The organism is Geodermatophilus sp. DSM 45219 (assembly GCF_900104025.1).
Lineage (GTDB): Bacteria > Actinomycetota > Actinomycetes > Mycobacteriales > Geodermatophilaceae > Geodermatophilus.
In genome coordinates, this window is the sequence record NZ_FNIQ01000005.1 from 284,938 (window position 1) to 399,496 (window position 114,559).

General features: G+C 74.8%; 109 protein-coding genes (2 of these 109 running past the window's edge). 37 read left to right on the forward strand and 72 right to left on the reverse strand.

Annotation, left to right across the window (positions count from 1 at the left end; all coding sequences use genetic code 11):
- From BLR12_RS25575 to BLR12_RS17020, 4 genes are all read right to left on the reverse strand, one after another.
- A protein-coding gene (locus BLR12_RS25575) for an AAA family ATPase (RefSeq protein ID WP_091380686.1) crosses the window boundary here: on the reverse strand, positions 1-420 show its 5' portion. 2,541 nt of this gene lie to the left of the window's left edge; the window shows 420 of its 2,961 coding nt (coding positions 1-420); it begins with the start codon at positions 418-420; its stop codon lies beyond the left edge, outside the window.
- Positions 417-1,568: an exonuclease SbcCD subunit D gene (locus BLR12_RS17010; protein WP_091380688.1), complete on the reverse strand. Its 1,152-nt coding sequence runs from the start codon at positions 1,566-1,568 to the stop codon at positions 417-419. Before BLR12_RS17010 ends, BLR12_RS25575 begins: the two co-directional genes overlap by 4 nt.
- A 75-nt stretch (positions 1,569-1,643) precedes the next feature.
- Complete coding sequence (locus tag BLR12_RS17015; RefSeq protein ID WP_091380691.1) at positions 1,644-2,258, reverse strand: PH domain-containing protein; 615 nt, start codon at positions 2,256-2,258, stop codon at positions 1,644-1,646.
- Between the two features lie 37 nt (positions 2,259-2,295).
- Positions 2,296-3,129, reverse strand: coding sequence for a biotin--[acetyl-CoA-carboxylase] ligase (locus BLR12_RS17020; protein WP_091380693.1), 834 nt, complete (start codon positions 3,127-3,129; stop codon positions 2,296-2,298).
- 158 nt (positions 3,130-3,287) lie between these two features.
- Between BLR12_RS17020 and BLR12_RS17025 the strand changes: the two genes are divergently transcribed.
- The 4 genes from BLR12_RS17025 to BLR12_RS17040 are packed head-to-tail and all read left to right on the forward strand — an operon-like array spanning position 3,288 to position 7,555.
- Positions 3,288-4,919: an acyl-CoA carboxylase subunit beta gene (locus BLR12_RS17025; RefSeq protein WP_091380695.1), complete on the forward strand. Its 1,632-nt coding sequence runs from the start codon at positions 3,288-3,290 to the stop codon at positions 4,917-4,919.
- The gene (locus BLR12_RS17030) at positions 4,919-5,137 is read left to right on the forward strand and encodes an acyl-CoA carboxylase subunit epsilon (RefSeq protein ID WP_091380697.1); all 219 of its coding nucleotides are present in this window, start codon (positions 4,919-4,921) and stop codon (positions 5,135-5,137) included. Before BLR12_RS17025 ends, BLR12_RS17030 begins: the two co-directional genes overlap by 1 nt.
- Positions 5,134-5,742, forward strand: coding sequence for a Maf family protein (locus BLR12_RS17035; protein WP_091380700.1), 609 nt, complete (start codon positions 5,134-5,136; stop codon positions 5,740-5,742). Before BLR12_RS17030 ends, BLR12_RS17035 begins: the two co-directional genes overlap by 4 nt.
- 49 nt (positions 5,743-5,791) lie before the next feature.
- Positions 5,792-7,555: an acetyl/propionyl/methylcrotonyl-CoA carboxylase subunit alpha gene (locus BLR12_RS17040; protein WP_091380702.1), complete on the forward strand. Its 1,764-nt coding sequence runs from the start codon at positions 5,792-5,794 to the stop codon at positions 7,553-7,555.
- 45 nt (positions 7,556-7,600) lie between these two features.
- On the opposite strand, the gene BLR12_RS17045 is transcribed toward BLR12_RS17040, so the two are convergent.
- From BLR12_RS17045 to BLR12_RS17055, 3 genes are all read right to left on the reverse strand, one after another.
- Positions 7,601-10,114: a hypothetical protein gene (locus BLR12_RS17045; protein WP_143018800.1), complete on the reverse strand. Its 2,514-nt coding sequence runs from the start codon at positions 10,112-10,114 to the stop codon at positions 7,601-7,603.
- 79 nt (positions 10,115-10,193) lie between these two features.
- Positions 10,194-11,930 (reverse strand): M66 family metalloprotease, encoded by a 1,737-nt coding sequence (locus BLR12_RS24645; RefSeq protein ID WP_091380707.1) that lies wholly within the window; start codon positions 11,928-11,930, stop codon positions 10,194-10,196.
- Positions 11,931-12,108: 178 nt separating this feature from the next.
- Positions 12,109-13,512, reverse strand: a complete 1,404-nt coding sequence (locus BLR12_RS17055) for an NAD(P)H-quinone dehydrogenase (RefSeq protein WP_091380709.1) — start codon at positions 13,510-13,512, stop codon at positions 12,109-12,111.
- A 118-nt stretch (positions 13,513-13,630) separates the two neighbouring features.
- Between BLR12_RS17055 and BLR12_RS17060 the strand changes: the two genes are divergently transcribed.
- Complete coding sequence (locus BLR12_RS17060) at positions 13,631-14,104, forward strand: gamma-glutamylcyclotransferase (RefSeq protein ID WP_091380711.1); 474 nt, start codon at positions 13,631-13,633, stop codon at positions 14,102-14,104.
- 81 nt (positions 14,105-14,185) lie between these two features.
- On the opposite strand, the gene BLR12_RS24650 is transcribed toward BLR12_RS17060, so the two are convergent.
- The 8 genes from BLR12_RS24650 to BLR12_RS17100 form a co-directional block, all read right to left on the reverse strand.
- Positions 14,186-14,353: a hypothetical protein gene (locus BLR12_RS24650; RefSeq protein ID WP_176832564.1), complete on the reverse strand. Its 168-nt coding sequence runs from the start codon at positions 14,351-14,353 to the stop codon at positions 14,186-14,188.
- Positions 14,354-14,757: 404 nt separating this feature from the next.
- Positions 14,758-15,813: an alpha/beta fold hydrolase gene (locus BLR12_RS17070; protein ID WP_091380715.1), complete on the reverse strand. Its 1,056-nt coding sequence runs from the start codon at positions 15,811-15,813 to the stop codon at positions 14,758-14,760.
- A gap of 88 nt (positions 15,814-15,901) precedes the next feature.
- On the reverse strand, positions 15,902-16,891 hold the full coding sequence (gene meaB / locus BLR12_RS17075; RefSeq protein WP_091380716.1) for a methylmalonyl Co-A mutase-associated GTPase MeaB: 990 nt from the start codon (positions 16,889-16,891) through the stop codon (positions 15,902-15,904).
- A complete protein-coding gene (scpA, locus tag BLR12_RS17080; RefSeq protein WP_091380719.1) occupies positions 16,891-19,098 on the reverse strand; it encodes a methylmalonyl-CoA mutase in 2,208 nt (735 codons plus the stop codon). The genes meaB and scpA overlap by 1 nt, the downstream gene beginning before the upstream one ends.
- Positions 19,095-21,023, reverse strand: coding sequence for a methylmalonyl-CoA mutase family protein (locus BLR12_RS17085; protein ID WP_091381250.1), 1,929 nt, complete (start codon positions 21,021-21,023; stop codon positions 19,095-19,097). The genes scpA and BLR12_RS17085 overlap by 4 nt, the downstream gene beginning before the upstream one ends.
- 40 nt (positions 21,024-21,063) lie before the next feature.
- Positions 21,064-22,311, reverse strand: a complete 1,248-nt coding sequence (locus BLR12_RS17090) for an amidohydrolase (RefSeq protein ID WP_091380722.1) — start codon at positions 22,309-22,311, stop codon at positions 21,064-21,066.
- Positions 22,312-22,384: 73 nt separating this feature from the next.
- Positions 22,385-23,590: a glutamate--cysteine ligase gene (locus BLR12_RS17095; RefSeq protein WP_091380724.1), complete on the reverse strand. Its 1,206-nt coding sequence runs from the start codon at positions 23,588-23,590 to the stop codon at positions 22,385-22,387.
- Between the two features lie 9 nt (positions 23,591-23,599).
- Entirely contained in the window at positions 23,600-25,120 is a 1,521-nt protein-coding gene (locus BLR12_RS17100) for a peptidase M16 family protein (protein WP_091380727.1), read from the reverse strand.
- Between the two features lie 112 nt (positions 25,121-25,232).
- On the opposite strand from BLR12_RS17100, the gene BLR12_RS17105 reads away from it, so the two are divergent.
- The 4 genes from BLR12_RS17105 (at position 25,233) to BLR12_RS17120 (ending at position 29,332) form a co-directional block, all read left to right on the forward strand.
- Positions 25,233-26,042 (forward strand): purine-nucleoside phosphorylase, encoded by an 810-nt coding sequence (locus BLR12_RS17105; protein WP_091380730.1) that lies wholly within the window; start codon positions 25,233-25,235, stop codon positions 26,040-26,042.
- A 151-nt stretch (positions 26,043-26,193) separates the two neighbouring features.
- On the forward strand, positions 26,194-27,018 hold the full coding sequence (locus tag BLR12_RS17110; protein ID WP_091380733.1) for an NAD-dependent epimerase/dehydratase family protein: 825 nt from the start codon (positions 26,194-26,196) through the stop codon (positions 27,016-27,018).
- The gene (locus BLR12_RS17115) at positions 27,015-28,640 is read left to right on the forward strand and encodes a phospho-sugar mutase (protein WP_091380738.1); all 1,626 of its coding nucleotides are present in this window, start codon (positions 27,015-27,017) and stop codon (positions 28,638-28,640) included. The genes BLR12_RS17110 and BLR12_RS17115 overlap by 4 nt, the downstream gene beginning before the upstream one ends.
- Positions 28,640-29,332, forward strand: coding sequence for a haloacid dehalogenase type II (locus BLR12_RS17120; RefSeq protein WP_091380741.1), 693 nt, complete (start codon positions 28,640-28,642; stop codon positions 29,330-29,332). Before BLR12_RS17115 ends, BLR12_RS17120 begins: the two co-directional genes overlap by 1 nt.
- Positions 29,333-29,354: 22 nt before the next feature.
- On the opposite strand, the gene BLR12_RS17125 is transcribed toward BLR12_RS17120, so the two are convergent.
- Positions 29,355-29,828: a YflT domain-containing protein gene (locus tag BLR12_RS17125; protein WP_091380746.1), complete on the reverse strand. Its 474-nt coding sequence runs from the start codon at positions 29,826-29,828 to the stop codon at positions 29,355-29,357.
- A gap of 53 nt (positions 29,829-29,881) precedes the next feature.
- Here BLR12_RS17125 and BLR12_RS17130 point away from each other — a divergent pair, with 53 nt between their 5' ends.
- The 4 genes from BLR12_RS17130 (at position 29,882) to BLR12_RS17145 (ending at position 33,677) form a co-directional block, all read left to right on the forward strand.
- Positions 29,882-30,343, forward strand: coding sequence for a MarR family winged helix-turn-helix transcriptional regulator (locus BLR12_RS17130; RefSeq protein ID WP_176832565.1), 462 nt, complete (start codon positions 29,882-29,884; stop codon positions 30,341-30,343).
- Positions 30,344-30,504: 161 nt separating this feature from the next.
- Positions 30,505-31,548: a tripartite tricarboxylate transporter substrate-binding protein gene (locus tag BLR12_RS17135; RefSeq protein WP_091380752.1), complete on the forward strand. Its 1,044-nt coding sequence runs from the start codon at positions 30,505-30,507 to the stop codon at positions 31,546-31,548.
- A 75-nt stretch (positions 31,549-31,623) separates the two neighbouring features.
- Positions 31,624-32,085, forward strand: a complete 462-nt coding sequence (locus BLR12_RS17140) for a tripartite tricarboxylate transporter TctB family protein (RefSeq protein ID WP_091380754.1) — start codon at positions 31,624-31,626, stop codon at positions 32,083-32,085.
- 8 nt (positions 32,086-32,093) lie between these two features.
- Positions 32,094-33,677, forward strand: a complete 1,584-nt coding sequence (locus BLR12_RS17145; protein ID WP_091380757.1) for a tripartite tricarboxylate transporter permease — start codon at positions 32,094-32,096, stop codon at positions 33,675-33,677.
- Positions 33,678-33,704: 27 nt separating this feature from the next.
- Here BLR12_RS17145 and BLR12_RS17150 read toward each other — a convergent pair whose 3' ends face one another.
- Complete coding sequence (locus BLR12_RS17150) at positions 33,705-34,880, reverse strand: enolase C-terminal domain-like protein (protein ID WP_091380758.1); 1,176 nt, start codon at positions 34,878-34,880, stop codon at positions 33,705-33,707.
- 219 nt (positions 34,881-35,099) lie between these two features.
- On the opposite strand from BLR12_RS17150, the gene BLR12_RS17155 reads away from it, so the two are divergent.
- Positions 35,100-35,654, forward strand: a complete 555-nt coding sequence (locus BLR12_RS17155; RefSeq protein WP_091380760.1) for a DUF6318 family protein — start codon at positions 35,100-35,102, stop codon at positions 35,652-35,654.
- A gap of 452 nt (positions 35,655-36,106) precedes the next feature.
- Entirely contained in the window at positions 36,107-36,559 is a 453-nt protein-coding gene (locus BLR12_RS24655) for a hypothetical protein (RefSeq protein ID WP_176832566.1), read from the forward strand.
- Positions 36,560-36,735: 176 nt separating this feature from the next.
- Here the strand turns inward: BLR12_RS24655 and BLR12_RS17165 are convergent, their stop codons facing one another.
- The 3 genes from BLR12_RS17165 to upp all read right to left on the reverse strand — a co-directional run bounded on the left by BLR12_RS17165 (position 36,736) and on the right by upp (position 38,748).
- The gene (locus BLR12_RS17165) at positions 36,736-37,131 is read right to left on the reverse strand and encodes a DUF805 domain-containing protein (RefSeq protein ID WP_091380762.1); all 396 of its coding nucleotides are present in this window, start codon (positions 37,129-37,131) and stop codon (positions 36,736-36,738) included.
- Positions 37,132-37,231: 100 nt separating this feature from the next.
- Positions 37,232-38,122: a Gfo/Idh/MocA family protein gene (locus BLR12_RS17170; RefSeq protein ID WP_091380764.1), complete on the reverse strand. Its 891-nt coding sequence runs from the start codon at positions 38,120-38,122 to the stop codon at positions 37,232-37,234.
- Between the two features lie 2 nt (positions 38,123-38,124).
- Positions 38,125-38,748, reverse strand: coding sequence for a uracil phosphoribosyltransferase (gene upp, locus BLR12_RS17175; RefSeq protein ID WP_091381251.1), 624 nt, complete (start codon positions 38,746-38,748; stop codon positions 38,125-38,127).
- A gap of 172 nt (positions 38,749-38,920) precedes the next feature.
- Here upp and BLR12_RS17180 point away from each other — a divergent pair, with 172 nt between their 5' ends.
- From BLR12_RS17180 to BLR12_RS17200, 5 genes are all read left to right on the forward strand, one after another.
- Positions 38,921-39,406, forward strand: coding sequence for a GNAT family N-acetyltransferase (locus tag BLR12_RS17180; RefSeq protein WP_091380767.1), 486 nt, complete (start codon positions 38,921-38,923; stop codon positions 39,404-39,406).
- 41 nt (positions 39,407-39,447) lie between these two features.
- Positions 39,448-40,443: a deoxyribose-phosphate aldolase gene (deoC, locus tag BLR12_RS17185; protein ID WP_218120713.1), complete on the forward strand. Its 996-nt coding sequence runs from the start codon at positions 39,448-39,450 to the stop codon at positions 40,441-40,443.
- Positions 40,443-41,891, forward strand: coding sequence for an aldehyde dehydrogenase family protein (locus BLR12_RS17190; protein ID WP_218120714.1), 1,449 nt, complete (start codon positions 40,443-40,445; stop codon positions 41,889-41,891). Before deoC ends, BLR12_RS17190 begins: the two co-directional genes overlap by 1 nt.
- Positions 41,892-41,964: 73 nt before the next feature.
- Complete coding sequence (locus BLR12_RS17195) at positions 41,965-42,834, forward strand: aldehyde dehydrogenase family protein (RefSeq protein WP_091380769.1); 870 nt, start codon at positions 41,965-41,967, stop codon at positions 42,832-42,834.
- A gap of 155 nt (positions 42,835-42,989) precedes the next feature.
- On the forward strand, positions 42,990-44,414 hold the full coding sequence (locus tag BLR12_RS17200; RefSeq protein ID WP_091380771.1) for a hypothetical protein: 1,425 nt from the start codon (positions 42,990-42,992) through the stop codon (positions 44,412-44,414).
- A 263-nt stretch (positions 44,415-44,677) separates the two neighbouring features.
- On the opposite strand, the gene BLR12_RS17205 is transcribed toward BLR12_RS17200, so the two are convergent.
- The 10 genes from BLR12_RS17205 to BLR12_RS17250 all read right to left on the reverse strand — a co-directional run bounded on the left by BLR12_RS17205 (position 44,678) and on the right by BLR12_RS17250 (position 56,561).
- On the reverse strand, positions 44,678-46,159 hold the full coding sequence (locus BLR12_RS17205) for a DEAD/DEAH box helicase (protein WP_091380773.1): 1,482 nt from the start codon (positions 46,157-46,159) through the stop codon (positions 44,678-44,680).
- A 213-nt stretch (positions 46,160-46,372) separates the two neighbouring features.
- Positions 46,373-47,449 carry an adenosine deaminase gene (locus BLR12_RS17210; RefSeq protein WP_091380776.1) on the reverse strand — a complete coding sequence of 359 codons (1,077 nt, stop codon included), beginning with the start codon at positions 47,447-47,449 and terminating at the stop codon, positions 46,373-46,375.
- A 79-nt stretch (positions 47,450-47,528) separates the two neighbouring features.
- Entirely contained in the window at positions 47,529-48,347 is an 819-nt protein-coding gene (locus BLR12_RS17215) for an ABC transporter permease (RefSeq protein ID WP_091380777.1), read from the reverse strand.
- The gene (locus tag BLR12_RS17220; protein WP_255363583.1) at positions 48,344-49,315 is read right to left on the reverse strand and encodes an ABC transporter ATP-binding protein; all 972 of its coding nucleotides are present in this window, start codon (positions 49,313-49,315) and stop codon (positions 48,344-48,346) included. The genes BLR12_RS17215 and BLR12_RS17220 overlap by 4 nt, the downstream gene beginning before the upstream one ends.
- Before the next feature lie 121 nt (positions 49,316-49,436).
- Positions 49,437-50,717, reverse strand: a complete 1,281-nt coding sequence (locus BLR12_RS17225) for a thymidine phosphorylase (RefSeq protein WP_091380780.1) — start codon at positions 50,715-50,717, stop codon at positions 49,437-49,439.
- The gene (locus BLR12_RS17230) at positions 50,714-51,127 is read right to left on the reverse strand and encodes a cytidine deaminase (RefSeq protein WP_091381256.1); all 414 of its coding nucleotides are present in this window, start codon (positions 51,125-51,127) and stop codon (positions 50,714-50,716) included. The genes BLR12_RS17225 and BLR12_RS17230 overlap by 4 nt, the downstream gene beginning before the upstream one ends.
- Positions 51,124-52,401 carry an ABC transporter permease gene (locus BLR12_RS17235; RefSeq protein ID WP_091380782.1) on the reverse strand — a complete coding sequence of 426 codons (1,278 nt, stop codon included), beginning with the start codon at positions 52,399-52,401 and terminating at the stop codon, positions 51,124-51,126. Before BLR12_RS17235 ends, BLR12_RS17230 begins: the two co-directional genes overlap by 4 nt.
- Complete coding sequence (locus BLR12_RS17240) at positions 52,398-53,606, reverse strand: ABC transporter permease (RefSeq protein ID WP_091380786.1); 1,209 nt, start codon at positions 53,604-53,606, stop codon at positions 52,398-52,400. Before BLR12_RS17240 ends, BLR12_RS17235 begins: the two co-directional genes overlap by 4 nt.
- 73 nt (positions 53,607-53,679) lie before the next feature.
- On the reverse strand, positions 53,680-55,254 hold the full coding sequence (locus BLR12_RS17245; protein WP_091380788.1) for an ABC transporter ATP-binding protein: 1,575 nt from the start codon (positions 55,252-55,254) through the stop codon (positions 53,680-53,682).
- Between the two features lie 227 nt (positions 55,255-55,481).
- Positions 55,482-56,561 (reverse strand): BMP family lipoprotein, encoded by a 1,080-nt coding sequence (locus BLR12_RS17250; RefSeq protein WP_255363585.1) that lies wholly within the window; start codon positions 56,559-56,561, stop codon positions 55,482-55,484.
- Between the two features lie 247 nt (positions 56,562-56,808).
- Here BLR12_RS17250 and BLR12_RS17255 point away from each other — a divergent pair, with 247 nt between their 5' ends.
- Positions 56,809-58,008, forward strand: coding sequence for a D-alanyl-D-alanine carboxypeptidase family protein (locus BLR12_RS17255; protein WP_091380794.1), 1,200 nt, complete (start codon positions 56,809-56,811; stop codon positions 58,006-58,008).
- Positions 58,009-58,017: 9 nt separating this feature from the next.
- On the opposite strand, the gene BLR12_RS17260 is transcribed toward BLR12_RS17255, so the two are convergent.
- The 4 genes from BLR12_RS17260 to hisC form a co-directional block, all read right to left on the reverse strand.
- On the reverse strand, positions 58,018-59,046 hold the full coding sequence (locus BLR12_RS17260) for a YihY/virulence factor BrkB family protein (RefSeq protein WP_091380797.1): 1,029 nt from the start codon (positions 59,044-59,046) through the stop codon (positions 58,018-58,020).
- 168 nt (positions 59,047-59,214) lie between these two features.
- Positions 59,215-59,781, reverse strand: coding sequence for a 2'-5' RNA ligase family protein (locus BLR12_RS17265; RefSeq protein ID WP_091380800.1), 567 nt, complete (start codon positions 59,779-59,781; stop codon positions 59,215-59,217).
- The gene (gene trpS / locus BLR12_RS17270) at positions 59,778-60,800 is read right to left on the reverse strand and encodes a tryptophan--tRNA ligase (RefSeq protein WP_091380802.1); all 1,023 of its coding nucleotides are present in this window, start codon (positions 60,798-60,800) and stop codon (positions 59,778-59,780) included. The genes BLR12_RS17265 and trpS overlap by 4 nt, the downstream gene beginning before the upstream one ends.
- 63 nt (positions 60,801-60,863) lie before the next feature.
- Positions 60,864-61,976, reverse strand: a complete 1,113-nt coding sequence (gene hisC / locus BLR12_RS17275) for a histidinol-phosphate transaminase (RefSeq protein ID WP_091380804.1) — start codon at positions 61,974-61,976, stop codon at positions 60,864-60,866.
- A gap of 68 nt (positions 61,977-62,044) precedes the next feature.
- On the opposite strand from hisC, the gene galE reads away from it, so the two are divergent.
- Positions 62,045-63,046, forward strand: coding sequence for a UDP-glucose 4-epimerase GalE (gene galE, locus BLR12_RS17280; protein WP_255363586.1), 1,002 nt, complete (start codon positions 62,045-62,047; stop codon positions 63,044-63,046).
- A 10-nt stretch (positions 63,047-63,056) separates the two neighbouring features.
- On the opposite strand, the gene BLR12_RS17285 is transcribed toward galE, so the two are convergent.
- The gene (locus BLR12_RS17285) at positions 63,057-64,391 is read right to left on the reverse strand and encodes a hemolysin family protein (RefSeq protein WP_091380806.1); all 1,335 of its coding nucleotides are present in this window, start codon (positions 64,389-64,391) and stop codon (positions 63,057-63,059) included.
- 205 nt (positions 64,392-64,596) lie between these two features.
- Here BLR12_RS17285 and BLR12_RS25335 point away from each other — a divergent pair, with 205 nt between their 5' ends.
- Positions 64,597-65,466 (forward strand): CAP domain-containing protein, encoded by an 870-nt coding sequence (locus BLR12_RS25335; RefSeq protein ID WP_091380809.1) that lies wholly within the window; start codon positions 64,597-64,599, stop codon positions 65,464-65,466.
- Positions 65,467-65,538: 72 nt separating this feature from the next.
- Here the strand turns inward: BLR12_RS25335 and BLR12_RS17295 are convergent, their stop codons facing one another.
- The 5 genes from BLR12_RS17295 to BLR12_RS17315 form a co-directional block, all read right to left on the reverse strand.
- Positions 65,539-66,432, reverse strand: coding sequence for a DUF559 domain-containing protein (locus BLR12_RS17295; protein WP_176832567.1), 894 nt, complete (start codon positions 66,430-66,432; stop codon positions 65,539-65,541).
- A 231-nt stretch (positions 66,433-66,663) separates the two neighbouring features.
- Positions 66,664-67,878 carry an NADP-dependent isocitrate dehydrogenase gene (locus BLR12_RS17300; protein ID WP_091380815.1) on the reverse strand — a complete coding sequence of 405 codons (1,215 nt, stop codon included), beginning with the start codon at positions 67,876-67,878 and terminating at the stop codon, positions 66,664-66,666.
- A gap of 81 nt (positions 67,879-67,959) precedes the next feature.
- Positions 67,960-68,913: a malate dehydrogenase gene (gene mdh / locus BLR12_RS17305; RefSeq protein ID WP_091381257.1), complete on the reverse strand. Its 954-nt coding sequence runs from the start codon at positions 68,911-68,913 to the stop codon at positions 67,960-67,962.
- Between the two features lie 55 nt (positions 68,914-68,968).
- The gene (locus tag BLR12_RS17310; protein WP_091380816.1) at positions 68,969-69,268 is read right to left on the reverse strand and encodes a DUF3017 domain-containing protein; all 300 of its coding nucleotides are present in this window, start codon (positions 69,266-69,268) and stop codon (positions 68,969-68,971) included.
- The gene (locus tag BLR12_RS17315; protein ID WP_091380819.1) at positions 69,268-70,137 is read right to left on the reverse strand and encodes a bifunctional methylenetetrahydrofolate dehydrogenase/methenyltetrahydrofolate cyclohydrolase; all 870 of its coding nucleotides are present in this window, start codon (positions 70,135-70,137) and stop codon (positions 69,268-69,270) included. Before BLR12_RS17315 ends, BLR12_RS17310 begins: the two co-directional genes overlap by 1 nt.
- A gap of 98 nt (positions 70,138-70,235) precedes the next feature.
- Here BLR12_RS17315 and BLR12_RS17320 point away from each other — a divergent pair, with 98 nt between their 5' ends.
- Positions 70,236-70,850 carry a hypothetical protein gene (locus BLR12_RS17320; protein ID WP_091380822.1) on the forward strand — a complete coding sequence of 205 codons (615 nt, stop codon included), beginning with the start codon at positions 70,236-70,238 and terminating at the stop codon, positions 70,848-70,850.
- Here BLR12_RS17320 and BLR12_RS17325 read toward each other — a convergent pair whose 3' ends face one another.
- The 9 genes from BLR12_RS17325 to BLR12_RS17365 form a co-directional block, all read right to left on the reverse strand.
- Positions 70,851-71,579 carry a pentapeptide repeat-containing protein gene (locus BLR12_RS17325; RefSeq protein WP_255363587.1) on the reverse strand — a complete coding sequence of 243 codons (729 nt, stop codon included), beginning with the start codon at positions 71,577-71,579 and terminating at the stop codon, positions 70,851-70,853.
- Positions 71,576-73,126, reverse strand: coding sequence for a bifunctional phosphoribosylaminoimidazolecarboxamide formyltransferase/IMP cyclohydrolase (gene purH, locus BLR12_RS17330; RefSeq protein WP_091380825.1), 1,551 nt, complete (start codon positions 73,124-73,126; stop codon positions 71,576-71,578). Before purH ends, BLR12_RS17325 begins: the two co-directional genes overlap by 4 nt.
- Positions 73,126-73,749, reverse strand: a complete 624-nt coding sequence (gene purN, locus BLR12_RS17335; RefSeq protein ID WP_091380828.1) for a phosphoribosylglycinamide formyltransferase — start codon at positions 73,747-73,749, stop codon at positions 73,126-73,128. The genes purH and purN overlap by 1 nt, the downstream gene beginning before the upstream one ends.
- Before the next feature lie 122 nt (positions 73,750-73,871).
- Positions 73,872-75,059 (reverse strand): cell division protein PerM, encoded by a 1,188-nt coding sequence (locus tag BLR12_RS17340; RefSeq protein WP_091380831.1) that lies wholly within the window; start codon positions 75,057-75,059, stop codon positions 73,872-73,874.
- Positions 75,060-75,132: 73 nt separating this feature from the next.
- Entirely contained in the window at positions 75,133-76,257 is a 1,125-nt protein-coding gene (locus BLR12_RS25580) for an MgtC/SapB family protein (protein WP_218120715.1), read from the reverse strand.
- Positions 76,258-76,477: 220 nt separating this feature from the next.
- Positions 76,478-77,356 carry a succinate--CoA ligase subunit alpha gene (gene sucD, locus BLR12_RS17350; protein WP_091380833.1) on the reverse strand — a complete coding sequence of 293 codons (879 nt, stop codon included), beginning with the start codon at positions 77,354-77,356 and terminating at the stop codon, positions 76,478-76,480.
- 32 nt (positions 77,357-77,388) lie between these two features.
- Complete coding sequence (gene sucC / locus BLR12_RS17355) at positions 77,389-78,549, reverse strand: ADP-forming succinate--CoA ligase subunit beta (protein WP_091380836.1); 1,161 nt, start codon at positions 78,547-78,549, stop codon at positions 77,389-77,391.
- Positions 78,550-78,692: 143 nt separating this feature from the next.
- Entirely contained in the window at positions 78,693-79,082 is a 390-nt protein-coding gene (locus BLR12_RS17360) for a cobalamin-dependent protein (protein ID WP_091380838.1), read from the reverse strand.
- On the reverse strand, positions 79,079-80,122 hold the full coding sequence (locus tag BLR12_RS17365; protein WP_091380841.1) for a hypothetical protein: 1,044 nt from the start codon (positions 80,120-80,122) through the stop codon (positions 79,079-79,081). Before BLR12_RS17365 ends, BLR12_RS17360 begins: the two co-directional genes overlap by 4 nt.
- A 223-nt stretch (positions 80,123-80,345) precedes the next feature.
- Here BLR12_RS17365 and BLR12_RS17370 point away from each other — a divergent pair, with 223 nt between their 5' ends.
- Both BLR12_RS17370 and BLR12_RS17375 read left to right on the forward strand, forming a co-directional pair.
- Positions 80,346-81,179: an esterase/lipase family protein gene (locus BLR12_RS17370; protein WP_255363588.1), complete on the forward strand. Its 834-nt coding sequence runs from the start codon at positions 80,346-80,348 to the stop codon at positions 81,177-81,179.
- 249 nt (positions 81,180-81,428) lie between these two features.
- The gene (locus BLR12_RS17375) at positions 81,429-82,247 is read left to right on the forward strand and encodes a M23 family metallopeptidase (protein ID WP_091380847.1); all 819 of its coding nucleotides are present in this window, start codon (positions 81,429-81,431) and stop codon (positions 82,245-82,247) included.
- Between the two features lie 143 nt (positions 82,248-82,390).
- Here BLR12_RS17375 and pcrA read toward each other — a convergent pair whose 3' ends face one another.
- On the reverse strand, positions 82,391-84,688 hold the full coding sequence (gene pcrA, locus BLR12_RS17380) for a DNA helicase PcrA (protein WP_091380850.1): 2,298 nt from the start codon (positions 84,686-84,688) through the stop codon (positions 82,391-82,393).
- Positions 84,689-84,954: 266 nt separating this feature from the next.
- Here pcrA and BLR12_RS17385 point away from each other — a divergent pair, with 266 nt between their 5' ends.
- The gene (locus tag BLR12_RS17385) at positions 84,955-85,221 is read left to right on the forward strand and encodes a chorismate mutase (RefSeq protein WP_091380853.1); all 267 of its coding nucleotides are present in this window, start codon (positions 84,955-84,957) and stop codon (positions 85,219-85,221) included.
- A 116-nt stretch (positions 85,222-85,337) separates the two neighbouring features.
- Here BLR12_RS17385 and BLR12_RS17390 read toward each other — a convergent pair whose 3' ends face one another.
- Positions 85,338-85,745 carry a YybH family protein gene (locus BLR12_RS17390; RefSeq protein WP_091380856.1) on the reverse strand — a complete coding sequence of 136 codons (408 nt, stop codon included), beginning with the start codon at positions 85,743-85,745 and terminating at the stop codon, positions 85,338-85,340.
- A 181-nt stretch (positions 85,746-85,926) separates the two neighbouring features.
- Here BLR12_RS17390 and BLR12_RS17395 point away from each other — a divergent pair, with 181 nt between their 5' ends.
- The 4 genes from BLR12_RS17395 (at position 85,927) to BLR12_RS17410 (ending at position 89,688) form a co-directional block, all read left to right on the forward strand.
- Positions 85,927-86,481, forward strand: coding sequence for a carboxymuconolactone decarboxylase family protein (locus tag BLR12_RS17395; protein WP_091380859.1), 555 nt, complete (start codon positions 85,927-85,929; stop codon positions 86,479-86,481).
- A complete protein-coding gene (gene sigJ, locus BLR12_RS17400; RefSeq protein WP_091380862.1) occupies positions 86,478-87,374 on the forward strand; it encodes an RNA polymerase sigma factor SigJ in 897 nt (298 codons plus the stop codon). The genes BLR12_RS17395 and sigJ overlap by 4 nt, the downstream gene beginning before the upstream one ends.
- Positions 87,375-87,456: 82 nt before the next feature.
- Positions 87,457-88,191: a PIG-L deacetylase family protein gene (locus BLR12_RS17405; protein WP_091380865.1), complete on the forward strand. Its 735-nt coding sequence runs from the start codon at positions 87,457-87,459 to the stop codon at positions 88,189-88,191.
- Between the two features lie 108 nt (positions 88,192-88,299).
- Entirely contained in the window at positions 88,300-89,688 is a 1,389-nt protein-coding gene (locus tag BLR12_RS17410) for an acetamidase/formamidase family protein (protein ID WP_091380867.1), read from the forward strand.
- A gap of 40 nt (positions 89,689-89,728) precedes the next feature.
- Here the strand turns inward: BLR12_RS17410 and BLR12_RS17415 are convergent, their stop codons facing one another.
- Together BLR12_RS17415 and BLR12_RS17420 are read right to left on the reverse strand one after the other, a co-directional pair.
- Positions 89,729-90,385, reverse strand: a complete 657-nt coding sequence (locus BLR12_RS17415; RefSeq protein WP_091380870.1) for a response regulator — start codon at positions 90,383-90,385, stop codon at positions 89,729-89,731.
- Positions 90,382-91,566 (reverse strand): ATP-binding protein, encoded by a 1,185-nt coding sequence (locus BLR12_RS17420; protein WP_091380872.1) that lies wholly within the window; start codon positions 91,564-91,566, stop codon positions 90,382-90,384. The genes BLR12_RS17415 and BLR12_RS17420 overlap by 4 nt, the downstream gene beginning before the upstream one ends.
- A gap of 124 nt (positions 91,567-91,690) precedes the next feature.
- Here BLR12_RS17420 and BLR12_RS17425 point away from each other — a divergent pair, with 124 nt between their 5' ends.
- Together BLR12_RS17425 and BLR12_RS17430 are read left to right on the forward strand one after the other, a co-directional pair.
- A complete protein-coding gene (locus BLR12_RS17425; RefSeq protein ID WP_091380876.1) occupies positions 91,691-92,605 on the forward strand; it encodes a PspC domain-containing protein in 915 nt (304 codons plus the stop codon).
- Positions 92,598-92,888, forward strand: coding sequence for a hypothetical protein (locus tag BLR12_RS17430; protein ID WP_091380879.1), 291 nt, complete (start codon positions 92,598-92,600; stop codon positions 92,886-92,888). Before BLR12_RS17425 ends, BLR12_RS17430 begins: the two co-directional genes overlap by 8 nt.
- Before the next feature lie 56 nt (positions 92,889-92,944).
- Here the strand turns inward: BLR12_RS17430 and BLR12_RS17435 are convergent, their stop codons facing one another.
- A complete protein-coding gene (locus tag BLR12_RS17435) occupies positions 92,945-93,610 on the reverse strand; it encodes a dienelactone hydrolase family protein (RefSeq protein ID WP_369803467.1) in 666 nt (221 codons plus the stop codon).
- Here BLR12_RS17435 and BLR12_RS17440 point away from each other — a divergent pair.
- Positions 93,587-94,291: a helix-turn-helix transcriptional regulator gene (locus BLR12_RS17440; protein ID WP_091380886.1), complete on the forward strand. Its 705-nt coding sequence runs from the start codon at positions 93,587-93,589 to the stop codon at positions 94,289-94,291. The two genes, BLR12_RS17435 and BLR12_RS17440, sit on opposite strands and share 24 nt — an antisense overlap.
- On the opposite strand, the gene BLR12_RS17445 is transcribed toward BLR12_RS17440, so the two are convergent.
- The 4 genes from BLR12_RS17445 to guaB form a co-directional block, all read right to left on the reverse strand.
- On the reverse strand, positions 94,276-94,680 hold the full coding sequence (locus BLR12_RS17445; protein WP_218120716.1) for a GNAT family N-acetyltransferase: 405 nt from the start codon (positions 94,678-94,680) through the stop codon (positions 94,276-94,278). The two genes, BLR12_RS17440 and BLR12_RS17445, sit on opposite strands and share 16 nt — an antisense overlap.
- 167 nt (positions 94,681-94,847) lie before the next feature.
- Positions 94,848-96,410 (reverse strand): glutamine-hydrolyzing GMP synthase, encoded by a 1,563-nt coding sequence (gene guaA, locus BLR12_RS17450; protein ID WP_091381259.1) that lies wholly within the window; start codon positions 96,408-96,410, stop codon positions 94,848-94,850.
- A complete protein-coding gene (locus BLR12_RS17455) occupies positions 96,410-97,585 on the reverse strand; it encodes a GuaB3 family IMP dehydrogenase-related protein (RefSeq protein ID WP_091380892.1) in 1,176 nt (391 codons plus the stop codon). The genes guaA and BLR12_RS17455 overlap by 1 nt, the downstream gene beginning before the upstream one ends.
- 2 nt (positions 97,586-97,587) lie before the next feature.
- Complete coding sequence (gene guaB, locus BLR12_RS17460) at positions 97,588-99,093, reverse strand: IMP dehydrogenase (RefSeq protein ID WP_091380895.1); 1,506 nt, start codon at positions 99,091-99,093, stop codon at positions 97,588-97,590.
- A gap of 123 nt (positions 99,094-99,216) precedes the next feature.
- Between guaB and BLR12_RS17465 the strand changes: the two genes are divergently transcribed.
- Positions 99,217-99,618 carry a DUF5319 family protein gene (locus BLR12_RS17465; RefSeq protein ID WP_091380899.1) on the forward strand — a complete coding sequence of 134 codons (402 nt, stop codon included), beginning with the start codon at positions 99,217-99,219 and terminating at the stop codon, positions 99,616-99,618.
- Positions 99,619-99,808: 190 nt separating this feature from the next.
- Here the strand turns inward: BLR12_RS17465 and BLR12_RS17470 are convergent, their stop codons facing one another.
- Positions 99,809-100,570, reverse strand: a complete 762-nt coding sequence (locus tag BLR12_RS17470) for a response regulator transcription factor (protein WP_091380902.1) — start codon at positions 100,568-100,570, stop codon at positions 99,809-99,811.
- A gap of 329 nt (positions 100,571-100,899) precedes the next feature.
- Between BLR12_RS17470 and BLR12_RS17475 the strand changes: the two genes are divergently transcribed.
- Complete coding sequence (locus BLR12_RS17475) at positions 100,900-101,199, forward strand: WhiB family transcriptional regulator (RefSeq protein ID WP_091380905.1); 300 nt, start codon at positions 100,900-100,902, stop codon at positions 101,197-101,199.
- A 231-nt stretch (positions 101,200-101,430) separates the two neighbouring features.
- Here the strand turns inward: BLR12_RS17475 and groL are convergent, their stop codons facing one another.
- Entirely contained in the window at positions 101,431-103,068 is a 1,638-nt protein-coding gene (gene groL, locus BLR12_RS17480) for a chaperonin GroEL (protein ID WP_091380908.1), read from the reverse strand.
- A 178-nt stretch (positions 103,069-103,246) separates the two neighbouring features.
- Entirely contained in the window at positions 103,247-103,555 is a 309-nt protein-coding gene (gene groES / locus BLR12_RS17485; protein WP_089303764.1) for a co-chaperone GroES, read from the reverse strand.
- Positions 103,556-103,739: 184 nt separating this feature from the next.
- Here groES and BLR12_RS17490 point away from each other — a divergent pair, with 184 nt between their 5' ends.
- Positions 103,740-104,951 carry a class I SAM-dependent methyltransferase gene (locus tag BLR12_RS17490; RefSeq protein ID WP_091380911.1) on the forward strand — a complete coding sequence of 404 codons (1,212 nt, stop codon included), beginning with the start codon at positions 103,740-103,742 and terminating at the stop codon, positions 104,949-104,951.
- A gap of 27 nt (positions 104,952-104,978) precedes the next feature.
- On the opposite strand, the gene tsaD is transcribed toward BLR12_RS17490, so the two are convergent.
- The 11 genes from tsaD to glmS form a co-directional block, all read right to left on the reverse strand.
- Positions 104,979-106,013, reverse strand: coding sequence for a tRNA (adenosine(37)-N6)-threonylcarbamoyltransferase complex transferase subunit TsaD (tsaD, locus tag BLR12_RS17495; RefSeq protein WP_091380913.1), 1,035 nt, complete (start codon positions 106,011-106,013; stop codon positions 104,979-104,981).
- On the reverse strand, positions 106,006-106,458 hold the full coding sequence (gene rimI / locus BLR12_RS17500) for a ribosomal protein S18-alanine N-acetyltransferase (RefSeq protein ID WP_091380916.1): 453 nt from the start codon (positions 106,456-106,458) through the stop codon (positions 106,006-106,008). The genes tsaD and rimI overlap by 8 nt, the downstream gene beginning before the upstream one ends.
- Positions 106,455-107,093 carry a tRNA (adenosine(37)-N6)-threonylcarbamoyltransferase complex dimerization subunit type 1 TsaB gene (gene tsaB, locus BLR12_RS17505; RefSeq protein WP_091381261.1) on the reverse strand — a complete coding sequence of 213 codons (639 nt, stop codon included), beginning with the start codon at positions 107,091-107,093 and terminating at the stop codon, positions 106,455-106,457. The genes rimI and tsaB overlap by 4 nt, the downstream gene beginning before the upstream one ends.
- A gap of 25 nt (positions 107,094-107,118) precedes the next feature.
- A complete protein-coding gene (locus BLR12_RS17510; RefSeq protein WP_218120717.1) occupies positions 107,119-107,433 on the reverse strand; it encodes an NUDIX domain-containing protein in 315 nt (104 codons plus the stop codon).
- Positions 107,403-107,858 (reverse strand): tRNA (adenosine(37)-N6)-threonylcarbamoyltransferase complex ATPase subunit type 1 TsaE, encoded by a 456-nt coding sequence (gene tsaE / locus BLR12_RS17515; RefSeq protein WP_091380919.1) that lies wholly within the window; start codon positions 107,856-107,858, stop codon positions 107,403-107,405. The genes BLR12_RS17510 and tsaE overlap by 31 nt, the downstream gene beginning before the upstream one ends.
- On the reverse strand, positions 107,855-108,478 hold the full coding sequence (locus BLR12_RS17520; protein ID WP_091380922.1) for a uracil-DNA glycosylase: 624 nt from the start codon (positions 108,476-108,478) through the stop codon (positions 107,855-107,857). Before BLR12_RS17520 ends, tsaE begins: the two co-directional genes overlap by 4 nt.
- Complete coding sequence (locus tag BLR12_RS17525; protein ID WP_255363589.1) at positions 108,475-109,689, reverse strand: alpha/beta fold hydrolase; 1,215 nt, start codon at positions 109,687-109,689, stop codon at positions 108,475-108,477. The genes BLR12_RS17520 and BLR12_RS17525 overlap by 4 nt, the downstream gene beginning before the upstream one ends.
- The gene (alr, locus tag BLR12_RS17530; RefSeq protein ID WP_091380925.1) at positions 109,689-110,825 is read right to left on the reverse strand and encodes an alanine racemase; all 1,137 of its coding nucleotides are present in this window, start codon (positions 110,823-110,825) and stop codon (positions 109,689-109,691) included. Before alr ends, BLR12_RS17525 begins: the two co-directional genes overlap by 1 nt.
- A 73-nt stretch (positions 110,826-110,898) precedes the next feature.
- The gene (locus tag BLR12_RS17535; RefSeq protein ID WP_091380927.1) at positions 110,899-112,356 is read right to left on the reverse strand and encodes an NAD(P)H-hydrate dehydratase; all 1,458 of its coding nucleotides are present in this window, start codon (positions 112,354-112,356) and stop codon (positions 110,899-110,901) included.
- A complete protein-coding gene (locus BLR12_RS17540; protein ID WP_091380931.1) occupies positions 112,353-112,742 on the reverse strand; it encodes a holo-ACP synthase in 390 nt (129 codons plus the stop codon). The genes BLR12_RS17535 and BLR12_RS17540 overlap by 4 nt, the downstream gene beginning before the upstream one ends.
- A gap of 139 nt (positions 112,743-112,881) precedes the next feature.
- Positions 112,882-114,559, reverse strand: the 3' portion of a protein-coding gene (gene glmS, locus BLR12_RS17545) for a glutamine--fructose-6-phosphate transaminase (isomerizing) (protein ID WP_091380934.1). It continues 185 nt past the right edge of the window; 1,678 of the gene's 1,863 nt are visible here — the last part of the coding sequence; the start codon falls outside the window, past its right edge — the gene reads right to left on this strand; it ends in the stop codon at positions 112,882-112,884.

Sequence of the window (114,559 nt, forward strand, 5' to 3'; positions counted from 1 at the left end):
CCGCAGGTACTCGGACCCCTCGTCGATGCGGGTGCTGACCGGCTCCCAGGTGCCGCCGTCCCACCGCTGCACGGTGAGCTTCGCCTGTTCGGTGGTCTCGCCGCTGCCGCGCTTCTTGGGCCGGGTCTGCTCCGGCCTCCGGACGACGAGCAGCCGCTCCCCGGCGAGGGTCAGCTCGCAGGAGACCTCCGTGCGGGTGGCGGCGTCGGCGTGGTCGCTGCGCAGCCGCTTCTCCTCGCCGCGCGCCCCGGGCACGGTGCCGTAGAGGGCGTAGACGACCGCGTCGAGCAGCGTCGTCTTGCCCGCGCCGGTCGGCCCCCACAGCAGGAACAGCCCGTCGCGGGCGACGGCGTCGACGTCGACGGTCTCGGTGCCCGCGAACGGGCCGAACGCGGTGATCGACAGCGAGTGCAGCCTCACCGGGCCAGCTCCTCGCGGGCCGCCGCACCCAGCGCCCGGACCAGCAGCTCGCGCTCGGCGTCGGTCGCGCCGACCCCGCCGCGCACGTGGCCGACGAACTCCCCGGCCACCTCCAGGTCGCTGCGGCCGCGCAGCCGCTCCTGGTAGCTGCGCCCGTCCGCCCCGCCGGCGTTCCCGGCCCACTCCAGGTGCACGCAGTGCCGGAAGCGGGTCTGCAGCCGGCGCATCGGGTCGGGCGGGCGGACGGCGTCGGTCAGCCGGGCGGAGACGAAGTGCTCCTCGGCGCCCGCGTGCGCCGGGTCGGCGAGCAACTCGTCCAGGGTGCCGGCGAGCACGGTCAGCGGACGCGGGACGGGCAGCGGCACCGCGCGGACCCCGGCCAGCCCGCCGGCGTCGAGGTCGGCCACCCACACCTGCTTCTGCTGACCGGCCTCGCCGAAGGAGTAGGCCAGCGGCGAGCCGCTGTAGCGCACCCGTGGGGTGATCGTCTGCGGCCGGTGCAGGTGGCCCAGCGCGACGTAGTCGACGCCGTCGAAGACCGGCGCGGGCACCAGGTCGACGCCGCCGACGCCGATGTCGCGCTCGCTGTCGCTGGGCAGCCCACCGCCGACGAAGGCGTGCGCCAGCACCACCGACCGGGTGCCGGGCCGCCGCGCCAGGTCGGCGCGCACCCGGTCCATCGCCTCGGTGAGCACCGCCTCGTGCGAGCGGGCGCCGGGCACGCCGAGCTCGTGCCGGGCGATCTCCGGCTCCAGGTAGGGCAGCCCGTAGACGGCGACCTCGCCGTGCTCGTCGCGCACCAGCACCGGCTCGCCGAGGCCGGCGGTGGCCGCGCGCACGTGCACACCGGAGCGGGCCATCAGCCCGGCCCCGAAGGCCAGGCGCCGGGCCGAGTCGTGGTTGCCCGGGGTGAGCACCACCGCCGCGCCCGCGTCGCGCAGCCGGGTCAGCACCCGGTCGAGCACCCCGGTCGCGTCGGCGGAGGGCACCGCGCGGTCGTAGACGTCACCGGCCACCACCACGACGTCGACCGCCTCGGCCACCACGACGCCGGCCAGGCCGGAGAGCACCTCCTCCTGCTCGCGCAGCAGGTCGGCGCCGTGCAGCGAGCGGCCGACGTGCCAGTCCGAGGTGTGCAGCAGCCGCATGGGCGCAGAAGGTAGGTGGGGGCACCGACAGAACCGCCCAGCCACGCCGTGACGGTCCCGTCACACCCGGGTGGGTCAGAGGCGCGCGGTGCGGTGCCCCGACGTCCAGCCGGCGTCGTCCCAGCCGCCGGCGTCGTCCCAGCCCGCGGCGTCGTCCCAGCCGCCGCCGCCGTCCCGGCCCGCGGGGGCTGCGTCGCGCCGGTCGGCGTCCTCCTCCACCAGCGCGACGAGCAGCTGCTGGACGCCGTCGCTGCCGGGGAGCCGCTCCAGCACGGTGGGTGCGCCCTCGCCCGCGGTCTCGATGGTCAGGGTGCCCGAGCTGACCAGCCGCTGCCCCAGCGTCTGGCGGTAGGAGACGTCGGCGATCCGGGACAGCGCGATGTCGCGGCCGCGCCGGGCGAGGACGCCCTCGCGGAGCAGCACGCGGTGGGTGGTCAGCACGTAGTGCGTGGTGCGCCAGCGCAGCACCGGCCGCAGGACGGCGACGGCGAGCACCGCCAGCGCGAGGGCGGCGAGGACCGCCCGCGCCGTGCCCTGCGCCGGTCCCGCGGGCACCAGCGCCGCGGCGTAGGAGGTCCCGCCCACCACGAGCAGCAGGACCAGCACCGGCCTCACGAGCGCCAGCCAGTGCGGGTGCAGGTGCCGGACGACCTCTTCGTCCTCGGCGAGCAGCTTGTCCGGGTAGGCCACGCGGACAGGATGACGGAGGGTGACCTTCCGATCACGCCTACCGCGCCGGTGTGCGCACGTGTCGCACGTCGCCGCTGGCCAGTTCGGCGGTGCCCGCCGGCGTGCGGACGACGAGCCGGCCGTCCCAGTCGACCGACTCCGCGACCCCCTCCAGCGTGGAGCCGTCGGGCAGCGTGACGACGACGTCCGCGCCGACGGTGCCGCACCAGGCGAGGTAGTCGTGGGCCAGCCCGCTCATCACCGGGTCGCCGAGGGTCTGCACCCACGCGGTGTAGCGGCGCTCGAAGCCGCGGAGGAACTGCAGCAGCACCGCCGCCCGGTCGACGGACCGGCCGGCCGCCAGGGCCAGCGACGTCCCGGTGTCGGGCAGCTCGTCGGCACGGGTGGAGACGTTGAGCCCCACCCCGACGACCACCGCCGCGCCGCCGACCTCGGCCAGGATGCCGGCCAGCTTGGCGCCGTCGGCGGCGAGCAGGTCGTTGGGCCACTTCAGCGAGGCGCGGACGCCGGGCACCTCCCCCACCGCCTCGGCCAGGGCGACGCCGGTGAGCAGCGGCAGCCAGCCACGGCGGGCGCCGGGGACGTCGGGGCGCAGCAGCAGGGACACGGTGATCCCGGCACCGGGCGGTGAGGTCCAGGCGCGGTCGAGCCGGCCCCGGCCGGTCACCTGGTGCTCGGCCACGAGAACCGTGCCCTCGGGGGCGTCGTCGGCCGCGGCGGCGAGCAGCGCGGCGTTCGTGGAGCCGATCTCCGGCACCACCTCCAGCGACCGCCACAGCGCGCTGCCCGCGGTCAGCGCGGTCGCCAGCGCCGGGCCGTCGAGCGGCGCCCGCGCGGGGTCGGAGGAGGCGGACGGGAACGGCTCGGGCACTCTTCTACGCTACGGAACCCGTGGGCGAGGGAGCTCACGCCCGGGCACGGCAGGTCGGTGAGCGCGAGCGAGGAGAGATGCGTGAGCGAGCCTGCGAGCTCACGGACGGACACAGCAGCGCGGCGCGAACGCGCCGACGAGCGCAGCGAGGAGAGCACGTGAGCGCGGCTGAACTGGACCGCCCCGGGGACCACGAGGTCCCTGCGGACGTCGACATCCACACCACCGCCGGGAAGCTGGCGGACTTCGAGCGCCGCGTGCAGGAGGCCACCCACGCCGGCTCCGAACGGGCTGTGGAGAAGCAGCACGCCGCCGGCAAGATGACCGCCCGCGAGCGGATCGAGGCGCTGCTGGACCCGGGTTCGTTCACCGAGCTCGACGAGTTGGCCCGCCACCGCTCCACCACCTTCGGCATGGACGCCAAGCGGCCGTTCGGGGACGGCGTCGTCACCGGGTACGGCACCGTCGACGGGCGCCCGGTCTGCGTCTTCTCCCAGGACGTCACCGTCTTCGGCGGCAGCCTCGGCGAGGTCTACGGCGAGAAGATCGTCAAGGTCCTCGACCTCGCCATGCGCACCGGCTGCCCGGTCATCGGGATCAACGAGGGCGGTGGGGCGCGCATCCAGGAGGGCGTGGTGGCCCTCGGCCTCTACGCCGAGATCTTCCGCCGCAACGTGCACGCCTCCGGCGTGATCCCGCAGATCTCGCTGGTGATGGGCGCCGCGGCCGGCGGGCACGTCTACTCCCCCGCGCTCACCGACTTCGTCGTGATGGTCGACCAGACCAGCCAGATGTTCATCACCGGCCCGGACGTGGTGAAGACGGTGACCGGCGAGGACGTCACCCTCGAGGAGCTCGGTGGCGGCCGCACGCACAACACCAGGTCCGGGGTCGCGCACTACCTGGCCGAGGACGAGGCCGACGCGCTGGACTACGTCAAGGCGCTGCTGTCCTACCTGCCGAGCAACAACCTCGACCCGCTGCCGACCCTCGAGGTGGCGCCGGTCGAGGTCACGCTGCCCGACGCGCTCACCGACGACGACCGCGAGCTCGACACCTTCGTCCCGGACTCGGCCAACACCCCCTACGACATGCACACCGTCATCGAGCACGTGCTCGACGACGGCGAGTTCCTCGAGGTGCAGCCGCTGTTCGCGCCGAACATCCTGATCGGCTTCGGCCGCGTCGAGGGCCGGCCGGTCGGCGTCGTGGCCAACCAGCCCACCCAGCTCGCCGGCACGCTGGACATCGACGCCAGCGAGAAGGCCGCGCGGTTCGTGCGCACCTGCGACGCGTTCAACGTCCCGGTGCTGACCTTCGTCGACGTCCCCGGGTTCCTCCCCGGCACCTCCCAGGAGTGGGAGGGGATCATCCGGCGCGGCGCGAAGCTGATCTACGCCTACGCCGAGGCGACGGTCCCGAAGATCACCGTGATCACCCGCAAGGCGTACGGCGGCGCCTACGACGTCATGGGCTCCAAGCACCTCGGCGCCGACCTGAACCTGGCCTGGCCGACGGCGCAGATCGCCGTCATGGGCGCGCAGGGTGCGGTGAACATCCTCTACCGCCGCGAGCTCGCCGAGGCCGGGGACGCCGACTCCCGCCGCGCCGAGCTGATCACCGAGTACGAGGACGCGCTGCTCTCGCCCTACATCGCGGCCGACCGCGGGTACGTCGACCAGGTGATCCGTCCGTCGGAGACCCGCATCGAGGTCACCCGGGGCCTGCGCCTGCTGGCCAACAAGCGGCAGACGCTCCCGCCCAAGAAGCACGGGAACATCCCCCTCTGATGAGCGAACCGCAGCGCCCGCTCCTGCGGGTGGTCCAGGGCGAGCCCACCGCCGAGGAGCTCGCCGCCCTCACCGTCGTCGTCGCCGCGATCTCGCAGCGGCGTCCCCGCCGCCGGCCCACCACGCCGGTCGGCGCCTGGGCCTCGTTCGGCGACGCCCACCGACAGCCACTGCGCCCCGGCCCGGGCGGCTGGCGCGCCTCCGGGAGGACTGCATGAGCGTGGACCGCAGGCTGGTGCTGGCCTCGGCGTCCCCGGCCCGCCTGGCCCTGATGCGCCAGGCGGGGCTGGCGCCCGAGGTGGTGGTGAGCCAGGTCGACGAGTCGACGGTGCGCGCCGCCCGCGTCGGTGAGCGGGTCGCCCTGCTCGCCGCGGCCAAGGCCAAGGCGGTCGCGGAGCGGGAGACCGACGCCCTCGTGGTGGGCGCGGACTCGCTGCTGGAGTTCCGCGGCCAGGCCATGGGCAAGCCCGCCGACGCGCACGAGGCCCGCGACCGCTGGCAGCGGATGGCCGGCCGGAGCGGTGTGCTGCACACCGGTCAGGCGCTGTTCGACGTCCAGGGCGGGTCCGTGGTCAGCCGGGACGTCGCCGTCGTCTCCACCGTCGTGCACTTCGCCAGCCCGACCCCGCAGGAGGTCGAGGCCTACCTGGCGACCGGCGAGCCGCTGGCCGTGGCCGGCGCGTTCACCCTCGACGGGCTCGGAGCGCCGTTCGTCCGGCGCGTGGACGGCGACCCGGCGGCGGTCGTCGGGCTGTCGCTGGCCACGCTGCGCACCCAGCTCGCCAAGCGCAGCCTCACCATCACCGACCTGTGGCGTCGATGAGCGCCGCGCGGCCGCCGTCGACGCAGCACGAGACCGAGGGAGAACACCGGTGCACAAGGTCCTGATCGCCAACCGCGGCGAGATCGCGGTCCGCGTCGCGCGTGCGTGCAAGGACGCCGGGCTGACCAGCGTGGCGGTCTACGCCGAGCCCGACCGCGACGCCCTGCACGTGCGTGCGGCCGACGAGGCCTTCGCCCTCGGCGGGACGACGCCCGGCGACTCCTACCTGGTGATCGACAAGGTCCTGGACGCCGCGGAGCGGTCCGGCGCGGACGCGGTCCACCCCGGCTACGGCTTCCTGTCGGAGAACGCCGACTTCGCCCGGGCGGTCATCGACGCCGGGCTGACCTGGATCGGCCCCTCCCCCGAGGCGATCATCGCCCTCGGCGACAAGGTGCAGGCCCGGCACATCGCCACGAAGGCAGGCGCGCCCCTGGTGCCCGGCACCAAGGACCCGGTCGGCGGCGCCGACGAGGTCGTCGCGTTCGCCGAGGAGCACGGCCTCCCCGTGGCCATCAAGGCCGCGTTCGGCGGCGGCGGGCGGGGGCTGAAGGTCGCCCGCACGATCGAGGAGATCCCCGAGCTGTTCGACTCCGCCGTCCGCGAGGCCGTGTCGGCCTTCGGCCGCGGCGAGTGCTTCGTCGAGCGCTTCCTGGACAAGCCCCGGCACGTCGAGGCCCAGGTGCTCGCCGACACCCACGGCAACGTCGTCGTCGTCGGGACCCGCGACTGCTCGCTGCAGCGGCGCAACCAGAAGCTGGTCGAGGAGGCCCCCGCACCGTTCCTCACCGACGAGCAGCGGGCACGCATCCACTCCTCGGCCAAGGCCATCTGCGCGGAGGCCGGCTACCACGGCGCGGGCACCGTCGAGTACCTCGTCGGCGCCGACGGGTCGATCTCCTTCCTCGAGGTCAACACCCGGCTGCAGGTGGAGCACCCGGTGAGCGAGGAGACCAGCGGCATCGACCTGGTCCGGCAGCAGTTCCGCATCGCCGACGGCCTGCCGCTGGAGGTCACCGAGGACCCCGAGCCGCGCGGCCACAGCATCGAGTTCCGGATCAACGCCGAGGACGCCGGGCGCAACTTCATGCCGGCGCCCGGCCCGGTGACCCGGCTGGAGATCCCGCAGGGCCCCGGCGTGCGCTGGGACTCCGGCGTCGAGACCGGCGGCGAGGTGGCCGGCGCCTTCGACTCGATGCTGGCCAAGCTGATCGTCACCGGCGCCAGCCGCGGGGAGGCCCTGCAGCGGGCCCGGCGCGCGCTCGACGAGCTGGTGGTCGAGGGCATGCCGACCGTCGTCCCGTTCCACCGCGCGGTGGTGCGCGACGAGGCGTTCACCGGCGAGCCGTTCACCGTGCACACCCGCTGGATCGAGACCGAGTGGGACAACCAGGTCCCGCCGTACTCGGCGGCCCCGGTGGAGCGGGACGAGGACGAGCCGCGGCAGACCGTCGTCGTCGAGGTCGGCGGACGCCGGCTCGAGGTGACGCTGCCCGCGGGCCTGGCTGCCGGCGGGGGCGCCCCGGCCGCGGCGGGCGGCGGGGCCAGGCCGCGCAAGCGGGGCGGCGGGCACGGCGGGTCGGCCGCGTCCGGCGACACCCTGACCAGCCCGATGCAGGGCACCATCGTCAAGGTCGCGGTCTCCGACGGGGACACCGTCGCCGAGGGCGACCTGGTCGTCGTCCTCGAGGCGATGAAGATGGAGCAGCCGATCACCGCGCACAGGGCCGGCACGGTCGGTGGCCTGACCGCCGAGGTGGGTGCCTCGGTGAGCAGCGGTGCGGTCATCTGCACCATCGCCGACGCGGACTAGCACGAGGGCCCGCCACCGCTCGACCGGTGGCGGGCCCTCGTCGCGTCAGATCCGGCGGACCTGGCCGGTGCGGTGGTCGAGCGCGAGGGTGCCGTTCTGGAACCGCTGCGTCTCTCCGTAGGGCACCGCGCGGCTCCCCTCCACCGGGTAGCCGAGCCCCCGTTCCCAGCCCAGGGCCGCCCACGCGTCCCGGATGCGACCGCTCACCGCGTGGGCCGCGGAGTCGGCCGACACGTACACCGAGCCACCCTGGAAGTGCACGTAGCAGCCGGAGCGGGGCAGGCCGCAGGTGAGGTCGGTGACCGGGTAGCCGAGCGGGCCGTTCTCCCAGCCCTGCGCACCCCAGGCGTCCCGGATCGGCCCGTCCATCCACCGCGCGCCCGTCGCCGGGGTCCAGTACGTCGAACCACGCTGGAACTGCTGGAAGCAGCCGCCGGCCCGCAGGCCGCAGGTGGGGTCGCCGACCGGGTACCCCAGCGCCCCGCGTTCCCAGCCCGCCGCGGCCCACCGGTCGCGGATCGCGCCGGAGACGTCGTGCACCCCGGTGGTCGGCGACCGGTAGACCGACCCGCCCTGGAAGTGCGCGAAGCAACCACCGCCGGGCAGGCCGCAGACCTCGTCGGTCACCGGGTAGCCCAGCCGGCCGTTCTCCCAGCCCAGGGCCGACCACCGCGCCCGCAGCGCCGAGGACAGCCAGCGCGTCCCCGTGCCCGGCGTCGAGTAGACCGATCCGCCCTGGAAGTGCTGGAAGCAGCCGCCGTCCCGCAGCCCGCACGCCGGCGAGGTCACCGGGTACCCCAGCGGGCCCCGCTCCCAGCCGGTGGCCGCCCACCGGTCCCGCACCGCCCCGGTCACCTCGCGCGCCGGCGTGGACGCCGATCGGTACACCGAGCCGCCCTGGAAGTGGACGAAGCAGCCGCCGCCGGGCAGGCCGCACACCTCGTCGGTCACCGGGTAGCCCAGCCGGCCGTTCTCCCAGCCCAGCTCGGCCCACCGCGCCCGCGGCGCGGTCGACAGCCGGTGCACGCCCGTGCGCGGCGACGCGTAGATCGACCCGTCCTGGAAGTGCCGGAAGCAACCGCCGTCGCGCAGGCCGCACACCTCGGCGGAGACGGGCCGGCCGAGCACCCCGGCGGCTCCCCCTCCCGCCTGGTAGAAGCGGGTGATCTCGGTGGCGGCCGTGGCGGCCCGGGTGGTCACCAGGACCCTGGCCACGTCCGGCGAGACGCTCTCGAGGGTGAGGGCGAACTCCCCGTCGCGCAGGGAGACGGTCTCGCCGACGGCGAGGGAGTGCTGCAGGTCGCTGCCCCAGCGGGACTGGGGGGACGGGGTCGCGTCGAGGAGCAGCGAGGCGTCGCCACCCGCCGCGGCGGCGCGCACCTGGACGCCGGCGTCCACCCCCGGGCGGTTCTCGGTCGTCGCCAGCCAGGCGTCCTGGCCGGATGCCGGCCGGTACTCGACGAAGTGCCGGGTGCCGTCCTCGGAGACCAGCTCGATCGCCTGCCAGCCGGACGTGCCGGAGACGGCGGCGAGGTCGAACACCGTCCGTGCACCCGCGTACCAGTACACGGGATGGGCCGGGAGCACGCCGAGCTGGTTGCCGTGCACCGCGTTCAGCGAGCCGAGCGGCCCCCACGAGTAGCCCATGACGTCGTGGAAGTCCTCGTAGGGGGCGACCTGGCAGGGCCGCACGTCGACCGTGCCGTCGCACTGCCGCGCCGAGGAGTGGCCGAGGCTCAGGTTGTGGCCGAACTCGTGGGCGATCACGTTGGTCTCCGGCGCCCGCACGTAGGCCAGCCCGCCGTCGTCGATCGAGCCCCCGATGGTGCCGAGCCCGTACGCGCACCCCGGCGCCCCCGCCGGCACGTAGACCAGCAGGTGGGCGTTGTCCAGCCACGTCCACCCGGCGCGCTTCGCGGCCTGCTGCCAGAGCTGGAACGGCTCGTCGCAGCCGACGGTGGCCGGCTCGCCCCAGTCGACGCCCGCAGTCGCGCCGAAGCGGACCGCACCCCGGGTCTGCTGCTCCCAGAAGTCCGCGACCGGGCCGTTCACGGCGTCCACCACCTGCTGCAGCGTCGTGCCGTCCCGGGCCACGCCCGCCGGCTGCAGCATCACCACGGTCACCGGGTGGTTCACCGGGGTGGTCGCCGGGGCGACGGCGGGCTCCTCCGGCGCGGCCAGCACCTCGGCGGCCAGCACCTCCTGCGCGGGCTCCAGGCCCTCCTGCGCCGCCTCGTCCACGACCGCGTCGCCCAGGGTCACCTCGACGGTCGCGCCGACCTCGACGTCCGCGACGTCCTCGGTCGGCACCCGCACCGCCTCGCCGGGAGCGGTCTGCACCCAGCTCAGCAGCGTGCCGTCGGCGTGCCCGTCCTCGAGGTGCTCCTGGGGGGCCGGGTCCGCGTACCCCTGCACCAGCTCACCGACGAGCGTCTCCTCCGCGACCGGCGGCTCCTCCGCGCGGGCGGCGGGTGCCACGACGAGCACGGGGACGACGACCGCCGCGGCGAGGCCGAGGACCGACGACCGCAGCAGGGACGGCCGGGAGGGACGTGACACGACAGCGACTCCAGGGAGAGGGACTCCGTTGTGCATCGGCACGCGCCCGGCCGGACTGGACCGGTCGGACGCCGTTCCCTCAGTCGCCGGCGCGGAGTCCACGCTTCCGGGTGAGGGCCCAGCCGGTCAGCGCCAGCGCGGCCAGGGCGGCGGCGGCCGCGGCAGGCACGGTCCACGGGGTGCCCGACGCGGTCGCGACGGCGGCCGACACCGGCTCGCTCAGCACCAGCCGGTCGTCGGCGGCCGGGAGCGCGGCGGCGTCCGGGACGACGGCCGGGAGGGTCTCCGCAGCGGCGGTGGGCGCGGCCTCCGGGGAGACGGCCGCAGCCCCGGGCGCGGGATCCGCCGCCACCGGCGCGGCAGCCAGCACCTCGGGCGCCGCGTCCCCCGCGGGCAGCGGGGTCACCGGGACGGCAGCAGCGGGGGTGGGCGTGACGGTGAGCGTGGCGCCGTCCCCGGCCACCGCGTCGACGGTGACGGTGAAGGCGCCGCCGGCGATCGGGACCGGCACGCCGACGGGCAGCGCCGCCTGCAGGTCGTCGTCCCACCCGGCGGCGGCCGACGGGGTGCCGTCGAGCAGCAACGCGGTGTCGGGCATCCGGCCGCTGCGGTGCAGCAGGACCCCGGCGTCCAGGGCGAACCGGTCGTCGGCCGTGCCGAGCCAGGAGTCCTGACCGGACGGGGTGCGCAGCTCCAGCCACCAGGTACCACCGGCGGCGTCAGTGAGCCGGACGGCGCGGGTGCCGGTGCGGGCGGACAGCGGAGCGAGGGTGACCGTCGTGACCGGCCCGGCCTCCGGGACCGCCTGCTGCGCCGCCGCGGGCAGCACGCCCAGCAGGTCGGCCTGGGGGGCGTTCAGCGAGCCCAGGTGGCTCCAGGAGGCGCCCATGACGTCGTAGTAGTCGCGGTAGGGCGCGGTGCGGCACTCCCCGGTGTCGACCGCGGCGTCGCACTGGTGCGCCGAGGAGTGCCCCAGGCCGAAGTTGTGGCCGAGCTCGTGGGCGATGACCGAGGGAAGCACGTCGCGGACGTAGACCCGCCCGCCCGAGCCGACCCCGCTGCCGACCTGGCCGAGCGCGTAGGAGCAGCCGGGCAGGTCCCGCGGCAGGCTGCTGACGTAGACGACCAGGTGCCGGCCGGGCCCGGGCTCGAAGCCGGTGCGGTCGGCGACCTCGTTCCACAGGGCGGTGGGGTCGGCGCACCCGGCGGTGGTCTGCACCCAGTCGTGGGCCTCGGCCACGCCGAGGCGGACGGCGCCGCCGGTCTCCCCGGCCCAGAAGTCCGCGACCGGGCCGTCGACGGCGGCGACGAGCTCCTCCAGCGTCGCGCCGTCCACCGTGCCGCCGGCGGGCACGGCCATCGCCACGGTGACCTGGTTGGTCAGCCCGGCCACCCGCGCGGCGCGGACCTCGGGCGCCTCCTCCAGCACCTCGGCGGCCAGCACGTCGCGGGCGGGCTCGAGGCCCTCCTGGCCGGCGGCGTCGTCGACCTGCCCGCCCACCGTGACCTCGACGGTGGACCCGACGGCCACGCCGGCGACCGCGTCGGTGGGCACGCGGACGGCGTCGCCCGAGGCGCTCTCCACCCAGGTGAGCGGCTCCTCGGCGTACCCGTCCCCGGCGTGCCCGCCCTCGCCGTGCTCCACCTCGGGCCAGGCCTGCACGACCTCGCCGACGACGGTGTCCGGCGTGGCCGGCTCGTCGGCCCGGGCCGCCGTCGCCGGCAGCGTCAGGGAGAGGGCCAGCGCGGTCGCCGCGCCGGCCAGCGCCCGGAGCGGGCGGCGGCGGAGGACGGGGGTGTTCCGGTGGGGGCGCATCCCCCCTGTCCTCGGCGGCCCGCGCGCCCGTCGGCACCGGCGACCGGGACTCCAGCCGAACCCGGTGTCACATCGGTCCCACGACCCACCCCGGGCCCCGGGCGCCCCACCCGCGGCGTCCCGCCCGTCCCACCCGTGTCAGCGGCCGGGGGCGGTCGTCACACGCGCCCCGGCCGCCTCACGCGAGCGCGTCCGCGCGCATGAGCCGGCGCCCGGCCTCGGTGATCGAGCCGGACAGCGACGGGTAGATCGCGAAGGTCTGCGCCAGGTCGCTGACCGTCAGCCCCTTCGTGACAGCGAGGGCGATCGGCAGGATCAGCTCCGAGGCCCCCGGCGCGACGACCACACCGCCGACGACCACCCCGGTCGCCTGCCGGGCGAACAGCTTGACGAAGCCGTCGCGCAGGTCGGCCATCTTGGCCCGGGCGTTGGTGGCCAGCGGCAGCCGGACGACGTCGATGTCCGCGCCCTCGGTGAGCGTCTTCTCCTGCACGCCGACCGTGGCGATCTCCGGGTGGGTGAAGACGTTGGCCGCGACGGTCTTGAGCCGGATGGGGGTGACCGCCTCGCCGAGCGCGTGCCACATGGCGATCCGGCCCTGCATCGCCGCGACCGACGCCAGCTGGAACACCCCGGTGACGTCCCCGGCGGCGTAGATGCCGGGCACGCTGGTGCGCGAGACCCGGTCGACGACGACGTGGCCGGACGGCGCGAGCTCGACGCCCGCCTGCTCCAGGTTGAGCCCGGCGGTGTTGGGCACGGTGCCGACGGTCATGAGCGCGTGCGAGCCCTCGACGGTGCGCCCGTCGGTGAGCTCGACGACGACGCCCTTCTCGCTGCGCCGCACCGCGCCGGCCCGGCCGCGCTCCAGGCGGCCACCGCGGGACTGGAAGACCTCCTCCAGCACCTCCGCGGCGTCGGAGTCCTCGCCGGGCAGCACGCGGTCGCGCGAGGACACAAGCGTCACCGGGACGCCGGCCTCCAGGTAGCCGGAGGCGAACTCCGCACCCGTCACGCCGGAGCCGACCACGACCAGGTGCTCGGGCATCTCCTGCAGGTCGTAGACGTCGCGCCAGTCCAGCACGCGCTCGTGGTCGGGCTCGGCGCCGGGCAGCACGCGGGGGTCGGCCCCGGTCGCGATGAGCACGACGTCGCACTCCAGGGTCTCGGTGACCGCGCCGTCGCCGTCCAGCACGTCGACCCGGTGCTCGGCCAGGCCGCGGCGCTCGTCGGACACCCGCCCCTGGCCGGCGACGACCCGCACGCCCTCGCCGACGAGCCGGGCCTTGACGTCGGCCGACTGCGCCACCGCGAGGCCCTTGACCCGCTGGTTGACCGCGCCCAGGTCGATGCCGACGGTGGCGAGCTCGGAGCCGCGCACGCCGAGCGCGGCCGAGTCGCGCACGTTGCTCATCACGCCGGCCGAGGCGATGAAGGTCTTGGAGGGGACGCAGTCGGTGAGGACGCTCGCCCCGCCGACGCCGTCGCGCTCGACCACGGTGACCTGCGCACCGAGGGAAGCGGCGACCAGCGCGGCCTCGTAGCCGGCGGGTCCGCCGCCGATGATGACGATGCGGGTCATGGGAGTCCTTCTCGGTGCGGTGCGGACACGTGCCGGGGGTCATTGTCCCCGCTCCGGGTGACACCGTGGCCCATCTCGCAGCGAGGGGCGTGCCACACGGTGCGTAGGCTGCCTGGTGATGGGCCTCTACGCCGCCTACGGGTCGAACATGGACCCCGCACAGATGCTCCGGCGCTGTCCCTCCTCCCCGCACACCGGCACCGGCTGGATCGAGGGCTGGCGGCTGACCTTCGGCGCCGAGGAGTACGGCTGGGAGGGGGCGCTGGCCACCCTCGTCCCCGACGACACCACGCCGGGCGAGGCGCTCTCCCCCGGCGTCTTCGTCGCCCTCTACGACCTCACCGAGGCCGACGAGCAGGAACTCGACGCCTGGGAGGGTGCCGACCGCGGGCTGTACCGCAAGCTGCGCCTGCAGGTGCACACGCTCACCGGTGACCAGGTGGCGTGGGTCTACGTGCTCGACGCGTTCGAGGGCGGGCTGCCGTCGGCCCGGTACCTGGGCGCGCTGGCCGACGCCGCCGAGGCCGCCGGGGCCCCGGACGACTACCTCGCCGAGCTCCGCGCCCGCGAGTGCCGCTCCACCGGCGTCTGACCCGAGGCCTCCCCCTCCCCCGCGATCATGAGACCCGGGAAGCGACACGCCGTCCGGGTCCGGGGTGTCGCTCCCGGAGCATCACGATCGCCAGCGGCCGGCAGGCAGGCCCAGCGCCCGGGCGGTGACCGCGAGCATCTGCCGGTGCTGGCGGTGGACGTCGGTCCCGGTGACGTGCAGCAGCGTCCAGTGGTCCTCCGTCAGCCGGTTGTGCCGGCGCCGGTCGTCGCGCAGCTGCTGCGGCGTCATGTGCGCCTCCTGACCGTCGAACTCCGCACCCGCACGCTCCTCCCGCCAGCCGATGTCGACCCACCGGGCCCGGCCACCGGCCGCCACCTCGACTGGAGGTCCGGAGCGGGGAACCCGGCGTCGATGAAGCGCCAGCGCATCCGGGACTCCATCGGGGAGCCGGTCCGCGGGTCGGCGTGGGGCACGAGTCGGCGCAACCGGACCACCTGCCGCAGACCTGCCTGTGCCTCCGCTGCGCCGGGCAGCGTCGGACGGTGCCCGGCGGACGGGAGACGGCCGACCCCATCTGCGGATCACCGCCGCCCTGTGGACGCCCGGTGATCATGGGCTTCGGGAAGCGACACGCGGTCTCGACCCCGCGTGTCGCTTCCCGGACTTCGTGATCGCGGCGGGGAGACCCCGGCTCAGGCCGGCGTCTCCAGCAGCGTGCGCAGCGCGCCGTCGACCTGCTCGACGTAGGACGGCGTGAGCCCGAACAGCGCGGCGTGGCCGTGCACGTCCTCGATGACGGCGAGCTTGCTGTCGGGGACGAGCGCCTGCTCGGCGGCGCAGTCCTCGGGTGGGAAGAACTTGTCGGTGCTGATCGGCATCACGACCGTCTTCGCGGTGATCCGGCCCAGCGCGGCCGCGAGGTCCCCGCCGGTGTGCCGGCTGACGTCGCCGTGCTGCCACTTCCACGCCTGGGCGAGCAGGTCCCCGGCGTCCATCGGTGCGAAGTAGGCCTCCAGGAACCCGATGACGAAGTCCTCGGGCGAGCTGAACCCCAGGGCGCGCCAGTGCTCGCCGGTCCAGAACTCGTTGGACAGCACGTACAGCGCGAACAACCCGGCATGCCGTTGCAGGCCCTCCCGGACGTCGGCGGAGTGGCGGTACCAGCCGCCTGAATAGGCCGGGTCCCCGCGCAGCGTGTCGACCAGCGTCTGCGCCCAGATCACGCAGTGCTGGTACATCCGCGCCGTCCCGGCCAGCGGCGCGGCCCGCTTGACCTTGTCGGGGAACCGGACGGCCCACTCGTAGGTCTGCTGGGCGCCCATCGACCCACCGAAGACCAGCGCCAGCTCCTCGACGCCGAGCACCTCGCGCAGCAGCCGTTCCTGGGCGACGACGTCGTCCCCGATGCGCACCCGCGGGAAGCGGGCCCGGCCGTAGGGCCCGGCCAGGTCGTGCGGCGAGGTGCCCAGCCCGCTGCCGATCTGGTTGACCAGGACGACGAAGTGCTCGGCGGGGTCGATCGCCCGGCCCGCGCCGACGTAGGTGTCCCGCATGACCGAGTGGTTGCCGGAGTACCAGGTCGGGACGAGGACGGCGTTGTCCCTGGCCGCGCTCAGCGTGCCCAGGGTCTGGTAGGCGAGCTGGCAGCCGCGCAGGGTGGCGCCCTCCTCGAGCACGAGGTCGCCGATGTCGGCGAGCTCGAAGTCGCCGTGGACCGCGGCGGAGTAGTACGGGTTGTCGATCGGCACGGTTTGCCTCGTCTCGGCAGCGGGGAGGGGCCGCGGGCACGACCCTGCCCGGACGCTAGCGTCCCGTGACCTGGCTCACACATCGACCTCAGGAGTCGTGCAGGAAGGTCTCCAGCAGCTGCCGGGCGGCCAGCGCCGGGGTCAGCTCGCCGGCCAGCACCGCCGCCTCCAGCGCCGGCGTGGCCGCCCGGACGCCGGGGTGCGCGCGCAGCCGGTGCTCCAGCCCGTCGCGCACCAGCTGCCGGGTCCAGCGCACCTGCTGCGACCGCCGGTGCTTGTCGAACGCGCCGGACGCCTTCCGCCGGTCCTGGTGCTCGACCAGCCTGGCCCACACCTCGTCGAGACCCTCGCCGGTCAGCCCCGCGCAGGTGAGCACGGGGACGTCCCACTCCTCGCCGTGCCCGCGCAGCATGCGGATCGCCCCGGCCAGCTCGCGGGCGGCCTTGCGCGCGTCGCCCGCGGCCGGGCCGTCGGCCTTGTTCACGGCGATGACGTCGGCGATCTCGAGGATGCCGCGCTTGATCCCCTGCAGCTGGTCCCCGGTGCGGGCCAGCGTCAGGAACAGGAACGAGTCCACCATCTCGGCGACGGTGATCTCCGACTGCCCGACACCCACGGTCTCCACCAGGACGACGTCGTGACCGGCCGCCTCGACGACGACCATCGACTCCCGCGTCGCCTGCGCGACCCCGCCGAGCGTGCCCGACGTCGGCGACGGGCGGATGAACGCGTTCGGGTCGACCGACAGCCGCGCCATCCGCGTCTTGTCGCCGAGGATCGAGCCCCCCGACCGGGCGGACGACGGGTCGACGGCGAGGACGGCGACCTTGGAGCCCGCCGCGGTCAGCGTGACCCCGAGCTGGTCGATGAAGGTCGACTTCCCCACCCCGGGGACCCCGCTGATGCCGATCCGACGGGCGCCCCCGGTGTGCGGCAGCAGCTCCACGAGCAGCTCCTGCGCCCGCTCCCGGTGGTCGGCGCGGTGGGACTCGACGAGCGTGATCGCCCGCGCCACCGCTCGCCGGTCGCCCTTGAGGACGCCCTCGACGAGCGCCGGGACGTCGATGGGACGGCCCATCAGTGCCCGAGGCGCGAGGACAGCGTCCGCAGCAGGTCCTGCGCCGCCTCCGCGACGACCGTGCCCGGCAGGAACACCGCCGCCGCACCCATCTCCTGGAGCGTCGGCACGTCGTCGGGCGGGATGACCCCGCCGACCACGATGACGACGTCCTCGGCCCCGAGGTCGGCGAGCGCCTGCTTGAGCGCCGGCACCAGCGTCAGGTGGCCGGCGGCCAGCGAGGAGACGCCGACGACGTGCACGTCGGCCTCCACCGCCTGCCGGGCGACCTCCTCCGGCGTCTGGAACAGCGGGCCCACGTCGACGTCGAAGCCGAGGTCGGCGAAGGCGGTCGCGATGACCTTCTGCCCGCGGTCGTGGCCGTCCTGGCCCATCTTCGCGACCAGGATGCGGGGACGCCGTCCCTCGGCCTCCTCGAACGCCTCGGCCATCCGCCGGGTCTCCTCCATCGGGCCCGATGCTCCTGCCTCGTCGCGGTACACACCGGAGATCGTGCGCACCTGGCCGGCGTGCCGCCCGTACACCTCCTCCAGCGCGTCGGAGATCTCCCCGACCGTCGCCTTGGCCCGCGCCGCGTCGACGGCGAGCTTCAGCAGGTTGGCGTCCAGGTCGCTCCCCCGCCGTCCCTCGGCCGCCGCGCGGGCGGCGTCGGTGAGCCGGCGCAGCGCCTCCTGCACGGCACCCGCGTCACGGGAGGCCCGCAGCTCCGCCAGCTTGGCCTTCTGCTGGGCGAGCACGTCGGCGTTGTCCACCCGCAGCACCTCGATCGCCTCGTCGGCGTCCACGCGGTACTTGTTCACGCCGATGACCGGCTGCCGGCCCGAGTCGATGCGCGCCTGGGTGCGGGCGGCGGCCTCCTCGATCCTCAGCTTCGGGATGCCGTCGTCGATGGCCTGGGCCATGCCGCCGTGCTCGGCGACCTCCTCGATGTGCGCCCACGCGCGGCGGGCCAGGTCGTAGGTCAGCCGCTCGACGTAGGCCGACCCGCCCCACGGGTCGATGACCCGCGTCGTCCCGGACTCCTGCTGCAGCAGCAGCTGGGTGTTGCGGGCGATCCGGGCGGAGAAGTCGGTGGGCAGCGCCAGCGCCTCGTCCAGGGCGTTGGTGTGCAGCGACTGGGTGTGCCCCTGGGTGGCGGCCATGGCCTCCAGGCAGGTGCGGACGACGTTGTTGTAGACGTCCTGCGCGGTCAGCGACCAGCCCGAGGTCTGCGAGTGGGTGCGCAGCGACAGCGACTTGTCCTTCTGCGCCCCGGCCTCCTTCACCAGCCGCGCCCACAGCAGCCGCCCGGCCCGCAGCTTCGCGACCTCCATGAAGAAGTTCATGCCGATCGCCCAGAAGAAGCTCAACCGCGGGGCGAACGCGTCGACGTCCAGCCCGGCCGCCTTGCCCGCCTCGAGGTACTCCACGCCGTCGGCCAGCGTGTAGGCCAGCTCCAGGTCGGCCGTCGCCCCGGCCTCCTGGATGTGGTAGCCGGAGATGGAGATCGAGTTGAACCGCGGCATCTCCCGCGAGGTGAACGCGAAGATGTCGCTGATGATCTGCATCGACGGCTTCGGCGGGTAGATGTAGGTGTTGCGGACCATGAACTCCTTGAGGATGTCGTTCTGGATGGTCCCGGTCAGCTGACCGTGCTCCACCCCCTGCTCCTCGGCCGCGACGATGTAGAGCGCGAGCACCGGCAGGACGGCGCCGTTCATGGTCATCGAGACGCTCATCCGGTCCAGCGGGATGCCGTCGAACAGCTGCCGCATGTCCAGGATCGAGTCGACGGCCACCCCGGCCATGCCGACGTCGCCGACCACGCGCGGGTGGTCGGAGTCGTAGCCGCGGTGGGTGGGTAGGTCGAACGCGATCGACAGGCCCTTCTGCCCGGCGGCGAGGTTGCGCCGGTAGAACGCGTTGGAGTCCGCGGCGGTGGAGAAGCCCGCGTACTGGCGCACCGTCCACGGCTGGGTGGTGTACATCGTCGGGTAGGGCCCGCGCAGGTAGGGCGGCAGCCCCGGGTAGGTCCGCAGGAAGTCCAGGCCGTCGAGGTCGGCCGGGGTGTACAGCGGCGGGACGGCGATGCCCTCCGGCGTCTCCCAGGCCGCCTCCTCCACGCCCCGGCCGGTGGTCTCCTTGAACCGCTTGGCCCAGTCGTCGGCCGATCCGGTGGCCGCGGGGCGGCCCAGCTCGACGCTGCCGAAGTCGGGAATCGCACTCATGCCGGAACCCCCAGCTGCTGGTGTACCTGGTGGAGGACGTCGAGCGCGTCGCACCCGGCGTACACGTACCCGTCGACGCCCTCGACGGCGAGCGACGGCTTCCCGGCCAGCCACACCTGGGTGGCCCCGGCGGCGCGGAGCTCGGCGGCCAGCGAGGCCGCCGTCTCCGCGTAGTCGCGGTCGGTCCCGCAGATGCAGGCGACCGTCGTGCGGGCGTCGGCGAACCCGCCGGCCCCGTCCCCGGGCGCCGTCGCGATCCCGCCGGCCTGGAACAGGTTGCCGGCGAAGGTCGCCCGCGCGGTGTGCCGGGCGATCGGTCCGATGGTCGCGAGGTAGACCTCCGGACGGCGCCCTGCCCCCGACTGCGCTGCGGCGTCGGCGCGGTCGCGCAGCTCCTCGAACCCCTGGGCGGCGCGCACGCGCGGCAGGCCCCCGGTGCGGCGCAGGTCCGCCCCGGGCTGCCGCTCGGGCAGCTTCTCGGTGGGGTTCGGGAACTCGCTCACGCCGGTGATCGCGTCGGTGCGGTGCGCCAGCCGGTCGGCGCGCGCGTCCCACGCGGCGGCGATCCGGTCGCGCACCAGGCCCGAACCGAGTGCGGCGGCCAGCCCACCGGCCCGCTCGATCTCGGTGAACCAGTCCCAGGCCGCCGTCGCGAGCGCGTCGGTGAGCGACTCGACGTACCAGGAGCCGCCGGCCGGGTCGAGGACGCGGGCGAGGTGCGCCTCCTCCACCAGCAGGTTCTGGGTGTTGCGGGCGATCCGGCGGGAGAAGGCGTCGGGCAGGCCCAGCGCGGCGTCGAAGGGCTGCACCGTGACGACGTCCGCACCGCCCACGCCCGCGGCGAAGCAGGCCACCGTCGTCCGCAGCATGTTGACCCAGGGGTCGCGCCTGGTCGTCATCACCGACGAGGTGACCGCGTGCTGGCGCTGCGCGCGGACGTCGGGTGACGCGCCGCTGACCTCGCCGACCCGGTCCCACAGCCGGCGGGCGGCGCGCAGCGCGGCGATCGTCGTGAACTGGTCGGCGGTCGCGGCGTAGCGGAACTCCAGCTGGGCGAACGCCTCGTCGGTCGACAACCCGCCGTCGGTGAGCGCCCGCAGGTAGGCCACGCCCGCGGCCAGCGAGCAGCCGAGCTCCTCGACGGCGGAGGCGCCCGCGTCGGCGAAGACCGTGGCGTCGACGACGACGGTCCGCCAGCCCGCGGGTGCGCGGCGGGCGATCCCGGCCAGCCCGGTGAGGTCCTGCTCCTGCCCCGAGGCCGCCTGCACGCCGAGCGGGTCCAGCCCGAGCGAGCCACCGGGGGCGAGGTCGGTGCGCCCGTCGACGAGGGCGAGCAGCGCCTCCGCGGCGGGGAGTCCACCGGAGACGCCGACCGGCGCGAGGTCGAGGTAGACGTCGGTGAGCACCTCGCCGAGGGCGTCCGCGGGGACCGCACCCTCGCCGACCTCCAGCCACAGCGAGGTGACGCCGTTCTCCAGGTCGGCGGCGACGGCCTCCCGGGTCCGCGCGACGTCCGGGTGGGCGTGCCGCTGCCGCACGTCCCAGCTGCCGGACGCGCCCCCCTCGGTGCCCCCGGCGGCGGAGACGGCGGCCGAGCCGGCGGGACCGACCGCGGGCCGGCCGCCGCGGACGAACGGCGGGAGACCCGGGACGCCGACCGCGGTGGGCAGGTTCCCGGCGTCCTCGGCGGTGTAGAGCGGGGCGACGTCGACACCGGTGGCCACCGGCACCCGCAGCGCGTCCTCGACCGGGTCGGGGAGGTCCTCGCGCCCGGCCTTGCGCAGCACCCCGGCGACCAGCTCCCGCCAGGCCTCCCGGGTGGCGGCCGGGAACCCGGCGGCGAGCGGCAGGTGGTCGGGGACCTCGTGCTCGGCCGGCACCTCGGCGTCGGCGGGCGCGGCGGTCTGCTGATCGGAGGAACGCATCATCGGGCTCCCGGCATCGTCGGTCGATCGGCGTCAGTGTCTACCGTCGCGCACCCGGACCGGAACCGCTGGGTTGCGGCGTCGGGCCGGACGGTGGAACGCCCGCGTCGGCGGCCAGCGCGTGCAGCGCGGTGCGGGCCATCAGCCGCACGCCGACCGCGATCGCCCGCTCGTCGACGTCGAACGTGCCCCGGTGCAGGTCCAGCGGGGCGCCGCCGCCGTGGGTGCCCAGCCGGGCCAGCGCGATCGGCAGGACGTCGGCGAACCAGCCGAAGTCCTCCCCGCCCATGCTCTGCGGGGACAGCTGCAGCCCCTTGGTGCCGACCGTCTCCAGGGCCGCCGAGCGCAGCAGCGCGACCGCCCGCGGGTCGTTGACCACCGGCGGCACGCCGCGGATGTAGTCGACCTCCACGCCGGCGCCGGTGGTGGCCGCGACCCGCTCGACGAGCGAGCGCAGCAGCGTCTCGGCGTCCCGCCACGTCTCGCGGTCCAGCACCCGCACGGTGCCGCGCAGGTGGCCGCGTTGCGGGATGGCGTTGGCCGCCACCCCGGCGTTGACCGCGCCCCACACCAGCGACATGCCCGCGCGCGGGTCGACCTGCCGGGACAGCAGCGCGGGGAGGTCGGTGATCAGCCGGCCGAGCGCGTCGACCAGGTCGACGGTCAGCTGCGGGCGCGCGGTGTGCCCGCCGGGGCCGGTGAGGGTGACGTCCATCCGGTCGCACGCAGCGGTGATCGCGCCGGTGCGCAGGCCGATGCTGCCGGCCGGGATCGAGGGGTCGCAGTGCAGCGCGAAGGCGCGCGACGCCCCGGCGAGCACACCGGCCGCGACCACCTCGGTGGCCCCGCCGGGCACCGACTCCTCGGCGGGCTGGAAGACGCAGCGCACGGTCCCGGGCAGCTCGTCGAGCGCCGCGAGGGCCAGCGCGGCACCGAGGACGACGGTGGTGTGCACGTCGTGCCCGCAGGCGTGGCAGGTGTTCTCGCGGGTGGAGGCGTAGGGGACGTCCTTGAGGTCGGCCAGCGGCAGGGCGTCGATGTCGGCGCGCAGCACCACGACCGGGTCCCCGGACCCGACCTCGACGACCAGCCCGGTGCCGCTGGGCAGCCGCTTGGGCTCCAGGCCGGCGCTGCGCAGCCGCTGCTCGACGAAGGACGTCGTCTCGAACTCGGCGAAGGCCAGCTCGGGGTGGGCGTGCAGGTGCCGGCGGACGGCGACCAGCTGGGGCTGCTGGTCGGCGACCCACTCGTCGACCGCCGTCCCCAGCTTCTCCGGGAACTCCGTCACGAGACCGAGCCCCTCATGCCGCCGTGCCGCTCATGCCGCTCATGCCGCCGAGCCCCTCATGCCGCCGAGCCCCTCATGCCGCGTGGCCCCCGGTGCACCGTGCCGGGCCGGGCACCGGCCCCGGCGGCTGGTCCCCCGGGCCGCTGCGGGGCAGCCCGTCCCGCAGTTCGGCGAGCAGGCTGTCGACGACGGCGGTCAGGTCGCCGTCCGACGCCAGGGCGACCGCGCGCTGCCGCTGGTAGGAGGCGCCGACGGCGAGGATCCGGTGCACGTCGGCCAGCTCGGCCTCGCAGCCCAGCCGGCGGGCGGTGGGCTCGAGCTCCTCGACCAGGTCGGCGATCGCCTGGCGGACCGGCAGCACCGTGCCCTTGTCGTCGACCACGATGTCGGCGTCCAGGCCGTACCGGGCCGCCCGCCACTTGTTCTCCCGCAGCACCCACGAGGCCGGCACCGGCAGGGTGTAGCCGCGGTCGAGCTGGGTGTCGAACTGCTCGACCAGGCACTGGGACAGCGCCGCGACCGCGCCGACCTCGTCGAGGGTGGGCAGCCCGTCGCAGATGCGCAGCTCGACGGTGCCGAAGTCCGGGTGCGGGCGGATGTCCCACCACACCTCGCGGACGCTCTCGATGGCGTGCGTGGAGATCAGCGTCTCCATGTACTCCTCGAACCGGTCCCAGCCCGACAGCTGGTAGGGCAGCCCGGCGGTCGGCATCCCCTCGAACACCTTGGAGCGGGCCGAGGCCAGCCCGGTGTCGCAGCCGACCCAGAACGGGGAGGACGCCGACAGCGCGAGGAAGTGCGGCACGTACTGGGTGAGCGCGTTGACGATCGGGATGGCCTTCTCCGGCGCGCGGACGCCGACGTGCACGTGGACGCCGAAGATCTGCAGCCGGCGGGCCAGCCACTGCATCTTCTCGACCAGCTGCAGGTAGCGCTCCTTGGGGGAGATCTGCTGCGTCTGCCAGTCGGTGATCGGGTGGGTGCCGGCGCACATCAGGCTCAGGCCGCGGCGCTCGGCGGCCGCCCGCACCTCGGCGACGGTGCCGGCCAGGTCGGCCTTGGCCTCGGCGACGGTGCTGCAGATGCCGGTGATCACCTCGACGGTCGACTGCAGCAGCTCGTGCTTGGCCTTGGGGTGCTCGTCGAGGCCCTCGGGCCGGATCTCCTCCAGGATCTCCACGGCTCCGGCGGTCAGCTGCCGCGTCCGCAGGTCGACGAGCTGCAGCTCCCACTCGACGCCGAGGCTGGCCCGCTCGGAGGACCGGAAGGGGATCTGCACCCTCGCAGTCTAGGGACGACCGGCTGCTCCGGCCCCCGGGACGACGGCCTCCACCAGGTCGTCCCCCGCGGTCCTCGGGCGGGGCAGCCACCGCGCGGCCGGCACCCGCGCCTGCACCGCCGCGACGGCCCGCCGCCCGAACCGCTGCTCGTCCACGACCGCGCTGCACAGGTTGCGCCCGACGACGACGACCGCCCGGCCGTCCTCGGAGGGCAGCGCCGCCTCGACCAGCTCCCACGGGATGCTGTGCACGTCGCCGTCGCTGTCCCGGTGGGCCAGCTCCTGCTCGCCGACGACCAGGGCGACCCGGCTGTCCCGGGAGAGCAGCCGGGCCAGGGCCGAGGGCCGGAAGGTCTGCCCGACCGGCAGCGCGCCCTGCACGTCGCACACGTAGCGGCGCTCGACCGGGGCGCCCGGACCCGGGTAGTCGACGCCCTCGGGCACGTACAGGATCGCCGTCGACCGGGTGCCGCGCAGGGCCGCCGCGACCCGCTCGGGCGTCGTCGTCCGCCAGGCGTCGACGACGTCCTGCACCGGGCGGAAGGGCAGACCGCCGACCGCGCAGTAGGCGGCGTCGGCGAGCTCGGACTCGGTCACCGCGCGCTCGTCGGCGTCCAGCTCCTCCTCGAAGCCGGCGACCGCGTGCGCGAGCTCGGCCGCGGTGGGGCCGGAGGCGCACAGCTCCGTGTACGCCCGCCAGAGCAGGCCCGCGACGGCGTCCTCCTGCCCCTCCCTCGCGTCGACGACGACGGCGACCTCGCGCCGGTCGGCCGTGAGGTCCAGGGCCAGGGAGTCGACCGAGTAGCTCAGCCCCCGGGCGTGCCGGGCGGTGTCGCGGAGCCGCTCCTTGAGCACCTCGACTCCCATCGTCAGCGCGGGGTCCCCCGCGCCGCCGGCGGTCAGCAGCAGCCCGACGCCGGCGCCGTGGCCGGTGGTCCACACCGGGCCGGTCTGCGGCCGGGCCTGCGGGACGGCGCGCTCGGGGCGCGGGCCGGCCGGCAGCGGCAGCCGCAGCCCGGGTGGGAGGGTGCCGGAGCACCACACCGCGGCGTTGCCCCGGGTGAACCACCGGCGCGCGTGCGCCCGCACCGTCTCCTCGGCCAGGTATTCCGGCCCGGGCCCGTCGGCCACGGCGAGGCCGGGGCCGGTCAGCCCGAAGCGGGCGGCCCACAGCGCGCCGAGGGTCGAGTGCGCGGTCGAGCAGCTCTCGGCCTGCAGCACGCCGACCTCGAGCTCCATCCGCTCCGTGGGCAGGTCGCCCAGCGCGCGGCAGACGCCCTCGAGGAAGGCGCCGACGGCCTCGGGCCGGCCGGTGGCGTGGAAGGTCGTGGTGTCCACGTCGGTGACGGCGTTGCACCGCAGGTGCGACTTCGGCAGCGCGCCCATGGCGAGGTGCTCGACGAGGTGGGTGACCTCGATGGTCGCGAAGGTCTCGTCGCGGAGCCCGACGCCGAAGACCAGGGCGGCGGTGGTCCGTGCCGGGCCGTCGGCGGTGAAGACGGGGACGCCGTCGATGTCGATGCGCTGCACCTCGACACAGTCGGCCGCCCCTCTCCCGGCCTCCAGCGGACACGCCCGCGACGGGACGGGTGTGGCCCGTGTGCCTCCTCACCCGCCGCGGCCGCTGCGTTAGCGTCCTGCCGTGAGTGCACCCCCCGCGGACGACCCCGCCGCCCTCGCCGCCCGCGCGGCCGACGACCTGACCAGCGCCCTCGGTGGCGGCCACGACGTGGCCGTGGTGATGGGCTCGGGCTGGGCCCCGGCCGCCGACGCCTTCGGCGCCGTCGAGGGCAGCGTCGCCATCGGGCAGCTGCCCGGCTTCGCCGCCCCGACCGCGGTGGGCCACGGCGGCGAGGTCCGCTCGGTGCGGGTGGGCGACCGGAAGGCGCTGCTGTTCCTGGGCCGCACGCACCTCTACGAGGGCCGCGGCGTCGAGCCCGTGGTGCACGGCGTCCGGACGGCGGCCGCCGCGGGGGTGCGCACCGTCGTCCTCACCAACGCCGCCGGCGGCCTCGCCCCCGACCACCGGGTCGGCCAGGCGGTGCTGATCAGCGACCACCTCAACCTGACCGCCCGCTCGCCGCTGGTCGGTGCCACGTTCGTCGACCTGACCGACCTGTACTCGGCGCGGCTGCGGTCGCTGGCCCGCGAGCTGCACCCGTCGCTGACCGAGGGCGTCTACGCCGCGCTGCCCGGGCCGCACTACGAGACGCCGGCCGAGATCCGGATGCTGCGCACGCTCGGGGCGGACCTGGTGGGCATGTCGACGGCCCTGGAGGCCATCGCCGCGCGGGCGGCCGGCCTGGAGGTGCTGGGGCTGTCGATGGTCACCAACGCGGCCGCCGGGATCACCGGGGAGAAGCTCGACCACGAGGAGGTGCTCGCGGCGGGCAAGGCGGCGGCGGGCAGGCTGGGCGAGTTCCTCGTGGAGTTCACCGGGCGGCTGCCGTGAGCGGGCAGGGGCGTGAGCATCGCAGCGAGGCGGCCGCCCACAGGGAGGGAGCATCGCAGCGAGGAACGAGCGAGGAGCGGACCGACCGCGGAGGCGGCCTGGACCCCGGAGCGAGGAGCGGAGCGTCCCGCGTGAGCGAACAGGTGTCATCGTGACGGGTCCGGTGCTGCTCACCGGGGCGGCCGGGCAGATCGGCACGGTGCTGCGCGGCGGGCTGCCCGAGCGCGGCTGGGCGGTGCGCTCCCTGGACGTCGCGCCGATCGACGACCCGCGTCCCGGCGAGGAGACCGTCGTCGCCGACGTCACCGACCTCGCCGCCATGGTCGGGGCCGTCTCCGGTGCCTCCGCCGTCGTGCACATGGGCGGCGTCTCCACGGAGTCGACGTGGGCGGCGGTCTCGCACGCCAACATCGAGGGCTCCTACTGCGTGCTGGAGGCGGCCCGGCGGGCGGGCGTCCCCCGGGTGGTGCTGGCGTCGAGCAACCACGCCACCGGCTTCACCCCGCGCCCGGCGTCCGGACTGCTGCGGGAGGACGACGGCCTGCCGCGGCCGGACACCTACTACGGGGTGTCCAAGGTGGCGATGGAGGCGCTGGGCTCGCTCTACGCCGACCGCTACGGCCTGGACGTGGTCTGCCTGCGCATCGGCAGCGCCCTGCCCGAGCCGACGGCGACCCGCCACCTCTCCACCTGGCTCTCCCCCGGCGACCAGGTCGCGCTGGTCGACGCGGCACTGCGGGCGCCGTCCCCCGGCTTCGCCGTGGTGTGGGGCGTCTCGGACAACACCCGCAACTGGTGGGACCTCGGCGCCGCCCGCGCGCTGGGGTACGAGCCGGCCGACGACGCCGAGGCCTACGCCGCCGCGCTCGTCGAGGTGCACGGCGAGCCCGACCCGGCCGACCCGGTGCACGGCCGGGTGGGCGGCGAGTTCACGACGTCGGACTTCGCGGCCGAGCACGCCGGGGAACCCCGGTGAGCCTGCTGGAGACGGCCCGTGCGTGGGCCGACGCCGACCCGCACGACGGCGACCGGGCGGAGATCCAGGCGCTGGTCGAGGCCGGCGACCGGGCCGAGCTGGAGCGCCGGTTCGCGGGGCCGCTGACGTTCGGGACCGCCGGGCTGCGCGGCCCGCTGCGCGCCGGGCCGGCGGGGATGAACGCGGCCGTGGTGACCCGCGCGGCGGCGGGGCTGGGCCGCTGGCTCGCCGGCTCCGGGCACGACGGCGGCGGCGTGGTGATCGGCTTCGACGCCCGCCGGCGGTCCGACGAGTTCGCCCGCGTCTCGGCGGCGGTGCTGACCGCGCAGGGGTTCGCCGTCCAGGTGCTGCCGCGGCCGCTGCCGACGCCGGTGCTCGCCTACGCCGTCCGGCACCTGGGCTGCGCGGCCGGGATCATGGTGACCGCGAGCCACAACCCGCCCGACGACAACGGCTACAAGGTCTACCTCGGCGACGGCGCGCAGCTGGTGCCGCCGGCCGACCGGGAGATCGAGGCGGCGATCGCCGCGGTCGGCCCCGCGCGCGAGGTGCCGACGTCCGACGACTGGCTGACGCTCGGGGACGACGTCGAGGCCGACTACGTGGCCGCCGTCGTGCGGGCGCTGGAGCCCGACCGGGTGCCGGCCGCCGACCGGTCCGCGCTGACGGTGGCCTACACCGCGATGCACGGCGTGGGGTCGGCCACGACGCGCTCCGTGTTCGAGGCCGCCGGCTTCGCGCCGCCGGTGAGCGTGGCCGAGCAGGACGAGCCCGACCCGGCGTTCCCGACCGTGGCCTTCCCCAACCCGGAAGAGCCCGGGGCGGTCGACCTGCTCTCCGCGCTGGCGGCGCGGGTCGACGCCGACGTGGCGATCGCCGAGGACCCCGACGCCGACCGCTGCTCGGTGGTCTGCGGCGGGCGCCAGCTGACCGGCGACGAGGTGGGCGGGCTGCTGGCCGACTGGCTGCTGCGGCGCGGGGTGCGCGGCACGTACGCGGCGTCGCTGGTCAGCGGCTCGCTGCTGCACGCGCTGGCCGGGGCGCACGGCGTGCGGTTCGCCGAGACCCCGACCGGGTTCAAGTGGATCGTCCGCGCGGGGACCGACGACGAGCCGCTGGTGTTCGGCTACGAGGAGGCGCTCGGCTACGCGGTGGCGCCGGACGTCGTCAAGGACAAGGACGGCATCTCGGCCGCGCTGGCCGTCGCCCTGCTCGCCGCCGAGCTCGAGGCGACCGGCCGCACGCTGACCGACCGGCTCGACGAGCTGGCCGTGGAGCACGGGCTGTTCGCCACCGGGCAGCTGTCGGTGCGGGTCGAGGACCTGTCGCGGATCGGCGCGATGACGGCGCGGCTGCGGTCCTCGCCGCCCGCCCGCCTGCTGGGCCGGGAGGTGACCGCCACCGACCTGCTGGACGAGACCCCCGCCGTGGACGCCGTCCGGCTGCTCGGCGACGGCGTCCGGGTGGTCGTGCGGCCCAGCGGCACCGAGCCCAAGCTCAAGGCCTACCTGGAGACCGTCGTCCCGGTGCACGACGACGCGGGGATCATCGCGGCCCGCGGCCGGGGGGCCGACGAGCTCGACCAGCTGCGCGCCGAGGTGTCCGCGGCGCTGGGGCTGTAGTGGAGGCCCGCGCGCTGGTCTTCGACGTGTTCGGCACCGTCGTCGACTGGCGCGGCGGGGTCGCCCGCGAGGTGCGCCGGCTGCTGGGCCCGTCGGTGGACGCGCCGGCGTTCGCCGACGACTGGCGCGGGCGGTACGTGCCGTCGATGGAGCGGGTGCGTTCCGGGGAGCTGCCGTGGACGCCGCTGGACGCGCTGCACCGCGCCTCGCTGGACGACGTGCTGGGCGACGCCGGGCGGGCCGACGTCCCGGTCGGGGTGCGCGAGGAGCTGGTGCTCGCCTGGCACCGGCTGGACCCGTGGCCGGACGTCGTCCCGGGCCTCCGCCGGCTGGCGCGGTCGCACGTGCTGGCGCCGCTGTCCAACGGCAACATCGCGCTGCAGGTCGACCTGGCGCGGCGGTCGGGGCTGCCGTGGGACTGCGTGCTGGGCGCCGAGGTGGTGCGGCGGTACAAGCCCGACCCGGAGGTCTACGACTCGGCGGCGGAGCTGCTGGCGCTGCCGCCGTCGTCGGTGGTGATGGTCGCCGCGCACGTCGACGACCTCGCCGCGGCGCGGGCGCGCGGCCTGCGCACCGCCTACGTGCACCGGCCGGACGAGTTCGGCGGCCGGGTGGTGCCGCCGCCCACCGCCCCGGACGCCGACCTGTCGGTGGCCTCGTTCGAGGAGCTCGCCGCGGCGCTGGGCGCCTGAGCTCCCGGCCCGTTGCCGGCCGTCAGGCTGCGGTGGGGCGGGACAGCAGGCGCACGGCCTCCTCGTACCGGCCGGCGTCCACCTGCACCTCGTACTCGGCGGCCTGCAGGCCGGTCACGCTGCTGAAGTCGCGCCGTCCGCCGGTGGCGAGGTGGCCGAGGAAGCCGGCGACCGCGCCGAAGACGGCGCCGATCAGCACGGTGGTCACGAGCACGCCCCACCAGGCCGGGCCGATGGTGAAGATGGCGAAGAGCAGCGCGACGAACAGGCCCCACCAGGCGCCCATGCCGGCGCCGTAGAGGGCGGCCCGGCCCTTGGTGAGGCGGCCGGTGACGTCCTCGACGCTGCGGATGCCGTTGCCCACGATGCGGACGTTCTCCACCGGGAAGCGCTCGTCGGACAGCCGGTCGACCAGGTGCTGGGCACCGGCGTAGCTGTCGAACCGGGCGATCGTCACCATGCCGGAGGCGGGTGCGGTGGGCTGGGTGGTGGTCATGTCGGGTCCTCCTCGTCGGATCGTCGTGATGTAGTTGGATTACCCTCACTGTTGTGTTCTCAAACAATCCGGACGTCGTCACACTGCAGGCCGCGATCACCCGGCTGCTGCGGTGGGCGTCGCGCCCGTCGGTCGCCGGTGAGCTCGCCGGCCCGGAGGCGGCCGACCTCTCGCCGACCGACCTCTGGCTGCTGGACGGCGTGGTGCGGCACGGCCCGGTCCGGATGGGCGACCTCGCCAGCTGGCAGGGCGTGGACAAGTCCACGGTGACCAGCCAGCTGCGGCGGCTCGTGGACAAGGGACTCGTCGCGCGCGCCCCCTCCCCGTCCGACGGGCGGGTCGTCCTGGTGAGCGCCACCGGGGAGGGACGGCGGCTGCAGGAGTCGGTCTCCCGCGCCGGCGCCCAGGTGCTCGAGGAGGTGGTCGCCGACTGGACACCGGACGACCGGCGGGCCTTCGCCACCCTCTTCACGCGCTTCGCGGGGCGACTCGGCGAGGACCCCACCTCTCGTTGACGCGCCGGCCGGCCCGTCCGGAGTGCTCGCCGGCCCCGGACCTCCGCACCCCACCGCCAGCCCTTCGGACACGAGTCGGTCACGCGACGTGGCGGGCGTCACGCTCGGTGATAGCGTTCCGGCGCTCCCGGCCGGTACACAACCCAGAAGGACGCCACTCGATGCGACAGGGCCACTCGTACGACGCCACCGCGCGCCCGCGCCCGGGCCGCACCCGCCCGGTGATCGGCCTGGCGGCCGCCGCGCTGACCCTCGCCGCCTGCGGTGGTGGCGGCGGTGGCGGGGAGGACGCCGCGGCCTCCTACCCGGACGGCGACATCACCTTCGTCGTGCCGTTCTCGGCCGGCGGCCCGACGGACACGGTGACCCGGCTGATCGCGGAGCCGATGAGCGAGGAGCTCGGCCAGCCGGTCGTCGTCCAGAACGTCGAGGGTGCCGGCGGCACGATCGCGGCCGGCCAGGTCGCCTCGGCCGAGCCGGACGGCTACACCGTCCTGATGCACCACATCGGCATGTCCACGGCGCCGTCGCTGTACAGCGACCTGCCCTACGCGCCGCTGGAGGACTTCGAGACCGTCGGGCTGGTCACCGAGGTCCCGATGACGATCGTGGCCCGCAACGACCTGGGGCCCACCACGCTCGAGGAGCTGGTCACCTACGTCCAGGAGAACCAGGACACCGTCACCATCGCCAACGCCGGCGTCGGCGCCGCCTCGCAGCTGTGCGGCCTGCTCTTCCAGCAGGCGACGGACACGACCCTCACCGAGGTGGCCTACGAGGGGACCGGCCCGGCGCTGACCGACCTGGTGGGCGGGCAGGTCGACATCATGTGCGACCAGACCACGAACACCACCGGGCAGATCCAGTCCGGTGAGATCACCGGCTACGCGGTGACCACCCCGGAGCGCGTGGCGAGCCTCCCCGACCTGCCGACGACCGAGGAGGCCGGCCTGCCGGACCTGCAGGTCGGCGTGTGGCACGGGCTCTACGTCCCGGCCGAGACCCCGGACGGGATCGTCGAGGAGCTCACCGCCGCGCTCCAGGTGGCCCTGACCGACCAGAACGTGATCGACCAGCTCGCCGAGCTGGGTGCCACGCCGTCGCCGGAGTCCGACGCGACGCCCGAGGCGCACACCGAGCAGCTGTCCAGCCAGATCGACCTCTGGCAGCCCATCATCGAAGAGGCCGGCGTCTCCGCGGACTGATGCCCGTGGCGGTGGGGCGGGACTTCCTCAGCGGATGCCCCGCCCCACCGCCGTCCCCGAGACCTGAGGACACGCATGAAACTGCAGGACGCACGCAAGGACCTCCTGGCGGGCGCGGTGTTCACCGGCTTCGGCCTGGCCTTCGCCGTCACCTCCACGACCTACGAGATCGGTACCGCGCTGCGCATGGGACCGGGGTTCTTCCCGCTGGTCCTCGGCGCGATCCTGGTCCTGCTGGGCATCTCGATCGCCGTCAAGGGCTTCGTCGCCGGCGAGGGCGGTGACCTGGGCACGGTCCCGTGGCGGTCGCTCGTCCTGATCATCGCCGCCATCCTGTTCTTCGGCGCCACGGTCCGTGATCTGGGCCTGGTGCCCGCGCTGTTCGTGTCGGTGCTGCTGGCCGCACTCGCCGGTCGCGGCGTCCGGGTGGTCCCGGCCGTGGTGATCGCCGCGAGCCTGACGGCGCTGAGCGTGCTGATCTTCGTGGTCGCGCTGCAGCTGCGGTTGTCGCTCATCGGCCCCTGGCTCGGGGGCTGACCGGGCCGATGGGCATCCTCGACAGCCTCGCCCTCGGGTTCGAGACGGCGTTCACCCCGGTCAACCTGCTGTTCTGCCTCATCGGCGTCACCCTCGGCACCGCGGTCGGCGTGCTGCCCGGCATCGGGCCGACCGCCACCATGGCCCTGCTGCTGCCGATCACCTTCGGCTTCGACCCGGCCACCTCGCTGATCATGCTGGCCGGCATCTACTACGGCGCCCAGTACGGCGGGTCGACGACGGCCATCCTGATCAACCTGCCCGGTGAGTCGTCGGCGGCCGTGACCGCCATCGACGGCCACGAGATGGCCAAGCAGGGCCGCGCCGGCAAGGCGCTGGCCACCGCGGCACTGGGCTCCTTCTTCGCCGGCAGCGTGGCCACGCTCTTCGTGGCGCTGCTGGCCACCCCGCTCTCCCGGCTCGCGCTGAACTTCGGGCCGGCCGAGCTCGCCTCGCTGATCCTGCTCGGCCTCATCGCCTCGATCACGCTGGCCAGCGGGTCGACGCTCAAGGCGCTGGCCATGATCGTGCTCGGCCTGCTGCTGGGCACCGTCGGGCAGGACATCGCCACCGGGACACCGCGGTTCACCTTCGGCCAGCGGGAGCTCTTCGACGGCCTGGACTTCGTCTCGCTCGCGGTCGGCCTGTTCGGCGTGGCCGAGATCCTCCGCAACCTCGAGGGCTCGATGGTCCGGTCGGTCATGGTCAAGAAGGTCCAGGACCTCTGGCTGACCAGGGACGACTTCCGCCGCATCCGGATGCCCGTGCTGCGCGGCACCGCCCTGGGCTCCGGGCTCGGCGTCCTCCCCGGCGCGGGGCACGTCCTCGCGTCGTTCATCTCCTACTCCACGGAGAAGCGCGTCGCCAAGGACCCGCAGGAGTTCGGTCGGGGCGCCATCCAGGGCGTCGCCGGCCCGGAGTCGGCGAACAACGCCGCAGCGCAGACCTCCTTCATCCCGCTGCTCACCCTCGGCCTGCCGGCCAACGCGGTCATGGCGCTGCTCATCGGGGCGCTGCTCATCCAGGGCATCGTCCCGGGCCCCAACGTCATCAACGAGGAGCCCGGGCTCTTCTGGGGCCTGATCGTCTCCTTCTGGATCGGCAACCTGTTCCTGGTGCTGCTCAACCTGCCGCTGATCGGGCTGTGGGTGAAGATGCTCGCCATCCCGTACCGCTGGCTGTTCCCGGCGATCATCGGGTTCGCCGCCATCGGCACGTTCTCCATCAACCTCAACGCCTTCGACGTCTACGCCATCGCCTTCTTCGCGGTCCTCGGGTACGGGCTGATCAAGCTGGGCTGCGAGCCGGCACCGTTGCTGCTGGGGTTCGTCCTGGGGCCGCTGCTCGAGGAGTACGTCCGCCGCGCGCTGACCATCTCCCAGGGCGACGCGACGGTGTTCCTGACCCGGCCGCTGTCGCTGACCCTGCTGGTCCTGGCGGTGGTCGCGTTCGTCGTCGCCGTGCTGCCCGCGGTGCGCCGCAAGCGCGAGGTCGTGTTCGTCGAGGAGGACGACGGCCCCCACCCGCCCCACCCGCCCCACCCGCCCCAGCCGGCGCAGGCCGGGCCCCGGGACGGCGCCTCGCGACCCTGACGGGCGGCGGTCGAGGGGCCGGGGCGATCAGCCCCGGACGGCCGCCAGCACGGGGGCGAGCCCGGCCTTGAGCTCCAGCCCGATGCCCGGCGCGTCGGGCAGGCGCACGTGGCCGTCCTCGATCGGGTACCCGTCGGCGAAGCCGCCGAAGGGCGCGAAGATGCCGGGGTAGGACTCGGCGCCGTGCAGGTGGAACGCCGCGGCGATGGACAGGTTGAACTGGTGGCCGCCGTGCGGGACGCAGCGGTCGGGGTTCCAGCCGGAGTCGAACAGCATCGCCACGGTCCGCCGGAACTCGGTGAGCCCGTAGCTCAGCGCCGGGTCCATCTGCAGGATGTCGCGGTCGGGGCGCAGCCCGCCGTAGCGGATGAGGTTGCGGGCCTCCTGGAAGGACAGCAGGTTCTCCCCCGTCGCCAGCGGGCCCTCGTACCGCTCGGCCAGCAGGCGCAGCTCCTCGTGGTCCAGCGGGTCCCCGGCCTCCTCGTACCAGCGCAGGGGGTAGGCGCTGAGCGCGTCGGCGTAGGCGAGGGCCTGCTCCAGGGTGAAACGCCCGTTCGCGTCGACGGCGAGGTCGCACCCCTCGGGGAGGACCGCGAGGACGGCCTCGATGCGCCGCACGTCCTCCTCCAGCGGAGCGCCGCCGATCTTCATCTTCACCGTGCGGTAGCCCAGGTCCAGGTAGGAGCGCATTTCCGCCTGCAGGGCCTCGATCCCGCGGTCCGGGTAGTAGTAGCCACCGGCGGCGTAGACCCAGACCCGCGCGAGGGGTTCCGCCGGCGTGCGCGGGTCCCGGGCCCGGTCGCTGAGCAGCCGGTACAGCGGGACGCCGGCCAGCTTGGCGGCGAGGTCCCAGGACGCCATGTCGAGGATCCCCATCGCGACCGCGCGGTCACCGTGGCCGCCGGGCTTCTCGTCCCGCATGGCGGCACGCCAGATGAGCTCGGGGTCCAGGTCGCCGTGCTCGCCGATCAGGCTCTCGGGCTCGGCCTCCCGGACCCGCGGGATGATCCGCTCGCGCAGCAGACCGCCCTGCGCGTACCGCCCGTTGGAGTTGAAGCCGTAGCCGACCACCGGCTCCCCGTCGCGCACCTCGTCGGTGGCGATCGCGAGGACGCTGACGTTCATCTTCGAGAAGTTGATGAACGCGTTGGACATGTCCGCCTCGATGGGCACGGTCTTCTCGCGGATGTCGACGATGCGCACGGCCCCCAACCTCTCCCACGAGGGGGTGGTGCGCCACCGGACTCGTCCACGCCGGGAAGGCCCTCCGGATCCGGTCGCATGGCCACCCGCGACGGCAATGCGTTCGGGTGGTTGTCCACAAGGGTGCGTGCCTGCAGCGGCGGCACTCCGTAGTCTCCCGGCGACCGGTGATCGACACGGGGGTGGACGACGGTGAGACGGCGCTGGACCCTGCGACTCGTGGCAGGCCTCGCGGCCGGCGCGGTGGTGCTGAGCGGCTGCTCGGAGGAGCAGGCCGCCAGCGACACCCTGCCGGAGGCGGATGCCTCGCCCAGCGCGTCCGAGCCCGCGCTGCCACCGCTCGGTCCAGCTGACCTGCCGATGCCCGATGAGGCCCGCACGCAGGACGCCGCAGGGGCCGAGGCCTTCGTCCGGTACTACATCGACCTCATCAACCGGACGTCGACCGTCATGGACGCCGCTCCCCTGCGCGAGTTCAGCGACGGCTGCGAGGACTGCAACCGCATAGCAACGCGAGCTGAGGAGGCTGCTGCAGCTGGAGAAGATTACGAAGGCGGGGAAATTACCATTACCGACATTGGAGATCCCCTAATAAAACCCGGGACAGCCGAGATGGCACTTCGCATTGACCAAGCCGAGCTCATCGTGCTTGACAGCACCGGTTCTCCGACGGAGGGCGGCTCCCCCGCCTACTCCAACGTGCTTGGTGGCGTGAGCCTCGCTTGGCAAGTGGACCGCCTGTCATGGTCGATGACCGGTTTGACATTCCAGTGAAGCGCTGGGCATTACGAACGATCACGGCCATAGGCGCGACCATGTGCTGCCTCAGCGTCGAATCAGCCCAAGCGGCTGGAGATGACTGCGGTCTCGTAATCTGCCCGAGCATTCAGCCCGTCGAGGATGCTCTTGAGGTCGCATACGTTTCACAGAACTCGGACGGACAATGGATAGCCAACAACGTGGCCGACGCTACCCAGCCGTACCGCTTCCGGCTGCGGACGCCATGTGAGGTCGATACAGCAGCCGGCGGAATCTGCCGTCCTGACGACGACGTGCTTTGCCCTGCAAACCCGGATCAGGTCGTGCAACTAAGGGTGCTTGAGCGGCAGCGACTAGTTCTCGCGGACGGCCGTACGGTCGACGGCTTTGATCCGCTGGGCGCTCCCGCAGGCACCCCTGTCGGAGATTGGCTCCCACTCGGCCGAGGCTGCGTCGACATCACGGCGTTGAACCCGCCGCCGTCCCCGGGTGAGGTGTTCCGGTACTTCCAGGAGCTCCCGCTGCCGGACCTCCCCACCCAGCAGCAGCCCCCGGGCAACGCGCTGGCCGGGCTGCCCGTCGTCTTCTACACCGACGGTCCGACCACCGAGACCTTCACCGTGGACATCCGCGGCTTCACCGTCGACATCGTCGCCACCGCCTCCGCCTTCACCTGGGACACCGGCGACGGCACCGTGCTGCAGACCACCGACCCCGGCGCCCCGTACCCGAACCACACGGTCAGCCACGACTACCGCAGCGGCACCTACACCGCCTCGCTGACCACCACCTGGAGCGGCACCTTCAGCGTCAACGGGGGCGCCACGGCCGACGTCCCCGGGACTACGACCACCGATGGCCTCCCGGCGACCTTCACCGTGCTCCAGGCCAGCCCGGTGCTCACCAACCCGTTCGACTGAACCACTGTCGCGCCGTTCCACCCCCTTCCGCGCCGTCGCAGCAGCGCGGAGGTGTCAGGAGCAGCGCGAGAGGGTGAGCGCCGGGCCAGTGCCGGCCGAACTCGCCCACTGCCGGTCCTGCAGCACCGGCAACCCACGAGCAACGCCGGCAACCCGAGGCCGTGGAGACCGCCCGGTCAGTACGCCGTGAGCTGGCCGGGCGGCGAGCCGTAGCGGTTGGGCACCGGGTGCCCGGCCAGGAAGCCGTTCTGGATGAACAGCACCAGCCACCCGACGAGCGGCACGAGCATCCACAGCAGCCACCACGCCGAGTGCCCGCGGTCGTGCAGCCGGGTCACGGAGGAGCTGATGGATGGCACCAGCGTGAACAGGCTGACCACCGTGCTGAGCGGGCCGCCCAGGTAGGCCCAGACGTCGCCCGGTTCGACCGTCGAGGAGAAGACCGGATAGCCCAGCGCCGCATCCGCGAAGGTCGCCAGCAGTCCCAGTCCGGCGATCGGCAGCGTGTAGTGCAGCCACCACGTCGTCCGGTTGATGCGACCCCGCCGGACGTACCACTCACCGAAACCCATGCCCGTTCCCGTCCCTCTGCACCGTGGACTACCGAGAGCAGGGTGCCGCCCTACGCCCGCAGTGGCGCGACGACCGGCAGCGCCCTCACCCCGAAGAGGGTCAGCCCTCGACCGGCTCCCGGCAGCCGGACCCCAGCGCGCGCTCGGCGGTCGCCAGCACCGCGACGACGTCGCGCGCGAAGCCGACGTCGCACGGGTGCGTCCCGCCGGTCACCACGGCCGCCTCGAGCTCGTCGACCGCGGCGGTGAACGACTCGAGGGGGCTCTCGGTGTCCGGCAGCAGCACCAGCCGGCCGGCGTCCCCGTGCACGAAGAACTCGATGCCCGTCGACATCGGCGCGACGGTGTGCGACAGCGTCACCGTCGACGTGACGCCCGGGGTGGCGTGCTGCAGCACCAGGTGCACGGTGTCCCCTGCGCCGGCACCGGCCTGCACCGACACCACCGGGCCCAGCGCGGGGAGCAGCAACGAGAGCGCGTGCGGGCCGATGTCCCACAGTGCCCCGTGCTCGCGGCGCCAGGCCGAGTCGAAGGGGCTGCCGGCCAGCGCGCTCAGCCACGAGCCGGCGCCCCCGGCCAGGCGGGTGCGGGCGGCCTGGGAGAGCCAGGTCGACGTCCCGGCCTGGAAGCGGAAGGTGAAGAAGACGACGGAGGCGACCCCCGCCGAGCGGACCGCCGCGACCACCCGGTCTGCCTCGGCCAGCGACAACCCGATCGGCTTCTCCAGCAGCAGGTGCTTCCCCGCCGCCGCGGCCTGCTCGGCCAGCCCGACCTGCACCGACGGCGGGACGGCGATCGCCACGGCGTCCACCTGGTCGAGCAGCGCCGCCAGCTCCGAGGACCCGGGGACGTCGAACTCCGCGCCGGCCTCCTCGGCCTTGGCCAGGTCCCGCCCCCAGATGCCGACCAGCTCGGCGGTCGGGTGCTCGGCGAGGGCGGCCGCGTGGACCGTCCGCGCCCAGTGGCCGGTGCCGAGGACCCCGAAGCGCACGGTCAGACCGCGCCGAACTGGCGGTCGCCGGCGTCCCCGAGGCCCGGGACGATGTAGGCCTTGTCGTTGAGCCCCTCGTCGACCGACGCGGTGAACACCCGCAGCGGCAGCCCGCTCTCCTCCAGCCGGCGGACCCCCTCGGGGGCGGCCAGCGCGCAGAGCACGGTGATCGAGGTGGCGCCGCGCTCGGTGAGCAGGCCGCAGCAGTGCACCAGCGAGCCGCCGGTGGCCAGCATCGGGTCGAGCACGAACACCTCGCGGTCCACCAGGGACGCCGGCAGCGAGGCCATGTAGGCCTCGGGCTGGAACGTGTGCTCGTTGCGCGCCAGGCCGACGAAGCCCATCTGCGACTCCGGCAGCATCCCGTGCGCGGTGTCGGCCATCCCGAGCCCGGCCCGCAGCACCGGCACGATCAGCGGCGGCGCGGCCAGCCGGTAGCCGGTGGTGCCGGTCACCGGCGTGGTGATCGGCTCCTCGGCGATCGGCAGGTCGCGGGTGGCCTCGTAGACCAGCATCTGGGTCAGCTCGGCCAGCGCCGCGCGGAACGCCGCGTTGTCGGTCCGCTCGTCCCGCATGCGGGTCAGACGGGCACGGGCCAGCGGGTGGTCGACGACGGTGAGCTGCACGCGCGACACCGTAGCGGCCGGGTGGACCCGGGATGGTGGCGCTGGCACGATCCCCGGCGTGACGACGACCCGGGAGTGGCGCCGCCTGTAGGTGGCTGCCCTCGTCGTCCGGCCCACCTGTCCGCGGTGGGCCGCCCGCACGTCCGGTCCACCCTCCGCGAGGAGACCGCCCGTGCCCACCGTCGACCTCACGCCGCTCCCCCCGGGAGCGGCCGGCGAGCTGCTCACGCTGCAGCGCGCCGCCTACGTCACCGAGGCGCAGCTCTACGACGACGTCCGACTGCCCGCGCTGGTCCAGACCCTCGCCGAGCTGGAGCACGAGTTGACGACCGGTAGCTGCCTCGCCGCCAGAGCCGGCAGTCGGCTGGTCGGCGCGGTGCGCACCCGCGAGCGGGACGGCGTCCTGCACGTCGGCCGGCTCGTCGTCGCGCCCGACCTGCAGGGGCACGGCATCGGCACCCGGCTGCTGCTCGCCGCGGAGCAGGCCACCGGGCTGCCCCGGGCCACCCTCTTCACCGGAGCACGCAGCACCGCGAACCTGCGGCTTTACGGCCGGCACGGCTACGTGGAGAGCCACCGGGAGCGGGTGCGTCCCGGCCTCGAGCTGGTGCACCTGGTCAAGGAGCTGCGGCCCACCGAGGGTGGCTCTGGAGGGTGAGCGGCCTCGGGCTCCACCCGGCGGCGAGGGAGAATGCCCGCATGACCCACGTGCTCGACACCGACGCGTTGGCGGCGGAGACCCCGCCGCGGCGCGAGCCCCCGGCGCCGTACCGCGACGTGACCCGTTCCGACGCCGCCTTCCGGGCCTTCCTGCACGGCCTGCCGGGGGTGGACCAGGTCGGCGCGGAGGCGCGCGTCGGCGTGCTCGGCACCCGGTCGATCAAGACCACGGCCAAGGCCTGGGCGATCGACACCGCGATCTCCATGGTCGACCTGACCACGCTCGAGGGCGCCGACACCCCGGGAAAGGTGCGCAGCCTGGCCGCCAAGGCCCGCCGTCCCGACCCCACCGACCCCTCCTGCCCGCCGGTGGCCGCGGTCTGCGTCTACGGCGACCTGGCCGGCGTCGCGAAGGAGGCCCTGGCCGGCACCGGCATCTCCGTCGCCGCCGTCGCCACCGCCTTCCCGAGCGGCCGCGCCAGCCGGGCGGTCAAGCTCGCCGACGTGCGGGACGCCGTCGCCAACGGGGCCGACGAGATCGACATGGTCATCGACCGCGGGGCCTTCCTCGCCGGGCGCTACCTGGACGTCTTCGACGAGGTCGTCGCGGTGAAGGAGGCGTGCGGGGACGCGCACCTCAAGGTCATCCTCGAGACCGGCGAGCTGGTCACGCTCGACAACGTCCGCCGGGCCTCCTGGTTGGCGATGCTCGCCGGCGGCGACTTCATCAAGACCTCCACCGGCAAGATCTCCCCCGCGGCCACGCTGCCGGTGTGCCTGGTGATGATGGAGGCGGTCCGCGACTTCCGCGCCGCCACCGGCCGGCAGGTCGGCGTCAAGCCCGCCGGCGGCATCCGGACGACGAAGGACGCGATCAGGCACCTCGTGCTGGTGAACGAGGTCGCCGGCCCCGACTGGCTCTCCCCCGACTGGTTCCGCCTCGGCGCCTCCAGCCTGCTCAACGACCTGCTCCTGCAGCGGCAGAAGCTGCGCACCGGCCACTACTCCGGCCCCGACCACGTGAGCGTCGACTGATGACACAGCTGTTCGACTACGCCCCCGCCCCCGAGTCGCGCTCGATCGTCGACGTCGCGCCGTCCTACGGCCTGTTCCTCGACGGCGAGTTCGTCGACGGGTCCGGCGCGCCCTTCAAGACGATCAACCCGGCGACCGAGGAGGTCCTCTCCGAGGTCGCCACCGGCACGGCCGAGGACGTCGACCGCGCCGTCCGGGCCGCCCGCCGCGCGTTCACCCGCGTGTGGGGCCCGATGCGCCCGGCCGACCGCGGCAAGTACCTGTTCCGCATCGCCCGGCTGCTGCAGGAACGGGCGCGGGAGTTCGCCGTCCTGGAGTCGCTGGACAACGGCAAGCCGATCCGGGAGTCCCGCGACGTCGACGTCCCCCTGGCCGCGGCGCACTTCTTCTACCACGCGGGCTGGGCCGACAAGCTGGACTGGGCGGGCCTCGGCCCCGGCCCCCGGCCCCTCGGTGTGGCCGGTCAGGTCATCCCGTGGAACTTCCCGCTGCTGATGCTGGCGTGGAAGGTCGCCCCGGCGCTGGCCACCGGCAACACCGTCGTCCTCAAGCCCGCGGAGACCACCCCGCTGACCGCGCTGCTGTTCGCCGAGGTCTGCCGCCAGGCCGACCTGCCGCCCGGCGTGGTCAACATCGTCACCGGCGCCGGCGACACCGGCCGTGCGGTCGTCGAGCACGAGGACGTCGACAAGGTCGCGTTCACCGGGTCGACCGAGGTGGGCCGCGCCATCGCCCGCGCCGTCGCCGGCACCCGCAAGAAGCTCACCCTGGAGCTCGGCGGCAAGGCGGCCAACATCGTGTTCGACGACGCCCCCATCGACCAGGCCGTCGAGGGGATCGTGCAGGGCATCTTCTTCAACCAGGGCCACGTGTGCTGCGCGGGCAGCCGGCTGCTGGTGCAGGAGTCGGTCCACGACGAGGTCATCGCCTCGCTGCAGCGGCGCATCGGCACGCTGCGCGTGGGCGACCCGCTGGACAAGAACACCGACGTCGGGGCGATCAACTCCGCCGAGCAGCTCGCCCGGATCCGGGAGCTCTCGGACATCGGCGTGGCCGAGGGTGCGCACCGCTGGCAGCCGGCCTGCGAGCTGCCCGAACGCGGGTTCTGGTTCCCGCCGACGGTGTTCACCGACGTCTCCCCCGCCCACCGGATCGCCCGCGACGAGGTGTTCGGCCCGGTGCTGTCCGTGCTCACCTTCCGCACGCCGGACGAGGCCGTGGCCAAGGCCAACAACACCACCTACGGGCTCTCGGCCGGCATCTGGACCGAGAAGGGCTCGCGGATCCTCGCGATCGCCGACCGGCTGCGCGCCGGCGTGGTGTGGGCCAACACGTTCAACCAGTTCGACCCGACGTCGCCGTTCGGCGGCTACAAGCAGTCCGGCTACGGCCGCGAGGGCGGCCGGCACGGGCTGGCCGCGTACCTAGAGGGAGCTGACAGCAAGTGAGCATCGCAGCGAGCGCCGGCGAGCGAGCAGCGGAGCGCGCGCGGAAGCGACCCGACAGTGGAGGCGGCGACCAGTGAGTCCGGACCGTCTGGCCGTCCGCAAGACCTACAAGCTCTACGTGAACGGCGCCTTCCCGCGCTCGGAGTCCGGCCGCACCTACGAGGTCACCGACGCCAAGGGGGCGTTCCTCGCCAACGCCGCCTGGGCCTCGCGCAAGGACGCCCGGGACGCCGTCGTCGCGGCCCGCGGCGCCTTCGCGAAGTGGTCGGGTGCCACGGCCTACAACCGCGGCCAGGTGCTCTACCGGGTCGCCGAGGTGATGGAGGGCCGGCACGCCCAGTTCTGCGAGGAGGTCGCCGCGGGCGAGGGCCTGTCGTCGTCCCGGGCACGGGCAGCCGTCGACGCCGCCATCGACCGCTGGGTCTGGTACGCCGGGTGGACCGACAAGCTCGGCGCCGTCCTCGGCGGGGCCAACCCGGTCGCCGGGCCGTACTTCGACTTCTCGCTGCCCGAGCCCACCGGCGTCGTCGCCGTCCTCGCGCCGCAGCGCTCCTCGCTGCTCGGCCTGGTCAGCGTGCTGGCGCCGGTGCTGGCCGGCGGCAACACCGCCGTCGTGGTCAGCTCGAAGGCCCGGCCGCTGCCCGCCGTCACCCTCGGCGAGGTGCTGGCCACCAGCGACGTCCCGGGCGGGGTGGTCAACCTGCTCACCGGGGACGCCGCGGAGATCGGGCCCTGGCTGGCCGAGCACGACGACGTCGACGCCATCGACCTCGCCGGCGCCCCCGCCGACCGCGCCATGGAGCTCGAACGCCTGGCCGCGGGCAGCATCAAGCGGGTGCTGCGGCCGGCGCCCGAGGAGCCGGACTGGTCGGCCGACCCGGGCCTGACCCGGCTGACGCCGTTCCTGGAGACGAAGACGGTGTGGCACCCCATCGGGCTGTGAACGGCCCCGTCCTGAGCTCGCGGAGGACGGGGTCCTCCTCCTGGCACCCGATCGGCCTGTGACGGAGGACCGTCCTCCTCCCCACGCATCGCACCCTCGGCGCGGGCCCTGGAGGGCGGACGTTCCGGCACGTTCCCATCGGGCAGGATGGGCCCGTGGCTCGGCCCAGCATCGTCCCCATCGCCCTCACCATCGACGACCGAACCGGTTTCACCCTGTGGGCTCCACCGTGGGAGGAGGACGGTGAGGAGTGGCAGGCCTTCCTCGGCACCACCGAGGACGACCGGGCCCGCGTGCACCTCTTCCCGACGCCGGCGGCGCTGGCCGCGTTCTGCCGCACCCGCACCGACCACGACCTCTCCGACCACCCGGTCTGGCCGGTCGTGGTCGGGCTGGGCGCGCCGGACCTGACCCCGGACGACGACCACCGCTACGACCTCGACGGCGTCTACGACATCGCCGCGGAGAACCCCGACCGCTGGGCGGTCGAGGAGCTGGCGGCCGACATCGACATCGTCACCCGGCTGGCCGAGTGCCTGGACACCGGCGAGGACACCGGGGACGACGACGAGCTGACCGATCCCGACGACGGGCGGGACGTCGAGGACGACGACATCGAGCTGGAACGCCGGCCCGGCGGCGAGGTGTCGCGCGGCGGGGAGTTCGGCGCGCTCGCCGAGCTGGTCTCCCGGCCCGAGGTCGGCTCGCTCGGCCTCGGCGTGGAGGCCTTCCTCGGCCGCTCGGGCGAAGACGCGTGGGTCGGCGTCGGAGCCGCCCTCGACGACCTGTGGGAGGACGTCCTGGAGGAGCTGGGCGCGCACCTGGACTGGACCGGCGGCGGCACCGTCGCCCTCGACGCCTACCCCTCGGCGGCCGAGGAGGACGACGAGTTCGAGGACGACGAGGACGAGGACGCCGTCCCGGCGGGCCGCGCGGCGGGTGGCGCGACCGCGTCCGCTGCGGCGGCCGGCGTGAGCACCATCGCCCGGCCCGGCCGGATCGCCGCCGCGCCCGCTGAGGTGGCGAAGGCCGCGCAGTTCTGGGAGGCCGTCGGCATCCTGCCGGTGGAGGTCGTGGTCCCGGAGGGCGCCGGCCTCACCCTGCGCTGCTACGTCGAGGACCGGGCCCGCTTCCTGGGCCGCGACGGCGAGGTCTTCCTGTTCGCCTCCGCCGCGGACCTGACCCGCTTCGTCCGCGGCGACGAGCCGCACGACCTCACCGAGATCGCCTCCTGGCCCGAGGTCGCCGACACCGACACCGCGCCGCTGCCGGCCGACCAGGACCGCTACGACCTCACCGAGCTCGGCGAGGCGCTGGCCGAGGTCGCGAACGGCGCCGCCGGGCTCGTCGACCACGGCGTGCTCTCCCAGCAGGTCGAGGGCGTCCGGGACATCGCCGAGTACGCCGGCCTGACCCGCGTCGACGACCTGCTGCGGCCGGACGCACCGCTCGGTCTGGCCGTCGGCCGTGCGGAGCGCGAGCCCGACGCCCCGCTGCGGCCCGAGGACGGCGCGGCGCTGCGCCCGGTGTGGGACGAGGTCGTCACCGCGGTGAGCGGGGCGCTGGTCTTCCGCGACTGAGAGAGGCCGCCCTCAGGTCACCTCCCACCCCGAGTCGATCATGGGGTCGTTGCCGCTGGACACGCCGGCAGCAGCGCGTCCGCGAGCGACAACCCCATGATCAACAGCCGGGGGGGTGCGGTGGCGGGAGACAGGCGGCACATCACACCCACCACGAACGGCAGCGGCCGGCCCCGGGCATCCGGGACCGGCCGCTGCCGTGTCGGCCCCCTCGCAGGGCCCCGCCGCGAGCTCGCGAGCGGTGGGGGGCGAGGGGTCCTTCCTCAGTCGGCTGCGGGCCGCCGGCCCTGACCGCGGTACTGGCTGGGACGACGCTCGCCCGAGCCGAAGGACCGCTCGCCGAACGCCGGGCGGTCGCCGTAGGCCGGGCGGTCGCCGTCCCGGCGCGGCCGGTCCCCGTGGGGACGACGCGGGCGGTCACCGTCGCGACGCGGACGCTCGCCGTCCCGTCGGGGACGCCGGCCACCGGGGCCACCCGAGGGACGACGGGACTCTCGCACCGGGCGCTCCACCGGCTCGACGTGCACGCCGCTGGCGACGAGCTCGGCGATCGGGGCGTCGCCCGGGCGGACCCGGGAGACCTCCGGCTCGATCTTCGCCTGGCGGAACCGGCGCTTGGCCTGGCCGACCTGGTCGGGCAGCAGCAGGGAGACCACGACACCGCCGGCGCCGGCGCGGGCGGTGCGGCCCGAGCGGTGCAGGTAGGTCTTGTGGTCAGCCGGCGGGTCGTAGTGCACGACCAGCGAGACGTCGTCGACGTGGATGCCGCGGGCGGCGACGTCGGTGGCGACCAGCACCGGGCTGCGGGCGTCGGTGAACGCCTCCAGCGCCCGACGACGGGCGCCCTGCGGCAGCCCACCGTGGATGGCCTCGGCCTTGATGCCGGCGGCCTGCAGGTTGCTCGCGAGGCGGTCGGCGCCGAGCTGGGTGCGCACGAAGACCAGCGTCCGGCCCGGGCGGGCAGCGAGCTGCTCGGTCACCGGCACCTTGTCGCGGAAGGCGATGCTGTAGGCCAGGTGCTCGGCCGGCGGCGCGTCGTCCCCGGCGCGCTTGACCTCGTGCCGCGCCGGGTCCTTGAGGTAGCGGCGCACCAGGGTGTCCACCTCGCCGTCCAGCGTGGCCGAGAACAGCAGCCGCTGGGCGTCGGGGCGGGTCTGGTCGAGCAGCTCCTGCACGACCGGCAGGAAGCCGAGGTCGGACATGAAGTCGGCCTCGTCGATGACGGTCACGGAGACCTCGTCGAGGGTGACCTCACCCTGGCTGATCAGGTCCTGCAGCCTGCCGGGGGTGGCGATGACGGCGTCCACGCCGCGGCGCAGCTGCTGGATCTGCCGGTACATCGAGGCACCGCCGTAGACGGTGGTCAGCTGGACGCCGATCGACTGGCCCAGGGGTGCCAGGTTGTCGAAGACCTGCTGGGCGAGCTCGCGGGTCGGCACGAGCACCAGCGCGCGCGGGGCACGCGGGCCGCGCCGGGCGGTCTCGCCCAGGCGGGCGAGCAGCGGCAGGCCGAAGGCCAGCGTCTTGCCCGAGCCGGTGGCGGCCTTGCCCAGCACGTCGCGCCCGGCGAGGGCGTCGGGCAGGGCGGAGGCCTGGATGGCGAACGGGTGCCGGATGCCGCGCCGCTCGAGCGCGGTCACCAGCTGCTGGGGCAGGCCCAGCTCGGCGAAGGTCGGCCCGGTGGGGGCCTCGACCTCGGCGGTCTCAGGGGTGGTCTGGACGTCGACAGTGTCGAACGTGGTCATGCGGGTGTGGGACTCCGATGCTTCTCGGCGCGCGTCCCGTGGTGGTGCGCGGACACCGTCGATCGGCGTCCTCACTGGCGATCACGACGTCAGGAGACGCTGCGGATCTGCACGGATGCGCTTCTGCCCGGACGGACCGTCCGGAGAGGATGACCGGCGACTGCCGGTACCCCCACCGTAGCAGCGCAGGCCGCCGCCGCATTCCGGCCGTGATCAGGCTCGCAGCGCCGCGTACCCCGGGCGGACGACGTCGGCCAGCAGCCGGGCCCGCTCGTCGTCGGGCAGGAACGCGGCCGCCAGCGCCCGCTCGGTGACCGTCTGGACGTCGTCCCAGTCCCAGCCGAACTGCCGCGCCACGTCGGTGAGCTCGCTGGACACCGACACGCCGCTCATCAGCCGGTTGTCGGTGTTGACCGTGACCGCGAAGCCCAGGCGGTGCAGCCGGCCGACCGGGTGGGCGGCCAGCGAGGGGTAGGCGCCGGTCTGCACGTTGGACGACGGCGCGACCTCCAGCGGCACCTGCTGGTCCAGCACCCGCTGCGCCACCGGACCGAGGGCGCCGTCCCCGGCCACCTCGTCGGCGATCCGCACCCCGTGGCCGAGGCGCTCGGCGCGGGCGCCGTCCAGCGCGGCGACGATGCTGTCGATGCCCGCCGCCTCGCCGGCGTGCACGGTGCGGTGCGCGCCGGCGCGGTCGAGCAGCGCGATCGCCGAGGGGAGCCGGTCGGGCGGGAAGCCGATCTCCGGACCCGCCAGGTCGAAGCCGACCACCCCGTCGTCGCGGTGGCGGACCACCAGCTCGGCCACCTCGTCCCACCGGTCGTCCTGCCGCATGGCGCACAGCAGCGTGCCGACCGTGATCGGGGTGCCCTGCGCGGCGGCCTCGGCGCTGCCCTTGGCGAACCCGTCGAGGATGGCCTCGACGGCCTCCTGGATCCGCATGCCGCCCTCGGTGATCAGCTCCGGCGCCATGCGCACCTCGGCGTGCACGACCCCGTCGGCGGCGAGGTCGAGGGCGCACTCGCGGGCCACCCGGGCGGCCGCCTCGGGGCGCTGCATCACCGCGACGGTGTGCGCGAAGGTCTCCAGGTAGCGCACCAGCGAGCCGGAGTCGGCGGCCTGCCGGAACCAGCGGCCCAGCGCCTCGGCGTCCCCGGCCGGGAGGTCGCGGTAGCCGGCCTCGTCGGCGAGCTCGAGCACCGTCTGCGGCCGCAGACCGCCGTCCAGGTGGTCGTGCAGCAGGACCTTGGGCGCGCGGCGGATCGAGTCGGCGTTCAGCGGTGCGGGCACGGTGAGACGTTATCGAGGAACCCAGCGTGAGCGGGGACGGCACCCGGCCGCGGTCCCGGCCGGCAGGCCCACGACGTGCTCAACCCTCGCGGTCCTGCCAGCGGAAGGTCAGGGCGCACAGCACCAGGCCGGCGACGCACCACAGGCCGAGCACCAGCGCGACGGTGCCCAGCTCCCACGACCCGGCGGGCTCGCGGGCAGCCAGCTCCTCGGGCAGGAACACCGACCGCAGCCCCTGCGCGAGCCACTTGACCGGGAAGACCGCGGCGACGTCCTGCAGCCATCCGGGGACCTGGTCGAAGGGCATGAAGACGCCCGAGACGAACTCCAGCACCAGCGCGATGGGGGTGACCGTCGCCGACGCCGAGCGGCCGTTGCGGGCCAGCGTGGAGACGACGATGCCGAGCAGCGTGCACGCCGCCGCCCCGAGCACCGACACCCAGGCGAAGGTCAGCCAGTCGGTGCCCGAGGGCAGCTCGATGCCGTACACGAGGACGCCGACGAGCAGCAGCAGCACGATGGTCGCGACCGCCACCGCGAGCACCTGCACGACCTTGCCGACGAAGTAGGCGCTGGCCGGCATCGGCGTCCCGCGGAGGCTCTTCAGCGTGCCGTCGGAGCGCTCGGCGGCGATGTGGATCGCCATGTTCTGCAGGCTGGCGCCGACGATGCCGGCGGTGATCACCCCGGCCATGAAGTACTGCGGGAAGTCGACGCCCGCGCCGAGGTCGTAGTCGAGGACCGCGCCCAGACCCAGCAGCAGGATCACCGGGAAGGCGAGGGTGAAGACCACCGACTCCCGCTGGCGGAAGAACTCCTTGAGCTCGACGCCGGCGCGGGTGAGGAAGACCCGGCCGAAGGAGGGCAGCGCGGTGCGCTCCGGGGCGGCGGCGGTCACGGTGACGTCTCCTCGCTCCGCGAGGCCGCTCGCTCCGCTCCTCGCTCGCTGGCGCTCGCTCCCTCGAGGTCCTGTCCGATCATCTTCAGGTAGACGTCCTCGAGCGTGGGGCGTGCCACGGTCAGGCCGGGCACCTCGCCGGGGAAGCGGGCGGCCAGCTCCCGCACGTACGCGGTCGGCGTCGTGGTCTCGGCGGTGCGCCGGACGCCGTCCTCGGTCCAGCTGACGACGGCGGGTGCGGTGCCGCGCCCGCCGAGCGCGGTGGGGACGGCGACCTCCGCCAGCTGCCCGCGGGCGAGGACCCCCACCCGGTCGGCCAGCGCCTCGGCCTCGTCGAGGTAGTGCGTGGTCAGCAGCATCGTGGTGCCGAGGTCGCGCAGCGAGCGGATCAGCGCCCAGAACTGCCGCCGGGCCTCGGGGTCGAAGCCGGTGGTCGGCTCGTCGAGGAAGAGCAGCCGCGGCCGGCCGACGATGCCCAGCGCCACGTCCAGCCGCCGGCGCTGACCGCCGGAGAGGGTGCGGCCGCGGGCGCCGGCCTTCTCGGTGAGGCCGACCAGCTCGAGCACCTCGTCGGGGTCGCGCGGCTCGGCGTAGTACGAGGCCCGGGCCTGCAGCACCTCGCGGACCGACAGCTGGCTGTCCCCCGCGCCGGACTGCAGCACGATGCCCAGGTCGGCCTTCCAGCGGCGTCCGCCCCTGGCCGGGTCGACGCCCAGCACCCTGACCTCGCCGCCGTCCCGCGTCCGGTAGCCCTCCAGCACCTCGACCGTGGTGGTCTTGCCGGCGCCGTTGGGACCCAGCAGCGCGAAGATCTCGCCGCGGCGGATGTCGAGGTCCAGCCCGTCGACGGCCGTCCGGTCGCCGTAGCGCTTGACCAGGCCGCGGACCGAGATCGCGGCGTCCGGGTCGAGCGGGTCACCGGGCCGGGGCCGGTTGTCGGCCACCACGGGCACGGGCGTGCTGCTCACGAGGACACAGTCTCCCCCGTCGACGGTGGTCACCGTCGACCCCCTCACCGGCTCCTCCGCCGAGGCCGGGGACGAGGGTCGCGGTCGGGTCTCCGATCGCCGCGGGCCGGCGCGCAGCGGGTCAGCCGGCGGTGATGCGGTCGAGGAGCAGTGGCAGGGGCTGCTCGCCGGTGTCGACGCCGACCGCTCCCTCCAGCGCCTCCAGCGCCCGCGGGATGCGGGCGGCGTCGTCGGTGTGCAGCTCCAGCAGCGGCTGCCCGGCGACGACCTGCTCCCCCACCCCGGCGGTCCAGGTGACGCCGGCGGACGCGGACACCGGGTCCTCCTTGCGCGCCCGCCCGGCACCCAGCCGCCAGGCGGCCACACCGAGGGCGTAGGCGTCCAGCCGGGTGAGCGTGCCGGTGGCCGGCGCGGTCACCACGTGCCTCTCCCCCGGCTGCGGCAGCGGCGCGTCCGGGTCGCCGCCCTGCGCGGCGATCATCCGGCGCCAGACGTCCATGGCCCGCCCGTCCCGGAGGGCGTCGGCGGGGTCGACGTCGGGGCGTCCGACGCCGGCCAGCATCTCCCGGGCCAGGGCCAGGGTCAGCTCGACGACGTCGGCCGGACCACCCCCGGCCAGCACCTCCACCGACTCCGCCACCTCGACGGCGTTGCCGGCGGCGCGGCCCAGCGGCCGGTCCATCGCCGTCACCAGCGCCACCGTGTGCACGCCGGCCGCCTCCCCCAGGCCGACCATCGTGCGGGCCAGCTCGCGGGAGGCGTCGGGGTCCTTCATGAACGCACCGGAGCCGGTCTTCACGTCCAGCACCAGCGCGTCGGCGCCCTCGGCGATCTTCTTGCTCATGATCGAGCTGGCGATCAGCGGGATCGACTCGACCGTGCCGGTGACGTCGCGCAGCGCGTAGAGCTTCTTGTCCGCGGGCGCCAGGTCGTTGCCGGCCGCGCAGATGACCGCGCCCACCTCGCGCAGCTGCGCCAGGTAGGCCTCCTCGTGGACATCGGCCCGCCAGCCCGGGATCGCCTCGAGCTTGTCCAGCGTCCCGCCGGTGTGGCCGAGCCCGCGGCCGGACAGCTGCGGCACCGCCACCCCGCAGGCGGCCACCAGCGGCGCCAGGGGCAGCGTGGTCTTGTCGCCCACGCCCCCGGTGGAGTGCTTGTCGGCGGTGGGCCGGCCGAGCGAGGAGAGGTCCTTGCGCTCGCCGGAGTCGATCATCGCCCGGGTCCAGACGGCGAGCTCCTCGGGCGCCATGCCGCGGAAGAACACCGCCATCAGCAGCGCGCTCACCTGCTCGTCGGGCACCGCGCCGCGGGTGTAGGCGTCGATCACCCAGCGGACCTGCTCGGGCGAGAGTTGCCCGCCGTCCCGCTTGGTGCGGATGACGTCGATCGCGTCGAAGGTCACCGCGCGGCCGCCTTCACCAGGTCGTCGGGACCGAACGCGTCGGGCAGCACCTCGCGCATCGGCACGATCCCCAGGGACACGGTCTCGATGAGCATCTCGGCGCCGCCGTGCTCCCACAGCAGCTGACGGCAGCGTCCGCAGGGCATCAGCGGCTGCCCGTCACCGCCGACGCAGGCCACCGCCACCAGCCGCCCGCCACCGGTGCGGGCGAGGTCGCTGACCATCCCGCACTCGGCGCACAGGCCCAGCCCGTACGAGGCGTTCTCCACGTTGCAGCCGGTGACCACCCGGCCGTCGTCCACCAGCCCGGCCACCCCCACGGGGAACCGCGAGTACGGCGCGTAGGCGTGGGTCATCGCCTCCCGGGCGGCCGCGCGCAGCGCCTCCCAGTCGATCTGCGGCACGGTCAGTGCTCTCCTCGTCGGTAGACCAGCCCGTCGGCCTTCGGTGGGCGCAGCCGTTGGGAGGCCAGCGACAGCACCAGCAGCGTCGTCAGGTGCGGGGTGAAGAAGACGATGCCCTCGGGCAGCTCCTCGATGGTGAGGAAGCCGACCAGCGCCGCGACGGCGAAGGCGGCGGCGAGGACCGCCTGCACCACCTTGCGCCGCATCGCCTGGTGGACCGCCACCGCGGCCAGCAGGACGGCGATGAGCAGCAGCAGGGCCACCACCGCGGTCTGGCTGCGCAGCTGCAGGGCGTCGGCGAAACCGAACAGGCCCGCGCCGGCCGCCAGCCCGCCGGGCCGCCAGTTGCCGAAGATCAGCGCGGCCAGGCCGATGAAGCCGCGGCCGCCGGTCTGGCCCTCGCGGTAGATGCCCGCGACGAAGACGAGGAAGACCCCGCCCAGGCCGGCCAGCGCGCCGGAGACGATGACGGCGAGGTACTTCAGCCGGTAGACCGGGACGCCGAGGGAGTCCGCCGCGGCCGGGTTCTCGCCGCACGAGCGCAGCCGCAGGCCGAAGGCGGTGCGCCACAGCAGCAGGTAGGACGCCGGGACCAGCAGGACGGCGAGCAGGGTCAGCAGGCCGACGCCGCTGGTGAGCCCGCGCAGCAGGCCGGCGAGGTCGCTGAGCAGGAACCAGTCCTGGCGTTCCAGGTCGCCCAGCAGGTCCGGCCCGGAGGAGAGCAGCGGCAGCGAGAAGGACGGCGGGTCGCTGGCCAGTGCCGGTGACTGCGTCGGGCCGCCGCCGGTGTCCTCGGTGAACAGCAGCTCGGAGAGGAAGCGGACGACGCCCTCGGCGAGGATGTTGATCGCGACGCCGGAGACCACGTGGTCGACGCCGAAGGTCACCGTGGCGATCGCGTGCAGCAGGCCGCCGGCGGCGCCGAAGACCACCCCGCCGACGACCGCGCCGACCCAGCCCCACTGGTAGCCGGCCCAGCCGGCACCCCAGGTGCCGAGGATCATCATCCCCTCGAGCCCGATGTTGACCACGCCCGCGCGCTCGGACCACAGCCCGCCGAGGGCCGCGAGGCCGATGGGGACGGCGAGCAGCAGCGCCGCGGACAGGGTCGAGGACGAGGTGAGCTCCCGCTCCCCCGATACGACCCGGACCAGCGAGAACAGCAGCCACAGGCCGACGAGCAGCCACACGACGCGTCGCGCGCGGCCACCGCCGGTGAGCAGGTCGGTCAGGGGGCCGCGGCTGGGCTGCTCGGTGCGGCTCGGTGCCGTGGTGCTCATGCCTGCGCTCCCTGCGGGTCCCCCGGGACACCGGCGCGGACCCGCTGTCCGCCGTCCGGACTCGTGGGCGGGGGTGTCCCGCCGTCGCCGACGCCGCTGTCCGGGCCGGCGGAGGCGCCGGCCCGCTCGGCGGAGCGCAGCGCCAGCCGCCGGGCGACCTCGTTGGCGATGACGACGGCGAGCACGATCGTGCCCTGGATGATCGTCACGACCGAGGACGGGATGTCGGCGAACTGCAGCGGCAGCGCGGCCCGGTCGAGGAAGGCGAACAGCAGCGCGGCCAGCGCGATGCCCAGTGGCGCGCTGCGGCCCAGCAGCGCCACGGCGATGCCGAGGAAGCCCAGCCCGGCGGTGAACTCGGTGCCGTAGTCGTACTGGGACCCCAGCAGGTCGGGCAGGCCGATCAGCCCGGCGATCGCGCCGGAGATCAGCATCGTCTTCACGACCATGCCCCGGGCGTCGACGCCGCTGGCGGTGGCCGCCGAGGGCGACAGGCCGGTGGCGCGCAGGTCGAAGCCGAAGCGGGTGCGCTTGAGCAGCACGGCGACGACGACGCCGACCACGATCGCGACCAGCAGGAAGCCGTAGAGGCCGCTGCGCGGCTCGGCCAGGCCCAGCCCGGTGAGCAGCCCGTTGAGGCTCGGCACGCGACCGGACCCGGGGATCTCGCTGGTCGTGATGATCGAGGCGCCGGGTGGGCTGCCGCGCAGCGGGCCGGTGAGCAGGTAGGACGCCAGCCCCAGCGCGATGAAGTTGAGCATGATCGAGCTGATGACCTCGCTCACGCCGCGGGTCACCTTGAGCACGCCGACGATCCCGGCCCACAGGGCGCCGACCACCATCGCCACGACCACGATCACCAACAGGTGCAGCGGGGCGGGCAGGACGACGGCGGCCCCGACCGCGGCGGCCAGGACGGTGGCCAGCCGGTACTGGCCCTCGACGCCGATGTTGAACAGGCCCATCCGGAAGGCCACGGCCACGGCGAGGCCGGCCAGGAACAGCGGCACCGCCCGGTTGAGCACCACCACGATCGACTGGACCTGCTGCGAGGGGCTGTCGCCGAGGTCGACCATCACGCGGAAGGCCGCGATCGGGTCCTCCCCGATGAGGGCGATGACCAGCGCGGAGATGACCAGCGCGACGAGGACGGCGAGGAGGGGCCCGAACAGCGACAGGCCCACCCGCCGGGCGAGGCCGGTCACGAGTCCTCCTCGCCGGCACCCGTCGGCCTCGTGCCCCGCGGTGCTGCGCCCGTCGGTGGGCTCGCCGGCCCGCTCACGACGCACCCGCCGTCGTCCGCGCCCCGGTCATGTGCCCGCCGAGCTCCTCGGGGGTGACCCGGCCCGGGTCGAGGGTCGCGACCAGCCGGCCGCGCAGCATGACGTGCAGGGTGTCGGACAGGCCGATCAGCTCGTCGAGGTCCGCGGAGATCAGCACGATGCCCAGGCCCTCGGCGCGGGCGTCCTTGAGCAGCTCCCAGACGACCGACTGCGCGCCGACGTCGACGCCGCGGGTCGGGTGCGCGGCGACCAGCAGCCGCGGCTCCGCGCTCATCTCGCGGCCGACGATCAGCTTCTGCTGGTTGCCGCCGGACAGAGCCACGGCGAGGGTGTCCGGCCCGGGCGCGCGGACGTCGTACTCGCGCATGATGCGGGCGGTGTCGGCGCGGGCGCCGCGGCGGTCGATGAAGGGGCCCTTCACCGCCGGCGGCCGCGTCTGGTGGCCGAGGATGCGGTTCTCCCACAGCGGCGCGTCGAGCAGCATGCCCTGGCGGTGCCGGTCCTCGGGGATGAACCCGACGCCGGCCTCCCGCCGGGCGCGGGTGCTCCACGCGGTGACGTCGTCCGTCCCGAGCAGCACCCGCCCCGCGGCCAGCGGGCGCAACCCCATGATCGCGTCGACGAGCTCGGCCTGGCCGTTGCCCTCGACGCCGGCGATGCCGACGACCTCACCCTCCCGCACGGTCAGCGTGACGTCGTCCACCACGGGGCGCTCGCCCGCGTCGGTGACCGTCACGTCGACCAGCTGCAGCACCGGGGTGTCCCGCACGGTGGACTCGCGCGTCTCCGGCGTGGGCAGCTCCGCGCCGACCATCAGCTCGGCCAGCTGCTTGGCCGTCGTCGTCCGCGGGTCGGCCGTGCCGACGGTGGTGCCGCGCCGGATGACGGTGATGGAGTCCGCGACCCGGCGCACCTCGTCGAGCTTGTGGGAGATGAAGATGACCGTCAGGCCCTCGCGCTTGAGCTCGGCGAGGTTGCCGAACAGCTCGTCGACCTCCTGCGGCACCAGGACGGCGGTCGGCTCGTCGAGGATGAGGATGCGGGCGTCGCGGTAGAGCACCTTGGCGATCTCGACGCGCTGCCGGTCGCCGACCCCGAGGTCCTCGACCAGCGCGTCGGGGTCGAGCCCCAGGGAGTAGCGGTCGGAGATGTCGGTGATCCGGCGCCGGGCCTCGGCGACGTCCAGCCGGCCGCGCTTCGTCGGCTCGCTGCCCAGGACGACGTTCTCCAGGACGGTGAAGTTGTCGGCCAGCATGAAGTGCTGGTGGACCATGCCGATGCCCGCCGCGATGGCGTCGGCCGGGCTGCGGAACTGGACCGGACGGCCGTCGACGAGGACCTCGCCCTCGTCGGGGCGGTGCTCGCCGTAGAGCGTCTTCATCAGCGTCGACTTGCCGGCGCCGTTCTCGCCCACGATGGCGTGCACCTCGCCGCGGCGGACCCGCAGCTCGATGTCCCTGTTGGCCACCACGCCCGGGAAGCGCTTCGTGATCCGGCGCAGCTCGACGGCCAGCGGGGCGTCCCCTCCCGCCGTCCCCTGCCCGTCGGCTGGCGAGTCTGCTGGGGCCATGCCGGCATCTCCTCGCTGTGGACCCGCCGGTGGGCGGGAGGTCACTGGAATGGCACCGGCGGGGCGGGATCGGCCGCACCGCCGGGGTCTCGGGCCGTGGGTATGGTGCCCCACCCGGGGGCGCCCGGCCGAGTCCGGGGCGCCGCCGAGCACCGCGGGCCCGGGCGTCTGGCGCCCGGGCCCGCGTCGCAGGGTGGTCCAACCGTGCGGGGACACCCGCACGGGCGTCACTCGATCGTGGTCGGGACCGTGACGGTGCCGTCGATGATCTGCTGCTTGTACTGGTCGATCTCGCTCTGGATGTCGTCGATGAAGCCGCCCGACGTGGCCAGGTCGATGCCCTCGGTGGACAGGTCGTTGAGGACGTCGGTGGCGCCCTCGACGTTGCCCTCCGCGTAGTCGTTGATGAAGCCCTCGACCGCGTTGTCGACCCGCTTGAGCATCGACGTCATGATCACGGCCTGCAGCGCCGGGTCGCTGACCGTCAGGTACTGGTCGGAGTCGACACCGATCGCCCGGTTGCCGGAGGCAGCGGCGGCCTGGAAGACGCCCAGACCCGACCCGCCGGCCGCGTGGTAGACGATGTCGGCCCCGCCGTCGAACATGCCCTGGGCGACGATCTGGCCGCGGGCGGGGTCGTTGAAGCCGGAGAAGTCACCGGCCGGCGAGATGTACTGCCGGTCGACGGTGATCTGCGGGTTCACCGCCTGCGCGCCGGCGACGTAGCCGGCCTCGAACTTCTCGATCAGCGGGCTCTCCACGCCGCCGACGAAGCCGACGCGGCCGCTCTCGCTCTTCAGCGCGGCCGCGACGCCGGCGAGGAAGGAACCCTCCTCCTCGGCGAAGATCAGCCCGGTGACGTTGTCGCCCTTGGCGCCGTCGGCGTTGGAGCCGTCGACCTGCGCGAAGGTGGTGTCGGGGAACTGCGGGGCGACCTCGGCGATGACGTCGTCGTAGTTGAAGCCGACGGCGATGACCGGGTTGAAGCCCTGCTCGGCGAGCTGGACGAGCAGGTCGGCCCGGTTGGAGGCGTCGTCGTTGGGGCTGAGCTCCTGGAGCTCGCCGCCGAGGGCGTCGGTGGCCGCCGCGGCACCGGTGTAGGCCGAGTCGTTGAACGACCGGTCACCGCGGCCGCCGGTGTCGTAGGCCAGGCCGACGCGCAGCTCCTCGGCCGCGGCGCCGCCGCCGCCCTCGCCGCCGCCCTCGGCGGCGGGCTCGTCGCTGGCACAGGCCGCCAGGGCCATGCTGCCGGCCAGCAGCAACGCCATGGCCCGGGCGCTGGCCTTCATCTTCCGCGCTCGGCGCAAGACGGTCTCCTCTCTGGGGGGACGGGCCGCACGGACGAGGCGGCCCGCCCCGGTGGGTCGGTATCGCGCGGAACTGCCGGCGGACGCCGGTCCCCCAGCACGCGACCAGCGCACGCTAGCCGCGGACCGCGACCGGGCCGCACCCCGTGCGGGAGGTTGAGACGCGATCGTTGCGAACGCCGGGAGCGCGGTGCCGCGTGCCACGCGGTCCCCGGACCGGCCAGGGCTAGCGTGCGACCGTGCGACCGTGCGACGACGCGGAGCGGTGGGGCTGGTCGCCGCGCTCCTGACCGCCGGGCTGCTGGTCGGCGGCGCCGGCCCGGCCACCGCGGAGGAGGCCCGGCCGACGGCCGACCCGTCGGCCCCCACGCCCACCGCACCGGCGCCCGGCGGCCCGCCCCAGGGCAGCGGGCCCGGCGGCGTCACGGTCGGCGGCGAGGGGCTGGACACCCGCGGCACCGTCGTCTCCGAGGCGGCTGCCCCGCTGCCGGCCGGGGTCCTCGCCCCCGGCTGGCTGGTGGCCGACGCCGGCAGCGGCGCGGTGCTGGGCGCCCGCGACCCGCACGGCCGCTACTACCCCGCCAGCACGCTGAAGGCCCTGACCCTGCTCACCCTGCTGCCGCTGCTGGATCCCGCGGAGGTCGTCGAGGGCACGGTCGAGGACGAGGCCGTCGAGGGCAGCCGGGTGGGGATGGTGGCCGGCGGGAGGTACACGGTCGAGCTGCTGTTCCAGGCGCTGGTCATGCAGTCGGGCAACGACGCGGCCGGCGCCCTGGCCCGCGCCGCGGGCGGCACCGGGCTCACCGTGCGCGCCATGAACGAGGTCGCGGCCGGGCTCGGCGCGTACGACACCGTGGCGGGGTCGCCGTCCGGGCTGGACGTCGCCGGGCAGACCTCCTCGCCGTACGACCTGGCGCTGGTCTTCCGCCGGCTGGTCGAGGACCCGGCCGCGGTCGCGCTGCTGCAGACGCCGGTCGCGCAGCTGCCTGCGGTCGAGGGCCGCTCCCCCGGCTTCCAGATCCAGAACGAGAACCCGCTCGCCGGCACCCCGGGCAACCTGGGCGGCAAGACCGGGTTCACCGACGCGGCGCGGCACACCTACGTCACCGCCGCCGAGCGCGACGGGCGGCGGCTGGTGGTCAGCGTGATGGGCACCGAGAACGTGCCGCTGCGGGCCGCCGACCAGGCCGCCCTGCTGCTCGAGTGGGGCTTCGCCGTCCCGGCCGGGACGGCCGGCGTGGGCCGGCTCGTCGACTCGGCAGCCGACGTCCCGCCACCGCCGCCGGAGCCACCGGCGCCCCGGCTCCCGGACGGCGCCGCGCCACCGGCGCCCCTCCCGGTCGCGCGGGGTGGGCAGCCGCTGCTGCTGCCGGTGGGGCTGGCCGTCGTCTGCGCGGGCGTCGCCGTCGCCACGCTGGTGGGCGTACGGCGCCGGTCCGGCGGCTGAGCGCCGTCGTCAGCGGGCCGGCGCGGGCCGGCCGTCCGCCGGCGGGACCACCGGGTCGGCGCCCTCGGCCACCACGCGGGCGTCGCCCTGCACGCCGGGCAGGGTCGCCGTCCAGGCGGCGGTGAAGAAGGCGAACCGGCAGACGACGTTGATCCAGATGAGGATGCCGACCGCCCCGCCGAAGGCCGACGCGGTGACGCTGCCGGAGATGAGCGACAGGTAGAGGCTGCCCAGCAGCTTCATGACCTCGAAACCGGCCGCACCGAACAGCGCGCCGGGCAGCAGCCGGCGCAGCGGGTGGGCGGTGGCGGGCACCACCTTGAGCAGCCAGAGGAAGACGACGACGTCGGTGGCCACGGCCAGGCCCAGCCCGAGTGCCGCGGTGAGCACGAACAGGCCCGGGGCGTCGTCCAGGCCGAGTGCGGCCAGCGCCCAGTCGGTGGCCTGGGTGACCGTGCCGGTGAGGCCCAGGCTGACCAGGCCCGCACCGCCGAAGGCGGCCAGCGCCAGCAGGTCCTGCAGGTTGTCGCGGAGGAACTCCGGCTCCTCGACCCGGCCCCTCCAGATGCGCTCCATCCCCAGGCGCAGCTTGTCCATGGCACGCAGCCCGGCGTAGAGGAACCCGACCAGGCCGATGACCCCGACGACGCCGGCGGAGCCGACCGCCCCGCGCAGCTCACCGACGATCTCCCGCCCGGTCGGGCCGGGGAAGCTGTCGCGGATGGCGGTGACGAGCTCCTGCTGCAGCAGCTCGTTGCCCGCGAGCACCAGCCCGATCACCGACGCGACCAGCAGCAGCACCGGCACCAGGCCGAGGAAGACGAAGTAGGTGACGCCCGCGGCCATCAGGTCACCCTGGGTGCGCTGGTAGCGGCCGCCGGCCCGGGCCAGGTGGTCGAACCACGGGAGCCGGCGGCGCAGCCGGTCCACCCGGGCCTGCCAGCGGCCGGGCAGCTGCGTGACCCGCGACCAGCGGCCGCCGGGGGGCTGGTCCCCGGCGGGCGCGGGAGCCGGCCGGTCGGTCCGGGTGGCACTCACCGCCCGAGTCTGCGGGCAGACCGCGCGGTGCGCGCCCCGGCCCCGGTGACGTGCCGGATCGGCCACCCTCCAGGGGCCCGCCGGCCCCGTCCCGGGTCCCGCCCTGAGCCTGCGAAGGGTGGGGAGGACGGGGTCCTTCTACGAGGGGTGGGGGACAGGAGGGTCCTTTCAGTGCGGCGGGCCGGTGAGGGGGTACTCGCGGGCGATCGCCCACGCGCCGTCGGGGGTCTGCTCGAACTCCGTGAAGTGCTCCACGCGGAACTCCGCCGACAGGTCGGCCAGGCCGCAGTAGGCCAGCTCGAGCATGTCCGGGGTGACGTCGTGGGCGACGGTCACGTGCGGGTGGTACGGGTAGGACAGCGACCGGGCGAGCGGGCCGCGGCGGACGTCGTTGGCGATCAGCTCGCAGTTGCCGATGCCGCGGGCGACGGCGACGAACACGACCGAGGAGACCGGCGCGAACGTGCCGGTGCCGGACAGGTGCATGTCGAACGGCGGGTGCGTGCGGGCGACCTCGGCCAGGTGCTCGCTGATCTCCGCGCGGTGGGCGACGGGCACCTCGGTGGGCGGCAGCAGCGTGACGTGCGGGGGTACGGCGAGGGCCTGCGGGTCGCCGACCTTGGCCCGCCAGTCGACGAACAGCTGCGACCACGGCTCCGGGATGGGCACGACCACGCCGAGGACGGCGGTCCGCGCGGCGCTGCGGCTGCGCGGGACGAAGGTGTCGTCGTTCACGCCGGCGTCCCGGCCGGTGGGAGGAAGCCGACCTTGTCGTAGACGTCGGCGACGGTGCGCGCGGCGACCTCGCGGGCCCGGGCGGCCCCCTGCGCCAGGACGCGCTGCAGCTCGGCGGGGTCGTCGAGCAGCTCCTGGGTGCGCTCGCGGACCGGGGTGAGCACGTCGGTGACCACCTCGGCGAGCTCCTTCTTCAGGTCGCCGTAGCCGCGGCCGGCGAAGTGCTCCTCGAGCTCGGCGGTGCTGCGGCCGGACAGCGCGCTGTGGATGGTGAGCAGGTTGGTCACCCCGGGCTTGGCCTCCGGGTCGGCGACGACCTCGCGGCCGGTGTCGGTCACCGCGGAGCGGATCTTCTTGGCGGTCACCCTGGGGTCGTCGAGCAGGAAGACGCAGCCGGCCGGGGGCAGGCTCTTGCTCATCTTCTTCTCCGGCGACTGCAGGTCGAGGACCTTGGCCGCGCCGGGGGGCATCACGGTGCTGGGGACGGTGAGGGTCGGCCCGAAGCGGCTGTTGAAGCGGGTGGCGAGGTCCCGGGTGAGCTCGAGGTGCTGGCGCTGGTCCTCACCCACCGGCACCTGGTCGGCCTGGTAGAGCAGGATGTCCGCCGCCTGCAGCACCGGGTAGGTGAACAGCCCGACCGAGGCACCGCCGGTGCCCTCGCGCTGGCTCTTGTCCTTGAACTGGGTCATCCGGCTGGCCTCGCCGAAGCCGGTCAGGCACTCCAGCACCCAGGACAGCTGCACGTGCTCGGGCACGTGGCTCTGCACGAACAGCGCGCTGCGCGCCGGGTCGACGCCCAGGGCGAGCAGCTGGGCCGCCGAGACGAGGGTGTTGCGGCGCAGCTCCGCCGGGTCCTGCGGGACGGTCACCGCGTGCAGGTCGACGACGCAGTAGAACGCCTCGGCCGAGTCCTGCAGCTCCACCCACTGCCGCAGCGCCCCCAGGTAGTTCCCCAGGTGGAAGGAACCCGCCGTCGGCTGGATGCCGGAGAGGACACGGGGAAGAGGCACGCCCGCCATCAAACCAGCCGATCCCGGGGCCGGGGGTCGGGCGTCCCGAACGTCCTCGTCACCGTCGGCGGGTCACGCGGGGGCCGCGGCCGACCGCGCCACGTCGAGCGCGGCGAGGAAGACGTCGTCCTCCTCCGGCGTGCCGACGGTGACCCGGATCCCGTCCCCGGCGAAGGGCCGGGTGATGACCGCACGCGCCTCCAGCGCGGCCGCCAGGCCGGTGGCCTGCTCCCCCACCGGCAGCCAGACGAAGTTGGCCTGGCTGTCGGAGACGTCCAGGCCGCGCTCGCGCAGGGCGCCGGTGAGCCGCTCCCGCTCGGCGGTCACCGCGGCGCACCTCCGGCGCACCTCGTCCTCGCTGGCCAGCGCGGCGACCGCCGCGGCCTGCGCCAGCGTGGAGACGCTGAACGGCACGTGCGTGCGGCGGACGGCGTCGGCGACGGCCGGGTCCTCCGCGACCAGGTAGCCGACCCGCAGGCCGGCCAGCCCCCAGGCCTTGGAGAAGGTGCGCAGCACCGCGACGTTGGGCCGCCCGCGCATCAGCTCCAGCCCGTCGGGGACGTCGGGGTCGGTGACGAACTCCCGGTACGCCTCGTCGAGGACGACGAGGGTGTCGGCGGGGACGGCGTCCAGGGACCGCTCCAGCGGGGCGCGGCGGACCGCCGTCCCGGTGGGGTTGTTCGGGTTGCACACGAAGACCACCCGGGTGGTCTCGTCGACGGCGGCGGCCAGCGCCTCGAGGTCGTGGGTGTCGGCCGGGCCGCCGGGGCGGCCGGGCACGAGCGGCACCTGGACCGACCGCGCGCCGGCCACCTGGGCCAGCAGCGGGTACATCTCGAAGGACCGCCAGGCGAACGCGATGGACGTACCGGGGTCGTTGAACGACTGGGCCAGCTGCTGGCAGAGCATCACCGCGCCGCAGCCGGGGACGACCTGGGCGGGGTCGACGCCGTAGCGCTCGGCGAGCGCGGCGGTGAGGACGACCGCGCCGTTGTCCGGGTAGCGGTGGGTCTCGGCGGCCGCGGCGGCCAGCGCCTCGACGACGGCCGGCAGCGGCGGGAACGCGACCTCGTTGCTGGCCAGCTTGACCGCCCGCTCGACGCCGATCTCCCGGGCGAGGTCGGCCGGGTTGCGCCCGGGCCGGTAGGCGGGCAACTGCTGCACCGCCGGTCGTGCGCTGACCACGTCCGCTCCTCCTGACCGCGCCCGCGTCGCGCCGGTGGGGTCCCGCACGCGGATCTAGGGTGGGGCGCATGCGCGTTCTCGTCGCCGGTGGGGCCGGCTACATCGGCAGCGTAGTCACGGCCGCCCTCCTCGAGGGCGGGCACGAGGTGACCGTGCTCGACGACCTCTCGACCGGGCACGCCGACGCGGTGCCGTCGGGGGCCCGGTTGGTGCAGGCCTCGCTGCACGACTCCAGGCCCGTGCTGGCCGACGTCCGGCCCGAGGCGGTGCTGCACTTCGCGGCCAAGAGCCTGGTCGGCCAGTCGCAGGTCGAGCCGGGGGTCTACTGGGACACCAACGTCACCGGCACGCTGGCGCTGCTGGAGGCCATGCGGGCGGCCGACTGCCGCCGGATCGTCTTCTCCTCGACCGCGGCGACCTACGGCGAGCCCGAGCAGGTGCCGATCCGCGAGGACGCCCCCACCCGGCCGACCAACACCTACGGCGCCACCAAGCTCGCCGTCGACACGATGCTGACCTCGTACGCCACCGCGTACGACTTCGCGGCGGTGAGCCTGCGCTACTTCAACGTCGCCGGCGCCGCGTACGGGCTGGGTGAGCGGCACACCACCGAGACCCACCTCATCCCGATCGCCCTGCAGGTGGCGGCCGGGCAGCGGGAGCACCTGACCGTCTACGGCGAGGACTACCCGACGCCGGACGGCACCTGCATCCGCGACTACATCCACGTCGAGGACCTCAGCGACGCGCACCTGCTCGCGCTGCCCGCGCCGTCCCCGGGCGAGCACCGGGTCTACAACCTGGGCAACGGGACCGGGTTCTCGGTGCAGCAGGTGATCGACGCCGTCCGCGAGGTCACCGGGCACCCCGTCCCGGTCGTCGTCGGCGAGCGCCGGGCCGGGGACCCCGCGCAGCTGGTCGCCTCCAGCGACCGGATCCGCGCGGACCTCGGCTGGACGCCGCGGCACACCGACCTGGCCGGCATCGTCCGCGACGCGTGGGAGTTGAAGGACCCCTCTGCCCCCCACCACTCGCAGGCTCGCGGCGGGCCCCTGCAGAGCGGCCGTTGAGGGCCGCGCGCTAGCCGCCGATGGTCTGGGTCGAGACCTGCGCCGGGTCGACCTCGGGCTGCGGGGCACTGCTGACCGAGATCCGCGCGATCCGCCGTCCGTCGAGCTCGAGCACGGTGAGCGTGCGCCCCTCGACCTCCACGGTGTCGCCCGCGACGGGCAGCCGGCCGAGCTCGGCGAGCACGTAGCCGGCGACGGTCTCGTACGGGCCCTCGGGCAGCTGCACGCCGGTCACCTCGCGGAAGTCGTCGAGGTTGAGCAGGCCGTCGACCTCGTGCGGTCCGCCGGGCCGCTGGTCGCCGCCCTCGACCACGTCCTCGTCGTACTCGTCGTAGATCTCCCCGATGACCTCCTCGATGAGGTCCTCGAGGGTGACGATGCCGTCGGTCCCCCCGTACTCGTCGACGACGATCGCCAGGTGCTGGTTCTCCCGCCGCATCTCCGACAGGGCGGTGAGGACGCCGGCGGTGCCCGGCAGCCGCTTCACCTCGCGGACCAGGCCGCCGACGGTCGCGGCCCGGCCGGCCGGGTGGTTGGGCAGGAACAGGTCGCGCACGTGCACGAAGCCCAGGACGTCGTCCTCGTCACGGCCGACCACCGGGTAGCGCGAGTGACTGGAGTCGTGCACCTGCTTGGCCGCGCGGCTGGCGGTCATCGACGCCTCGAGGAAGTCGACCTCGGTGCGCGGTGTCATGACCTCGCGGACCTCGCGGTCACCGGCGCGGAACACCTCGCCGATGAGCCGCCGCTCGTCGGAGCTCAGCGACTCGTGAGCCGAGACCAGGTCGCGCAGCTCCTCCTGGCTGATCGACTCGCCGCTGGCCTTGGGGTCCCCGCCCACCAGGCGGACCAGCACGTTCGTCGACTTCGACAGCAGCCAGATGACCGGGCGGGAGAGCGTGGCGATGGCGTTGAGCGGCGCGGCGACCAGGAGCGAGAAGCCCTCGGCCCGCTGCAGCGCCAGCCGCTTGGGCGTCAGCTCGCCGACCACCAGGGACAGGTAGCTGATCGCGATGGTGACCAGCACGAAGGACAACGGGTCGGCCAGTCCCGTGCCCATGCCGAGGGACACGAACCACGCCGCCAGCGGCTGGGACAGCGTGCTGGCACCGAACGCCGCGGAGAAGAAGCCGGCCAGGGTGACGCCGACCTGGACGGCGGCGAGGAAGCGGTTGGGGTCGCTGAGCAGCCGCTGCACCGCCTTGCCCCGACGGCCGCCGTTCTCGGCCATGGCCCGCACCTGCGACTCGCGGAGGGACACCAGGGCGATCTCGGCCCCGGAGAAGGCGCCGCCGACCAGGACGAAGGCGACGACCATCACGATGTTCAGCCAGACGTCGCTCACCGGCGGCGTGCTCCTCGGACTAGGGCTGTGGGACGGCGTCCATGCTGCCCGCTCCACGCCGCAGGTCCACCACCCGGGGCGGGCCGGCTGCGCCAGGAGTGACCTCGGCCACACCGAGCTGCCGATCACGCTCCGCGTTCGGCTACTCTTGCTGAGTAACGATTCGTGATCGAGAACCGGGTGAGGACGAGCCTTCGTGCACCACATGCCGGCGGGTCCGCCGCTGTCTTCCCGCATCGCCGCTGCACTGTCCCGCTGGGTCCGACTCCTCCGGCTCCCGCGACTGGTCCCCCTGCTGGTCGTCGCCGGGGCGGTCGCCGTGGTCACCCTCGGCGCCCCCATGGTCTCCGGCGCGGTGACGAGCTTCACCGACCCGGTGGCGCTGGAGTCCACCGCGACATCGGCCGCTCCCGCCGTTGCCGGTACCGGCGGGTCGTCGTCCTCCGGCGGGCCCGCGCCCGCCCCGCTGACTCGGCCCGACGGCACCCCGGCGCCCACCGGTACGGCTGTCGAGACGCCGTCCCCCGAGGCGCCCGCCGCCACCCCGGCGCTCCCCGCGGCCGAGGAGCCGGCGCCGGCTCCTGTGCCGGTGGAGGCGCCGGAGCCCGAGGTGGCTCCGCGGTCCGAGGCCGAGCTCCCGGCCGCCGCCGAGGCGCCCGCCGCCGCGCCGGCCCCGCTGGCGCAGTCCGCACCGGCCGACCCCTCTGCGGAGGGGCAGGTGCTGGCGCTGGTCAACGCGGCCCGCGCCGAGGCCGGTTGCGGCACGCTCACCGCCGACTCCGGGCTCGCCGCGGTGGCCCGGGCCCACAGCGCCGACATGCGCGACCGCGACTACTTCTCGCACACCAGCCCGGAGGGCCTGTCCCCCTTCGACCGGGCCGAGCGGGCCGGCGTCGACTACTCGCGGGCCGAGAACATCGCCTTCGGGCAGGCCGACGCCGCAGCGGTGATGGAGGCCTGGCTGGACAGCCCCGGCCACCGCGCCAACATCCTCGACTGCGAGCTGACCAAGCTCGGCGTCGGCGTCGCCGAGGGCACCGGCGGCCCGTGGTGGACCCAGCTCTTCGGCGCCTGACCTCGTCCGGCCGCGGCAGACCCGCACACCCCGACTGCGGGGAAGCAGGGCCTGCGGCACCCACCCAGCGCCCTACTTCCCCGCAGTCGTGCGGCGGAGGAGCGTCCGGACCCGGGTGACGAGTTCCGCTGGGTGCCTCAGGTCCGCCGCGGTCACGTGCAGCACCGTCCAGCCTGCGGCGACCAGCGCGTTGAGCCGCCGCCGGTCACGGCCGAGCTGCCCCGGCTCGCCGTGCCAGGCGCCGTCGTACTCGACCGCGACCCGGTGCTCCGGGAAGGCGAGGTCGACCCTCGCCACGAACCGGCCGTCCTGGTCACGGACGGTGTGCTGCGGAACGGCCGCGAGACCGGCGAGGGTGAGCACCACCCGTAGCCGTGACTCCTGCGGCGACTCCGCCCGGACGTCGGCGAGCTCGACCGCCTGCTCGGCCCGGCGCGCGCCTCTCGGTGTCGGCTGGGCCGTCACTGCGGCGCGCAGTTGCGGGTGGCCGACGACTCCCCTGGACAGCAGGACGTCCAGCGCTGCCACGCCCTCGACCAGCGGCTCGGCACGTGCGATGTCCAGCGCCGTCCGGATCGACGTGGTGCAGCGCCGTGATCGAACCACCACGACGTCGGAGGTGGTGAGCACGAGCCGGCGGACGTGCAGCCCAGCCACGGGACCGAAGCGGGCATCGGCGGGGATCGACACCTCGACGGGGGTCCGGACGTCGACGAGCTCGGTGGCCCCGTGGAGGTATGCCGCAGTCCGGCCGCTGAAGACGGCGGCGGCCGGCACGACCAGACCCGCACCCCTGATCCGGACGCCGAAGGTGTCGGGCAGTTCCGCATCCGCGTAGATCCCGCGGTAGAGGCGGCGCCAGGCGCTGCTGCGGAGGGCATCGGGGGTGAGCAGGCCCGCGGCGACGGCGTCCCTCCCGCGGAAGACCCGGCCGCGCAGGACGTCTGGTACATGGGCTCTGGGCACCGCGGCAGCGTGCCTCCGACGGGGGTCGCCACGACTGCGGTCGTCCACAGGAGCTCGGTCGTCCACAGCCGCAGCCGACGCATTCCCACCCCGACTGCCCGGAAGTCGGCACTGAGCGGAGCACGTGGGGCCCGACTTCTCCGCAGTCGGGCCCTCCGCACGGTGCCCGCGGACGCACGACGGCCCCCTCACCGCGCGGGGTGAGGGGGCCGTCGTGCGTGCGGGGTCAGGTCAGGCCATGGCCTTCTGCAGGTTGGCGTCGATGGCCGCCAGGAAGTCCTGGGTGGTCAGCCACGGCTGGTCCTTGCTGATCAGCAGCGCGAGGTCCTTGGTCATCTGGCCGCTCTCGACGGTGTCGATGCAGACCTTCTCCAGGGTCTCCGCGAAGCGGGTCACCTCGGGGGTCTCGTCCAGCTTGCCGCGGTGGGCCAGGCCCCGGGTCCAGGCGAAGATCGACGCGATGGGGTTGGTCGACGTCTCCTTGCTCTGCTGGTGCTGGCGGAAGTGCCGGGTCACCGTGCCGTGGGCGGCCTCGGCCTCGACGGTGCGGCCGTCGGGGCTCATCAGCACCGACGTCATCAGGCCGAGCGAGCCGAAGCCCTGGGCCACGGTGTCGGACTGCACGTCACCGTCGTAGTTCTTGCAGGCCCAGACGTAGCCGCCCTCCCACTTGAGGGACGCGGCGACCATGTCGTCGATCAGCCGGTGCTCGTAGGTGATGCCGGCGGCCTCGAACTTGTCCTTGAACTCGGTCTCGAAGACCTCCTGGAACAGGTCCTTGAAGCGGCCGTCGTAGGCCTTGAGGATCGTGTTCTTGGTGGACAGGTAGACCGGGTAGTTGCGGTTGAGCCCGTAGTTCATCGAGGCCCGCGCGAAGTCGCGGATCGACTCGTCGAGGTTGTACATCGCCATCGCGACGCCCCCGCCGGGGGACTGGAACACCTCGTGCTGGATCGGCTCGCCGCCGTCCTTGGGCTGGAAGGTGATCGTCAGCGTCCCCTCGCCGGGGAACCGGAAGTCGGTGGCCCGGTACTGGTCACCGAAGGCGTGACGGCCGACGACGATCGGCTTGGTCCAGCCCGGCACCAGCCGCGGCACGTTGGACATGATGATCGGCTCGCGGAAGATCACGCCGCCGAGGATGTTGCGGATCGTCCCGTTCGGGGAGCGCCACATCTTCTTGAGGCCGAACTCCTCGACGCGGGCCTCGTCCGGCGTGATCGTCGCGCACTTGACGCCGACGCCGTGCTGCTTGATGGCGTTGGCGGCGTCGACGGTGATCTGGTCGTCGGTCTCGTCGCGCTTCTCGATGCCCAGGTCGTAGTACTCGAGGTCGACGTCGAGGTACGGGAGGATCAGCTGGTCCTTGATGAACTGCCAGATGATCCGGGTCATCTCGTCGCCGTCGAGCTCCACGACGGTGCCCTGGACCTTGATCTTGCTCACGCGTTCTCCTTGTGCTCTCGTGGCCCCGCTGCAGGGTCCCGCCGCGAGCGTGCGAGCGGTGGGGGGCAGTGGGGTCCCTCTTCAGAGGTCGGCTACGTCGGCCTGCTTGGCGCGCACGGCCTCGGCCGCCTCGCGCAGCCCGGCCAGCTCGCTCTCGGTCAGGTCGCCCTCGACGACCCGCCGCACACCCTCACGGCCGATCTCGGCCTCGACGCCCAGGTAGACGCCGTTGATCCCGTACTCGCCGTCGACCCACGCGCAGACCGGCATGACCGCACCGGAGTCCTCCATCACGGCCCGCGCCATGCGGGCGGCGGCCGCCGAGGGCGCGTAGTAGGCCGATCCGGTCTTGAGCAGCGCCACGACCTCGGCCCCGCCGTTGCGGGTCCGGTCGACCAGGTGCTCGATGCGGTCGGCGGCCAGCACGTCGGCCAGCGGCTTGCCGTCGACGGTGCAGCGCGAGGGCACCGGCACCATCGTGTCGCCGTGCGAGCCGAGGGTCAGGGTGCGCACCGAGCCCACGGGGACGCCGAGCTCCTCGGCGACGTTGTTGGTGAACCGGGCGGTGTCGAGCATGCCCGCCTGTCCCATCACCCGGTTCTTCGGGAACCCGGTGGCCAGCTGGGCCAGCGCGGTCATCTCGTCCAGCGGGTTGGACACCACGATGACGACGGCGTCCGGCGAGGTACGCGCGATGTTCTCGGCGACCGAGCGGACGATCTTCGCGTTGGTCTCGATGAGGTCCATCCGGCTCATGCCGGGCTTGCGGGGCAGGCCCGCGGTGATGACGACGACGTCGGAGCCCTCGGTGCCCTCGTAGGAGCCACCGCCGACCCCGACGACCCTCGTCTCGAAGCCCTCGATGGGCCGCGACTGGTTCATGTCGAGGGCCAGGCCCTCGGGCTTGCCCTCGACGATGTCGGTCAGCACGACGGTCTCGAAGACGTCGTACTCCGCGAGTCGCAGGGCGGTGGTCGAGCCGTAGAACCCGGCACCGACGACGGTCACCTTGCCGTTCCTGGGCTGCTCTGCCATGGCGGCCAACCTATCGTCGGTCACGGCGGGGCGCCCGATCAGGTGATCCGCCACCTCAGTCCCCCGGGATGGCCAGCGCGAAGGCCGACAGGGTCACCCCGACACCGACCATCAGGACGACGTCCACCGGCCGGCTGCGGACGGCGAGGAAGCCCACCCGGCGCAGCGGCAGGAGCAGCCGCAGCAGCCCCCCGCCGACCAGGGCCAGCCCGACGACGACCAGCCCGCGCCGCCAGTGGCCGACGGTGAGGACGAGCAGCCCGGCTCCCACCGCGAGCAGCACCACGAGCAGCGGCAGCTGCCGCAGCAGACCGGCCAGGAACGGCCGGCGGGTGTAGAGCGGCGGGCGCGACATCAGGCGGAGAGGACCTCGGTGGCGGCGGCCTGCTCGGCGGCCAGGACGACGTTCTGCAGCAGCATCGCCCGGGTCATCGGACCCACGCCGCCGGGGTTCGGGGCGACGTGGCCGGCGACCTGGACGACGTCCGCCGCCACGTCCCCGGCGATCTTGCCGTCGACCCGGCTGACCCCCACGTCGAGGACGGCGGCACCCGGCTTGACGACGTCCCCCGTGACCAGGCCGGGGACGCCGGCCGCGGCGACCACGACGTCGGCCCGGCGCAGGTGCGCGGCGAGGTCGCGGGTGCCGGTGTGGCACAGGGTCACGGTCGCGTTCTCGCTGCGCCGGGTGAGCAGCAGGCCCAGCGGCCGGCCGACGGTGATGCCCCGGCCGACGACGACGACCTCGGCGCCGGCGATCGGCACGTCGTACCGGCGCAGCAGCTCGACGATGCCGACCGGGGTGCACGGCAGCGGCCCCGGGACGTTGAGCACCAGCCGGCCGAGGTTGACGGGGTGCAGGCCGTCGGCGTCCTTGGCCGGGTCCATCGCCTCGAGGACGGCGCTCTCCTCGATCCCGCGAGGCAGCGGCAGCTGGACGATGTAGCCGGTGCAGGCCGGGTCGGCGTTGAGCTCCTCGACGACGGCGAGGACGTCGGCCTGGGTCGCGGTCGCCGGCAGCTCGCGCTGGATGCTGGCGATGCCGACCTGCGCGCAGTCCTTGTGCTTGGCGTCCACGTACCAGCGGCTGCCCGGGTCGTCGCCGACCAGCAGGGTGCCCAGGCCCGGGCGGTGGCCCGCCGCCGTGAGAGCAGCGACCCGCTCGGTCAGCTCTGCGCGGATCGCTGCTGCGGTGGCCTTGCCGTCGAGAGTCGTCGCGTGCACGGCCGACAGTCTGCCGGAGAGGGGTCCGCTGCAGCCCACCCCGCCCTAGGCTCGCGGGTGCGGGCGTCCCCCCGCCCGCGGTTGCGCGAGGAGTCCAGATGAGCGAGCGCGAGCACCAGCCGGCCGCCGGCGCGCGGGGCGCCGGGGACTGGCGGGAACAGACGATCCCGGGCATCCAGCCCGTGCGCACGGACGGCGTCACGGCGCCCCCGCCCCCCGTCGGTTACGCCCCGCGCACGGTGCCGGAGCACCCGACCCGCCCGGTGCGCGTGCGACGCCCGGACGGCCTGGCCGGCCTGCTGCTCATCCTGGCCGGCATCGCCGCCGGGGTGAGCCTGCTGCTGCGCTGGCTGCCGGGCAGCGAGCTGACCGGCTGGGACCTGGTCCGCCGCGGGGTCGACGACTTCGCCGGCGGCGGCACCGCCGAGCTGCTGGCGGACGGGTTCTGGCAGCCGATGGCCGTCGTCCTGGGCGGCGCGGTGCTGTTCCTGCTGGGCCTGCTGATGGCCCTGCCGGCCCGGTCGCACCGCTTCCTCGGGCTGCTGGCCCTGCTGGTCGCCCTGGTGGCGGCGGCCGGGGTGCTGGTGCCGCTGGCCGCCGTCGACTGGGACCCCGACACCATCGACACCGGCTTCTGGTTCGCCGTCGCCGTCCCCGCGCTCGGCCTGCTGGGTGCGCTGAAGGCGCTGCTCACCGGGCCGCGGTGGCGCTGATCAGTCCGCCACCAGGGCGCCGTGGGCGCGGGCGACCTGGACGGCCTGCACCAGGTCGAGCCGGACGCCGGTCAGCTCGAACGCGCGCCAGTCCACCGCGTCGGTCGAGGCGCCGCGGAGGTCGGCCCCGCGCAGCTGCGCGCCCTGCAGTCGAGCGCGGTCGAGGTCGGCGCCGGTCAGGTCGCTCTCCCGCAGGTCGGCGCCGGTGAGGTCGGCCTCCCGGAACCGCTGACCGGCGAGCACCAGCCCGGACAGGTCGGCGCCGCGCAGCGACGTCCAGCTCCAGTCGCTGTCGGTCGTGGTCATCGGCCGCAGCTGCGCGCCGGGGAACTGCGAGCCGGTGAGCTTGCAGCCGTCCCAGGTGACGTCGAACAGCCGGGCGCGGTCGAAACGGCAGGCGAGGAACGCCGTCCCCAGGTGCCTGGCCCCGCCCATCCGCACGCCGGTGAGCACGCAGGAGTCGAAGACGCACCGCCGGGTGACCAGCTCCTCCAGCCCGGCGTCGTCGAACCGGCAGCCGGAGAAGGTGACGCCGTCGAGCTCGGCGCCCCACCAGTCGACCCGGGCGAGGTCGGCGCCCTCGACGACCGCGCCGGCGCCGGGCGGCCGGACGTGCGGACGCGGCCCCGTGCAGGGACCCGCCGCGAGCCTGCGAGGGGTGGGGGGTCGAAGGACCCCGTCCCCCTCCCCCTTCGCCGGCTCAGGGTGAGCCCCTGGACCCGGCCTCAATGGGCGAAGTGCCGGGTCCCGGTCAGGTACACCGGGATGCCGACGGCGGCCGCGGCCGCGACGACCTCCTCGTCGCGGACCGACCCACCCGGCTGGACGACCGCGCGCACGCCGGCGTCGAGCAGCACCTGGAGGCCGTCGGCGAAGGGGAAGAAGGCGTCGGAGGCGGCGACCGCGCCGGCGGCCCGCTCCCCCGCCCGGGCGACCGCCAGCCGCGCGGAGTCGACCCGGTTCACCTGGCCCATGCCGACGCCGACCGTGGCCTTGTCGTGGGCCAGCAGGATCGCGTTGCTCTTGACCGCCCGGACCGAGCGCCAGGCGAACACCAGGTCGTCGAGGCCGGTGGCGTCCACCGGCTCACCGCAGGCGAGGGTCCAGGTGGTCGGGTCGTCGCCGGGGGCGTCGATGCGGTCGGCGCTCTGCAGCAGCAGCCCGCCGCTGACCGGCCGCAGCTCGGTGGCCGGCCGCGCGGTCTCCGGCAGCCGGAGCAGCCGGATGTTCTTCTTCGCGGTGAGCACCCGCACGGCGTCGTCGGTGAAGGACGGCGCGACGACGACCTCGGTGAACACCTCGGCGACCTGCTCGGCCATGGTCAGGTCGACCTCGCGGTTGGCGGCGATCACGCCGCCGAAGGCCGAGACCGGGTCGCAGGCGTGCGCCTTGCGGTGCGCGGAGGCGATGTCGGTGCCGACGGCGATCCCGCAGGGGTTGGCGTGCTTGATGATCGCCACGCACGGGTCGTTGTGGTCGTGCGCGGCCCGCCAGGCGGCGTCGGTGTCGACGAAGTTGTTGTATGACATCTGCTTGCCGTGCAGCTGCTCGGCGTGCGCGAGACCCGGCCGGTCGCTGCGGTAGAGCGCGGCGCGCTGGTGCGGGTTCTCGCCGTAGCGCAGCACGTCGGCTCGCTCCCAGCTGGCGCCGACCCAGGCGGGGAAGCCCGAGTCGTCGTCCGGTGCCACGACGCTGCCCAGCCACGAGGCGACCGCGATGTCGTAGGTGGCGGTGTGCCGGAAGGCCGCCGCGGCCAGCGACCGGCGCTCGGCGAGGGTGAAGCCCCCGGCGGAGACGGCGGCCAGGACGTCGCCGTAGCGGGCCGGGTCGACGACGACGGCGACCGACGGGTGGTTCTTCGCCGAGGCGCGCACCATGGCCGGGCCGCCGATGTCGATCTGCTCCACGCACTCGTCGGGGCTCGCACCCGAGGCCACCGTCTCGGTGAACGGGTAGAGGTTGACCACGACCAGGTCGAACGGGGCGATGCCGAGGTCCTCGAGCTGCTGCACGTGCTCGGGCTTCCGGCGGTCGGCGAGGATGCCGGCGTGCACCGCGGGGTGCAGCGTCTTCACCCGCCCGTCGAGGCACTCCGGGAAGCCGGTGACCTGCTCGACGGGGGTGACCGGCACCCCGGCGTCGGCGATCCGGCGGGCGGTCGCGCCGGTGCTGACCAGCTCGACGCCGGCGTCGGCCAGCCCGCGGGCCAGCTCCTCGACGCCGGTCTTGTCGTACACGCCGAGCAGCGCGCGGCGGATCGGGGTGCGGTCGCTCATCAGGGGCTCTTCCTCGTCTGGGGCGGGCGGGGCGAGGGTGCAGTGACGAGCTCCGCCACCGTCTCCACCAGGAGCTCGCGCTCCACGTGCTTGATCCGTTCGTGCAGCCGCGCCTCGTCGTCCCCCGGGAGGACGGGCACCTCGCGCTGGGCGATGACCGGGCCGGTGTCGACACCGGCGTCCACCCAGTGCACCGTGCTGCCGGTGACCTCCGCGCCGGCGGCCAGGGCGTCGCGGACGGCGTGCGCGCCGGGGAAGGCCGGCAGCAGCGCGGGGTGGGTGTTGAGCAGGCGGCCGCCGAAGCGGGCCAGCACCGCCGGCCCCACGATCTTCATGAACCCGGCGGAGACCACCAGGTCGGGGCGGTGCGCGGCGAGGGCGTCGGCCAGCGCGGCGTCCCACGCGGCGCGGTCGGGGTGGTCGCGCAGCGCGCAGGTGAAGGTGGGGATGCCGCGCCGCCGGGCGTGGTCGAGCCCCGGGGCCTCGCGGTCGCTGCCGACGGCGACCACGGCGGCCGGGTAGCCGGGCTGCTCCGCGGCGGTCAGCAGCGCCTCGCACAACGACCCGGTCCCCGACAGCAGGACGACGACCCGCGCCCGCGCGGACTGGTCGGCTGCGGGCACGGCAGCGACCCTAAAGGACCACCCTCCTCCCCACGCCTCGCAGGCTCGGCGCGGGCCCCTGGAGGGTGGCCGCTCCAGCTCCTCACCAGCTCGCGGCGGGACCCGGCACGGGGGCCACGCCCTCAGCCCGGCGAACGCCAACGGGTGATCCCGGCCGCGAGCGCGGCAGCCACCCCCGCCTGGAGGGCGACCGCCAGCCCGGTCGTCACCGGCGGCGCCCCCACCTCGGCGAGCACGCCGTCCCCCAGCGATCCGCCGGCGATCCAGGCGAGCAGACCGCAGGCGACGCCGAGCAGCACGCCGGCGAGCACGCCGTACAGCCCCGCCACGACCGAGCCGACGGCGGTGTCGCCCAGCCGCCGGCCGAGCGTCGCCCCGGCGACCAGCCCGGCGAGCGCGGGCACCACCTGCGAGAGGAAGGCGACGAGCGGCACCGCCTGGGTGTCGGGCAGCGCGGCCAGCAGCGGCAGCGCCGGCACCGCCCCGAGGGTGACGCCGTGGACCGAGACCAGGGTGCCGCTGCCGACGGCGAACCCCGGGCCGGCCGCCAGGCCGATGGCGGCGGCCGCGGCGTTGGGCAGCAGCAGGACGCTCAGCACCAGCAGACCGACCGCGCCGGCGCCCGAGCCGCCGAGGGACCGGGACAGTGCCGCGTACCCCCCGGCGTCGGCGGCGACGGCCACGGCCACCACCGCCAGGCCGAGGGCCGCGGCGGTGAGCAGTCCGGCCGCGCCCGCGCGCAGCAGCGGCCGGACGGGGCCGGGCAGGTGGTCGAGCACGTCGTCGAGCAGGCCGGAGTCGCGTGCCGCGCCCCAGCCGACGGCCAGGACGGCGAGCACGGCGCTGCCGACCGCCGAGCGCAGCAGGTCGACCTGCGCCCTCGGGGTGTCGACCAGCAGGGCGAGCAGCACCGTCAGCAGCGTGTGCGTGCCGACCGCGGTGGCCACGGCCGCGGCGAGCGGGCGCCCGCCGGTGAGGTCGCAGGCGCGGACGACGCCACGGCCGGCGCTGGACAGGCCCCAGGCCACGCCCAGGGTCAGCAGCAGCGGGGCGAGCACCAGCGGCCCGGACCCCAGGGTCAGGCCGCCGCCCTGGGCGAGCAGCCACAGCTGCCCGGCCAGCCGGGCCGAGCCCGCGACCGGCAGGCCGCCCGCGGGGTCCAGCGTCTGGACGACGACCGACGCCAGGCCCAGGCCCAGGAGCCCCAGGACCGACACCGCGGCGGTGGCCGCGGCGGCGAGGACGGGGGCGTGCGGCGAACCCGGGTCCCGCTGCCCCGGCAGGTTCAGTCGGGCGAGCAGGGAGGCCACGCCCCCACTGTCCCAAGGCCGGGCCGCGATCGCCGGACCCCGCGCCCCGCGACCGGGAAGAAGGTGAGCAGGACTACGCGGAGCCGGCGCCGGAGGCGGTCGAGCCGCCCGGCCGGTCGGGGCCGCGGTCGCGGTCGGCCGGCGGTACCGCGGGGTCGGGCGAGATCCGGCGCGGCTGCTCCGGGGCCGGCGGCAGGGGCTGCTCGGCGGTGGCCGGGGCCTGCTGCCCGTGCCCGGCCGGCTGGTCCGGCGCCCACGGCCCGCCCGGCTGCTGGGACGCCCAGCTGCCCGCCGGGGCCGGCCGCGCGTTCAGCTCCCGCAGCAGTGCGAGGACGGCGAACGCCAGGGCGGCCGCCGCAGCCAGGACGGTCAGCAGCGCGAAGAGGCTGAACCCGCCCTCGAAGGTGGTGAGCCACTCCACGACGGTCAGCAGGAAGGCCAGGGCGGTCAGGGCCACGGTGACGGCGCCGCGCGGGAACGGCAGCCGCATGCCGACGAAGGCGGGGAGGAGCGACCAGACCGTGGCCACGACCAGCAGCGCAGCCGCCGTGGTCACCAGCCCGAGGTCGAAGCCGTTGATCGACTCCGAGAAGCCGAACCCGAAGTCGAAGGTGAACCACGGCAGGACGGCGAACAGCAGGAACAGCAGGGTGCTGACCGCGACGAGCAGGTCGGTCCGGTGCAGCCGGGAGCGGTCGAAGCCGACCTGGGTGGCGCTGCCCGGCGGCCGGCCGTACGGCTGCCCGTAGCCGGGCGGCACCCACGGTGGCTGCTGCCCGTACGGCTGCCCCCAGGGCGGCTGCTGGCCGTACAGGGGCTGGCCGTAGCCGGGCGGGGGCGCGTACTGCGGCTGTCCGTACGGCGACTGCCCGTAGGGCTGCTCCCACGGCTGCTGGCCGTACTGGGGCTGCCCGTACGGCGGCTGCCCGTGAGGAGGCTGCCCGTACGGAGGCTGCGGGCCGTACCCGGGCTGCTGCGCGTACCCGGGCTGACCGTACGGATGCTGGCCGTAGGCGGGCTGGCCGTACTGCGGCTGCCCGTACTGCGGCGGTTGTCCGTAGGGGGGTGGCTGCTGGCCGTACCCCGGTTGGTCCGGCTGCCCCGGCGCGGTCCGGCCGTCGTCCGGACGTCGCTCGTCCCCACCCTCGCCCGGCTGGTGCCCGTACCCGCCCGGCGGCTGCGGCGGCTGACTGGTCATCGCGGGGCGCTCCTCGGTCGTGGCTGGCAACTGCGCGGGTCGTGGACACCGTGCGACCGCGGCGCCCAGTGTCCCCCCGACAGGACCTCCTCGGCCCCGGGGACGACACTGCCCGGTGACCCCGGACGGGGCCACCGGGCAGTCGGTGACGTGTTGGAACGGCCACCCTTCAGGGCCCCGCGCCGAGCCTGCGAGGTGCGGGGGGAAGGGTGGTCCTTTTTCAGGCGCCGACGAGCTCCCGCATCAGCTGAGCGGTCTCCGACGGGGTCTTGCCCACGCGCACACCAGCGGCCTCCAGGGCCTCCTTCTTGGCCTGCGCCGTGCCGGAGGAGCCGGAGACGATCGCGCCGGCGTGGCCCATCGTCTTGCCCTCGGGCGCGGTGAAGCCGGCCACGTAGCCGACGACGGGCTTGGTGACGTTGGCCTTGATGAAGTCCGCGGCCCGCTCCTCCGCGTCGCCACCGATCTCACCGATCATCACGATGGCCTCGGTCTCCGGGTCGTCCTGGAAGGCCTGCAGGCAGTCGATGTGCGTGGTGCCGATGACCGGGTCACCACCGATGCCGACGGCGGTGGAGAAACCGATGTCGCGGAGCTCGTACATCATCTGGTAGGTCAGGGTGCCGGACTTGCTGACCAGCCCGATCCTGCCCTGCTTGGTGATGTTGGCCGGGATGATGCCGGCGTTCGAGCGGCCGGGGCTGATCAGGCCCGGGCAGTTCGGGCCGACGATCCGGGTCGACCCGCCCTGGGCGTGGGCCCAGAAGTACGTCGAGTCGTGCACCGGGATGCCCTCGGTGATGACGACGGCGAGCCCGATCTGGGCGTCGACGGCCTCGATGACGGCGCTCTTCGCGCCGGCGGGCGGGACGAAGATGACGCTGACGTCGGCGCCGGTCTCCTTCATCGCCTCGGCGACGTTGCCGAACACCGGGACGCCGGCGCCGTCGAAGTCGACGCTCTGGCCGGCCTTCTTCGGGTTCACGCCACCGACGATCGCCGTCCCCGAGGTGAGCATGCGCTGGGTGTGCTTGCGCCCCTCGGAGCCGGTCATGCCCTGGACGATGACCTTGCTGTTCTCGTTGAGGAAGATCGACATCTCTCTGGTGTCCTGTCGGGAGTCGGGGGCGTTCAGGCGGCGAGCTCGGCGGCCCGGCGGGCGGCGCCGTCCATCGTGTCCACCAGGGTCACCAGCGGGTGGTTGGCGTCGGCGAGGATGCGCCGGCCCTCCTCCACGTTGTTGCCGTCGAGCCGGACGACCAGCGGCTTGGTCGCCTCGTCGCCGAGCAGCTGCAGCGCGTGGACGATGCCGTTGGCGACCGCGTCGCAGGCGGTGATCCCGCCGAAGACGTTGACGAAGACGCTCTTCACGGCCGGGTCGGAGAGGATGATGTGCAGGCCGTTGGCCATCACCTCGGCGGAGGCGCCACCACCGATGTCGAGGAAGTTGGCCGGCTTGACGCCGCCGAACTCCTCACCGGCGTAGGCCACGACGTCCAGCGTGCTCATGACCAGCCCGGCACCGTTGCCGATGATGCCGACCTCGCCCTCGAGCTTGACGTAGTTGAGGTCCTTCTCCTTGGCCGCGGCCTCCAGCGGGTCGGCCGCGGCGGTGTCCTCGAGGCCCTCGTGCTCGGCGTGCCGGAAGCGGGCGTTCTCGTCGAGGGTCACCTTCGCGTCCAGCGCGAGGACCGTGCCGTCGGGCGCCTTGGCCAGCGGGTTGACCTCGACCAGGGTCGCGTCCTCCTTGGCGAAGACGTCCCACAGCTGGACGGCGATGGCGACGACCTGGTCGCGCACCTCGGCCGGGAAGCCGGCCGCGTCGACGATCTCGGCGGCCTTGGCGGTGTCGACGCCGGTGGTGGCGTCCACGGGGATGCGGGCCAGGGCCTCCGGGCGCTCGACGGCGAGCTGCTCGATCTCCATGCCGCCCTCGACGCTGGCCATGGCCAGGAAGGTGCGGTTGGCGCGGTCGAGCAGGTAGGAGAAGTAGTACTCCTCGGCGATGTCGCTGGCCTGGGCGACCATCACGCGGTGGGTGATGTGGCCCTTGATGTCCAGGCCGAGGATGTCCTGGGCCCGGGCGCGCGCCGCGTCGGCGTCGTCGGCGAGCTTGACGCCGCCGGCCTTGCCACGCCCGCCGGTCTTGACCTGCGCCTTGACGACGACGGTCGTGCCGATCTCGCGGGCGATCGCCTCCGCCTGCTCGGGGGTCTCGGCGACGCCGCCGGGGAGCACGGGGACACCGTGCGAGGCCAACAGGTCACGGGCCTGGTACTCGAAGAGATCCACGAACAGGCACCGTAAACCCCACCGGACCCGCACCGTGCACCGGCGGTGGAGAGGTGGGCGGCATCACAAGCCGGCTCCCCCGGACGGTGCCGGACGCCTCGGCACCCCGCCGTCACGACCACCCAGGTCAGCGGCGGGCGAGGTCATCCCCCGGCCGCGTCGACCTCCGTCCGCAGCCAGTCCGCGATCTCCGCGGGCGGGGTGTCGGGCGCGAAGAGCCGGACCGGCCAGGGCAGCCCGGCGTCCGTGCCGCAGGCGAAGACGAGGACGTCGACCGTGCCGCGGTCGGCGAGCGCCGCAGCCAGCCGGGCCGGCAGCGCCGCCTCCTGCGCGGGCAGCACCGGCAGCCCGACGGCGTCGGCGTCCTCCTGGACGACGACGTCGGCCAGCTGTTCGACCGACCGGTGGCGCCAGGCGTACACGACCTCCATCCCGGCGTCGCGCAGCCCCCGGGCGACGACGACGGCGGCGCGGTCCTCGCCCTCCCCCGGCGCCACCACGACGACGCGGATGCGCTCCCCCGGCGCGGTCACCGGGCGGGAGCCCGGCGCAGCCGCCAGGCCAGCAGCGTGAGCGCGACGTAGCCGAGGCCGGCCAGCAGCAGCCCGGCGCCGGGCAGCGTCCACTCCAGCTCGTCGGAGACGAGCGCGTCCCGCAGTCCGCCGAGCCCGGCGACGAGGACGACGACGGCGATGGCCAGCAGCCCGCCGACGGCGGCCAGCCGGGGACGCAGCGAGGGGGCGAGCACCGAGCAGAGGACGACGGCGCCGGCCAGCAGCAGGCCGCCGAGCAGCGCGAGGCCGGGCCGCTCGAGCAGCCCCTGCGGGCCGTCCTGCTCGACGACGACCTGCAGGCCGGTGGTGGGGTCGGTGACGATCCGGTCGGGGACGTCGGCGGCCGGCAGCACCAGGCACAGCACCGCGCCGACGCCCAGCAGCACCGCGGCGCCGGCGAGCGCGGGGCGGGCCGGGTCGAGCGCCCCCGCGTCGTCCATCACGGTGCGGCCCCACGAGCCGACGGCCAGCACGCCGGCCAGCACGGTGAGCGCGAGGGCCAGGGCACCGAGCACCCAGCCGGGTCCGGCGTCCACCGAGCTGGTGAGCACCCGCTGCCCGGCGATCACCTCGATGCCCGGCCGGACGGTGGAGCTGCTCGCCCGGTAGAGCTCGATGAGCAGCAGGCCGGTGGTCAGCGCGCCGGTGATCCCGGCGAAGGCGAGGCCGAAGCGGGGTGCCCGGCCGGCGGCGAGGCCGGCACCGACCGCGACCGAGGCCAGCGGCAGCAGGAGGCCGGCGGGCAGGCCGCCCGCGCCGCCGGTCGAGGAGACCTCCGTGCCGCCCACGACCAGGTAGGTGGGGACGAGCGCGGCCACGCCGACCACCCCGGCGAGGGCCAGCAGCAGGCCGGCCAGCCGGGCCGCCCGCGGCGGGTCACCGACGACGAGCCCGTCGGCCGGCACCGCGGGCGCCGGCCGGGACGGACGGCGCGGGCCGCTGCGCCGGGCGGTCGGGCGCGCCGACCCGCTGCCTGCCGCGGTCGATCGGTCACGGGTGGAGCCGTCGCGGGTGACCACGGTGCCCCCTTCGTCTCGGTCACGAACCGGCCTCGGTGCGGGGCGCCGATGTGACGGGCACCACACGGCCGCTTTACCGTCAGGTGAACTGGGCATCACTCGCAGGTCGCCGGCCCGGGGGTGGACGCGCGCGGCCAGTGGTCCCGGACGGGGAGGAACGATGCAACCGCTCAGCGACCCGGAGTGCCGACCAGCGTCGCACACCGGCGGCGGGACGCCGGGAGTGCCACGGCACCTCCTCCGCTCGCTGCTGAGCCCCACCACGCTGACCGGTGGCATCACCGAGCTGGCCCTCGTGGGCGCGCACGTGCTGATGTACCCCCTGGGCACCCGCACCGAGCGGCTGCGCCCGGACCTCCGGCGCCGGCCCGGCGATCAGCCGCCTGCGGTGCGCGCCCTGTTCGCCACCGACCCGCTGGCCGCCCGCGTCCCCGTCGTCCTCGTGCACGGCCTGATCGACAACCACTCGGTCTTCGCGGTGATGCGCCGCAGCCTGCGCCGCCGCGGCTTCACCTCCGTCTGCTCCTGGAACTACAGCCCGCTGCTCGCCGACGTCGCACGCGGCGCGGCCGACCTCGGCGCGCACCTGCAGCGGGTGTGCGAGCAGACCGGGCACGAGCGGGTGCACGTCGTCGGCCACAGCCTCGGCGGCCTGCTGGCCCGCTACCACCTGCAGCGGCAGGGCGGCGACCGGCACATCGCGTCGCTGGTGACGCTCGGGACGCCGCACCAGGGGTCGCTGCTGGCCCACCTGCTGCCCACCCCGCTGGTCCGCCAGCTGCGACCGGGCTCGGCGGTGCTGCAGGAGCTGGCCGGACCGGCGCCGGGGATCCGCACGCCGGTGACCGCCGTCTACAGCGACCTGGACCAGGTGGTCATCCCGACGAGCGCCGGGCGGTGCGACCACCCGGACCTGCAGGCGCGCAACGTGCTGGTCCGCGGGGTCGGCCACATGTCGCTGCCCTACCACCGCGGTGTGCTCGACGAGGTCGCGGCGACGCTCGCCGGCCTGCGGCAGCCGCGTACCGAGGCCCCGGCGGCGGCCGCCGTCGCCTGAGCACCACCGTCCCCGCCCGCCCCACCGGATCCGGTGCGGCGGGCGGTCTCGTGCTGCGGCAGCACCTCGTCCGTCCCACGGGCACCACGGGCCCCGGGCGGCACACCGCACGGGTGTCGCGTGCCGATGAAGGAACTGACTGATCGTTACCGTCCGATCACGGCTCCGGCGCCCCGCTGGCGTCGTCGTCGCTCCCCCGGCGGGCCGCCTGCGGCGCCGGCGGGGAACCGCTCACCGAGGAGGTGCTCCGTGACCCGCTCGACCGGCCCCGCGCTGCTGGAGCGTCCGCGCACCGACGGTGAGCCCACCGCCGACGCCACCCCTGCCGCCGTCGTCGCCGCCGGACCCGCCCCGGCGGCCGGGCCGGCCGAGGCCCCCGGGACCGTCGACGAGCAGCCGGTCGCCCCTGGTCGCCGGCTGCCCCGCCCGCCCGGCCGGCGCGGCCCGGTGTGGCTGGCCGCGCTCGTCGCGGGCGCGGTCATCGCCGCACTGCCGAGCACGCTGGACGGCGACTCGGCCGGGCTGGCGGTCAGCGCCGCCGACTACGGCCTGGGCGAGGCCTCGGCCATCGGGTTCAGCGGGGACATGGAGGACGCCGGCGTGCGCCGCGGCATCACCGAGGCCGAGGCGCAGGCCCGGCTCGGCGAGCTGGCCGCCTCCCGCGCCGCCCGCGAGCCGCAGACCGTGCTGCCGACCCAGGGCCGGCTGACCACCTGCTTCTGCATGCGCTGGGGCACCATGCACTACGGCCTCGACCTGGCCGGCCCGCTGGGCACCCCCATCTACTCGGCCACCGACGGCGTCGTCATCCGCGCCGGGCGGGCCTCCGGGTACGGCAACGCCGTCTACGTCCAGGACCCCGACGGCAACGTGCACGTCTACGGCCACATGCGCTACTACGACGTCGAGGCCGGGGACCTGGTGAACGCCGGCGACCAGATCGCCACGATCGGCAACGAGGGCCAGTCGACCGGGCCGCACCTGCACTACCAGATCCACCGCGGCGGCATGGACGGCCGGCCGATCGACCCGCAGGAGTTCCTCGCGGAGCGCGGCGTCACCATCTGAGGCCCCCAGCGACTGGCCCGACTGCTGGGAAGTCGGGCCTCCGAGCGGCGCTCGAGGCCCGATTTCCCAGCAGTTGGGTCCTGGGCACGAGCTGACGGGCGCCGGGCCACCGCTCCTCGGGTCAGAGCTCGACGAGCGGGGCCCTACAGCTTGACGAGCGGGGCGTAGCGCAGGACGAGGCGCTTGGTGCCGCCGGACCCGAAGTCGACGGTCGCCTGGGCCTTGTCGCCGATCCCGGTGACCTCGACGACGGTGCCCAGTCCGAACGCGTCGTGGCTGACCCGGTCGCCGACGTCCACCGAGATGACCGGCCGGTTGCCCGCGCCGCCGCGCAGCCCGCCGGTGGACAGCCCGGTGGCCGCCACCCGCTGCTGCGCCGAGCGGTACCCGGTGCTCGGCGCGGGCACCGGCTCCTTGCCGGCCCACTGCACGGTGTCACCCGGCAGCTCGTCGAGGAAACGGGACGGCGGGTTGTAGGCCGGCTGCCCCCAGCTGGTGCGCACCGTGGCCCGGGAGATGAACAGCCGCTGCTGGGCCCGGGTGATGCCGACGTAGGCCAGCCGGCGCTCCTCCTCCAGCTCGCGCGGGTCGCCGAGCGCGCGCAGGTGCGGGAAGACGCCGTCCTCCATGCCGGTGAGGAAGACGACGGGGAACTCCAGGCCCTTGGCGGTGTGCAGGGTCATCAGCGTGACCACGCCGGCATCGTCCCCGGCGACGGGGATCTGGTCGGCGTCGGCGACCAGCGACACCTGCTCGAGGAAGTCGGTGACCGAGCCGCCGGGGTTGGCCGCCTCGAACTCCGCGGCCACCGAGACGAGCTCGTTGAGGTTGTCGACGCGGCCCTCGTCCTGCGGGTCGGTGCTGGCCTGCAGCTCGGCGAGGTAGCCGGTGCGGTCGAGGATGCTCTCCAGCAGCGCGGCCGGGCCCGAGCCGGTCTCCACCAGCTGCTCGAACTCCTCGAGCAGCGCGACGAACTCCTGGATCGCCTTGAGCGACCGCGGGGCGAGGGTGGTGACCTCCGAGCAGCGGCGCAGGGCGCTGCCGAAGGCGATCCGCTCCCGGTCGGCGAAGGACTCGATGCAGGACTCGGCCTTCTCGCCGATCCCCCGCTTGGGCACGTTGATCACCCGGCGCAGGCTGACGACGTCGGCCGGGTTGGCGACCAGCTTGAGGTAGGCCAGCGCGTCGCGGACCTCCTTGCGCTCGTAGAAGCGCACGCCGCCGACGACCTTGTAGGGCATGCCGACGCGGATGAACACCTCCTCGAACACCCGGGAGGCGTTGTTGGTCCGGTAGAAGACGGCGATGTCCCTGGGCTTGGCCTCGCCCTCGTCGACCAGCGCGTCGATCTGCTCGGCGACCCAGGCGGCCTCGTCGTGCTCGTTCTCCGCGACGTAGCCCTCGATCAGCGCGCCGTCGCCCGCGTCGGTCCACAGGTTCTTGGGACGGCGGCCGGTGTTCCTGGAGATGACCTGGTTCGCGGCCTTGAGGATCCGCTGGGTGGAGCGGTAGTTCTGCTCCAGCAGGATCGTGGTGGCCTGCGGGTAGTCGCGCTCGAACTCGTCGATGTTGCGGATCGTGGCGCCGCGGAAGGCGTAGATCGACTGGTCGGCGTCGCCGACCACGCACAGCTCGGCCGGTGGCACCGGCCCCTCCCCCGTGCCGACCAGCTCGCGGACCAGCACGTACTGGGCGTGGTTGGTGTCCTGGTACTCGTCGACCAGCACGTGCCGGAAGCGGCGGCGGTAGTGCTCGGCGACGTCGGGGAACGCCTGCAGCAGGTGCACGGTCGTCATGATCAGGTCGTCGAAGTCCATGGCGTGCGCCTCGCGCAGCCGCCGCTGGTAGAGCGTGTAGGCCTCCTTGAGCACCTTCTCCGGCGCCGTCTGGGGGCTGAAGGACTCCTCGTCGACGAGCTCGTTCTTCAGGTTGGACACCTGGGCGGCGAGGCTGCGGCCGGGGTAGCGCTTGGCGTCGAGGTCCAGGTCGCGGGCCACCATGGTCATGAGCCGGACGGAGTCGCCCTGGTCGTAGATCGTGAACGACGACTTCATCCCGAGCTTGCCGGCCTCGGCCCGCAGGATGCGCACGCACATCGAGTGGAACGTCGACACCCACATCGCGCGGGCGCGCGGGCCGACGAGCGCGGCGACCCGCTCCTTCATCTCCCCGGCGGCCTTGTTGGTGAAGGTGATCGCGAGGATCTCACCGGGCTGCACGCCGCGGGCGCCGAGCAGGTACGCGATGCGGTGCGCCAGCACCCGGGTCTTGCCCGAGCCGGCGCCCGCGACGATGAGCAGCGGGCTGCCCTCGTGGACGACGGCCTGCCGTTGCGGCCCGTTGAGGCCGGCGAGCATGCGGTCCAGCTCCCGCCCCACCTGGCCGGAGGCGGAACGCTGGAGGGACGCGGTGCCCGGGAGGGCCTGCTGCACGCTGCTCATGACGACACCACTGTAGTTCGGTCGGGTGACGCGGCCCGCCGCCGCGCGCCGTCGTCCACAGGGGGTCCGGTGGCCAGGATCGCCGTCCCCGTGGCAGACTCCCCGACGTGCTCGCCGCCCTCAGCTTTTACTACGGCCACCGGGATCCGGTGTCCGTCACCGCTGGCTGAGCACACGCCGCAACAGACGCCCCGGGCCCGAGGAGCCCGGGGCGTTTCTCGTTCCAGGGGGTCCTCCGGCCCAGAGCCCGCCCCAGGAGGACCGCCGTGACCGCGACCATCGACACCCCCGCCGACGAGCGCATCGCCGAGCTGCGCGGGCAGATCGACGCCTGCGACGCCGAGATCATCGAGCTGGTGCAGCGCCGGCTCGCCGTGTCCCGGGAGATCGGCGAGCTGCGCCGCGCCTCCGGCGGCACCCGGCTGTCGCTGTCCCGCGAGCAGCAGGTGCTCGCCCGCTTCCAGGCCGCGCTCGGCCGGGACGGCGCCGCGCTCGGCATGATGCTGCTGCGCCAGGGCCGCGGCCGCCTCTGACGAAGGACCCTCCCGCCTCCCACGGCTCACGAGCTCGCCGCGGGGCCCTGCACGGGAGCCGTTCCAGTCCGTCACCGGGCTCGCCGCGGGCCCCGCAGGAGGGCCGTTCCAGCACGTCACCCGCCGCGCGGGTCGGCCGGCGGGAAGTCCGCGTGGCGGTGCACCAGCCACCAGTCGTCCTCGACGCGCTTGTAGACGTGCGTGACCCGGATCGTCATGGGCCGGGCCTCGCCGCCGTCCACGCGCACCGTGCCGTGCTCGAAGCCGACCGTGTAGGCGAGGGCGCCACTGACCTCGACCACCTCGTACCGCGGCACGAGCTGACCGTCGCTGAACCGGCTGCCCACCCACTCGAAGGTCCGGGCGACGGCGTGGTGCCCCTTCTCGATCGGACCCCAGGCGCCGAACAACGTCACGTCGGCGGAGTCGGCCCAGCAGGCGGCGTACGGGCCGGGGTTCCCGGCTCCCATCGCCGCCAATCCGTCGGCGACACGCTCCAGAGCCCGGGACAGCGCAGCGTCCATGCCCCTCTCCCTCCCCTCGGACGTGCCGCCGACGGGTCCACCGCGCGGCACCGAGCGGGGCCAGCATGCGACCCGCGGGCCCGGCCGCGGAAGGTGCCACGGACCCGCCCTGGTCGGCACGTCACACCGGGGCGCGCCGTCCCGTCTCCATGTGCAGCACCCCACGGAGAGGACGATGACCATGGCCCGCATCCCGCTCGACCCGCCCCGCACCCGCCTGTACCGCCTCGCCGAGTGGTACGCACGCCGGACCTACGGCGTCGTGCCCGACCCGCTCGCCGCCATGGCGCACCACCCGCGGGTCCTGCTCACCGACGTCCGCTTCGAGGCCTCGCTCGCCCGGTGGGACCGGCTGGACGGGACGCTGAAGTCGCTCGCCGTCATGGCCTCCGCCGTCTCGATCGGCTGCTCCTGGTGCGTCGACTTCGGGTACTGGATCAGCAACCAGGAGGGCGTGGACCCCGAGAAGCTGCGCGCCGTGCCGCGCTGGCGGGACAGCGACGTCTTCACCGACCTCGAGCGACGGGTGATGGCCTACGCCGAGGCGGTGACGACGACGCCGGTCACCGTGACCGACGAGATGGTGGCCGGCCTGCGGCGCGAGCTGGACGACGCGCAACTGGTCGAGCTCACCATGATGGTGGCCGTGGAGAACGTGCGGTCGCGGTTCAACGGCGCGCTCGGGCTGACCAGCCAGGGCTTCCGGGACCGCTGCGAGCTCCCGGCCGGGGCATGACCGACGTCCTGACCCCCTTCGACCGCCACCGGCGGCTGCTGTTCACCGTCGCCTACCAGCTGCTGGGCAGCGTCACCGACGCCGAGGACGTCGTCCAGGACGCCTGGCTGCGCTGGTCCGCGGCGGATCGGTCCGACGTCGCCGACCCGCGGAGCTACCTCGTGCGGATCGCCTCCCGGCTGGCCCTGGACCGGCTGGACTCCGCCCGCAGCAGGCGGGAGAGCTACGTCGGGCCGTGGCTGCCCGAGCCGCTGCTCACGGGGTCCACGCCGGTCGCCGCTGCTGCTCCCCCACCGGACCCGGACGACGCGGCGGTGCTGGGAGAGCAGGTCTCGCTCGCTCTCCTGGTGGTCCTCGAGACGCTGTCCCCGACGGAGCGGGCCGTCTTCGTCCTCCGGGAGGTGTTCGCGCTGCCTGCGGCGGAGGTGGCCGCGATCCTGGGCCGTGGTGAGGCCGCCGTCCGGCAGACCGCGCACCGGGCGCGCGAGCACGTGCGGGCCCGGCGGCCGCGCTTCGACGCCGACCGGTCGGCCCAGCGGGTCGTCACCGAGCGCTTCCTCGCAGCCTGCGCCGGCGGGGACGTCGACGCCCTGCTCACCGCACTCGCGCCGGACGTCGTCCTGGTGACCGACGGCGGAGGCAGGGCGAAGGCGGCGCTGCGGCCGATCGTGGGTGCGGCGAAGGTCGCCCGCTTCCTGCTGGCGACCGCCGCGGAGGGCCTGTCGATCCCGGGCGTGCACGTCGAGGTCACCGACGTCAACGGCGCTCCCGGCGTCGTCGCGTGGGTCCGCGGTGCGCCCTACGTGGCGATGTCGCTGGGCGTGGTCGACGGGCTGGTCGAGCAGGTGCTGGTCGTGCGCAACCCGGAGAAGCTGGCCGGCCTGCGCAGGTGAGGGGGGTGGCCCTTCTGCAGGGGCCCGCCGCGAGCCCGCGAGTGGCGGGGGGCAGGAGGGTCCTCTCACTAGGCTCGGCCGGGTGACCTCCCCCCAGAACCCCAGGCCGGCCGAGCACGTGGAGCGCGCGCTGTGCGTGCTCGCCCACCCCGACGACGTCGACTTCGGCAGCGCCGGCACCGTGGCGACCTGGACCGCGGCGGGCACCGAGGTCACCTACCTGATCGTCACCGACGGGGACGCCGGCGGCTTCGACGACACCCCCCGCGACCAGATGGGGCCGCTGCGGCGGGCCGAGCAGGAGGCCGCGGCCAAGGCCGTGGGCGTCACCGACGTGCGCTTCCTCGGCTACCCCGACGGCCGGCTGGAGCTGACCCTGGACCTGCGGCGCGACATCAGCCGGGTGATCCGGCAGGTGCGCCCGCAGCGGGTGCTGACCAGCTCGCCGGAGCGGATGTGGGACCGCGTCGGGGCCAGCCACCCCGACCACATGACCGTGGGCGAGTCCACGCTGCGTGCCGTCTACCCCGACGCCCGCAACCCCTTCGCCTTCCCCGAGCTGCTCGCCGACGAGGGCCTGGAGGCGTGGACCGTCGCCGAGGTGTGGCTGACCGCCAGCCCGCGCGCCGACCACGCCGTCGACGTCACCGACGTCGTCGAGCTGAAGTTCGCGGCCCTGAAGAGCCACCTGACCCAGGTCAGCCACATGGCCGACCTCGAGCAGTTCGTCACCGACTGGATGCGCCAGACCGGCCGCCGCCTGGGCCTGCCGGAGGGCCGGCTCGGCGAGGCCTTCCACGTCGTCCACACCGCCTGAGCCGGGACGAAACCCCCGCGCAACACCCGGTCTCCCGGGAGGAGCACAGGGGAAACACGGGCCACGTAGAACTCCCCGGACTGCCGACTCCGAGCCCCGGGAGAGCCCGTGACCACCACCCCGCACCACCCGCCCACCGACCGACCGGACCCGGCCGCTGCCGCCGAGCTGCTGGAGCGCGGGCTGGGCCGGCGCGCCTTCGTCCGGGCCGCCCTCGCGGTCGGCGCGGCCACCGCCGCCGGCGTCGCCACCGCCGCACCGGCGGCCGCCACCCCGACCGGCCGCACCCGGCTGCCCGGTGAGGTCCTGCAGCCCGGCAAGGGCCCGATCGACGGCGACGTCTACCTGCCCTCGCAGGTCGACCAGGTCTACTGGGGCTACCTGCCGCGGGTCGGCGACAGCCCGGTCGTGCGGGTCCGCTCCGGCCGCACGATCACCGTCGACACGGTCAGCCACGAGGGTCTGCTCGAGGACCAGGGGCGCGACCCCGCGGCCTGGTTCGGCGGCAGGGGCGTCCCCCGGGACCAGGTGCTCGACGACGCGGTGACCATCGCCCGGTCCTACGGCCGGCACCGGCGCGACTTCGACGCCGACGGCCCGCACGTCGTGACCGGCCCGGTGTTCGTCGAGGGAGCCGCGCCCGGCGACGTGCTCAAGATCGAACCGCTGACGGCGCTGCCCCGGGTGCCGTACGGCGTCGTCTCCAGCCGGCACGGCAAGGGCGCGCTGTCCGCTGCCTTCCTGACGCCGAGGGGCGAGCTGACCGCCGAGGAGGTCATGCCGCCCGTCGCCACCGACGGCCGTGCCACCAAGGACCCGATGAGATACGGCAACGTCTCGCACTTCACGCCCATCAGTCGCGGCCGCGGCGGCACGACCGTCGCGACGCTGCCGCGGGGGCGCACCGGCGCGGTGTCCTGGCCGGTGTCCCCCTTCGCCGGGCTCATGGCGGTCGCCACCGTCGGGAACGCGACGGCGATCAACGACCCGCTGCTCAACTCCATCCCGCCCACCCTGGGCGGCGGCAACATCGACGTGAACCTGCTGACCGTCGGCTCGGCGTTCTACGTGCCGGTGGTGGCCGAGGGGGCGCTGTTCTCGGTCGGCGACCCGCACATGTCCATGGGCAGCGGCGAGGCCGCGCTCACCGCGCTGGAGGGATCGCTGCGGCTGACCTTCCGGCTCACCGTCTGCAAGGAGGGGTCGCAGGACGCGCCGTCGGTCGCCTTCCGCTACCCGTTCGGCGAGACCCCGGACCTCTGGGTCCCGATCGGGCTGTCGGACCCCGACGGCTCCCGCGACGGCCAGGGCAGCGACCTCGACACCGCCAACCGGCGCGCGACCCTGAACGCGCTGGACTTCCTGCAGGACGACCTCGGCATGGACCGCTCCGTGGCCTACGCCTATCTCTCGGCGGCCGTGGACTTCACCGTCTCGCAGGTGGTCGACCGCACGGTCGGCGTCCACGCGGTCATCCCGAAGAGCCACTTCCGCTGAGCGGACGCGGTTCCCAGGTGCCTTCCGCACGCGGAAGGCACTACAGCAGCCGGTTGGTGGCCGCCCAGCGGGTGAGCTCGTTGCGGTTGGACAGCTGCAGCTTGCGCAGCACGTTCGACGCGTGGGACTCCACCGTCTTCACCGAGATGAACAGCCGCGAGCCGATCTCCCGGTAGGTGTAGCCGCGGGCGAGCAGCTGCATGACCTCCCGCTCGCGGGCGCTGAGCAGGTCCAGGCCGGGGTCGGTGGCCGGGTCCTCGGGCTGCGGGGCGGACGGCGAGGTCGCGGCGAAGGCGTCGAGCACGAACCCGGCCAGCCGCGGGCTGAACACGACGTCCCCGTCGGCGACCCGGGCGACGGCGTCGCGCAGGTCCGGCCCGGAGATGCTCTTGGTGACGTAGCCGCGGGCGCCGGCGCGGATGACGGCGATGACGTCCTCGGCGGCGTCGGACACCGACAGCGCCAGCCAGCGCACCGACGGCAGCTCGGCCCGCAGCGTCTCCAGCACCGCGCGTCCCCCGCCGCCCGGCAGGTGCACGTCGAGCAGGACGACGTCGGGCACCGTGGCCCGGATCCCGTCGACCGCACCCGCGACGTCGGCGGCCTCGCCGACGACCTCCACCGCGCCGCCGAGCTCGGCCCGGACCCCGGACCGCACCATCGCGTGGTCGTCGACCAAGAAGACCCGGGTGCTCACGCGGCCGCCTCCTGGCGGGGGAGGCACAGCTCCACCTCGGTGCCCTCCCCCGGTGCCGAGCGCACCGTCGCCGTCCCGCCCAGGCGAGTGAGCCGGCCGGTCACGGAGTCCCGCAGGCCGCGCCGGTCGCCGGGCACGGTGGCCGGGTCGAAGCCGGCGCCGCGGTCGCGGACGAAGACGGCGACCCGCTGCGGGCCCACCTCGGTGTAGAGGTCGGCCACGGCGGCCCCGGAGTGCTTGGCCGCGTTGACCAGCGCCTCGCGGGTGGCCGCGCCGAGGGCGGCGAGCGCGTCGTCCAGCGGGGCGTCGCCCACGACGACCGACTCGACGGTGAGCGCGTGGTCGGCCTCCACCTCGGCGACCACCCCGGACACCAGCGACGCCCAGGTGCCGCCGCCGGCGGCCACCGCCGGCTCGTACAGCCAGGTGCGCAGCTCGCGCTCCTGGCTGCGGGCCAGCCGGGACACCGCGGTGGCGTCGTCGGCGTGCCGCTGGATCAGCGCGAGGGTCTGCAGCACCGAGTCGTGCAGGTGGGCGGCGACGGCGGCCCGCTCCTCGGAGCGCGCGCGGGCGGTGCGCTCGGCCTCGCGGGAGGCCAGCAGCCGGCGCCACAGCGGCGCGGTGGCCAGCGCGACGCCGGCCAGGATCACCAGGGTCGCGGTGAAGCCGTTGCGCGCGTCGTCCAGCTGGCCGGTGGTGGCCAGCAGCAGCACCACCCCGGCGACGCCGAGCAGCACCCCAGCGGCGAGCAGCCAGGGGACGGCGGGCCGGGTGAGGGTGCGGTCGGTGTCCAGCTGGCGCCAGATGACGGTCAGCCCGAGGACGACCAGCAGCAGCGGCAGCACCAGGTCACCGCCGCCCCAGCTGCCGAGCCGGGTCACCAGGATCAGCGCGCCGAGGCCGAGCAGGCCCAGGCCCAGCGTCTGACGGCGGCTGGGCTCCTCGGTCGCGCCGTCGGCCACCGGGGCGGCGTCGGCGTCGGCGACCGGCATGAAGAACCACAGCAGCGCGTAGGCCACGACGCCGATGCCGGTCGAGGCGAGCAGGACGAAGGCGACGCGGACGACGAGCGGGTCGGCCTGCAGGTGCGCCGCCGTCCCCGCGGCGACCCCGGCCAGCAGGCGCCCCGAGCGCGGGCGCACCAGGGGCGGCCGCACGGGCACGGGCAGGGTCGTGGTCACGGTGCCGATCGTCGCACCGCCGCGGCCCGCCCCGACACCAGGAACCACCCGGGCTGGTGGACCGGGGTCGGATGGGGGCGTTCCCTGATGGACCGCTCCCCTCGCCGCGAGCAGGGTCTGTGCCATGACATCCGCACCGCCTCCCGCTCCCCCGTCGGCGGACCCGCCGGCGGCTGCGTACACCCCGCCGCCCGGTCCCCCGGTGCGGCCGCCGCTGCGGCGCAGCCGCAGCGACAAGGTCATCGGCGGCGTCGCCGGCGGCCTCGCCGAGTACAGCGGCATCGACGCGCTGCTGTGGCGGGTCGGCCTGGTCGCGCTGGCGCTGGCCGGCCCCGGCGTCCCGGTCTACCTGCTGCTGTGGCTGTTCACGCCCTCCGACGGGTCCCCGCACGTACCGCGCGCCGCCCGTCCCGCCGGGCCGCGGTCCCCCGTCCCCGGCCTGACGGTGGCCGGCCTGCTCATCGTCGTCGGCTCGCTGGTGCTGATCACCCGGCTCACCGACTGGGACGTCGGCCCGCGCATCGTGCTCGGCACCGCGCTCCTGCTCGTCGGGCTCGGGCTGGTCGCCGCCGCGTTCTCCGGCGGGCGGACGGGCAGGGGCGGGCTGATCACCCTCGGCGTCGTCCTGTCGATCGCGCTGGTGGCCGTCGCCGCCGAGCCGTGGCGGGCCGTCGACGACGACGGCATGGGCAACCGCACCTATCGCCCGGCGACCGCGGACGCCGTCCAGCCGGTCTACGACCAGGGGATCGGCGACGCGACGCTGGACCTCTCCCGCATCGGCCTGTCCGACCTCGACGGCCCGCTCGCCACGAGGCTGGACGGCGGCGTCGGCAACGTCGAGGTGATCGTCCCCCGCTCGGCGGACGTCCGGGTCGACGTGGACGGCGGTATCGGCAACGTCGACGTCCTCGACCTCGGCTCCGACGGCGGCTTCTCCCCCGGCACCGGCTCCGCGTCCTGGACCGGCGACGGGAACCCCGAGATCGAACTGACCATCGACGCCGGCGTCGGTGACGTGGAGGTGCGCCGTGCCTGACTACAGCGAGTTCCCGACGACCCCGACCGCCTGGCAGGAGCACGCCTGGGGCGAGGTCACCCCGCTGGAGACCGAGGACCCGCCCCGGCCGCAGCGCCGCGGCGTCGACCTCACCGCCCTGATCCCGGGTCTCTTCTTCGTCGTCCTGGCGGTCGTGCTGATGGCCGGTGCGGTCCTCCCGCTGGGCCTGGTCACCGAGGGCGGCCTGCTGTGGCTGGTGCTCATCGGCGGCGGCGTGGCGCTGCTGGTGTCCGAGCTGCGCCGGGCCCGCCGCCGGCGCTGACCGCACGCACCCGGAGGGCCCGGGGAGCCGATCGGCTCCCCGGGCCCTCCGCCGTGTCAGGTCCGGCCGACGAAGGCGAGGGCGCGCGACCAGAACAGCTCGGTCGCCTGCCCGTCGTACTCCGCCGGCAGGCTCGGGTCGGTGAACAGGTGCCCCTCGCCCGGGTAGCCGAAGACCTCGACCGGCGCCGGCGCCCGCCGGACGTCGGCGGCGAAGGCGTCCAGCCACTCGGGCGCGTGCTTCGGGTCGCCCTCGCTGTGGTGGACCTGCACCGGGACGCCGGCCGGCCAGGCGTCCACGCCGAGCACCGCCAGCGGCAGCGCGCCCGCGACGAGCAGCGCGCCGCGGCAGGACCGCTGGGTGGCCACGTACTCGGCCATGCCGGCGCCGTTGGAGAAGCCCGCGACGACGAACCCGTCCGGCAGGTCCGCGACCGCGTCCACGGCTGCCTGCATCAGCGCCGGGAAGCCGACCCGGTCGACGTAGGCACCCGCCTCCTCGTAGTCGTCGAAGACCCGCCCGCCGTACTGGTCGACGACGAGCACCTCGTGCCCGGCGGCCCGGAGGCGCTCGGCGGCGTCGAGGACCCCCGGGCGGACGCCGAGGACGGAGTGGAACAGCGCGATGGATGCCATGGGACGACCCTCCCGCGGGCTCGGTGACACCGTCCTGTCACCGACTCCTGCCACGATCCGGGCGTGAACCGCACCGACCGGCTGCACGCGCTCACCGAGGAGCTGCGCCGGGCCGGGCCGCGCGGCCGGACGGCGCAGCGGCTGGCCGGGTGGCTGGAGGTGTCCACCCGCGCGGTCAAGCGGGACGTCGCCGCGCTGCAGCAGGCCGGGGTGCCGATCTGGGCAAGCGCTGGACCGGGCGGCGGGTACGTGCTCGACGCGGTCGCCACGCTCCCGCCGGTCAACCTCACGCCGGCGCAGGCGGTCGCGGTCGCCGTGGCGCTCAGCGGGTCCGCCGACGCGCCGTTCGCCGCCGACGGCCGGGTGGCGCTGGAGAAGGTGCTCGACGTGCTGGGCCCGGCGGCGCGCGCGGAGGTGGAGCGGCTGGCCGGCCGGGTGTGGGTGCACGGGACGTCGGCCCCCCGCAGCCGCGCGGCCGCGGTGGTCGAGCAGGCCCTCGCCGGGCGCCGGGTGGTGGCCCTGACCTACCGGGACCGGGACGGCGCGACGACGCGACGCCGGGTGGAGCCGCAGCTGCTGGCGCGCACCGGCGACCGCTGGTACCTGGCCGCCTGGTGCCGGGAGCGGCAGGGACCGCGCTGGTTCCGCCGGGACCGCATCATGGGCGCCGCGCTCACCCCCGAGACCGCGCCGCCCCGCGACCCGGCGCTCTTCGGCATCCCCCCGCCCGAGGCCCGCAGCGTCCGCGCGACTCAGAGCGCGCGGTAGTAGCGCACCAGCGGCAGGCCGGTGAAGCCGTGCCGCTCGTAGAGGGCGCGGGCCGGCGCGTGTCCGTCGTCCCCGCCGGTGCCGATGACGGCGAGCGGGACGCCCCGTGCGGCGATCTCGTCGACCGCCCGGCCGAGCAGCCGGCCGGCGATCCCGGCCCGCTGGTGCGCCGGGGCGACGGCGATCATCTCGACCTCCCCGACCGGCGTGGCGTCCTCCTCGGTCCACCGGACGGCGACGAAGCCGACCGGGACGCCGTCGACGTCGGCGATCCAGGCATCGAGGGACCGGCACACCTCGGCCACCGCGGCGGCCTGTGCCGTCCGCCAGTCGGGGTGGACCATCCCGAACACCCGCGGCCCCATGACGGCCTCGAAGCTCGCGAACACCGGCTCCCACGCGTCGAGGGAGAAGGCGACGACCGCGTCGACGTCGGCGTCGGTCAGCGGCCGGATGGTGACACCCTGGAACGGCCCCGCTGCAGGGCTTCCGTTGGCCCCGTCCAGAGGCTCGTCCCGAGCCTGCGAGGGATGAGGAGGACGGGGTCCTTCTACTTCTATTCCCATTCGATGGTGCCCGGCGGCTTGCTCGTCACGTCGAGCACCACCCGGTTGACCTCGGGCACCTCGTTGGTGATCCGGGTGGAGATGCGGGCCAGCACGTCGTAGGGCAGCCGCGTCCAGTCGGCGGTCATCGCGTCCTCGCTGGACACCGGCCGCAGCACCACCGGGTGGCCGTAGGTGCGCCCGTCGCCCTGCACACCCACCGAGCGGACGTCGGCCAGCAGCACCACCGGGCACTGCCAGATCTCGCGGTCCAGGCCGGCGGCGGTGAGCTCGGCACGGGCGATCGCGTCGGCCTGCCGCAGCACGTCGAGCCGCTCCTGGGTCACCTCGCCGACGATCCGGATGCCCAGCCCCGGGCCGGGGAACGGCTGGCGCCACACCAGCGACTCGGGCAGCCCGAGCTGCAGGCCGACCTCGCGCACCTCGTCCTTGAACAGCGTCCGCAGCGGCTCGACCAGGGTGAACGTGAGGTCCTCGGGGAGCCCGCCGACGTTGTGGTGGCTCTTGATGTTCGCCGTCCCCGTGCCGCCGCCGGACTCGACGACGTCCGGGTACAGCGTGCCCTGCACGAGGAAGTCGACGGTCTCGCCGTGCGCCTCGGCGTCCTTCACGATGTCGAGCGCGGCCTGCTCGAAGACCCGGATGAACTCCCGGCCGATGACCTTGCGCTTCTGCTCGGGGTCGCTGGTCCCGGCCAGTGCTGCGAGGAACTGCCCGCGCGCGTCGACCACCCGCAGGTCCGCACCGGTGACGGCGACGAAGTCCCGCTCGATCTGCTCGGTCTCGCCCTCGCGCATCAGACCGTGGTCGACGTAGACGCAGGTCAGCCGGTCACCGACGGCCCGCTGCACGAGTGCCGCGGCGACCGCGGAGTCGACCCCGCCGGACAGCGCGCACAGCGCCCGCCGGTCGCCGACCTGGGCGCGGATCCGCTCGACCTGCTCCTCGACGACGTTGGCCATCGTCCAGGTCGGCTCGAGGCCGGCGATGTCGAACAGGAAGTGCTCGAGCACGGTCTGCCCGTGCGCGGTGTGCCGCACCTCGGGGTGGAACTGGACGCCGGCGAGCTTGCGGTCGACGTCCTCGAACGCGGCGACCGGCGCACCGGTGGAGGTGGCGGTGACGGTGAACCCGGGCGGGGCGGCGCTGACGGCGTCCCCGTGGCTCATCCACACCGACTGCTCGACCGGCAGCGAGCCGAACAGCCGGCCCTGCGTGGTGACCGTCAGCGGGGTGCCGCCGTACTCGCGGTCGCCGGTGCGGGCCACCGTGCCGCCCAGCGAGGCGGCCATCGCCTGGAAGCCGTAGCAGATGCCGAACGCCGGGACGCCGGCCTCGAACAGCGTCGGGTCGATCCGCGGGGCGTCGTCCGCGTAGACGCTGGACGGCCCGCCGGAGAGGACGATCGCCGCCGGCTTGCGGGCGACGATCTCCTCGGCCGGGACGTCGGAGGGGACGATCTCGGAGTAGACCCCGGCCTCCCGGATCCGCCGCGCGATGAGCTGGGCGTACTGCGCGCCGAAGTCGACGACGAGGACGGTCGGGAACTCCATCACGACCCGCCGATGCCCTGCTGCCCGGAGCCACCCTCCCGGGGGGCCCCTCCCCCAATCACGAGGTCGACCCGCTGGAACTCCTTGAGGTCCCGGTAGCCGGTCTTGGCCATCGTCCGGCGCAGCGCGCCGAACAGGTTGGTCCGCCCGTCGGCGCTGCGGGCCTCCCCGAGCAGCACGTCGTGCAGGGAGCCCGCCGGGGCGACCGGGGCCGAGGTCCCGCCGCGGGGCAGCCGCGGGTGCGCCGCCACCGAGTCCCACCAGATCCCCCCGCCGGGCGCCTCGGCGGCCGCGCGGAGCGGCTCGCCGACCTGCACGGCGTCCGCCCCGCAGGCCAGGGCGCGGGCGATGGCGCCGCTGGTCTCGATCCGGCCGTTGGCGATGACGTGCACGTAGCGGCCGCCGGTCTCGTCGAGGTAGTCGCGGCGGGCCGCGGCGGCGTCGGCGATGGCACTGGCCAGCGGCACCCGGATGCCCATGACGGCGTCGGTGGTCGAGTAGGTGTCGGCGCCCACGCCCACGATCACACCGGCCGCACCGGTGCGCATGAGGTGCAGGGTGGTCTGGTAGTCAGCGGCCCCGCCGACGACGACGGGGACGTCGAGGTCGGCGATGAACTCCTTGAGGTTGAGCGCCTCGCCCGACGTGGTGACGTGCTCCGCGGACACGATGGTGCCCTGGATGACCAGCAGGTCGACGCCGGCGGCCAGCACCGTCGGGGCCAGCTGGAGGGTGTGCTGCGGCGAGACGCGCACCGCCGTGGTCACGCCGGCGTCGCGGACCTCCTTGACCCGTGCGGCGATCAGGTCCGGGTCGACCGGCCGGGCGTAGACCTCCTGCAGCAGCGACACCGGCGGCGGCCCGTCACCGGCGGCCTCACGCAGCCGCTGGTAGGCCGGCTCGGGGTCCTCGTAGCGGGTCCACAGCCCCTCGGCGTTGAGCACCCCGAGCCCGCCGGCCTGCCCGACGGCGATCGCGGTGGCCGGGCTGACCACCGCGTCCGACGGGCTGGTGACCAGCGGGATGTCGAACCGGAAGGCGTCGATCTGCCAGGCGGTCGAGACGTCGTCCATGTCCCGGGTGCGCCGGCTGGGGACGATGGAGACCTCGTCGAGGTCGTACCCCCGGCGGGCGAAGCGGTTGAGGCCGATCTCGACGGTGTCGCGCGTGGGCATGGTCAGCGTCCCCGGTAGTTCGGTGCCTCGACGGTCATCTGGATGTCGTGCGGGTGGCTCTCCACCAGACCCGCCGAGGTGATCCGGGTGAGCTGACCGCGCTCCTGCAGGTCGGCGATGGTCTGCGCCCCCGCGTAGCCCATCGAGGCGCGCAGCCCGCCGACGAGCTGGTGGGCGACGCCGGCCAGCGGACCCCGGTAGGGCACCTGGCCCTCGATGCCCTCGGGGACCAGCTTGTCGTCGGAGAGGACGTCGTCGGCGAAGTAGCGGTCGCGGCTGAAGGACTGGTTGCCGCGCTTCTGCATCGCGCCCAGCGAGCCCATGCCCCGGTAGGTCTTGTACTGCTTGCCGTTGACGAAGACCAGCTCGCCCGGCGCCTCCTCGACGCCGGCGAACAGCCCACCGATCATCACGGTGTCGGCGCCGGCGACCAGGGCCTTGGCGATGTCGCCGGAGTACTGCAGCCCGCCGTCGGCGATCACCGGGACGCCGGCCGGCCGGGCCGCCAGCGCCGCCTCGTAGATCGCGGTGACCTGCGGGACGCCGACGCCGGCGACCACGCGGGTGGTGCAGATCGAGCCCGGGCCGACGCCGACCTTGACTGCGTCCACCCCGGCGTCGATCAGCGCCTGGGCGCCGGCGCGGGTGGCGACGTTGCCGCCGACGACCTGCACGCCGAAGTCGGCCTTGACCCGGGCCACCATCTCCAGCACCGCCCGCTGGTGGCCGTGCGCGGTGTCGACGACGAGCACGTCCACGCCCGCGTCGACGAGCAGCCCGGCCCGCTTGTAGGCGTCGTCCCCCACCCCGAGGGCCGCGCCCACGACGAGGCGGCCGTCGTCGTCCTTGGTGGCGTCGGGGTACTGGTCGCGCTTGACGAAGTCCTTGACGGTGATCAGGCCGCGCAGCCGGCCGGCGCCGTCGACGAGCGGCAGCTTCTCGATCTTGTTCTTGCGCAGCAGCGCGAGCGCGGTGTCGGCGTCGACGCCCACCGGCGCGGTGACCAGCGGCATCGGCGTCATCACGTCGCGGACCAGCACCGACTGGTCGCTCTCGAAGCGCATGTCGCGGTTGGTCACGATGCCGACCAGCACGCCGTCCGCGTCGACCACCGGGGCGCCGGAGATGCGGTAGCGCGCCGACAGCGCGTCGACCTCGGCGAGGGAGTTGTCCGGCGAGCAGGTGACCGGGTTGGTCACCATGCCGGCCTCGGAGCGCTTCACCAGGTCGACCTGGCCGGCCTGCTCCTCGGCGGCGAGGTTGCGGTGCAGCACGCCCATCCCGCCGACCCGGGCCATGGCGATGGCCATCCGGGCCTCGGTGACGGTGTCCATCGCACTGGACAGCAGCGGCACCGCCAAGCGGATGCCGCGGGTCACCCGGCTGCCGGTGTCCACCTCGGCGGGGACCACGTCCGACGCGCCGGGGATGAGCAGGACGTCGTCGTAGGTCAGGCCGAGCGGGGCGAACTTCGCCGGCAGCTCGGGCACGAACTCATCGGGCTGCATCGGTTGCCGCCACCCCTCCGGATCGGCCGGCACCCTCCTGGGCGCGCGGGGAGCCGCATCTGATCGTAGGCGGCGCCCCTCGGGGCTCTGTGTGATGTCCGTCCGGCCGATACCGTGGCACCCGTGAGTTCTTGGGACGACGCCTCCGGCCCCGACTTCGGGTCCGCCGACCAGCCGGGTCCGCCGCCGCTGACCATGGAGGAACGGGCCGGCGTCCTGGACGACCTCGCCGAGCTGGAGGTGTTCCGGACGCTGCTGGAGCCCACCGGCATCAAGGGCATCGTGGTCGACTGCCCGGACTGCGACGAGGAGCACCACGTCGACTGGGCGCTGATGCAGGCCAACCTCCGCCAGCTGCTCGAGGAGGGGCAGACCGGCCGGCACGAGCCGCCGTTCGACCCCGACCCCGACGACTACGTCAGCTGGGACTACGCCAGCGGCTACGCCGACGGGATCGCCGCGGTGGCCGAGCGCGAGGAGCCCGGCGGCGACGGCCGCGGCGGCAAGCACGCGAGAGACGACTGAGCGAGGACATCCCCTTCCAGGGGCCCACTCCTCGAGCCGACTGCGGGGAAGTCGGGCCTGGACCGCGTTCGGTGAGCCCGAGTTCCCCGCACTCGGGCGGGGCTGACGTCCCCGAACACGCGCTGAGCGCCCTCTCCCACACCGGGAGGGGGCGCTCAGCGCGCGTCGGGTCGCGGTCAGGACCGCGGAGTCACTGCATCATGCCCCGGCGGAAGCCGGTGGCCACCGCCTCGGCGCGGTCCTTGGCACCCAGCTTGCGGAACAGCCGGCGGGCGTGGGTCTTGATGGTGTCCTCGGACAGGTAGAGCTCGCGGCCGATCTGGGCGTTGCTCTTGCCCTGGCTCATGCCGGTGAGCACCTGCATCTCGCGCATCGAGAGGCTGACCGGCGCGGGCTCGCGGACGGTCGAGCGCACCGTGGTCGGCGCGGCGCCGGCCAGCGGGGTGGCACCGCTCCAGGACGGCGTCCCGCCGCCGTGCGCGGTGTGCGCGCCGACCGAGGCCAGCGGGACCGGCTGCGCCGGGACGGCGGGCGCGGGGCCGCGGCCGTCGACCCGCAGGCCGACCCGCGACAGGCCCAGGCCCATTTCCAGCGCGGTGGCGTCCCAGCGGAGGTAGCCACGGGCGCCGGCCGCGACCGCCGCCCGGACGGTCTCGCCGTCGTCGGGGGCGCCGAGGACCAGCACCGGCAGGCGGGGGTGGGCGCGCAGCGCCTGGGTGGCGACGGTGAGCCCGGAGTCCATGGCGCGCTGGGTACCGATCAGCAGGACGTCGGGCTGCCGGGTGGCCAGCCGGGCCATGAGGGCGGCGGCGTCGCCGACGACCTCCACCCGGCTGACGAACGGCAACGCCACCAGCCGGCCCGCGATGTCGTCACGGACCCGCCGGCGCTCGTCGTAGACCCACACGCACGTCGTGCCGTGGCCGGGTCCGCGCATCCTGTCGTCGATCACGCCTGCTCCTCGCTCGCCGGTCGCACGTCTCGACCGGGTCCACCGCCCGGGTCCCCCGGCCGGGTGTCGCTCGGACGCGTCCCGCCCGGGGACTCCGTCGTCGCGCCGGCCGCGCCGGTCGCCTCGGGTGTCCCGGGGCGGTGTTCGGCAGGGCCTGCAGCCACCTTGATCGACTACACGGGCGGGCGACAGCCGCTCTCACCCAGCGGGGGGAGGCCGGAGCCGACAAAATGCAGGGTCACCGTGTGTTTGACCCGCGGAGGCCTCGGGCACCCGGCCCCATGCGACCGGACCGCCCCCTCCGGCTCGCACCGAGCCGAGGAGGACGAATGGCCGACATCCGCCGCCTGCCCACGCCCGTTGCCGAGGTCTGGGACTGGCAGCTGCACGGCGCCTGCCGCGGGGAGAGCACGGCTCTCTTCTTCCACCCGGACGGCGAGCGCGGCCCGGCCCGAGCCCGTCGCCAGGCAGCCGCGAAGGCGGTCTGCGGCCGCTGCCCGGTCGTCGAGTCCTGCCTGAAGCACGCACTGTCGGTCCGCGAGCCCTACGGCGTCTGGGGCGGCATGAGCGAGGAGGAGCGGGCCCGGCTGATCGCCGCGGAGCCCGCCGCCGTCGCCGCGGGGGTCTGAAGGAGGACCCCGCGTCCCCCATCCCCCGGAGGCTCGGGACGGGGCCCTGACGCGGGGCCGTTCCAGAGAGTCACCGAGAGGGCCGGTCCAGCAGCTGCTGGACCGGCCCTCTCGGCGTCTGCGGGACGGTTGCGGACAGCATCCGGGCTCACGATCGCGGCTCCTGGCTCACGGTCGGTGGTGAGCCAGGAGCCGCGGTGATCAGCTCAGCTGATCATCGAGCGGGTCAGCTCAGTGGCTGTGCCCGTGGCCGTGCGAGTGACCGTGGGTGTGGTGGCCGGCCCCGGCCGGCTCCTCCTCCGGCGCCTCGACGACGGCGGAGTCGGTGGTCAGCACCATCGCGGCGATCGAGACGGCGTTGCCCAGCGCGGCCTTGGTGACCTTGACCGGGTCGATGACGCCCTGGGCGGCCAGGTCGCCGTACTCGCCGGTCGCGGCGTTGAAGCCCTGACCGACCCCGGCCTCGCGGACCTTCGCCACCACGACGCGACCCTCGAAGCCGGCGTTCTCGGCGATGCGCACCAGCGGGGCGTCCAGCGCCCGGCGGACCACGCGGGCGCCGGTGAGCTCGTCACCGGACAGGTCCAGGGCGTCCACGGCCGCGGCCGCGTGCACCAGCGCCGAGCCACCACCGGGGACGACGCCCTCCTCCACCGCGGCGCGGGTGGCGGCGATGGCGTCCTCGATCCGGTGCTTCTTCTCCTTCATCTCGACCTCGGTGGCCGCACCGACGCGGATGACGCCGATGCCGCCGGCCAGCTTGGCCAGCCGCTCCTGCAGCTTCTCGCGGTCCCAGTCGGAGTCGGTCGCCTCGATCTCGCGGCGGATCTGCGCGACGCGGTCGCCGATGGCCTCACCGGTGCCGCCGCCGTCGACGATCGTCGTCTCGTCCTTGGTGACCGTGACCCGGCGCGCGGTGCCGAGCACCTCGAGGCCGACCTGGTCGAGCTTGAGGCCGACGTCCTCGCTGACCACCTGGCCGCCGGTGACGACGGCGAGGTCGGTCATGAACGCCTTGCGGCGGTCGCCGAAGTACGGCGACTTGACCGCGACGACCTTGATCGTCTTGCGGATCGAGTTGACGACGAGGGTGGACAGCGCCTCGCCCTCGACGTCCTCGGCGACGATGAGCAGCGGGCGGCCGCCGGTGGACAGCACCTTCTCCAGCAGCGGGAGCAGGTCGGCCAGCGCGCCGATCTTGCCGCTGACCAGCAGCACCAGGGCGTCCTCGAGGACGGCCTCCATCGCCTCCTGGTCGGTGACGAAGTAGGGCGAGAGGTACCCCTTGTCGAACTGCACGCCCTCGGTGACGTCCAGCTCGGTGGAGAGGGCGTTGCTCTCCTCGACGGTGATGACGCCGTCCTTGCCGACCTTCTCCATGGCCTGACCGATCAGGTCGCCGACCTCGGCGTCCTGCGCGGAGACGGTGGCGACGCCGGCGATGGCCTGCTGGTCGGACACCGGGATGGCGACCTCGTCGAGCGCCTTGGACACCGCGTCGGCGGCGGCACGCATGCCCACGCCCAGCGCCGTCGGGCTGGCGCCCGCGGCGACGTTGCGCATGCCCTCGTGCACGAGGGACTGGGCGAGCACGGTCGCGGTGGTGGTGCCGTCGCCGGCGACGTCGTTGGTCTTGGTGGCGACGTTCTTGGCCAGCTGGGCGCCGAGGTTCTCGTACGGGTCCTCGAGCTCGACCTCGCGGGCGATGGTCACGCCGTCGTTCGTGATGGTCGGGACGCCGAACTTCTTGTCGAGGACGACGTTGCGCCCGCGCGGGCCGAGGGTCACCTTGACCGCGTCGGCGAGCTTGTCCACACCACGCTCGAGCGAGCGGCGGGCGTCCTCGTTGAACTTGATGATCTTGGCCATGGGGCCCTTCCGATCAGGAGTGGATGCGGGCTCGGACGACGACCGCCCCGGGACCCGGTCAGTTCGGGTCGCCGGGGCGGACGTGACGTGCTGGAGCGCCCCCGTCGCAGGCACTGGAACGGCCCCGGTCCAGGGGCCCGCCCCGAGCCTGCGAGGGGTGGGGAGGAGCGGGGTCCTCCTACTTCTCCACGACGGCGAGCAGGTCGCGGGCGGAGAGCACGAGGTACTCCTCGCCGGCGTACTTGACCTCGGTGCCGCCGTACTTGGAGTAGATGACCACGTCGCCGACGGAGACGTCGAGCGGGACGCGGTTGCCGTTGTCGTCGACGCGACCGGGGCCCACGGCCACGACCGTGCCCTCCTGCGGCTTCTCCTTGGCGGTGTCCGGGATGACCAGGCCGGAGGCGGTGGTGGTCTCGGCCTCGTTGGCCTGGACCACGACGCGGTCCTCCAGCGGCTTGATGTTGACCTTGGTAGCGGTCGTCACGTGGTGACGCCCCCTTCGGTGTCGGACGGCTGGTGGGCTTGCATGCTGTGGCACGGGGGCCGGGGCCTGCCGTCGCGGGGGTCAGGCACCTGCCCGTGTCGATTGGCACTCTACCTACGAGAGTGCCAGCCGCTCAACCGGGTCCCCGGAGCAGGCGGCAGACCCGTGCGGGACGCTCTCCTGCGTGTCCGACGACGTGCTCGCCCAGCTCCGCTGGCTGCGCACCCCCGAGGGGACGGCGGGCGTGGCCCGTGCGGCCGCCTTGCTCGCCGAGGGCGCCGACCTGCTGACCGGGCTGGCCCGGCTGCGGGCGGAGGTCGGGGCGGAGCACGCCGGGCCGGCCTGGGAGCTGGCGCGGCTGCGCGCGCGGGCGCGGCCGCTGTTCGGCGCCGACGCCGACGTCCTGTTCCTCACCGCCGACACCCTCGAGCAGGCCGGCCGTCCCGCGCTGGCCACCCGGCGGGCGCGGCGGCTGCTGGGGGACGACGCCGACTCGGCCGCCGACCTCGGCTGCGCGTCCGGCACCGACACCGTCGCCCTGGCGCGGGCCGGGGCGACCGTGCTCGCCGTCGACACCGACCCGGTGGCCCGCGAGCTGACCGCTGCCAACGCGGAGGCGCTCGGGGTGGCTGACCGGGTGTGGGTGGTCGCCGGGGACGCCGTCGAGCTGGTCGACGCCGCCCGTGGTGGCGAGGTGGCCGGCTGCGGCGCCGCCGTCCTGGACCCGGCCCGGCGGGCCGGCGGGCGACGGCAACTGGACCCCGACCGCTGGTCACCGCCCTGGTCGACGGTGGTGACACTGCTGGAGCGCATGCCCCGCGCGGTGGTGAAGGTGGCCCCGGGTCTGGACCACGAGCGGGTGCCGGCCGGGGTCGAGGCGGAGTGGGTGTCGGCGGGCGGCTCGATCGTCGAGGCGCTGCTGTGGGGGCGCGGGGTCTCGTCGGTGTGGCGGCGGGCGTCCCTGGTGCGGGACGGCGCGGTGCTGGAGCTGACCGCCGACGCCGACCCCGGGCCCGCGCCGACCGGTCCGGTGCGCGGCCGGCTGCACGAGCCGGACCCGGCGGTGATCCGCTCGGGGCTGGTGTCGCTGGTCGCGGCCGACCTCGGCGCCACGCTGGTCGACCCGACGATCGCCTACCTGACCTCCGACGTGGAGGCCGGCTCCCCCTGGGTGTCCTCCTACCGGGTCGACGAGGTGCTGCCGTTCAACCTGAAGAAGCTCAAGGCGCTGCTGCGCGCCCGCGACGTCGGCCGGGTCGTGGTCAAGAAGCGCGGCTCCGCGATCGAGCCGGAGGCACTCGCCCGCCAGCTGCGCGGCCCGGGCGCGGGGACGGCGACCGTCGTCGTCACCCGCGTCGCCGGCACGCCCACAGCGCTCGTCTGCGACCTCCGCTGACCACCATTATCGCGATAAAGGCGGTCCTCAGCGGGTGACGACCTCGATCGGCAGGGAGCTGTCGGCGCCGACGTCCGGTGCCGACGGTGCCACCCCCGCCTCGACCAGCCGCGAGCCGAGCGCGGCGACCATCGCGCCGTTGTCGGTGCACAGCCGCGGACTGGGCACCCGCAGCACGATGCCCGCCGCGGCGCACCGCTCCTCGGCCAGCGCGCGCAGCCGCGAGTTGGCCGCGACCCCGCCGCCGAGCACCAGGTGGTCGACGCCCTGGTCGCGGCAGGCGCGGACCGCCTTGGCGGTCAGCACGTCGGCGACCGCCTCCTGGAAGGACGCCGCGACGTCGGCCACGGGCACCGGCTCCCCCGCCCGCTGCCGGGCCTCGACCCACCGGGCGACGGCGGTCTTCAGGCCGGAGAAGGAGAAGTCGTAGGGGGCGTCGCGGGGGCCGGTGAGCCCGCGCGGGAACGCGATCGCGGCCGGGTCGCCCTCGCGCGCCGCCCTGTCGATCGGCGGGCCGCCGGGGAACGGCATGCCCAGCACCCGGGCGACCTTGTCGAAGGCCTCCCCCGCCGCGTCGTCGATCGTGCGGCCCAGCGACTGCACCTCGCGGGCGAGGTCGGGCACCAGCAGCAGCGAGCTGTGCCCGCCGGAGACCAGCAGCGCCAGCGACGGCTCGGCGAGCTTCCCGTGCTGCAGCTCGTCGACGGCGACGTGCGCGGCCAGGTGGTTGACCCCGTACAGCGGCTTGTCCAGGGCCAGCGCGTAGGCCTTGGCCGCGGCCAGCCCGACCAGCAGCGCGCCGGTGAGCCCCGGGCCGGCGGTCACCGCCACCGCGTCGACGTCGGACGCCTGCACCCCGGCCTCGGCCAGCGCCCGGTGCACCGCCGGCACCATCGCCTCCAGGTGCGCCCGCGAGGCGATCTCGGGCACCACCCCGCCGAAGCGCTCGTGCTCGGCCACCGAGGTGGCCAGCGCGTCGGAGAGCAGCGTCCGCCCGCGCACGAGGCCGACCCCGGTCTCGTCGCACGAGGTCTCGAATCCCAGGACCAGCGGCTCAGCCACGCGGCACCTCCCGTTTCATCACGACGGCGTCCGTGCCGCTCGGCTGGTAGTAGCGCGGTCGCCGTCCGATCTCGGTGAACCCGCGCCGCCGGTACAGCTCCTGCGCCACCCCGTTGTCCGCGCGGACCTCCAGCAGGACGACGGGGCTGCGCCGGTCGGCCTCGGCGAGCAGCGCGTCGAGCAGCAGCGCGCCGATCCCCTCGCCCTGGCGGTCCTCGGCGACCCCGATGGTGGCCACGTGCGCCTCGTCGTCGTAGGCGATGAGCCCGGCGTACCCGACGACCCGGTCGCCGTCCTCGGCCACCAGGTAGAGCCGGGTGTCGGGGCGGGCGAGCTCGTCGCGGTACATCGCCCGGGTCCAGGTGTCCGGGGCGAACAGCTGGTCCTCGAGCTCGAGGACGGCGTCCAGGTCGGCCGGCCGCATGGGCCGCAGCCGCGCCGTCACGTCGTGGTCACCGGCTTGAACGACGTCGGCGGGACGGCGTCCGGGCGGCGCAGGTACAGCGGCACCAGCGGCGCGGCGGACGACGGGTCGGCCAGCTGCGCCGCCGCGGCACGCACCAGCCCCGCCGTCGTCACCTCGGCCGGGGTGACCTCCACGCCCAGCCGCCCGGCGAACCGGACGTCACCCACCACCGGGCCGACGACCGTCAGCTCCTCCGGCCGCGCCACGCCGGGGCCGTCGACCCGCGAGCCGTCGGCGGCGTAGGCGGCCCAGTAGACCTCCTTGCGCCGGGCGTCGGTGACCACGGTGCGGGCGCCGGAGCCCACGGCGTCCAGCGAGCAGACACCCACCACGGGCAGCCCGCGGGCGTCGGCGATGGCGGCGGCGGTGACCACGCCGACGCGCAGCCCGGTGAACGGCCCGGGACCCAGGCCGGTCACGACGGCGTCGACCTCGGCCAGCGGCAGCCCGGCGTCGCCCAGCACGTCGGTGACGGCGACGGTCAGCAGCTCGGCGTGCCGGTTGCCCGAGGGCACCGCGCGCTCGGCGAGCACCTCGGTCGCGCCGTCCGGCGACCACCGGGCGAGGCCGGTAACCAGCGTCGGCGTGGCGGTGTCGAGGGCGAGGACGAGCACGACCACCCAGCCTAGTCAGCGCACCTCAGCCGGCACCCGCCACCGCCTGCCGGACCACGTCGACGCAGGCGGGGTGGGCCAGCCGCAGCTCGCCGTCCTCGATGCGGTCCGGCCGCGTCGTCTCCCGCGGGACCACGCCGACCTCCTCGCGCAGCTCCCGGGCCAGCGCCGTCCGCTCGTCCTCGCCGGGCTCGACGTGGCCGCCGGGGAGGTCCCACACGTCGGGGTGCCAGCGGCGCCCCGGCGACCGGTGGCCCAGCAGCACCTCGGTGCCGCGGACGAGCAGGCCCGCGACGACGTGGTGGACGGTCAGCGGGTCCAGTCCAGCCGCCGTGCCCACCCGGGGCCGTGCGGCACCAGCAGCGCGGTCCGGACGTCGTCGTCCCGGCGGTCCAGCCGCACCTCGAGGTGCTCGTCGGCGAGCTGCTCCACCAGCCCCTGACCCCACTCGACGACGGTGACCGACTCGTCGGTGGACGCGTCGAGGTCCAGGTCGTCGACGTCGGCGACGCCGCCCAGCCGGTAGGCGTCGACGTGCACCAGCGGCACCCGGCCGCCGCGGTGCACGCGGGCGATGACGAACGTCGGTGACGTCACCGGTTCCCGCACGCCCAGCGCCTCGCCCAGGCCCTGGGTGAGCGCGGTCTTGCCCGCGCCCAGCGGGCCGACCAGCACCACGAGGTCACCGGGGCGCACCACCCCGGCCAGCTCCGCGCCGAGCGCCCGGGTGTCCTCCGGGGTCGGCAGGACGTGCTCGCGCCTCACGCCAGGGTCCCCGCGACCGCGGTCAGGTCGGCCAGCAGCCCGGCCCGCGGCGCCCCGTCCGGGCCGAAGCGGATCGCCGCCGACGGGTGGTAGGTCGCCCAGACGGCGCGGCCGTCGACGTCGTGCGCGCGGCCGCGGGCCTGGGCCAGCACGGTGCGCGGGCCGAGGAACCACTTGGCCGACGAGAGCCCCAGGGCCACGACGACCGGCGGGTCCAGCAGCTCCAGCTGCCGCCGCAGCCAGCCGCTGCAGCGGGCCACCTCGGGCGCCTTCGGCGTCCGGTTGCCGGGGGGACGGCACTTCACGACGTTGAGCACGGCGGCCTCGGCGCGGTCCAGCCCGGCCTCGGCCAGCAGCTGGTCGAGCAGCTGACCCGACCTCCCCACGAAGGGCCGGCCGGTCTCGTCCTCGTTCGCCCCGGGCGCCTCGCCGACCAGGGCGAACCTCGGGCGCCCGGCGGCCGGGACGTCGCCCACCACCACGTGCCGCCGGGTGGCGGCCAGCTCGGGGCAGGCCACGCAGGGGCGGGCCGCGGCGGCCAGCGCCTCCCAGTCGGCGGCCTCGGCCGCGACCCGGGCGACCTCCCCGGCGGCGGCGTCGGAGCGCGGCGACCGGGTCACCGGCCCGCTCCGGTCGGCAGGTCGGCGACCACCCGGCGCAGCAGCGCCGACAGCGCCGCGGTCACCTCGTCGGGCTTCTCCAGGACCACCATGTGGCCCGCCTCGTGCACCACGACGAACTCCACACCGGGCGCATCCGGCCCGCCGAGCAGCTCCACCAGCATGTCGCTGTGGCGGGACGGGATCAGCGTGTCGCGGTCGCCGGTCAGCACCAGCACCGGGACGGCGCGCAGCGGCTCCAGCGAGGCGGTCTCGTCCAGGCCGGCCAGCGCGGGGTAGAACTCCGCGATCACCTCGACCGGCGTCCCGGCGATCATCGAGTCGACGTAGCGCCCGAGCGCGGGGTCGACGTCCCGCGACGCGAACGACAGCGACCAGGTGACGGTCGAAATGAGGTCGGCGGCCAGCCGGCGGGTGCGCTCGGCGAGGCCGGGACGGCGGCGCATCGTGAACGCCGCGATCGGCAGGACCGCCGCCCGCACGCGGGTCAGCAGCTCGGGCATGCCGAAGTCGAGGTCGGAGAGGTTGCCGCTGGAGGTGCTCATCAGCGCCGCGCCGACGACCCGCGTGCCGAACAGCCCCGGGCGCAGCGCGGCCAGGGCCATCACCGTCATGCCGCCCATCGAGTGGCCGACCAGCACCACGGGCCCGTGCGGCACCCGCGCGCGCAGCACGGCGTCGAGGTCGCGGCCCAGCTGCCGCATCGTCGAGTGCGCGGCCGGCCCGCGGGTGGAGGCGCCGTGGCCGCGCTGGTCGTAGAAGACCAGCCGGGCCGTCGGGCGGGAGCCGTTCGCGGTGGCCAGCGCGGCGCCCAGGGCCCGGCGCTGGAAGGTCCAGGACGCCATCGACAGCGAGTAGCCGTGGACGAAGACGACGGTCAGCGGGGCGTCGGCCGGCCCGACCTCCTCCACGTACAGCAGCGCCCCGTCGTCGGCCGCCACGTGCGCGGTCCGGTCGGCGCGCCGGGACCGCGGGCCGAGCGGGTCGTCCTCGCGCAGCTCGGCGTCCGACGCACCGCTGGGCAGCCCGGCGGCCGAGCCCAGCCGCTCGGCACCCACCCGGCGGGCGGCGGCCCGACTGACGGCGACGCCGACGGCGGCGCCGGCCGCGGCCAGGCCGAGCACCGCGCCCACGATCCCGGCGCGGGAGTGCGCGTGGCCCCCGCTCCGGGCGGGCAGGGTGTGCTTCCTCGTGTGCCTGCGGAGCGCCATCAGACCGCGCCCGCCGAGCCGACGTAGCGGCGGCTGAAGCGGCCGCCGATCCGGGTGACCAGCTCGTAGTGGATGGTGTCCACCGCGTCGGCCCAGTCCTGCGCCGTGGGCTCGCCGCGGTCACCCGGGCCCCACAGGACGACCTCGTCGCCGGGGCGGACCTGCGCGTCGCCGACGTCCAGCACGAACTGGTCCATGCAGACCCGCCCGGCGATGGTCCGGTGCGCGCCGGCGGCCAGGACCGGTGCCCGGTTGCCCGCCGCGCGGGGCACGCCGTCGGCGTAGCCGACCGGCACCAGCAGCAGCGTCGTCTCCCGCTCGGGGAAGTACGTGTGGCCGTAGGAGACGCCGACGCCGGCCGGCACCCGCTTGGTCAGCGCCGCGCTGGCCCGCACCGTCATCGCCGGCCGCAGCCCGTGGACGGCGGGGTCGCCGCCGAGGGGGTCCAGCCCGTAGACGGCGATGCCGGGGCGGACCATGTCGTACCAGGTGTCCGGGAGGGCGACCGTCGCCGCGGAGTTGGCCAGGTGCAGCCGCGCACCGGTCAGCCCGGCCCGCCGCGCGAGGGCCACCGCCTCCTCGAACACCCGGACCTGGGCGCCGATGGTCGGGTGGGTCGGCGCGTCGGCGTAGGCCATGTGGCTCCACAGGCCCACGACGTCCACCTCCCCGTCGGCCTGCGCCCGTGCCGCGGCGGCCACCAGGCCGGGCCAGTCGGCCTCGGTGGCGCCCTCCCGGGACAGGCCGGTGTCGACGAACAGGTGCACGCGGGCGATGCGGCCGGCCGCGCGGGCGGCGGCGACCAGCTCGGCCAGCGCCCACTCGGCGTTGACCGACACCTCGACGTCGGCGGCCAGCGCCGCGGCGTAGTCGGTGCCCGGGGCGTGCAGCCAGGCGAGCAGCGGGGCGTCGACGCCGGCGGCGCGCAGGGCCAGGGCCTCCTCCAGCACCGCGACGCCCAGCGCGTCGGCGCCCCCGGCCAGCGCCGCGCGAGCGGCGGGGACCATGCCGTGGCCGTAGCCGTCGGCCTTCACCACCGCCATGAGCGGCCGGCCGACCCGCTCGCGGAGCGCCGCGGTGTTGGCGGCGATGGCGTCGAGGTCGACCACCACCTCCGCACGGGCTGCGTTCGTCACGTCCCCTCCTCGCTGGCGCTCGTCGGCGACGTGCCGGTCCGTGCCGCGCCTCCGCGTGACCTCGCGGGCTCGGTCACGTCCTCGAGTCTCCCAGCCGGCCGTCCGGCGCCCGGTGCAGGTGCGCCATCGCGGCCGGCAGGTGCCGCACGAGGTCGCCGGCGATCAGCGGGCCCCCTTCCGCGGCCCGCTGCCCGGCCCGGCCGTGCACGTGCGCACCGACCGCGGCCGCCTCCGCGGCCGGGAGCCCGGTGGCCAGCAGGGCGCCGGTGAGGCCCGACAGGACGTCGCCGGTCCCGGCCGTGGCCAGCCACGGCGTCCCGGTGGCGTTGACGTAGGCGGTGCCGTCGGGTGCGGCGACGACCGTCGCGTCGCCCTTGAGCAGCACGACGGCCGCGAGGTCCGCGGCCAGCCGGCGAGCGGCACCCACGCGGTCGTCCCCGACCTCCGCCCCGAAGCGGGCGAACTCGCGGTCGTGCGGCGTCAGCACGGTGGGCGCCTCGCGCCGCCGCACGAGACCGGGGTCGTGCGCCGCCATCGTCAGCGCGTCCGCGTCCACCAGCACCGGCAGGTCGGTGGCCAGCACCTCGGCCAGCACGCCGCGGGCGTCATCGTCGGTGCCCATCCCCGGCCCGACCACCCAGGCCTGCACCCGTCCGGCGTCCCCCGGCCGGCCCTCGGTGACGATCACCTCCGGCCACGCGGCCCGCACGCCCGCGGCCGCCGTCCCGGCGTAGCGGACCAGCCCGGGCCGGGCGCGCAGCGCCGCCCCGGTGCAGAGCACGGCGGCGCCGGGGTAGGTCGAGGAGCCGGCGACGATGCCGACCACGCCCTGCGTGTACTTGTCGTCGTCGCTGCCCGGCGGGCGGATGCGGGCGGCCGCGTCGGCGTCGGTCAGCTGGTGGGTGCCGGCGGCCGGCAGGTCCAGCCCGATGTCGACCAGGTGGACCCTGCCCGCGTACCCGCGGCCCTCCCCCACCACCAGCCCGGTCTTCAGCGCGCCGAACGTGACGGTGTGCTGGGCAGGGAACGCCGTCCCGGGGACCGCGCCGGTGGTCGCGTCCACCCCGCTGGGGACGTCGACGGCGACCATCAGGCCCGGCCCGGTCGCGGCCCGCTCGACCAGCGCGGCCGCCGGCGGGCGCAGTCCGCCGCGGCCGCCGATGCCCACGATGCCGTCGAGGACGAGGTCGGCGCGCTCGAGCCCGGTGTCCCCCTCGGGCCCGGCGACCCGCCCGCCCGCGGCGCGCAGCGCGGCCAGCCCGGCGGCGTGCACCCGGTCCGGGTCGAGCGGGACGGCGGTGACGCGGGCGCCACGACGGGCCAGGTGGGCGCCGGCGAAGAGGGTGTCCCCGCCGTTGTCGCCGGCACCGACGAGCGCGGTGACCCGCGTGCCGTGCGCGCGGCCGAGCAGCCGCAGGCAGACGGTGGCCAGGCCGGTCGCGGCGCGCTGCATGAGCGTGCCCTCGGGCGTGGCGGCCAGCAGCGGCTCCTCGGCGGCACGCACCTCCGCGGCGCTGTACAGCCCGATCACGGGGTCTCCCCTCGCAGCACGCCCTCGGCGACGACCACCGCCGAGGCGATGCCGCCGTCGTGGCTGAGCGACACGTGCCAGGAGGTGACGCCGAGCTGCGCCGCCCGGCCGGCCACCGTCCCGCGGATCGCCAGGTGCGGCCGGCCGTGGTCGCCGACGGTCACCTCGGCGTCGTGCCAGCGCAGGTCCCCGGGCGCGCCGAGGGCCTTGGCGACGGCCTCCTTGGCGGCGAAGCGGGCGGCCAGCGACTCACCGGTCCGCGCGCCGCCGCTGGGTGTGCGCTGCTCGTCGGCGGTGAACAGCCGGTCGCGCAGACCCGGGGTGCGGATCAGGGACTCGGCGAAGCGGTCGACCGGCACCACGTCGATCCCGACCCCGATGATCACAGACGTAGTCTGCCGCGCCGCCGTCCGGGCCGCCGTCCGTGTCGCGGACCGTCGTCCTGGCTCACCGTTCCGGTTCCGGGCTCAGCACCGGTGGTGAGCCCGGAGCCGGCTGGATCAGCTCAGCTGATCGTCGAGGACGTCACTCGACGGTGACCGACTTCGCGAGGTTGCGCGGCTGGTCGACGTCGAACCCGCGGGTGTCGGCGATCTCGCAGGCCAGGATCTGCAGCGGCACCGTGGTGACCACGGGCGCGAGCAGCGTCGGGGTGCGGGGCACGCGGATCAGGTGGTCGGCGTAGGGCACGACGTCGTCGTCGCCGTCCTCGGCGATCACGATGGTCCGCGCCCCGCGGGCCCGGACCTCCTGGATGTTGGAGACCACCTTGCCGTGCAGCAGGCTGCGACCCCGCGGCGACGGGACGATGACGACCACCGGGGTGCCCTGGTCGATCACCGCGATCGGGCCGTGCTTGAGCTCGCCGGCGGCGAACCCCTCGGCGTGGATGTAGGCCAGCTCCTTGAGCTTCAGCGCCCCCTCCAGCGCGACGGGGAACCCGACGTGGCGGCCCAGGAACAGGATCGTGTCCGCGTCGGCCAGCGACCGGCCCAGCTCCCGCACCGGCTCCATCTGGGTCAGCACCTGCGCCACCGCCTCGGGCAGCTTCTGCAGCTCGGCGACGATCGCGGCGACCTCGTCGGCGTACTTGACGCCGCGCACCTGCGCCAGGATCAGGCCGACCAGGTAGCAGGCCACGATCTGCGCCAGGAAGCTCTTGGTCGACGCGACCGCGATCTCCGGGCCGGCGTGGGTGTAGAGGACCGCGTCGGACTCCCGCGGGATGGTCGAGCCGTTGACGTTGCAGATCGCCAGCACGCGGGCCTTCTGGTCCTTGGCGTGCCGCAGCGCCATCAGGGTGTCCATCGTCTCGCCGGACTGGCTGATCACCACGACCAGCGTGGAGCGGTCCAGCACCGGGTCCCGGTAGCGGAACTCGCTGGCCACCTCGACCTCGACCGGGATCCGCGTCCAGTGCTCGATGGCGTACTTCGCGATGAGGCCCGCGTGGAAGGAGGTGCCGCAGGAGACGACGAAGACCTTGTCGATGTCGCGCAGGTCCTGGTCGGTCAGCCGCACCTCGTCCAGCACCAGCCCGCCGTCCTCACCGAGCCGCCCGAGCAGGGTGTCGGCCACGGCCTGGGGCTGCTCGGCGATCTCCTTGAGCATGAACCACTCGTGGCCGCCCTTCTCGGCGGCCTCGGCGTCCCAGTCGACGGTGTAGGCGGCGGGCTCCACGACCGTGCCGGCGAAGTCGGTGACGGTCAGGCCGCGGTGCCGGTCGATCTCGACGACCTGGTCCTGGCCGAGCTCGCGGGCCTCGCGGGTGTGGGAGATGAACGCGGCGACGTCGGAGCCGAGGAAGTACTCGCCGTCCCCGACCCCGACCACCAGCGGGCTGTTGCGGCGCGAGGCCACCAGCGTGTCCGGCTCGTCGGCGTGCGACGCGACGAGGGTGAACGCGCCCTCCAGCCGGCTGCTGACCGCGCGCATCGCCTCCGCCAGCCGCCCCGGCCCCGCCGGCGCGGCCTCGTAGGCAGCGGCGAGCAGGTGCCCGGCGACCTCGGTGTCGGTCTCCGAGGCGAACTCGATGCCGGTGGCCTCGCACTCGGAGCGCAGCGCGGCGAAGTTCTCGATGATCCCGTTGTGCACCACCGCGACCTTGCCGTCGGCGGACACGTGCGGGTGTGCGTTGCGGTCGGTCGGCCCGCCGTGCGTGGCCCACCGGGTGTGCCCGATGCCGATCGTGGACTCCGGCAGC

Excerpts from the sequence above, each read along its gene's own strand:
- trpS (WP_091380802.1), bottom strand. The coding sequence starts at position 60,800 with ATGGCGGGCGTGCCTCTTCCCCGTGTCCTCTCCGGCATCCAGCCGACG.
- BLR12_RS17190 (WP_218120714.1), top strand. The coding sequence starts at position 40,443 with ATGACACAGCTGTTCGACTACGCCCCCGCCCCCGAGTCGCGCTCGATC.
- BLR12_RS17165 (WP_091380762.1), bottom strand. The coding sequence starts at position 37,131 with ATGGGTTTCGGTGAGTGGTACGTCCGGCGGGGTCGCATCAACCGGACG.
- BLR12_RS17320 (WP_091380822.1), top strand. The coding sequence starts at position 70,236 with ATGAGCGAGCGCGAGCACCAGCCGGCCGCCGGCGCGCGGGGCGCCGGG.
- deoC (WP_218120713.1), top strand. The coding sequence starts at position 39,448 with ATGACCCACGTGCTCGACACCGACGCGTTGGCGGCGGAGACCCCGCCG.
- BLR12_RS25335 (WP_091380809.1), top strand. The coding sequence starts at position 64,597 with ATGCCGGCGGGTCCGCCGCTGTCTTCCCGCATCGCCGCTGCACTGTCC.
- BLR12_RS17085 (WP_091381250.1), bottom strand. The coding sequence starts at position 21,023 with ATGCGTTCCTCCGATCAGCAGACCGCCGCGCCCGCCGACGCCGAGGTG.
- BLR12_RS17030 (WP_091380697.1), top strand. The coding sequence starts at position 4,919 with ATGAGCGAACCGCAGCGCCCGCTCCTGCGGGTGGTCCAGGGCGAGCCC.
- guaB (WP_091380895.1), bottom strand. The coding sequence starts at position 99,093 with ATGCAGCCCGATGAGTTCGTGCCCGAGCTGCCGGCGAAGTTCGCCCCG.
- BLR12_RS17390 (WP_091380856.1), bottom strand. The coding sequence starts at position 85,745 with ATGGACGCTGCGCTGTCCCGGGCTCTGGAGCGTGTCGCCGACGGATTG.
- BLR12_RS17455 (WP_091380892.1), bottom strand. The coding sequence starts at position 97,585 with ATGCCCACGCGCGACACCGTCGAGATCGGCCTCAACCGCTTCGCCCGC.
- mdh (WP_091381257.1), bottom strand. The coding sequence starts at position 68,913 with ATGGCAGAGCAGCCCAGGAACGGCAAGGTGACCGTCGTCGGTGCCGGG.
- BLR12_RS17310 (WP_091380816.1), bottom strand. The coding sequence starts at position 69,268 with ATGTCGCGCCCGCCGCTCTACACCCGCCGGCCGTTCCTGGCCGGTCTG.
- sigJ (WP_091380862.1), top strand. The coding sequence starts at position 86,478 with ATGACCGACGTCCTGACCCCCTTCGACCGCCACCGGCGGCTGCTGTTC.
- meaB (WP_091380716.1), bottom strand. The coding sequence starts at position 16,891 with ATGGGCCGTCCCATCGACGTCCCGGCGCTCGTCGAGGGCGTCCTCAAG.
- BLR12_RS17235 (WP_091380782.1), bottom strand. The coding sequence starts at position 52,401 with ATGAGCACCACGGCACCGAGCCGCACCGAGCAGCCCAGCCGCGGCCCC.
- purH (WP_091380825.1), bottom strand. The coding sequence starts at position 73,126 with ATGAGCGACCGCACCCCGATCCGCCGCGCGCTGCTCGGCGTGTACGAC.
- BLR12_RS17035 (WP_091380700.1), top strand. The coding sequence starts at position 5,134 with ATGAGCGTGGACCGCAGGCTGGTGCTGGCCTCGGCGTCCCCGGCCCGC.
- pcrA (WP_091380850.1), bottom strand. The coding sequence starts at position 84,688 with ATGAGCAGCGTGCAGCAGGCCCTCCCGGGCACCGCGTCCCTCCAGCGT.
- BLR12_RS17145 (WP_091380757.1), top strand. The coding sequence starts at position 32,094 with ATGGGCATCCTCGACAGCCTCGCCCTCGGGTTCGAGACGGCGTTCACC.
- BLR12_RS17525 (WP_255363589.1), bottom strand. The coding sequence starts at position 109,689 with ATGGCGCTCCGCAGGCACACGAGGAAGCACACCCTGCCCGCCCGGAGC.
- BLR12_RS25580 (WP_218120715.1), bottom strand. The coding sequence starts at position 76,257 with ATGACCAGTCAGCCGCCGCAGCCGCCGGGCGGGTACGGGCACCAGCCG.
- BLR12_RS17205 (WP_091380773.1), bottom strand. The coding sequence starts at position 46,159 with ATGACCACGTTCGACACTGTCGACGTCCAGACCACCCCTGAGACCGCC.
- BLR12_RS17140 (WP_091380754.1), top strand. The coding sequence starts at position 31,624 with ATGAAACTGCAGGACGCACGCAAGGACCTCCTGGCGGGCGCGGTGTTC.
- BLR12_RS17055 (WP_091380709.1), bottom strand. The coding sequence starts at position 13,512 with ATGACCCGCATCGTCATCATCGGCGGCGGACCCGCCGGCTACGAGGCC.
- scpA (WP_091380719.1), bottom strand. The coding sequence starts at position 19,098 with ATGAGTGCGATTCCCGACTTCGGCAGCGTCGAGCTGGGCCGCCCCGCG.
- BLR12_RS17060 (WP_091380711.1), top strand. The coding sequence starts at position 13,631 with ATGGGCCTCTACGCCGCCTACGGGTCGAACATGGACCCCGCACAGATG.
- guaA (WP_091381259.1), bottom strand. The coding sequence starts at position 96,410 with ATGGAGTTCCCGACCGTCCTCGTCGTCGACTTCGGCGCGCAGTACGCC.
- BLR12_RS17125 (WP_091380746.1), bottom strand. The coding sequence starts at position 29,828 with ATGACCACCACCCAGCCCACCGCACCCGCCTCCGGCATGGTGACGATC.
- BLR12_RS24650 (WP_176832564.1), bottom strand. The coding sequence starts at position 14,353 with ATGACGCCGCAGCAGCTGCGCGACGACCGGCGCCGGCACAACCGGCTG.
- BLR12_RS17425 (WP_091380876.1), top strand. The coding sequence starts at position 91,691 with ATGACATCCGCACCGCCTCCCGCTCCCCCGTCGGCGGACCCGCCGGCG.
- BLR12_RS24645 (WP_091380707.1), bottom strand. The coding sequence starts at position 11,930 with ATGCGCCCCCACCGGAACACCCCCGTCCTCCGCCGCCGCCCGCTCCGG.
- BLR12_RS17245 (WP_091380788.1), bottom strand. The coding sequence starts at position 55,254 with ATGGCCCCAGCAGACTCGCCAGCCGACGGGCAGGGGACGGCGGGAGGG.
- BLR12_RS17475 (WP_091380905.1), top strand. The coding sequence starts at position 100,900 with ATGGCCGACATCCGCCGCCTGCCCACGCCCGTTGCCGAGGTCTGGGAC.
- BLR12_RS17395 (WP_091380859.1), top strand. The coding sequence starts at position 85,927 with ATGGCCCGCATCCCGCTCGACCCGCCCCGCACCCGCCTGTACCGCCTC.
- galE (WP_255363586.1), top strand. The coding sequence starts at position 62,045 with ATGCGCGTTCTCGTCGCCGGTGGGGCCGGCTACATCGGCAGCGTAGTC.
- BLR12_RS17010 (WP_091380688.1), bottom strand. The coding sequence starts at position 1,568 with ATGCGGCTGCTGCACACCTCGGACTGGCACGTCGGCCGCTCGCTGCAC.
- BLR12_RS17135 (WP_091380752.1), top strand. The coding sequence starts at position 30,505 with ATGCGACAGGGCCACTCGTACGACGCCACCGCGCGCCCGCGCCCGGGC.
- groL (WP_091380908.1), bottom strand. The coding sequence starts at position 103,068 with ATGGCCAAGATCATCAAGTTCAACGAGGACGCCCGCCGCTCGCTCGAG.
- sucD (WP_091380833.1), bottom strand. The coding sequence starts at position 77,356 with ATGTCGATCTTCCTCAACGAGAACAGCAAGGTCATCGTCCAGGGCATG.